Source organism: Prolixibacteraceae bacterium (assembly GCA_019856515.1).
Taxonomy (GTDB): domain Bacteria; phylum Bacteroidota; class Bacteroidia; order Bacteroidales; family Prolixibacteraceae; genus Halosquirtibacter; species Halosquirtibacter xylanolyticus.
Genome location: CP082230.1, coordinates 1557130 through 1672472, shown reverse-complemented (window position 1 = coordinate 1672472; position 115343 = coordinate 1557130). Strand labels below are relative to the sequence as shown.

Here is a 115343-nt window from a genome sequence, read left to right as displayed (position 1 = left end):
CATATCAAGACCGCTTCAATGAACCACCATCCCAGAGGGTGGAACACCTCACTATCTCATGAGCGTAAAGTGAAATCATACCAAGTAGAGATAGCATGGTATCAACAATTCGCTGACCAATGTGATGATCATTGCCGTGTTCCCCACTGTTTGGCTGTTGTGGAGGATAGTGGAGATCAGATTATTGTCATGGAGGATCTCGATGATGCTGGTTTTCCTATTCGTAAATACGACCTCTCTATGGATGAGATTTTTACCACCCTTCGGTGGCTTGCTTTCTTCCATGCGAAACATATGCATGTCGTTCCAGATAACCTTTGGAATATCGGAACCTATTGGCATTTAGATACCCGTCCTGAAGAGCTTGAAGTGATGAGCGATAAAGTGCTTAAACATGCGGCATCTGCTATCGATCATAAGCTAAATCATGCCAAATATCTTACGCTAGTTCATGGAGATGCCAAAGTCGCCAACTTCTGTTATGCTCCTGATGGTAATAGTGTGGCAGGTGTCGACTTTCAATATATAGGTGCTGGGTGTGGGATGAAGGATGTCGCCTATTTTGTAAGCAGCTGTCTTTACGAATCTGATTGTGAACGTTATGAATCACTACTCTTAGATCACTATTTTACTTACCTAAAGGAGGCATTAGATCATTACCAATCAACCACTCCTTTCGAGGAGATAGAGAAGGAGTGGAGGGCACTATATATGTATGCTTGGACCGACTTCTATCGATTCTTACAAGGGTGGAGTCCCGATCATTGGAAGATCAATGGATATAATCAAAAAATTGCTCGAGAGGTGATTAAACAACTTAAAAAGGATTCTTAGACCATGACATATCATTATCTTGACTTAGAACATCTATGTGCGATCGCTGTAAAGGCTGCAAAGAGGGCAGGAGAGTATATTGCCAGTCAGAGCTTTAAAGACAATGAAGTGCAGCATAAAAGTGCTGGCTCTTCATTTGCCTCTTCTGTCTTTACAGAGGTCGACATGCAGAGTCAGAAGATCATATTAGATATTCTTGTGCCGACCTGTGAACTATACCATATAGGAATGTTAGCCGAAGAGTCCGCTGAGGAAACAGATCGTTTGGATAAAGAGCTCTTCTGGGCCATTGATCCATTGGATGGCTCTCTTCCATTTATCCAAGGAACATCGGGGTTTGCCGTATCTATTGCTCTAGTCACAAGTCAAGGCAATGCCGTATTGGGTGTGGTGTATGATCCATTGCTCTCTACCACCTATCATGCCATCAAAGGCAAAGGTGCATATCGAAATAACAGACCCTTTACATCATCATCCATTGATCCATCGGTCTCTTTTCTGACATGGCATACCGATCGTTCTTTGCTAAAGAGTCCTGCATTTAAAGAGTGGAAAGCGATCTTAAGTAAGATCGCTATAGATTTGGGATATCTAGGTCTGCGTATCCACACATCTAGTGGTGCAGTAATGCATGCGATCGCAGTAGTCGAATCTCCCAATACAATCTATTTTAAACCACCCAAAAAGATGAATGGAGGAGGTTCTATATGGGACTTTGCAGCCACCTCTATCATTGGAAAAGAGGCTGGAGTAATAGTATGCAATTTCCAAAGAAAGAGTTTAGAATTAAATGATCCCCAAACCCAATATATGAATAAACAAGGGGTCATTTACTGTAGAGAAAATAAAGTAGTAGACCGATTGCTTTCACTATAGCGCTTCATATAGATGTAATTTGTATTACCTACTCTAGGAAGGAGGAAGCATACACAAATAGATAAGAAGCCTATGGTTTTCTCTCCTTCCTCGAATAGTGCACGATACAAATTGCTTCATCTGAATCTATAGTTGCATTGCCTTACTTAAAATTGTTTAAATCCGTCAGGCTGATATTTTGTGTCAATGCATGGATGTTGCTAGTGATCTTTTGAATGTCCCAGTTCCACCATTTTAATTCCAATAGTCGATTCACTATCTTTTCTGAAAACCTCATCTTTATAAGGCATGCAGGGTTTCCTCCAACAACAGCATATGGCGCAACATCTTTGGTAACCACGCTCTTGGATGCAATGATAGCACCATCGCCTATTTTTATTCCTGGCATAATGGTTACATTGGTTCCAATCCATACATCATTTCCAACCACCGTATCCCCCTTGTAGGGAGTGTCTGTTGCTGCAGGTGCTGAATCTGCCCAATCACCTCCAAAAATATAGAACGGATATGCAGAGACTCCATCCATCTTATGGTTTGCTCCATTCATAATAAAACTTACTCCTGAGGCGATCATACAGAACTTGCCTATGATAAGTTTGTCTCCTATAAAATCAAAGTGGTACTTCACATTCTTCTCGAAATTGGTGATATCTTCATCATCATCGTAGTAGGTGTACTCTCCCACGACTATATTCTTATTCTGAATGATATTTTTTAGAAAGCATAACTTATGGTAGTGTTCTAAAGGATACTTGTTGTTTTTATCTGGTATCATTATATACAGTATTAGATGTCTACTTACTCTATAACGGTGTTTATGTTATAGTGTTCAAATCTTAAATTTATATCTAGAAATAAGATATATAAAGATGAAATGGTGATAATAATGAAAATAGATGATTATTATCACACGCTAAGTATTAAAGAGGCGGATTATTTAGATTGTTTAACTAATATATCTCATTATCAGAGGGTGTCGTATTCTTTCTTTCAGTTTTTGTACGTCCCATAATATTGAAATAATCCAAAATAGTAATTATGGAACACGGTTCGAACCATTTGTTTATTGATGAAATCAAAATATCATTAGGTTTACAGTATTCTAGTCTGTTTTGGTCTTTTCTGTAGGTTTGTATCTTATTAGAGAGGATAGGTAACGACTAACAAGTACTGACTAAACTAAGAAACATGGATTACAGAAAACTTCTATTGGTAGCGATGTGTTGTATCGTATATACATCTTTTGCGAATAAAAAGAGTGATTGGGAGAACCAATATGTGATTGGATATAATAAACAGCCAGCACATGCTTCACTTATTCCATACGACAATGTAAGTATGGCTTTAGAAATGAATGAGAACATATCATCAAGAATGATGAGCTTGAATGGGATATGGAAGTTTCATTGGGTCAAATCTCCCAATGATCGTCCTTCCGATTTTTATAAAGAGAGCTATGATGTATCTTATTGGGACGATATTGTGGTTCCCTCAAATTGGCAAATGAAAGGATATGGAGTGCCAATTTATAGTAATAAACCTTATCCTTTTGCAAAGGACCGACCTCGAATCATGACACCTACACCTGATAACTTCACCAAGAGTCGTTATCCAAATCCAGTAGGATCATATAAGCGTACTTTTTCTATTTCGGACAGTTGGGATGGACAGAGAGTTTTCCTTCATTTTAGAGGAGTCAAAAGTGCCATGTATGTGTGGGTTAATGGAGTGAAAGTTGGTTATAGTGAGGGATCTATGACTCCTGCAGAATTCGATATCACCAATGTGCTTCGTAAAGGGGAGAACCAATTGGCTGTAGAGGTCTACCGATGGAGTGATTCTAGTTATATTGAAGACCAAGACTTTTGGAGATTATCAGGAATATTTAGAGATGTATTGTTGGTGGCTAGACCAAAACATCACTTAAGAGACCTCTTTTTTAAAACACAACTGACTTCAGATTACACTTCTGCAGAGGTTAAACTAGATCTAGCTTTCAAAGGGAAAGGTTCATCAATCCATTACAGAGCTTACCTTCTATCTAAAGGGGATACTAATAAGATAGAGATTGGAGAAGGAATTTCTCGTGGAGGCAGTAAAAATGAGCATCTTTTCTCGTTAAATAAAACTGTTGATCATCCACTACTATGGAGTGCCGAAATACCTAATCTGTATAGTTTGGTCGTTGAGCTGTATGATACTTCAGGAGCTTTAGTTGAGGTTGTCTCTTCTGAAGTCGGCTTTCGGAACATTGAAATACGTGATCAGCAACTATGGGTTAATGGCAAGAGTATTACAATTAAAGGGGTGAATCGTCATGAGCATGATCCTGTACATGGTCGAGCTGTGACGAAAGAGTCGATGCTTAGAGATATCCAATTAATGAAGCAGTATAATATCAATACCGTGCGTACAAGTCATTACCCAAATCACCCTTATTGGTACGAACTGTGTGATCAATATGGCCTATATGTAATTGATGAGGCAAATGTCGAGTCACATGGTTATGGGTTTGGTGATGACGGAATGGGGCATGATACTTCATGGGAAAAAGCGATGGTTGATCGAAATATATCGATGGTACAGCGTGATAAAAACCATCCATCCATCATCATCTGGTCTCTAGGAAATGAATCTGGTCCTGGGGATAATTTCATTGCTTGTAGAGATGCAATTTTAGCTGTTGATACCTCTAGAGTAATTCACTATGAAGGAATGAATGAGATCGCAGACATTGAATCAATAATGTATCCAAGGATCTCAAAAATAGAAGCAGAAGCGAAAGAGGACAACCCACAACCTTTTATTATGTGCGAATACTCTCATGCCATGGGAAACTCTGTGGGTAACCTGAAAGAGTATTGGGAGGTAATTGAACGCAACAAAAGACTTATAGGTGGTTGTATCTGGGATTGGGTCGATCAAGGCCTTTCTAAAGAGAGAGAAGACGCTCCAGGACAATTCTTCTTTGCATATGGAGGAGACTATGGCGATTTCCCGAATCGAACTAATTTTTGTGCCAATGGGTTGATCACCTCTGATCGAAAGGTAACTGCAAAATTAGAAGAGGTTAAATATGTCTATCAGAATGTCGAATTTGCCCAAGTCAATAATGAAAAAGTCAATGTGACAAATAAATTTAGTTTTATTGACCTATCGAAGTATAGATTAGAATGTAGTTTGGTAACCAATGGGCATGTTGTTAAGACGGAATACATTGATATGCCTTCAATTAAACCTAGTGAAACTATTTCGATCTTACTACCCAACCATTTCGTCGTATTAGAACCAGGAACGGATCAATATATTAATCTTGCACTAATCACGAGGAAGAGAGAGTTGTGGGCTAAGGTGGGGCATGAAGTCGCTAAAGCACAATTGGTGATCAAAGAAGAGATGAAGACAGAGGTTATTGAAAAGAATAATCAGTTTGAGAAAATAGATATTGTAGATGACGATAAGAGACTCACATTAATTGGTGAGAAGTTCACCTTATCATTTGATAAATTATCAGCAGTCATGGATCAACTATCTTATCAGGGTAAACAGTTGATTAAGATGGAATCAGAACCGTTTCATGATAATGGTGCAAAAGAGTATTATAACCAAGGTATCTTACCTCAAATCTTCAGGGCACCATTAGATAATGACTCTCATTTTAAAAGAGGGATATCACAGAGGTGGTATAAGCTTGGTTTTGATCAGTTAATGCATGAGTGTAAATCATTTCGATATGAAAAAGGTGATGATGGTTCTTATGTGATCCAAACCTCAATACTTTCGTATACATCCAAAAACTATGCTTTAACTTCAGAAATTGAATATACTGTATATCCTTCTGGAGCAATCAAGGTGAGTTCTGATTTTAAGCCACAGGAGGCGGGGGTGTATCTCCCTCGTTTGGGGCTACAGTTTGAGATAGAACCATCATTAAGTTCTGTTGAGTGGTACGGAAGAGGCCCAAAGGAGAACTATATAGATAGAAAAGATGCGATGTTTATGGGGCAATATCAAATGAATGTAAGTCAATTGGAAGAGCAATATATGAAGCCTCAAGACAGTGGGAATAGAACCGATGTAAGATGGGTGCAATTTACGGATCGTGATGGCAAAGGGTTTAAAGTATCTAGTGCAAATAAGTTTAACTTCGATGCATCCGAAAATACTCCTACAGAGATTGCTCGTGCGAATCATCCATATGAATTAACTCCACGTGATGGAATTATTATTAATATCGATGCTGCCCACCATGGTATCGGACAAGGTAGTTGTGGACCACAAGCATTAGAGAAATATAGTTTAGATACCAAAGAGAAGACACTCCTTTTTTATATCCAACCGATCTTGTAGTAGATCCTAATTTCCTAAGAGGAATATAAAGAAGGTTTGTCTATAGATGAACTCTCGTTGAAATTATTTATGAAATACTAAGCTTAGAATCTTATCAAAGAGAACTAAGCTTAGTTGATAACCCAAGAAAATGAAGAATTTATTATATAGTACTTTAGCATTGGCGTTGGGGAGTGGATGTGTCTCACCTCAAGCTAAGGAAGAGTCCACTCCGAATGTGATTATCATCTTTACTGATGATCAAGGTTATCAAGATCTTGGTTGTTATGGCTCCGAAAAGATTAAGACTCCGAATATTGACAAATTGGCGAATAATGGCATCCGCTTTACCGATTTTTATGTCTCAAACTCTGTATGTAGTCCTTCTAGAGCCTCTTTGCTTACGGGACGATTTCCTGCACGACATGGTGTTGGAGGTGCACTATTCCCTGGTGAATCAGGGCTTGCACCTAAAAATATTATACTCTCAGAGATATTGAAAAAAGAGGGGTATCATACTGCCTGTTATGGAAAGTGGCATTTAGGTGATGTCGCGGAGCAAATGCCATTAAATCAAGGGTTTGATGAGTATTTTGGAATTCCTTATAGCAATGATATGTATATTGGTGTAAACCAACAGTTTGCTGATAATGTGAAGTTTAGAGATGGTTTTGATTTAAGTAAGGCCAAAGCCGATCAAGATACTGTAGCACATACAAAGAAGTTTAAGGATTTTATTGATAAAGGGTTAAGTGGTAGGTGTCCGCTTTTTGAAGGAAATAAGATTGTGGAGTACCCTTGCGATCAAGCTACTTTAACCAATAGATATTTTAATCGTGCTATTGATTTTATTGACCAGTCGAAGGGTGAGCCATTTTTTGTCTACATCACCCCAGCAATGCCGCATGTCCCACTTCATGCTTCAGCCAGCTTTAAAGGAAAAAGTGAAGGTGGGGCTTATGGAGATGCTGTGGAAGAGATCGATTGGAATGTAGGCATGTTGATAAATAATTTGAAAGAGAAAGGAATTCTCGATAATACCATTATCATTTTTGCCTCTGATAATGGACCTTGGTTGAAGATGGGAGATCAAGCAGGTAGTGCTGCACCTCTAAGAGATGGAAAAGGTTCAATATTTGAGGGGGGAATTCGCATCCCGTGTATTATGAGTTGGCCTCATAGGTGGGAAAAGGGGAAAGTGAGTCACAACATGGTATCTACTTATGATCTTGTACCAACAATTGCTGCATATGCACATGCTGATGTGAGCAACCTAAAACTAGATGGCAACAACCAATCAAAACATTTAGAAGATATAACCCAAAAAGTAGGGAACGATACTTTTGCAATATTCAGAAGAGATGAGCTGTCTGGTATTAGAGTCGGAGACTGGAAATATCTACGCTTTGGAGGGGATTATCATAAATGGAACAAAGAGGGCGTAGCACACAAACCTCTACTCTTCAATCTAAAAGAGGATCTAGCAGAGAGTGTAAACCGAATAGAGGATGAACCTGAAGTGGTCGAGATGATGAAAAAGAGAATAGAGGAGCTAGAAGCCTCTTTTTAATAATACCAACTTTTCCAATTGGTACCAACCTTCATTAATCAATAACAAAATGAGTCGAATTAAACTTTTAGGATTAGGGTTGTGCGGTCTGCTTGGATGGAATGTCCAAGCAAAAGCACCCAAAGACAAAAAAGAGGAGAGGCCGAACTTTATCATTCTTTTAGGGGATGATATTAGTTCCAATAGCTTAGGGTGTTATGGCTCTCCCAATAAAGGAACAAGTCCAAATATTGACAACCTTGCTTCACATGGAGTAATGTTTACCAATATGTTTGTGACAGAAGCAATCTGTGCTCCTACACGAGCTGAACTCTATACCGGTAAACAACCATTTAAAAATGGAGTTTATGTGAATCATAATCAAACTTATAAAGGAACAAAGAGTGTCGTGCACTATTTGTCAGATCTAGGTTACCGTGTGGGATTAACTGGAAAGAGACATTTTGGACCCAAATCGGTTTATCCTTTTGAGATGATCCAAGCACTACCGCAAAACTGTAACGCGAGAGACGTTGGCGTAGCTGATTGGTCTAATATTAGGAAGTTTATAAAGAGAAATGATCAGGAACCATTCTGTCTTTTTTTATGCTCGGTGCAAGCACACTCTCCTTGGGACTCTGGTGACCCTTCTCCATGGAGAGTGAATGATTTGGTGTTACCAAAGAATTTGGTGGATACGCGCCAAACTCGGATGCAGTATCGAGAATATCTAGCTGAAGTGAAGCTTTTTGATGATCAAGTGGGACGTGTAAACACCATGATGAAAGAGCTGAAGATCGATAAAAACACGGTCTTTATTGTCCTTGATGAGAATGGGGCAGGTATGCCTACTGGAAAGTGGTCAAACTACGATTGGGGAGTTCGTTCTGCTTGCGTGATGAAATGGCCTAAGAAGTATAAGATAAATGATACAAAGAGTGATGCGATTGCTCAGTATTGTGATATTCTTCCCACTTTGATTGATGCTGCTGGAGGAGAGCGTATAATAGATCTTGATGGACAAAGTCTGTTGCCTCTGTTAAAACAGAAAAAATCGAAGCATAGAGATTATGCATACTTCACCTATAATAGTGGGCCTGTAGGACCTGCATACCCTATACGTGCCATCACAGATGGGAAGTATAAGTTGATAAACAATATGATGCCAGATACGCTATTTGGTGCATGGACCATCAATGGGTTTCAGTTTGGAAAGGAAGATCCAATGTTAGATCGGCCAGAAAGATTAATGTACCTGTCGTGGTTGCAAAAAGCGAAAAAAGATTCCACTGCAGCTTTCTTGGTAAAACGATTTAGAGATCGCCCCAGTTATGAACTATATGACCTAGATAATGATCCACATGAATTGAATAATTTAATTCAAGAAAGTTCTCTTGAGAGTAAAATCTCCTCATTGAAAATTGAACTTGAACGATGGAAGAGATCCCAAGGTGACTTGGGGATTCAAGCTGAACAGATGAATGATCACCATTGATCACCATTGATCACCATTGATCACCATTGATACCAATGTGATCATTGAAGAGGCCTTTGGAAGTTTATTTCAAAGGCCTCCTGTTCATCACTATTCATTGATATAAGCAATCTTAGGAATCATACGATTCATTATGTTCTTAGTGGCAAACGGTAGGTAGATACAGAGGGAAAAGACGCTTAATAACAGCTGCTTTAAAATAAACATTCCATCATCATTAGTGTCAAATTCAGCCATAAACCCAATAACTCCTTCTTCTTTTCTCGCTTCAAGATCTTCAATGTATTTGCGAGCAATCCAAACTATCATCATAGGAAATCCTATTCCAAGTGTAATAGCGGATATAAATATAACTTTAAACCAAGGTATAATATACTTGGAACTGCTACTTTTCAAATGAATATTATACTCTTTATAGTCAATATTTAGATGCCAATTAAATACAACAGCAGCATATGAGGCTCCCACGATAAGTAATAATAGTATAAATATTGCTGTAAATATATAACCTAAATTTGGCGATTATAGATTATCAGCATAAATCAAAGTCGCCATCTCATTTTTTTTTGAAGCAAGAGTGTTTTCTGGTAAGTTTTTGGTCTTATTCTAGTCATATTTTAGATTTCTATTACGATACTAACTCTACCTTTTTATTTTAGGGTATACCTTTCCCATTACCGTTCGGTTTAATTTTTCTTTCAATACAAGATTCAAATACTAAGCTGCTGTAAATAATACAATTGGAGGTTTTAAACATCTTTCCCATAATTCTTTAATTTCAAATTCTTCTTGTACCTCTTTTGCGATTCTTAAAGTTGTATTTCTTCCTCCTTCAACAATTTCACCAGCAAAATCGATTAATTTTCTTCTAAATGTATTTGGATATGCTTTGGCCGATATTTTATCGTAGGAAATGTCATTCTTATAAGCCTCAAAAAGTGAATGACTCATTGCCAGAATATAGTAATAGACCTTATTCTGATTAAATTTCTTAAATGGCAATGATTCAGTAGTAGCCAACTCTTTTAGGCTACGATGAATCAATTCGTCTGCACCTCTATGGTGAGATAACTGAACTATACCTTTCGCAGTTAAAATATCACTCATATCTGCTTTTTTTAATCGTTCGTCTGAGATTTTATTTTTTCCAATATTGGTGTAAATCAGATTGTCAGGACCTGACAGATCTAATACCCTCTGACCATCTTCTTCTCGAGACAATGAAGTTGCGATGCAGCGCCAAAACTTACTCCAGCTCTTTAATTTATTGCCAAAATCATAGAGATCCCATTGTAACGTTCCATTAGTATATTTCTCACAATCACCTCGTTTAATGTGTTCTAGTTCAGAGGTTATGTCTTTATACATTTTTCCTGTTGTAATGAAAGAGATATTCAACTGATCAAAAAAGTTGAATGCTTTTTCATCTAGAAAACCACTATCTGAACAAACGATTATAGGGACAGATTCGCTATAACGAGATCTAATCAAATCTACAATATGTTTTACTCTCTCGGTATAGTCATTGCCATGATTAGAGTGGTGATTACCAGGACGAAATAGGACATCTATAAGGGAGTTCTCCCATGATATATGAAGAGGTTGAAAACCTTTTACTTTTTTATACGTCGGTTTATTGTCTTCTTTCTTCTCTGAATAATTGTTGTCCATTACCATTGTGTCTACCCCAAGAACAATAACCTTAGGCTTTTCATGTAGTAATCGCCAAATAAAGAGTTCATTTAGAATCTCAGACAGTTCACTGTTTGATAGTTGTGACAGTTTTACTATGAATCGTTTTATTTGAAAACTAGGAGTCTGTCGGACTTAAACTAATGAACTAAAATAAATTATTATCTTAGGAGTATGAGATGTTTTAAGAGTGCAGATAGAACCCAAGGCTTACTTATGCCACCGTCTATTAATGATTGGCTCCCAGAGAACCATCAGGCTAGATTCATTGTAGATATTGTAGAAGAACTTGATTTAAGATCCGTTTATAGACAATACCGAGGGTCTGGTACTATGGCCTATGATCCAAGGCTCATTTTATCACTCATACTTTATGGTTACTCTACAGGTGTATTTAGTTCAAGAAAGATAGAGGCGGCGACTTATGACTCAGTAGCATTTCGATTTATTTCAGGCAATCATCATCCTGATCATGATACTATTGCAAATTTCAGGAAAAGATTCCTGCCAGAGATTAAAGGTTGGTTTAAACAGGTTTTATTGATAGGAAAAGAGTTAGGGTTATTAAATCTTGGCAACATCTATATAGATGGAACTAAAGTTCAAGCTAACGCATCAAAACACAAAGCGATGAGTTATGAATATATGAAACGATTAGAGGAAAAACTTGAAACAGAAATAGACTCACTTTTAGAGTTAGCCAATCAAACAGACAATAAAGAAACTGATACAGACCTTGATATTCCTAAAGAAATAAGACGCAGGGAAACTAGACTTGTAAAGATAAGAGAAGCAAAATCGGTTGTGGAAGATCGTGCCAAGGAACGTTATTCAAAAGAGAAGAAGACGTATGATGCTAAAATACAGAAGCGCAACGATCATATAGATAAGACGGGAAAGAATCCAAGAGGCAGAGAGCCCAAAGCACCTAACCCATCCCCTAATGAATCTGATCAATACAATTTCACTGATCCAGAATCACGAATAATGAAGACCAAAGATGGTTTCAATCAATGTTTTAATGGTCAAGCTGCTGTAAATGATGACATGATAATCTTAGGTGCTTATAGTAATGCCCATGCAAATGACAAACGAGAGTTCATACCAACCATAAATACAATACCTACTGAGTTAGGAGAGATATCCATTGCTGTTGCTGACACAGGCTACTTTAGTGAAGACAATATTACAGAATGTCAAGACAAAGAAATAATCCCACTGATTTCTACTGCTCGTCAAAAGCATAATAGTTATTTAGACAAAAAGCTCAATGAGAATAGTTCATCTAATGATAATCAGGAACAGGAACAGGAACAGGAACAAACACCTATCGACAAGATGAATCAACTCTTAAATTCTCCCAAATACAATGAAATATACCGTAAAAGGAAACAGACTGTAGAACCCGTTTTCGGCATAATAAAAAAGGTTCTTGGTTTTAGACAATTTTCATTAAGAGGAGAAACAGAAACAGACTGCGAATGGTCATTGGTGTGTCTTGGATATAACTTAAAGAGGTTATTTAAGATGAAAATAGCCTAATATGACTACATATGGCGTTTAAATATACTTCATTAGAACTAAATTTAGGAGCATTATAAGCTTCTTAGACCGAATAACTGCCAAATATCAGAACTTAAATCAGGTTATAGATCAGAATCGGAAATCACTCGATATCCCATTGCTTAAGTCCGACAGACTCCTAGAGGCTAATTCATTCTTTTCAACACCAATAACGGGTGCATATGATGCACTGAGTTTTTTTCTATCAAAGGAACAGATTGAACTGTGAGTTCCATCAATAAAATGTGCGACCATTTGACAAAAAAATGATTCCAATGTTAAACCATACCCACTGTAGGGGATCTTTGATAGAAACTTGTTTGATACTAGGGAATAGAATCCAATGTTTTTAATAAAATTCATAATCAGTGATAGTCCAGCTCGATCTGATAATTTGGAGCGTGAAATACCTATTTTTGTTATCGTTGACATGATCAAGAGTATTTCTTAAAAGTGAATCAAATAATTTTGTTTTCAATAGTTTAAGATAATGACAATTAACAACATAAATAAATATTTCTTCGTTTTTTTTTGTTAAGTCGCCAAATCTAGGTATAATTATGCTCTCTAGTGTCTCCATTTATAAGTCGACCTAATGCAATACCTAAAAAGATACTCAAAATAAGTGTTATCAGTCCTAATCCAACATGATATCCCAATAAAACTCTTGTTTTGCCTTTAAATGTTAGCTTTTTATTATTTAAATAGGTATTGTCTATAAAAAAGCTAAGTATTTTCTTTTGCAAGAGTGGGTATAAGATTCCATTGGATAAAATTACAGTAAAACCGTATCCCAAAGTAATTGCTAAATAAGAACTGAAGCTTCCTATAAACTTAAAAGGTTCGTTATTAATACGAACACCTTTGATTGTATCGACTTTCCAAATATAGCTACAGATAAATATAGAAATAAAACCTATCAATAATAAAAGTGAGGCAATCATTCCTAGAGCAGCTCCAACAGAATTTTTGGAAGTAGAATTATTAATAAACATGATACTGCTGATTGCAACCACAAATGCTATAATAAATATAACAAAATATTTGAAAGAGTTTTGAATGTCAACTTGAGAGGATAGAAACCTTTTCATAGATGTAAAAATTAAATAAATTAAGCGGCCTAAGATAGATAAATATTATTGTATTATGTTATCACAATACTTCGTTAAATAATTAAGCGGCAATAGTGCCATAATACAAGAGTTCCCTGGCCTTTTCTTGATTTTTAGGTAAGTGTGGGTCAATACCGAACTTGTCAAAAAACAAATTCAATTGTAATTCATTGTGGTTTATTGTTTTAATATCTGTCATCGAAAATGATCTTCTATCTTCTTTGGGTATACATAACCAATGTGCAACCTTAGCTAGGTTAATGGCCGTGAGGGAGGCATTAAAGTGAAAATCCAATTTGTTTTCACTTCTAGCTTGACAGTCATTTAAGCCTGTGTGCTGCTTGCCATCTCTGTAAAGAAATTCAATTTGGAAACGACTTTGATAAAATTTCAAGATATCCGATGCATCCATTTTGATGTCTGTAGAAAAGTACAGCTTGTTGCTCTGCTTCCCCTTATTACTAAAATAACGAGCATGTACGACCTTTATATTACGTTTTAAGGATATGGAATACACAATGGCATTATGGATTAATACTTGCTCATCTTTGGATACAAGTTTAAAATGGCTCATGTCAATATTTGTGTTATCAACTTTTCCATCATATTTCTTCGGTCTTCCAGGTTTACCTGTTGGCTCACCTTGATACAGGTAACGTAAGTTGGCATCATCTCTTAGCCTGCCTATTAAATGCATATCGGCTTTTAGTACCTGATCAACAAACGTGCGCTTTGCAAACCATGCGTCAGCCACTAAATATTGAGATATTTCATGCAGTTGTACTTTTCGCTCTGAAATCAGATTGGCATACCAATCTGAAAGAGATTGCTCTTTATCCACAATGGTCTGTACAGCTTCTAGGTGGAATGCTGTATGATTGTCGATATCAATGGCAGCTAAACCACCTATTTCAAGGCCCCACTTTGCACGGTTGGCACATCCTGACCAAAAATGACCGAGACCTGGCGTGTACTTGCCTGCCTTATTGATATGTGAAGGATCAAAAGCAATGGCGTATCGACCGCTACCCTGAGAAAGTGTCAATTCAATATTAAAAGTTAGAAAGTCGAATGGTTTTTCAAATTGTTGTCGGTATCTTTGTTCTCCGTGCTTACCGTAGCGACCCAACTGCAGAAAGTTAATGCGCCCTTTGATGCATAAAAATAGGATAAGAGTCTCTGTTAAAAACGCTTTTCTCCAGCTATTGATGTTTGACATTTTTGATAAAATCGTTTCAATCCGTGTTTTATAAATATTATTTCCCTTGATAATCATCCTTAATAATGTTGTCGAAATTCACTATTAAGATACTGATTATTAAGGGTTTAATTAATAAAACAAATACTTATTTTATTGATATTCAGTATTTTATGTCATACCTTAACGAACTATTGTTATCAAGCATCTGTTATTATATAATTAGATGAAGGTGCAATGAAATGGTGTCATAATGGTTTGAGACCAAAAAAGGCTGCACTTAATTAAATAAGGCAGCCTTCAAAGGATAAAATGAAGAGTACTGATTGTTATATTTTTTTCAACTTCCCTGTAGCAGGATCGTATACCAATCCCACAACCTCTAAAGTGTTATTTTCAGAAGTTGCTTTTACTACTATCGGATGTTTAGATAATTTATCTAATTGATTCTTTGTATGCGCTTCAATTAACTCATGATGCGTTGGATTGGCTTTCTGTAATGCCTGTAGCTCATTATGAATGGGAGTGATCCATTGACTGATATATGGGGAGAATTGGTCTCCTGAAAGTGCAGCCTTGACACCTCCACAATCGTAATGTCCACAAACTACTACTAGATTAACCTTTAGATAAAATAGAGCATATTCAAGAACTGAGTTCAAACTCTCGTCACTCTCTTCTATTACATTGGCAATATTACGGTGAACAAAAATATCTCCTGGTTTCGACTCCGTGATTAACCCGGGAGGAACACGACTGTCTGCACATCCAATCCATAAAACTTCTGGTGCTTGTCCTTTTCCATTCTCTTCCAAAAGAGAGGAGTAGTGCTTTTTCATATCTAAAGCCCAAGCTTCATTATTATTTAGTATCTCATTAAGTACATTCAACTTTTCCATATAGTAATATTTTCTTCTTTCATATAAACACCAATATTTCTAGTGAAATGTGACTGGCATTGACATTATATCTTGTTTATACAAGAGGGAAAGATCAATTTAAGATGATATACCTCTCATAAGCTTTGTATAAACAATATATATCTGTAACAACTCAGCCCCACCTTACCATGTAATTGGTATAAAATTTCACACACAATACTCCATCTCTTTAGTGATCAAGGTATGGAATACCGACACACTCTACATGAACATTATTGTTTGCCGCTTTCACTTTAAGTGTCGCAAGCATCTTTGGTATTTTCCTATCTAAGAAAAATGACTGACTTCCATCCACAATAACAGTTGATGCCAAAGGAAGGTTCTCTACTGCCTGCTTTAATTTCCAACTATGGAAGAATGAGACATTTTTAGATAGAACAATCCTATATGTATCGATGTCTTGATCTGAGTGGATTTGGAATGGGTTGTTCACATGATGAACTACATAAAGAATCATATGAGAAAGAATACCCAGGCTAATACCTTTAAGCATATCTGTAGCTACAATACCAAAAGCGGTAACCGCAAAAGGAATAAATACATATTTACCCTGCTTGATATGTGCCTTGAAAACTTCAGCACTCGCTAATTTGTAACCAACATGAAGAAGAATCGCGGCCAAAGAGGCTAGTGGAATCAAATTCAGTGTGGCACTTAAAAATCCAACACATACCAACAGTGTGATACCATGAACAAAAGAAGATAGACGAGTCTTACCTCCCGACGATACATTGGTTGCACTACGAACAATAACCTGTGTAATGGGTAATCCTCCAACAAGTCCTGAAACAATATTTCCTATACCTTGTGCCTTGAGCTCTTTGTTTCCGTTGGTCTTACGTTGCAATGGATCTAAATCATCAGCTGCTTCCACACACAATAGTGTTTCAATACTACCAACCAATGAGATCAGTATTGCGGTACCTAACACCGCACTATTTAAGATCGAAGTAAAATCAGGAAATTGAATGAACGATTGTACATCATTAAAGCTTGAAATAACTGGGATCGACACAGTGGTGATAAATCCATTTAGTGTGTTTGATAATGCATATGCTGGTGCAAACGTCTCTAGTCCTAAGTTGGCAAAAATACCGAAGATAACCACCCAAAGCGGTGCTGGTAAGAACTTGAGGAATCTATTCTGATTCAATTTAAAATGATCGAATAAGAGTAGAATGGCAAATGATATCGCAAAAATCATAAATGCTCCCATATGCATCGTACTAAAGAATAGTCCCGCATCGTTAGTTTGGAATGCTTGTGTAACCGTCGCTTTAATCTCTGCCATACCCAATATATTAGAGCCTTGGGTGAAGATGATGGAGATGCCAATACCTGCAAGCATCCCTTTAATGATCGACTTCGGAAAGAGTTTGGTGATAAAGCCTAACTTGGCATAGCCCATCGAAATCTGAAGAACTCCAGAGAGAACAACAGCCATAAGAAATGCTGGATATCCTAACTGCTGAATCGCAGTGAATACAATGACAGCAAGTCCTGCTGCAGGCCCACTTACGCCAATCGATGAATTACTAAACAACGTTACAATAATACCACCGATAATACCGGCAATAATACCTGAAATAAGTGGCGCTCCTGAGGCCAAAGCAATTCCAAGACACAATGGAAGTGCTACTAGGAATACAATGACTCCTGCGATAATATCGCTTTTTATATATCTGTTTTGCATGATAATGAACTTTATTAGGTGTACTCTAATAGGATCTTGATGATATAGTTATCCCAATAGGTAGCTATATCATAGTCCCTTCTATCTATTTGTGCGAAGAGGTTTTATTGGGGCATAGTTATCCCATAAAGAACCAACTTCTTGTTCGTGGAAAAATTATAGAGTGTAATCTGGGGGAGGGGATAGTACCTCTTGGTAATGGGAGTGGAAAAGGTCAGAAAATTCATTACTGCCATTATTGTGTCCTTGGTTAAGAAATAACCATTTATCCAATTGATTGCTGCAAAACTTAGCGTCTTCTATCTTCTTCTTCAAATCATCCTTTGCGCCTTGATCTCCTTTGTCCTCCTGCTCTTGAGGGAACTCGGATGTCTGCTCTTGCATTTCACAACAGTAATCATAGTCAATTAATGGCATAACAATATTTGCAGTGAATGCGTATGCAACCAAAGCAAATATGAAAGAAGTGTATATGTTTAGAAACTTACTTGCCATTAATGTTCAATTTTTACTTTTCTTAATGTTACAAATATAATTGAAGAAATCGAATATCGAAATAATATTCGATTTAAATAAGGACCCTTTAGTCTTTTTAACAAATGCTTTTTTATAGCACGGACTTTCATGTCATTATTATGGTTAATAACATTCATCAATACTTCCTAGTTACCTACTAGGAGTCTGATAGGTGTCTCCTCCTACCTTTGTCCATGGTTTAGCCGTGGTTCGTCCATGGTTCAGCCATCCCAACCCCCGAAATCGATGGACAAACCATGGACGAACCATGGACGAACCATGGCTGAACCATGGACGAACCATGGCTGAACCATGGACAAAGGTAGGAGAAGGTACGGTTGAGGGTATAAGTAGATACCTAGAAGGTATATTTTGTTGCTTTATTGGGCGCGAGCATTTCGTGTCAATGTGGATGTGTCGTTGATGTTTTTAAGGTGTTTTTTTTCGTTTTTATTTCATCTGTGTAGACTCGTTGCATAGATGGTGTGTTGTTTTGTGATGTCGTTGGAATAGCCCTGTGTTTTCTTTTTGTTTCATGAATAGATTCGCGTTTGTGTTGGGGTAGAAAAGGGCTGTTTTTTGATTTTTTATGGAATTCTACTTGGGTACGACGTTTTATGGCGTATGTGCGAGATACTTTCGTATTGTCGTTCGAGGTCAAATACAATATCTGATGATTGCATTGATGTTGGTTGTGCTAAGATAGAATAAATAATTGATTAATTGAGAGGGGGAGTGTTTTCTCTTGCTCTTGGTATATGAAACAAATTAACCAGATTCAAATTTATGAAAAAGAAAGTGTTACTTGTAATGGTGGTGATGGCTCTAGGAGTGTTAGGGCATGTTGTAAATGGACAAGATGTACAGTATAGACGAAGTTCGTTAGCTATGGTGCTAATTGAGTCGGATAATTTTCCTAATAAGGAATTCGTCTCGGCTTCATGGGATCACTACCCTTTTCCTGATAAGTATAATAAGCACGATATTCAAACGAAGTCAGTGAATATCGAGAAGATGAAGTTGACAGATCAAGATTTGGTGAAGGCTGGGTTTTTAAAAGATACATTGAGAAATGTATTTCAGATTACCAAGGCTAAGGCGTCACAAAAGGGGTTAAAGTATTTAGATGGTAATCGTTCGATTGCTGTGGTGCAGCCAACAGAGAAAGAGATTTTTCAAGTGAAGATTGATAAGATGATTGCTGAGACGCATTTGGCGAACCAGGTGGTGGCCTCATGGTTTGATATGGGCGTTGATCATCAGTTTGATATGGCTTTGGTACAGGAGCGAGGGTTTTATAATGCTTCTGAACTGGAGGCTGGTGTGGCTAAAGGTCAGGCTCGTGGAATGTCTGCTTTGGGTGATGCTGGAGAGGAGTTGATAAAGAATACTTTCGTGACATTTACTAAGTTGGATTTTGTGGAGAATGAGCCTGTGGCTAGGGCGGTTAGAGATGCTGCAAAGAAGGAGATAACCAAGCGAATGTCAGGAAAGCCTAAGATGTTGCTTACGGCTGCTTTGAAAGGGGCTGATGTAACGTATGAGAAGACGAAAGAGGGTTGCTCTTTGTGGTCAAAGACTTTCTTATATCAATTGAATTGGAATGATTCTACTGCAATGGTTTTTTATCGTGATTATTGGAATAATCCTGATGTATTGATGGATTCCGATCTGTTTAAACTCAATTTTGTTGGGGTGCAGTATAATCAGAGTTTGGTGACTTTTAGTCTTGGGAAGAAGAGAGCCGAGGATGTGATCATTGATTTGGCATTGGTGCGAAATCTCGATAATACTTTTGCTAAGCTACAGAAGAAGAATGACGTGTTTAAACCTAAAGTGCCTATCGTTTCGGTGAATCCTATTGTGGCTCAGATCGGAGAGAAAGAGAGTATTACTTCGAAGTCGGAGTTTGAGGTGCTCGAGATGGTGTGGAACCAGAAGCAAGGCAAGACGATATGGAAAAGTATAGGGAAGTGTAAGGTGGATAAGAAGCGTCCAGTGTGGGATAATAGATATAGTGTCGATGAACAGACAAAAGCGGATAGTGATCTGCATGGAACGGTTTTAAAAGGATCAAAGAAGATTGCTCCTGGGATGTTAATTAGACAAATTAAATAGAGATGCAAAAAGCGAGTGTATATCTTCTGTGTTTTTTCTGTAGTATGCTCTGTTCGATTGAACTGTTGGCAGCTTCTGGATCAAAAAAGAAGTTAGATAAAGAGACTGAATGTTGGAAATATGAAGTGGAGGCAGTTGCTACAGGTGTTCAGGGTAGTTATCAACTTAAAGTGTGGACCTATGCAAAACGACCAGAGGACGCTATTGCCCAGGCAAAGAAAAATGCGGTACATGCTGTGATATTTAAGGGTTTTCCTTCTAAAGATCGTGTGGCAGGTCAAAAGCCTTTGGTGAGTAATTCGAGTGTGGTATTAGACAAAGCGCAGTTTTTTGATCATTTCTTTGAGGATACAGGAGGATTTGAGAAGTATGTGTTTTTGGCGAATAACGGCTCTATTGCTGCAACTGATCGTATTAAATTAGGTCGTAAGAGTTATAAAATTGGAATGATCGTATCGGTGAATGTTGCTGGGTTAAGAGAAGAGCTGGAGGCTGCTGGTGTGATTCGTAAGTTAAGTAGTGGATTTTGATGAAGTATTTTCATATAGTAGGTTGTTATGTTATGTTACTTCTAATATTATCGGGGTGTAGTACACCCCGATTTATTGGAAGTCATTCATTTCATACTTCATGTTTAAGCGATCGCTTGGATGGGGTGGTGGTATTGAAGTCATGGGGAGAGGGAGTGTCCACTTCTGAAGCATTATTGAATGCACAGAAGGTGGCTATAGAGAATCTTTTGTTTCATGGGATCATCGATGGGGCTGTCTTGTTAAAACCGATGGTGAATGAAGTGAATGTACAACAGGAACATCGTGAGTATTTTAGATCTTTCTTTTCAAAGAGAGGTCCATTTAAGGATTTTGTGTCAATAACGGGTCAGAAAAAAGATCTGTTTCGTTCTCAAGAGGGGTTTGTGACTGGAGTGGTATTAGAGTTGAAAAGGGATGCGTTGCGATCTAAACTTGTTGAAGACGGTATAATAAAATAGTGAATTTATGAGAAGGATATATATAGTTTCAGCAATGATGTTGATCGTATGCTGTGTGTATGGGCAAGCTAAGAAACCTAGTATTATGGTTGTGCCTAGTGACGATTGGTGTACATCACATGATTACGTGATGACTTTTGATAATCAGGGTGATGCGATAACTGTACCTGATTATTCTAAAGCTTTATTAGAAAATGGAGAACTCAATAGTGTGATCTCAAAGATTGGGGAGATGATGGCAGAGCGTGACTTTCCATTGGTTGATCTGAAGTCACAAATGGATAAGATTATTAAGGATCAGGCACGTACCAATATGAAGGGGGTGAATAAATCTCCTATTGATGTGTTGAACGAAACAGCCAAGGCAGATATTGTATTGAAGGTTTATTGGAAGGTGAATCAAGTAGGACCTAAAAAATCTGTGACTTTTCGATTACAAGGGGTCGATAGTTATACGCTAAAACAACGTGCTGCAGCGAGTGGTACAGGTAAACAATCTTTTACTGCCGAAGTGTCTGTATTATTAGAAGAGGCTGTATTAGCTTACTTAGACTCTTTTAACTCCCAGTTGATGTCCTATTTCGAAGATGTTTTTGCGAAAGGAAGAGAGGGCGCTTTGGTGTTGTTGGTCGATGAGATGAGTGATATTGATTTTAATGAGACTTATACATTCAAGGGACGATCGGCATCGTTAAAGGATATTATTAATCGGTATTGGATGCCACGCAATACGGTCAAAGGACGATTTCAGTTGAATCAGAATAGCGAAAATGTTTTACAATTTTCACAAGTGAGGATTCCTCTTTATGGAGACGATGGCTGGGGAGGCCAGATGGCTTATGATTTTGAAACATGGGGAGGAAATCTGAGACAGTTTCTTTCAGACTCTCTACAGGTGCAGTGTGATATACAGACCAAAGGCCTTGGTGAGGTTGAACTAACAATAAAATAGGACGATGAAATATATTATTATCATATTTATTTTAGTTGTAGGTGGTGGAAGTATCTTTGGACAAGATAACCAAACCACATTGAATGATCTTGGACGCATTGCGATGCGTGCAGTAGTGTCAAATGAGATCGACGGATTGAATGAAAGTTCACGTCATTTTTTAGAGCATAAGTTGAATCAACTAACTACACGATATGGAATGGGAAGTAGCTGTTTGGAGGAGCGTTTTATCTTAACTGCTAATGTGACGGTTTTAACCAAGGATATTACACCTACTGCGCCTCCAATGCATGCCTATACATTAGAGGTGAGTTTTTTTATCGGGGATGGAATTGATGGGAAGATGTATGCTTCGATATCAAAAGTGTATAAAGGTGTTGGACGTAGTGAAACGAAAGCATATCGGGCAGCTTTAAAGAGTATTAAAACCAATGACCCTCTCTTTCTCTCTTTTATGGAGAAGGGGAAGCAGAAAATTATTGCTTACTATAATTCAAATTGTGATTTTATTCTGAAGGAGTCAGAAATGTTGGTTTCTCGTAATGAATATGACGATGCGATGGCTAATCTCGTGGCTGTACCTGAAGTGTGTAAATCGTGTTATGATAAGGCAATGGATCAAGTTCGTACTATTTATCAAGAAAAAGTAGATTATGAAGGGAATCTTCTGTTGGTTAAAGCGAGAAGTGCTTGGAGTGAGTCTTTAGATTTGGTTTCTGCGAAAAAGGCAGGTCTATTTTTGAGTCAGATTGCTCCCCAAGCAGCTTGTTATGCTGAGGCTGAACTTTTGTCTCAAGAAATTGTCTTACGAGTGAAGAATCTTGATGAGAGAGTGTGGAATCTTAAGTTAAAGAAACAGCAGGATGATGTAGATTTGAAGAGGGATGAGATGGATGCGAAAAAGCACCTTTTAGATGCAGAATGGAACCTTAAGTTGAAGAAACAACAGGATGATGCAGATTTGAAAAGGGCTGAAATTGATGCGATAAAGCATATTGCAGAGAGTCGCATAATAAAGGGAGTGGAGGAGAATAAGAAATATAATTATAAGGGATGGCTATAGGGTATAGTTATGTAGTTTTAAGTTTTCTATAGAGGTTGATACAAAGATGGGGTGGATTGTAAAGTCTATCCCATCTTTTGTATTGCTAGTATTCGGTGAATTAAAATAGAGAGATGTCCTCTTGACGATTTAAAAAAGCTTCTTCCCTTTTAATTCTATAAAATTGTACGTTAGTTTTGATAGACCAACAATGCCTAAAACAATCAAGCCCATCACAATATTATTAACTGTAGAACCACCAAAATCCATATAATTTACCCCTTTAATATTTGTAATGATATTCGTATGAAATAATTTGTCTGTAATAAGGAACATGGAGGTTAAGAACAGTAATAGGCTAAAGTGAATCATATAGATCGAGTATGAATAAAGGCTAAGAGTTTTTAGTGGTCTTGTTTGTAATATCTTCGATATGACTCCTTTCTCATACGAAAATATGAAAATAGTGATTATGTATAGTGCTGAGGCAATGATTGATTTATGTGGTGGTGTTGTACTCAAGGTTATTATAATTGCTGAAATTAATATGATTTCGAGGATAGATGCGAAGTATGATGGAATTGTTAAATGAGGATACTTATTGTATGTAAGTGCGACGAGTGCTCCTGCAAAAAAACAAGATAGTCCTCTAAGTACGTCTAGCATTAGTATGTCAGATCCGATGAAAATGAGAGTGAAGGATATAAAAGAAAAAAACGCCCAAGCATATTTCTTATAAGATCGAAAAACGACTAAGGAGATGTAAAACAATATATATACATAAAATTCAATGCTTAAACTCCATGAGGGTGCATTGAATGATAGGCTGTGTGTGTAAGGTGTCCATGATTGTAGTAATAGAATATTAGGTAATATTTCTGCAATACTTAACCTTCCAGAAAATGCTGGAGAAGGGAATGAAATATTGGTATAGTGTTCTGCAAGAAGTTTTATCAACTCTCTTGACGCAACAACAATGAACATTGTGATGTGTAAAGGATAGAGGCGAAGAAAGCGTTTTTTAATAAACTGTTTAAAAGTAACATATTTGTTATTGCCATAATGATAAGTGATAACAAAACCACTAAGCATAAAGAAAAACTCGACAAAAAGTGTTGCATCATGTATTATGGTCATTTCTGTAATGGAGTCGATCAAACTAAAATGGCTTAATACAACGCAAATTGCTAAGATCCCTCTAAATGAATCTATGGCCTCGAACCGTCCTTTTGTCATTATTTGTAGTTGTGTTTCTTTTGAGATTGAGTTATAATATTTCAAATATAACTTAATTTTGCATAATCAGATGAAGAGGGATTTGACGTTATTAATGGAGATGTTTTATTGAAAAAAATAGATGCAAATAAAAAACCACATCCCATTTGTTATGGAGATGTGGTATCTGTTGTATAATAAAGTGGGTAATAGATGTTTCTGTCTAGAATAAGAATCGAACAGATACTGCAATATCCATTTCAAGTCCTCTTGAGTTGATAAGTCCTAGTGATGGACGCGTATCTAGCGCAAGTTGTAATGGAATGTCTGGGAATACATATTCAATACCACATATTCCATTGATAGAGAGATATACACCTGTGTTGTGGTGAGTTCCTCCATCTTTATTGTACCAACTGCCAAGTCCTGCACCCACACCGTAGTACCAACGGATGTTTCCTTCTAATGGTTTTACCCATTGGTAAGTACCAACCAACGACCATCCACCCCAATCCTTGCCGCCGTTAATACCAAGGTCTGCTTGTAGACGATTGTATTTTGCAAAAGGATGTTGATAGCTAATTTCTGTTCCAAAACCATTTCCTCCACCTAAGCGAAGACCGATGGCTCTTTGTGCTTTCGCCCCGAAATGAATACAAGTACAAAGTGCTATAAGTGCAAATAGTCTTTTCATTGTTTGATTTTTTCTGATTATCTTTAATTGATTTATGGAATTTTGTTCCACTGGCAAACATAATGATAAATAACTGAATCTATGTCTTCGTTTTAATACAAATAGAGGCGTATATTTGTTATAAAATAAATTAAAATGTAAATTTAAGTAATTAAAGAAATGGAAAATCATAACGATACAACAACGGTCTTATTTATATGTCTTGGTAATATTTGTCGTTCTCCGACGGCAGAAGCAATTTTTAAGAAGTATGTTTCTGATGAGGGATTGGATGATCAGTTCGAAATTGATTCGGCTGGAATGATTGGTAATCATGAAGGAAGCCGAGCTGATGGACGAATGAGGAAACACGCAGAAAAAAGAGATTTTGTGTTAGAGAGTTTGTCAAGACCGTTCGATAAAGATGTTGATTTTGATAGGTTTGACTATATAATAGCGATGGATGGATCGAATATTTCAGATTTGAAATCAAGAGCTAGAAACGAAGCGGATCTTTCAAAATTGCATCGAATGACAGATTATTGTGTTGGGTTTGATTATGATACGGTTCCTGACCCTTATTACGGTGGTGCGGAAGGATTTGAGTTGGTGTTGGATATCTTAGAAGATTCGTGTAAAGGGTTGCTTGATAAAATTAAAAAATAAATCTCCTTATTTCATGAGTATACCTAATTCTGTTTTAGAACAAATCGAAGTTTGGGCTGAAGAGCCTATTCAATTAATATCACATCAACATATTGGACATTTTACAGAGACTGCTGTGATTCAGTTTCGTCCTGATATGCAATATTTTCTTAAATATTCTACTGATGATACGGTGGATATGGGTGTTGAAGTCCGAGGCTTGAGAACGTTGAATCGACTAGGTTGTGTAAACACTCCAAAGGTTTCATATAATGGTAATCGATTTATATTGATGGATTACATTGCTAAAAACAGGGTTGGGTATAACTTCTTCTATGATTTTGGTGTGCAAGTGGCTAAAATGCATGAGATGAAAGGGGATGAGTTTGGTTTAAGTTATGACAATTATATTGGACCTAACTTGCAATCTAATTTAGCAACAAAGGAAGAGGCTAGATCATGGACTCTGTTTTTTTGGAACAAACGCCTGTTGCCTCAGTATGAACTTGCCAAAAAGAATGGCCTTGTAGATATCTATTTCTCGAAGTCATTCCATAAGTTTGAGGAGATTTATCCAATGATTCTATTGCCTGTGGAGAATGAGACTCCCTCTTTGCTTCATGGTGACTTATGGAGTGGTAACTACTTAGTTGGTAATAATGGAGATCCGGTATTGATCGATTCCGCTATTTACTATGGTCATCGTGAGGCCGATCTTGCGATGACTTCACTGTTTGGGGGATTTGAAGCCGATTTTTATAGAGGATATCATGAAACAAACCCATTGCCTTCAGATTGGGAAGAACGCCAGAATGTCTATATGTTATACCATATGTTGAACCATATGAATATATATGGTGAAGAGTATAAAGCCCAGGCGATGGGGTTAATGAATTATTATCTCTCTTAAGGGGTATTTAGCAATATGGTTCCTGTGATAATTGGTGTAAATATTAGTAGGTGTAATTTTCTGAATTGATATCAATACAAAATCGGTTGTGCACTATCTCAATGTAGAATTGGTGTTAAATCGTATAAAAGTGGAGGGGTCAAGCATGACGAAAATGAAAAAAAGATATATATTTGCGCCAATTATCCAATTATTACCTATTTTTTAAATCCCATTTATGCAGGAGAAAATACTCATTTTAGATTTTGGGTCTCAGTATACCCAATTGATCGGAAGACGTGTACGCGAACTTAACGTTTATTGCGAAATTCACCCTTTCAATCATTACCCTGAGATCGACGAAACAGTTAAAGGGGTAATCTTGTCAGGAAGCCCATATTCTGTCAGAGATGAAAAAGGTCCTCGTATTGATTTGTCTGAGATTAAAGGGAAAATGCCACTTTTAGGAGTGTGTTATGGAGCGCAATATTTGGCTCATTTCTTCGGGGGTGAGGTTGGAGCGTCTGATAGTCGTGAATATGGAAGAGCAAACCTTCAGTATGTAAATAGTGAAAATGCCCTTCTTAAAGGAGTTTCTCAACCATCACAGGTATGGATGTCTCATGGTGATACTATTACTAGTTTGCCAGATAATTATGAAGTGATCGCTTCTACTGAAGATGTGGAGAATGCTGCGTATCATATCAAAGGAGAAGATACTTATGCGATTCAATTTCACCCAGAAGTGTATCACTCTTTAGAGGGAACAACGATTCTTAAGAATTTTATTGTTGATGTTTGTGGTTGTGATCAGAGTTGGACACCCGATTCATTTATTGATGAAACAGTGGCCAAACTGAAAGCGCAGATAGGTGACGATAAAGTTGTTTTAGGTCTTTCAGGAGGTGTTGATTCGACCGTTGCTGGTGTGCTTTTACATAAAGCGATAGGTGATAACCTTACTTCTATCTTTGTAGATAATGGATTGTTGCGTAAGGATGAATTCGAGAGCGTATTGGATTCCTACAAAGGAATGGGATTGAATGTGATCGGAGTTGATGCGAAGCAAAAATTCTATAATGATTTGGCTGGTGTTGTTGATCCAGAGGCCAAAAGAAAAGTTATAGGAAAAGATTTTGTGGAAGTCTTTGATGAGGAGTCTCACAAGATTCAGAATGTGAAATGGTTAGGTCAAGGAACTATCTATCCTGATGTGATTGAGTCTGTTTCTGTGAACGGAGGTCCTTCAGCAACAATTAAGTCTCATCATAATGTGGGTGGATTGCCTGATTATATGAAGCTAAAAGTTGTAGAGCCGTTGAATTTGTTATTCAAGGATGAGGTGAGAAGAGTCGGAAAAGCTTTAGGCATTGATGCGAAACTTTTAGGAAGACACCCTTTCCCAGGTCCAGGTTTAGGTATCCGTATTTTAAGTGATGTAACTCCTGAAAAGGTGTGTATTTTGCAAGAAGCTGATGCTATCTTTATTAATAGTCTTCGTGAGTGGGGATTATATGATGATGTTTGGCAAGCAGGAGTGATGTTGTTGCCTGTACAGTCTGTTGGTGTAATGGGGGATGAGCGTACGTATGAAAATGTCGTTGCTTTAAGAGCTGTTGCTTCTACAGATGGAATGACTGCCGATTGGGTTCATTTGCCATATGAATTTTTGGCAAAAGTATCTAACGATATTATTAATAAGGTGAGAGGAATTAACCGTGTGGTTTATGATATATCGTCAAAACCACCTGCAACTATTGAGTGGGAATAGTTCCTTAATAGATGATATATATTATAAAAAAGCGGAGTGTATTTTAATACACTTCGCTTTTTGTTTATTAGTATCTCTGCCTTCTTTCTATTGGAGACCGATGATTGATATTTTCATCTCAAATGAATTAATAAACAATATAGGTCATTTTGTAATTCCATTTGCATTAGCTTAAAGCTTGCTTTAATTGGTCGTGAAAATCTTGAAGACTCATATAGTTTTGTAGTGGAACACTTGCATTCTCTTCATTCAGCTTTTCAATGATGATCATGGCAAGTTCTAAAGGGTGCGCTTCATATCCAACAAAATCTTTACCCATGTTTAATTCAATATGGTACCCTTGATTGGCTATACCAACACACCATTGTTCTAGGAATTCTCCCAATGGAAATGATGTAGGCTGATATGTTTTCCACTCTACTGTCGAGACCTCAAGGGCTCTCTCTTTAGACTCCCAAAAACATAGTTTATTTACTGGCTTGCCTTCGTTGTCAGCGTAGATAGTGGATTGTGTCGTTGCAAATCCTACTTCATTTTCTAATGTCCACACTTCTCCTGTTCGGCTTACTTCATTTAAGAAGTTTTGAAGTTTTAGTAAGACTTCTTTGTTATTTTCCATTGTAAAATATTGTCGTGTATGAATTGAATGGTTCAAATATAATGAAGATTTCCTAGAATATTTCTTGGTCTTTTTCGTGAAAGAACTCTTTATTGAAGTTTAGTAGAAAGGCTTTGTCTTTAGCTCTTGTGATAGCAGAGTATAGCCATTTAAGAAAGTTTGAATCTAGGTGTTCTTCTGTAATATAACCTTGGTCGATAAATACGTTTTTCCATTGGCCACCTTGTGCTTTATGACACGTGATAGCATATGAGAATTTTATTTGAAGTGCATTGAAATAAGGACATTCACGAATATGTTTCCACTGTTCGCGTTGGGTCGCTAGCTCTCTATGTTCTTCCAATATGTTGAAGTATAGCTCTTTTGTTTTTGCATAGTTTATGTTTCCTTGATCTGAGTGAAGAAGGTCAAGGAAGGCCTTGCATGATATCTCTTGCTCACTCTCGAGTAGGCGAAGTTCGAGGTCCACAAAATTAACTCCATAGACATTCTCAGTGCGTCCAACACGAGTTACTTCTGCGATCTCTCCGTTGGCAATAAAGTCAATCTCTTTGTATTCTTTGCTCCAAAAATAGTTGTTCTTAACGACCATGATAAGATCTCCTGTCTCTATTTTTTCTTCATAGAAAAAAATTGAGTTTCTTATTCCCTGGTTGAAAATAGTAGCTCTTTTGTTTGATCGAGTTATCAGTATGGTTTCCGATCTTCCTTGTTTGTCATAACATGTTTCAATCTCCTCGATAACATCTCTGCCATTCGACTTGTTGAGGTCTTCAAACTCTTGAATGTCAAACTTTAACTGTTTGTCCCAACAAGTAGTGTCTGTAATGATGTCTCTTATTTTTGTTGCATTATGCAGGATGCCAGATTGTTTTTGGTGGCGTACTACTTCGGTCAGTCGATAGGTTGAAACCTCGAACCCAAATTGTTCAAGATGTTTTTTGTCCAGTGCTGGAGCATGTTCTTGTCCTATAGGAGGAAGCTGTGCATCATCACCTATAAATATTAATTTGTTATTTTCGCTAGTCAGCGTGGTGGTGATTAGATCTTCTAAGATGTTACCAGATCCAAAAATGGCATCCTTAAAACTTTGACCAGAGATCATGGAGGCTTCATCTATAAAATAGGTCTGAAATTCATCACTAAAAGCACGTTTGTTAAATTGATAGTCTATCGTTCCAACATTGCGCTGTTGGTATATGCTTTTGTGTATTGTGTTTACTTGCAATCCTGTGTGGTCATGTAGGACTTTGGCTGCCCTACCAGTGGGTGCCATCTGAGATGTGGAAATACCAAAAGCTCTTAATGTTTGAATAAATGCTCCAATAATTGTGGTTTTTCCAGTTCCTGCATATCCTTTAATGATAAAAATATTGACATTTTTATCATTGAAAATAAAATTGAATAAAGCCTCAATAAGTCCCATTTGATCGGATGTTAGATCAAATGTTAAGGTGCTTTGAAGTTTCAGTGTAAATTCTTTTTTTTGCATAATGCCAAATTAAGGAAATTACAGAGAATAAAATTTATTTTTTTTCTTAAATTTGCAGACAAACCAGTAATTTCATTAACGAAAGAGTATGAAAAAAATATTGATTCAAGTAGTATTGATTGCTATCTCGGCATTTATTGCGTTTCAGATTTACAAGACAGTTGAGCAACCAATGCTATATAAGAAGGCGAAAAAGGTGCGCTACGATGCCGTAGTTGCTAAATTGAAAGATGTACGTAAAGCAGAGTTGGCTTTTAAGAGTGTTAACGGACAGTTTACAGGTAGTTGGGATACTTTAATTACTTTCGTAGCTGATGATTCTCTTCCATTGGTGCGACGCATTGGTTCATTAACTGATTCGATGGTGGATGCAGGTTGGACAGAAGCAAAAGCACTTAAGAAAGGGCTTATTATTCGTGATACGATTTATATCGGTGTTCAAGATTCTTTGTTTAAAGCGAAGGGCTTTAATCCAAATGACTTAGCTGTCGTTCCTAATTGTAAAGATCAGCGTTTCCAATTGGGCGCAACAATCATTACTACTGGGTCAGGTGTTAAGGTTCCTGTTTTTGAAGCAAAATGTCATAACAACCAATATTTAGAAGAGCTTAAAGGTGATTATGAACAATTTATTATTAATGACAATGAGGCAGCTCGTGTTAATAATAAATTCCCTGGTCTAAAAGTTGGTTCTGTTACAGAAGCAAACAATAATGCTGGTAACTGGGAATAAAGCATAAAGAATAAATAACATAAAACCTTTCATTATGAAATCTAATATCTATGTGGATAGCTCGGTTTCGAATGAGGACTTTTATCGATACGAAAGATCCATCCAAGTTAGCTTGGATGGATTTTCTTTTTCTATAGTAGATGTTGGAGGAGAAAAGCCTCGTTTGGTTGCTTATGGTTTCGAGTCTATTGTTGCAACTCCAGTTGCTCTTTTGGCAGTATCACTTGCTCATTGGTTAGAGACGCTTCCTTTTCGAAATGGTGATTTTAAAAGAAATATTGTAGTTGTTGATCTTGAACGATCATTGGTGGTGCCTACTTCGATGTTTCAAAAAGAGGATGTGTCATTATATTGTGATCTGCATTTTCCTGATTTTAGTCACGAATGGGATAGTATTATTTGGAATGAGGTCTGTCAAAGCAATGTTGGGGTGTTATTCGCTGTGCCAGTATCACTTTTAGAGGTTGTAAAACGTTATTTTGAGCAGTTTCATTTAATTCATACACAGGTTCTGTTGTTGGATGAAAAGCAATTCAAGGGCCCATTGAGGAAACCTAGTCTTGTTGCTTCTGTCAGGCGGAGATCGATGAACGTGGTGTTGTATGATGAAAAAGGTTGTTTGCTGTTATGTAATCGATATGACTTGAGGGGAGGCATGGATGTTCCCTTTTATCTATTTGCGGCATTAAAACAGAATAATTTAAATGTCAAAGCGTCTTCATTGTGTTTGATGGGCGAGATTTCATTGGAAGATGAAGAGATTATGTTATTGCAATCAGAGTTTAGTAGTGTGGATTTTTACAATGGAGGGTTGTATATTGAGCAACAAGAGGAGGTGTTAGATGCCCCAATGTTTCAATATATGCCTTTTTTAAATGTATATAGATGCGAATTATAGGCGGACAATTTAAAGGGAAGCAGTTAAGACCTGGAAAGAAGTTTACGGCAAGACCGACAACGGACTTTGCAAGGGAGAGTTTGTTTAACATTTTAAGAAATAGGATAGACTTCGAGGAGGTCTCTTTCTTAGATTTATTTGGTGGAACTGGAGCTATCTCCTATGAAATGGCATCTCACGGGTGTCGAGATATAACTATCGTGGAAAAAGATAGTCGACATTTTACTTTTATACGAGAATGTTTGGATCAACTGAATATTTCAAGGATCGTAAGTCCTATCAGAGGAGATGTGTTTCGGTTTGTTTCATCATCACGAAGAAAGTTTGATGTTGTTTTTGCTGATCCACCATACGAATTAGGTAAAATAGAAGAAATTCCTGAAAAAATTTTCGGTGCAAATTTGCTTAATGAAGATGGTCTTTTAATTGTTGAACATGGTAAAAAGACGGACTATTCCACTCATCCTAATTTCAGGGAGTTAAGAAGGTATGGGAGTGTTCATTTCTCATTTTTTTGGAAGATTGAAGAGGCAGAGTAAGGCGTGAAAACTCCCTTTGTAAGGTCTCTCTCGAGAAAATTCTTTGAAAAAAAGTGCTTGCAAAATTTGTAAAAAAAGAAACATGATCTATATTTGCAACGCCTTTCGAGAGAGACACACTCTAAAAGAAAAGCACGACATCTTGGTTTGGTAGTTCAGTTGGTTAGAATACATGCCTGTCACGCATGGGGTCGCGGGTTCGAGTCCCGTCCAGACCGCAAGATTAGTTCTTTAAAATAATGATTTAAGAGAGACTGAAGTAAAAGCTTTTGGTTTGGTAGTTCAGTTGGTTAGAATACATGCCTGTCACGCATGGGGTCGCGGGTTCGAGTCCCGTCCAGACCGCTCAGAGGTCTCTCTTAAATGTTTTTGGTTTGGTAGTTCAGTTGGTTAGAATACATGCCTGTCACGCATGGGGTCGCGGGTTCGAGTCCCGTCCAGACCGCAGAAAAGCTTCACAAGAGATTGTGGAGCTTTTTTTTTGTCTTATATTTGAGTAAATATATTCAAGATATGTGCTTTGGACGACACTTTTTATTGATTTTGTGCTTCTTGTTTTTTCAACCTGCAATAGCACAAGATAGGGTTACTTTAACTTTTATAGGCGATATAATGGGCCATGGTGCCCAGATAGAGGATGCAGCATATCACGAACGTCATTTCCCTGATGTGAATGCTTACCAGCACTGTTTTCAGTATGTCAAAAGGTCTTTAAGTAAATCGGATTTTACCATTGGTAATTTAGAGGTGACATTGGCTGGAGCTCCTTACGCAGGATATCCTACATTTTCTTCTCCAGCATCTTTGTTGGACGCGAGTAGAGATGCTGGAATTGATGTCTTTGCATTGGCTAATAATCATGTCTTAGATAGAGGAAGTAGAGGGGTTGTAAGAACTACACGTAAATTGGAATCGCGTGGTATTCCATATATGGGTGCATATAGAGATAGTGCTTCTCATGACTCCTTAAATGGCTTGGTATTACAGAAAGGTGATTTTCGTATAGGGGTTTTAAATTATACTTATGGCACAAATGGTATTACTGCAAGGCCGCCTATAATGATTAATTATATCGATACAGTGCAAATTAAAAATGATATTGATTCCATCAGAAAGAAACAGGTGGATGAAGTTGTGGTGATGTTGCACTGGGGGAATGAATATCAGTTAAAGCCATCTCGATCTCAGCGACGATTGACAACATTTCTACATGAAAACGGAGTGCGGGTAGTTATTGGGTCCCATCCTCATGTTGTTCAGCCAATTGATTGGAATAGAGAAAAACAAGAGTTGTGTGTGTACTCATTAGGTAATTTTATCTCTAATCAACGCGAAAGTCCTAAAGATATTGGGCTAATTGTTCATGTGACATTGATGAAAAATGGAGAGAAGACTCATGTGGAAGATGTTTCCTATCAAACCACCTATGTGCATCGCTTTAAAGAGTCTAACGGTTACTGCTTTACTGTTTTACCATATTCATTTATTGGAAAAGACTCTATTGCATTCTATAATTCTAAACTAAGATCAAAAGCTTCTTCTGATGAGAAAGTGATAAGAGAGTTGTTGGGAAAGTCGAAAGCTCGATATCTTCAATACGATGATCAGTTTGATGATTCTATTCCGTGTGATATTAAGCCAAAGGTATGGGTTCCATAGGTTTATATTAGTGGTCAAGGTTTTATTGCTAGACAAGATGCGTAAAATCTTTCGTTATAGTTGCTGTTTAGAAGCATGTTTATTTGTAGTAATTTGGTAAGCAGTGTTTTATGGTGTGTTTTATGCTTTTTTTTGTACTGTTGATCTCTTTTTTTGTGTTATTAATAGTATGATTAATTCAATAAGAATTATAACTTTGAGAATAGCTGAAACATTCTATTAACCTCATAACTTATTAATTTATGTCTAACGATAATTCTCAAATAAATGATAATAGACTTTTAGTCAAAGATGTTATCGAGTTGATGCTTGCATTACCACAGCTTTCGCCTGTTAATTATTTTAAAGTGGATAGAGAAAACGTCTCTTCTCAGTTGATTTTTGAAAGATCAAATGAAGTCGATGCAGGGTTGATTCGTGTTCCAGGGAAAGAGGAGATTATGGTTTCTGCAACTATTGTTATGGAACGTTTATTACGTATTTCTCCTCAAGCGGCAACAGAATTGGCATTGGCTCAGTTAGTCCGTAAGATATACTGTTTTGGAGCAAGCTTCTCTGCTTATGACATTGTTATTACAAATGTTAATATGTCAAGTCCTTATCATATGGAGATGGTTGATGGCATTAAAGAGGGATGTAAACGTATTTCTCGAAAATATGATATTCCTATGAGCCATCAGAAGATCTTATTTACTTGTGATCCAAAGACACTTGATCAAATGCCTTCATTGGTGTTAAATGGCTTAGGTGTTTTGGCAAAAGAGAACGACTTTGTTACTTCTAGATTTAAAACTAAAGGAAATAATATATATTTGTTGGGTAAATCCATTGAGGATACGCAAGGCTCGTTGTTTCAGAAGTATGTTCTGGAAGAGAAATGGGACTCGTTAATGCGATTTGATTTGGATGTAGAGATAAAATTAAAGAAAGTCCTTGAGGGATTGGTTTCAAATAAATTGATTGAGACAGCAAATCCATTACATCGTGGTGGTTTGTTCTTTTCACTGTTGCGTGCTGGTTATGAGAGTGGTTTTGGTTTTGATATTACCACTGATATGGCTGTGTCTCCTGAGGCATTTTTGTTCGGAGAGTATTTAGGGCGTGTGATTGTAAGTGTGTCACCAGATAAAGATGATGCTTTTATCGATTATATGACTTCTGTTAATCAGCCATTCTATACATTAGGGCACGTTACAAAAGGTGAGATCAGAATAGATGATCAATCATATGGCTATATCGACAAGGATTATTCCGATGTGGAACCTATATAAAAAGTTTTTCAGTGGTAAATCCGTATAATGATTCAGAGTTAGGGAAGAAGCAGCAAGTAGCTGAGATGTTTAATTCAATTGCACCAAAATATGATTTCTTGAATCATTGGTTGTCGTTTGGTATTGATAAACTATGGCGAAAGAAGGCTGTTAAGCTATTAAAGCCATTCAAACCGAAGGATATTCTGGATGTTGCGACTGGAACAGGTGATTTTGCATTAGAAGCGATGAAACTCAATCCTAATCATATAATAGGGATGGATATTTCAGAGGGGATGATGAATATCGCTGCTGCGAAGATTGAAAAACTTCATCTGAATGATACCATCTCTTTTGAAGTTGGTGATTCTGAGGATATGAGGTTCGAAACTAGTTCAATAGATGCCATTACTGTAGGCTTTGGTGTGAGAAACTTTGAACACCTTGAAAAGGGGCTGTCTGAATTCCATCGTGTATTGAAGAGTGGTGGAGTGGCATGTGTGTTAGAGTTTAGTAAACCGAGAGTTTTTCCGATCAAGCAATTATATAATTTCTATTCGTACTATATTTTGCCTTTATGGGGGAGATTGATCTCAAAGGATACTAGAGCGTATACTTATTTGCCAGAGTCTGTTTCTGCATTCCCTGATGGAGAGGACTTTATAAAGGTGATGAAAAAAGTTGGGTTTAATTCGGTGAAAGAATATCGTTTGACTTTTGGTATTGCAACAATTTATTTTGCGACGAAATAGCCAAGAGATCGGAACATTTACAATAATATCATTGTTTTAAAGTTTTATATAATAGTGGAGTTTTTGTATGATATTATTGTAAATGTGAAGATGTATTATGAAAGGATTATTCCTGACCATATTGATAAGTTTGGGTTTTTCGATGAATCTGATTGCGCAATGGAATGAAGTTGCCAATCTTACAACATATGATAAGAAAAGAATTCATTTTGGTTTCTTCTTGGGGACCAACTTTATGGATTTTGGTTTTTCTTATTATAACAAGCCATCGATGAATCCAAGTTATGTAGCACCCAAACCAGGTGATCCTGCTATGAATTATGACCCTAATAGTTTTGTTGCAGCAGAGGTGTCATCATTGAAGCCTGGATTCACTGTGGGAATTATTACCTCTCTTAGACTATATTCATGGTTAGATCTTAGATTTCTGCCAGGTATGTCTTTTGGGGAAAGAACGATCTCTTACCCTTTCTATGATAAAGGAATGGATACCTCAGCTACAGGAGTTGTAACTGGAGGAACAGGTGCTACTGGTAGTACCACTTCTACGAATAAAATTTACACTCCCTATTCCTATATTTCAAAATCAACCTATATTGACTTACCCTTGCTATTTAAGTTTAAAGCACAAAGAGCTGTTAACTTTCGTCCGTATATTGTTGCAGGAGGGAGTTGTAGAATTGATTTAGAGACACGAGATGACGATGCAGACCTCGTTAAATTAAAGAATTTAAGTTATTATGCTGATATTGGAATTGGTTTTGATTCCTTTTTGCAATTCTTTAAGTTTTCGGGTGAGCTAAGATATAGTTTTGGATTAAATAATGTGCTTGGAGATATTCCAACGCCATCACCTGAAAATGATTTTGATCCTCAATATATGTATCCATTAAAATCACTTCGACCTCAAGTCGTCTCTTTGATATTCTACTTTGAGTAAGAATCAAATTTTGAATAGTTAAGATGAGAAAAGAGTTAAATATAACTGCTACTCCAAAGCAGGCCTCGAATGTTGAGTTTTTAAAGCCCATTGTGGCAACAAAACTGAAGATCCAAAAAGATCGAATTTGTGACATCATTGTCCGTCGTTCATCTATTGATGCAAGACGTCCCAATATCAAGATCAACCTTAGTTTGATTATAGATATTGATCAAAAGGAGCCGGCACCAAAAAAGCCATCTTTTGAATATCCTGATGTAAGAGGTGAAAGAGAGGTTTTGGTTATAGGTGCAGGACCTGCAGGGATGTTTGCTGCACTTAGGTTGATAGAGCATGGAATAAAGCCCGTTGTTTTAGAGAGAGGAAAAGATGTTTATGAGAGAAAACAAGATATCTCTGCAATTCATAATAAACATATCGTGGATCCTAACTCTAATTATGGTTTTGGTGAGGGGGGTGCAGGAACGTTTTCTGATGGAAAGCTGTATACCCGATCGAAGAAGCGTGGTGATGTTCGTAGAATCCTTGAAATATTTAATTTTCATGGAGCTCAAGATGAAATATTGATAGAAGCCCATCCTCATATTGGAACGAATGTATTGCCTAAGGTGGTAAAGAATATGAGGGAATCTATTCTTAATGCTGGTGGGGAAGTTCATTTTGGTGTTAAGGTGGAGGATTTTATTATCAACGAAAATAAGATGACTGGTGTTGTCTTACAGGATGGTACGATAAAAAGTTCGGACGCGATAATATTGGCTACGGGTCATTCAGCCAGAGAGATATATTATCGTTTGGATGATTTAGGAGTAGAATTAGAAGCAAAGGCCTTTGCTATGGGAGTTCGATTGGAGCATCCTCAAGAGGTGATCGATCGAATTCAGTATCATGGAAGCGATAGGGGAGAGTATCTTCCAGCGGCATCTTATGCATTTGTAGAGCAGGTGAATGATAGGGGTGTTTATTCTTTCTGTATGTGCCCTGGAGGTATTGTGGTGCCCGCTGCAACCGCTCCTGACGAACTTGTTGTTAATGGTATGTCACCCTCTAGTCGTGGTGGAAAGTTCGCAAATGCGGGACTAGTTGTGGAGATATATCCAGAAGATGTAGGAGAAACTAATGATCCGTTAAGTGGATTACGGTATCAGGAAGCTTTGGAAAAATTATGTTACGAGAAAGCAGATAAGACACAGAATGCACCATCTCAGCGCATGGTTGATTTTGTAGAAGGAAAGCTATCTGATTCAATTCCAAAGTCATCTTATAGGCCAGGTTTGACCTCTTCAAGATTAGATTTATGGTTGCCTAAGCATATCGTTTCCCGGTTACAGAAGGGATTCCTAATGATGGGCAAGAGGGCAAGAGGGTTCTTAACGAATGAAGCAAAGATAATTGGAGTTGAATCTCGTACCTCTTCACCTGTCCGTATTCCTCGTGATCAAGAAACACTACAACATGTTCGAATAAAGAATCTTTATCCATGTGGTGAAGGGGCTGGATATGCTGGTGGTATTGTTTCTTCGGCTATGGATGGTGCAAGGTGTGCAGATATGATTGCATCTGAATGGAACAAATAGTATCTAAACTACTTGCCTTATATGCTATATTAATAATATCTGTAAATGAGCTGTCTCTTTGTACTCTATTTTTAAATCTTGTTTAAACAAAATATATACATAAGACTTTATTGCTCATTTATTAATCCAGTTGGTCTAATAATGCTCTTAAAAGTAGCTTTTAAGAGCATTATTTGTCTATTACTAAAGACCTTTTTGTACTTCGTTCTCTACTTCTTCTACTGTTATCGGAACTCTTTGTCCAATAATTTCGCAACCACTCTTTGTGATTAGAAGGTCATCTTCGAGACGAATTCCTCCAAAATCGAGATACTCATTCTCCAAAAGATCAAAGTTGATATATTCGTTATTAATTTTTTCACTTTTCCATTTTTCGATTAGTGCTGGAATAAAATAAACCCCTGGTTCATTTGTAATAACAAATCCCTCCTCTAGTTTTTTTCCAAGTCTTAGATTTTCAGTACCAAATTGATCTACTGGACGTATTTTTTCGTCATAACCTACGTATATTTGACCATAACCTTCCATGTCATGAACATCAAGTCCCATCATGTGTCCTAGACCATGAGGAAAGAACATTGCATGTGCTCCTTTGGCAACAGCATCATCCATATTGCCTTTCATAATGCCAATATCTTTTAGTCCTTCTGCAATCACTCTAGCTGCAGCAAGGTGACAATCAAGGTTGGTTATACCTGGTGCAAACATGGATTTAGCTTTTTCGTTCGCAGCAAGAACAATATTATACACATCTTTCTGCTTTGCACTAAATCGACCACCAACAGGAATTGTTCGAGTAAAGTCAGATGCGTAATAACTGTTTGCTTCTGCCCCTGCATCAACTAACATTAATTTACCTGTTTCGAGTGTTCCTGAATGATCATGATTGTGCAATGTTTCCCCATGTTGTGACAGGATACATGGAAAGCTTACTCCTTTTCCTTTGCGAAGTGATATGCCTTCTATTAGACCAGCAATATCTTGTTCTTTGTTTCCTGCATGTGCCATTTTCATAGCGGTAGTATGCATTTCGTAGCCAATAGCACAAGCTTTTTCTATTTCTCTGATTTCATCTGCATCTTTCTTCTCACGAAGTTTAATCATACAAGTTCTAAGTGCCGGAGAAATAAATTGATGTAAATTCTTTGGATGTACATCTAAAATATCACCTAAAAGGAGTTCTATTCGGGCTCTATAAGTTGGTAGAATATGAATTTTTCGTCCAGATTCCATTGCCTCTTTTACCTTGTTGTATAGATTGTTAAAAGGTGCAGTGTGGTTTATTCCAAATTCTAGAGCTTTCTCTTTTAGTGGAATTTGAGGCCCCATCCAGATAATATCCTCGATATCTACATCATTACCAAAAATATAATCTTTGCCTTCGTCTAGGTCGATAACACCAAACATGTTTGGAAGGTCAAGACCGAATAGGTATACAAAAGTGCTGTCTTGGCGGAAGTGATAGGTGTTGTGTGGGTAGTTATATTCTGCTTCCATATTACCAGGAACAAGTACAAGTCCCTTTTCTGGCATCATTGCATGTAATCTCTCACGGCGAGAGATGTAGGTATCTTTACTAAACATAGCTTTAATTTTAAATTGACAGCTTAATATATAACTAATCTATTTAAATAACTATGAAATGGTCCCATAAAACCTAATTTAGATAAAATGGATGAGAATTATTGGATGTGTATTTTTCTCTTTAATATGATGGGTAGATGATAAAAAAAATTAGCCCTTCCAAATTATTATGAAAGGGCTAATCATTAAAGAGTAGTTCTTTAATTAGTATGCTAATGCAAATAGAACTCTTCTTTTTGAAGGTTTCCCTGAGTAGATACAAACTCCATCTTCATCTTGAGAATCGAAAGGAATACAACGAATAGTTGCTTTGGTTTCATCTTTGATTTTCAATTCGGTCTCTGTTGTTCCATCCCAGTGTGCAAGAATAAATCCACCTTTGTTTTTAAGTACGTTTTTGAATTCGTCGTACGTATCTACTTGGGTTGTCATCTCAGCACGGAAATCCATCGCTTTTTGGAAAATGCTTGCTTGAATTTCTTCTAAAAGATCAGCAATATAGGTAGAGATACCATCTAAAGACTTAGTCTCTTTAGATAAAGTGTCTCGACGAGCTACTTCAATCGTTCCATTTTCTAGGTCTCTTGCACCAATTGCAAGACGAACAGGTACACCTTTTAATTCGTATTCTGCGAATTTCCATCCAGGACGTTGATTGTCTCTATCATCGAATTTAACACGAACACCTAAAGCACGTAGCTCCTTTGTGATTATGTCGACTTTCTCGCGAATAGCGTCAAGTTGTTCTTGTCCTTTGTAAATTGGAACAATTACTACTTGGTGTGGAGCTAATCTTGGAGGTAAAACCAAACCATTATCATCAGAATGTGACATGATAAGTGCTCCCATAAGTCGTGTCGATACTCCCCATGAAGAAGCCCATACAAGTTCATCTTTTCCCTCTTTATTGGTGAACTTTACGTCAAATGCTTTGGCGAAGTTCTGGCCTAAGAAGTGTGAAGTTCCTGATTGAAGGGCTTTACCATCTTGCATTAGAGCTTCAATTGTATAGGTCTCTAGTGCCCCGGCAAAACGTTCTTGATCCGATTTTGCTCCCATGATAACAGGCATTGCCATGAAGTCTTGAGCAAAATTAGAATATACGTTGATCATTTTTTCTGTCTCCTCCAGTGCCTCAGCTTTTGTTGCATGTGCAGTGTGTCCCTCTTGCCATAAGAACTCAGCTGTTCTAAGGAACATACGAGTACGCATTTCCCAACGAACAACGTTTGCCCATTGATTACAAAGGATAGGAAGGTCACGATATGACTGTATCCAATTTTTATATGTGTTCCAGATAATAGTTTCTGAAGTAGGTCTTACGATTAACTCTTCTTCTAGTTTAGCATCAGGATCTACTACAACACCATTTCCGTTTTCATCATTTTTTAAACGATAATGAGTCACGACCGCACACTCTTTAGCAAAGCCGTCGACATGGTCAGCCTCTTTGCTGAAGAAAGACTTGGGTATAAACAACGGGAAATAAGCATTCACGTGACCTGTCTCTTTGAACATTCTATCCAATTCGGCTTGCATCATTTCCCAAATTGCATAGCCATAAGGTTTAATCACCATACATCCTCTAACAGCAGAACTTTCTGCAAGATCGGCTTTAACAACTAGATCGTTGTACCATTGAGAATAATTTTCTTTCTTTGATGTTAATACTTTTGCCATTACATTTAATTTGGTACGGTTATTGTACTCTTTTTGTTACAATTAAATAAGTGTACAAAGAAAAGAAAAATATAGCGAATATCTAAACTTTTTGAGGAGGACCAACTATGAAACTTGAATTGCGGCTATTATTGATTCTATTTGCTATTGGCTTTGGGGCATGTGCTCCTTCACAATATGCATCGAAGAATTATCAGGACGATCTTTATTATACACCTTCATCTGCGTCAAAAAGCATCACCGAGGCACAAAAGATGAGAGTGGGTAATTTTGCTGACGTTAGTGAAAAGACTGACGGAGAAATTAAGAGTGTACCTACACCTGCTGTTTCTGATGCGAATATCAATGATACCTCGGTAGCTATTGACTATCGTAATTATGAATGGATGGCAAGTGATACTATTTTAAATGAAAACGGTTCTCCTGTTATTCAAAATTTTTATGCTCCTGTAGTGGACTCTTGGGATTATATGAACTTAAACCCTTTTTGGGGGAGATATAGTTATTCAGCTTGGGGGCCTAGTTCATGGGGATTCTCTTTTGGTGTAGGATATTATGATCCGTGGTATTATGATTCTTGGGGGTACTATAATCATTATGATCCATGGTATAACGGAGGTTATTATGGAGGTTATTATGGAGGTTACTATGGATGGAATACTTCTATCTATTATCCAGGATATTCTTACTATCCTTCTGGACATGTTGGAGGAGGTGGTACTGTCACTCATGTCTCTACTCCGACGGTTAGAGGTGGACGAGTTAGAGCTACGCAAGGATCTTCATATTCTCAGTACCGTAGAGGTAATGGTAGTAATAGACCTACTTCGAACGTGGTGAGTGGACGTTCAGTAACAACTTATGGAAGAAGTTCAGCAACTCAATCATCAACTCGATCATCAAGTTCTTCGACAACGCGTTACCGACCATATCGTTCGAATTCTTCTAGTAGTTCAAGAGGAAGTTATAGTCCATCTTCGTCTAGTTATCCTAGATATGGTAATACAACGAGAGGGCGTTCAAGTTCTACTCAGAGTTATTCGAGACCTAGAAGTACGAGAGTCTCTGGTTATCGTCCAACCTACAACTCTAATTCGACAAGAGGTGGTGCAAGTACTAGAAGTAGTTATTCTCCATCACGATCAAGCTATACTCCTTCAAGGTCTAGTTCAAGTTACTCCCCTTCAAGATCTAGTTCAAGTTCAAGATCAAGTTACTCCCCTTCAAGGTCTAGTTCAAGTTCAAGATCGAGTTACTCCCCTTCAAGATCTAGTTCAAGCTCAAGGTCGAGTTACTCCCCTTCAAGATCTAGTTCTAGTTCTAGTTCTAGTTCTAGTTCTAGTAGTTATCCATCATATAATAGCAGTCGTTCGAGTTCTGGTAGTAGTTCCTCTAGCTCTTATTCACCATCAAGAAGTAGTGGTTCTTCGACAGGCAGTTCACGTTCTTCATCAGGAAGAGGAAGACAGCGTTAGTCTTTATGATGATCTAAGAGAAGGTAAAAATGTTTGAAACAAGAAAAAATATGATTATGAGCAAAAGAATATATATTATCGCCTTTTTATTCTTAGGATTTCTACAGATTTCATATGCGCAATTAGTAGATGATATTCCTAGATATAATCAAGAAAATTATGCAGTGACTGCAAGAAGTGCTGCGATGGGAGGAGCATTTGGTGCTTTAGGTGGAGATTTGTCCTCTGTATTGATTAATCCTGCAGGTATTGCAGTTTTTCAATCTAATGAGATATCCTTAACTACAGGGGTATTTAATAGTACAACTGCAAATACCAATTATGGTGGTCAAAATGCTGAAATTGATGGAAGCTATATAAATATGCCTAATTTTGGATTTGTTGGAGTGATTCCGAACCGAAGAGGATCGTCTGGTCTTGTGAACTTCAATTGGGGGATAACATTTAATAGAACACAAGATTTTGAACGAACTTCTTATGCTCGGTTAGATAATACGACAAGTTCTAGGTCTCAGGCATATGCAACAGAGGCTACTCGAAATAATTTGCAATTTGATGACTTGCGATTCTATACAGATGATAATGGATATAAAGTTAATCCTTATTATGGCAAGGCGCCTGTTAATAGTGTTTTAGCTTTTCAAGGTTACTTAATGTCACTTAAAAAAGAAAATGGTAATCCAATTCCAGGGACCTGGGAAAGTCCTATTTTGGATGATGAAACTGTAGATCAGGAAGTTACAAGGGTTACTAATGGTTATATCAATAATTATAGTTTGAGTCTTGGTGGAAATATAGATCACAAACTCTATTTTGGGGTATCTGTTGATTTGAAGTATTATCGATATGAGGAAGAAAGAAGGCATAGAGAATTTGGAAATAATAATGACATAGACTTTTTTGAGCATCGAGAGTATACCTCTTCTGATGCTTTTGGATATGCATTGAATCTTGGACTAATTTATCGTCCTTTCTCTTTTTTAAGGTTGGGGGCTGCGATTCATACCCCTACATATTATAATGTTAATGAAAAGTATTCTGCATCAATGAGTTCAGCTGTATTTTATGATGGTTTTAATGAGAGTGTAGATCGTGAGAAATCGCCTATATATGAAGCTGATTTTAAAGTGCAGACACCGATGCGTTATGATCTAAGTGCAGCATTTGTATTTGGTAAGGTATTTATCTTGAGTGCTGATTATGAGTATCAAGATTATGGTTCTTCACGTTATAAGGTAGATGGAAATAATAAAGATAATTTTGATTTCACGAATACCAATCAAGATGTTTCAAAAATCTATGATGGAGTTCATAATCTTCGCGTAGGAGTTGAGGGTAGGATACAGCAGAATTTTTATTTAAGAGCTGGCGGTCAATATTTTTCTTCTCCTTATAAGGCTTATGTTGACGGAATAGAGACGCTCGATGGAGGAGCTCAGATATCGAGTGATGACGTTCATTATATTTTGGCTGGTGGGCTTGGTTATCGTAATAATAACTTCTTCATTGACGTGGCTTATACTTACGACTATCAGGAGAATAACTATTATCAATATATTGAACAGTTTAATAACTACTATATGGAGTCGCCAAAAACGCAAACACAATGGACAAAGCATACATTGTTAGTGTCATTAGGTTTAAAATTTTAGCTGTTTTATTTGTTGGTCAGAGAAAGATTGTCAATGTTGGCAATCTTTTTTTTTGAAATGGTTTGTAGTGTGGTGGTTGTGAATTTATCTGTTGGAAGATAAATTGATAAAATATAATAATCGTGAAGGATTTTTGTCAGATATTATTATTAGTTTGAATTTCAAAAACATAGATAAAGAATGCGGAAGAATGGGAGTTGTTAAGATTCTGTTTTATTTAAAAAAGTTTTAGTTTTTGTTTTGTACTAAGAAAAAAGCTCCTATATTTGCATCGCAATTCTGAAGCGGATGTGGCGTAATTGGTAGCCGCGCTAGACTTAGGATCTAGTGCCGAGAGGCGTGGGGGTTCGAGTCCCTTCATCCGCACTCGTGATGTTATATTCAAATTGTATTTGTTATTGATGTATCAATAACCACGCGGACGTGGCGTAATTGGTAGCCGCGCTAGACTTAGGATCTAGTGCCGAGAGGCGTGGGGGTTCGAGTCCCTTCGTCCGCACATTTTTAGTATTTGTTTGAAACATCCATGCGGATGTGGCGTAATTGGTAGCCGCGCTAGACTTAGGATCTAGTGCCGAGAGGCGTGGGGGTTCGAGTCCCTTCATCCGCACATAAAGCGAGGCAAATTATTGCTTTGTATTGTCATTATCAAAAATACGCGGACGTGGCGTAATTGGTAGCCGCGCTAGACTTAGGATCTAGTGCCGAGAGGCGTGGGGGTTCGAGTCCCTTCGTCCGCACATAAAGCTTCTAGTTTTTCTAGAGGCTTTTTTTATGTTTAAAAAATCACATCTTTTTCTTCTCAAATAGTGCTCTATCGACTGTATATATCAATGTGATCGTTGATTTAGATAAAAAATATGGTAGATAAGGAAAATCAATTGATCTTTTTAGTGGTTGTAGTTGTTAATTGTATATATGAATAAAAACAACGATAAAATAAGAGAAGCTATGAGACAAAAAGCCATTATTTATTTTGTTATAGTACTCGTATCTTTCTTGCCTTTCTTTGCTGTGGCTCAATCAGTGGATTTGGTGGTTAAAGAGAGGGGCGATAAGAAAATCAATAGTACAATTACTATTACAACAAAAACAGGAGAAGGGGTTCCTAAGGAGACGGAATTTCAAAAGAGTCAAAATATCTACTTTAAGCTAGTACCACAAAAAGGTAACTTATTATTTAAGTTTACTAAACGTGATGTGGATTCTTTAAAACAGTACCTAACGGTTGTTCAAGGCAAGAAATATTTCTGGCCTTCTGATGCTGAGGTGTTAAAGACAAATTTCCCTACAAATGAGATGACTGGTGTTTTGTTAACTTACGATAGGAGTAATCTCGATATTACCCAACCATTTATTTTTTCATATTTTGATAAGAAGACAAAAGAGATACAGATAAAGGAAAATTTATGGAAGGGATATGACACTTTTTTAGCTTTGTATGAAGGAGCAAAGAAGACGGTTGATGAAGATAAATATGCAGCACTAAAAAGTTTAGCAGCATTTACTCCAAAATCTCCTCCTTCGATGAAGTTCTCATTTTCTGCAGATGCAGTTGCTTTGTATACGAGTATCATTAAAGGGATTGTAGATTCTTATGATAAAGGAACAAGTGAGATAGAGGCATTAAGCGCGGATGAGCGATTTAATGAAGTAAACTCTAAGAAAATATCTGAGATGTCTGCTAAGTGGAAGACAGAAGCACCAAAGTTAGTTCCTCTTTTAGATAAAGAGAATAAAGAGCAAGCTGATATTCTAGTGCAGATGACAGAAGTGAATAAAAGGTTTGTCAATTTAGCGAATGGATATGTTCTTCAGGTATTGTATGATTATGATTATAATGAGTATAAGTTCGAATTGTTTATAAATACAATATCGAAGTTATTGATTTTTAATATACCAGAGGATTATATCGTAGACCTGAAACCGATAGATTTAAAGGTGCTAGATCAATTGAAGGACGAGAAAGCTGATCTTACTAAGTATGGCTTTACTTCTGAATTTACAAAGCTGATAGATCTAATAAATAGCAATATAAAGCAGGGTAAATATGTTTTAGATCCAAATGTTGTTGAGAGATTAAAAGTATTAAAAAGCAAAGAGAATTATCCTAATTATGAAATCATCGATGCTTTTAACGCTTTGGCACAAAAAGATGTGTCAACTTTTAATGTGAAAATACACAAAGTTGCAGATGTGGCTACGACTCATCAATTGGTTTATGAACTTTCGGGTTGGATGGCTGCCTTGTATTATACTGAAAAAAAGGTAGATATTCAGGTGATAAAATTAATCAATGAAGGAAAAAAGTACCTGGAAACAAATAATATTGTGAAAGCTGGAGATACTTTTGAGATGGCTTATCGATTGAATCGTATTATGCCGATCACTCAATATTATGTCGGGTTAGCATATTATCTTCAGGGGCAAGAATATACTGGAATTAAGTTTTTTAATAATGCACTTCGTATTGAACCTTCTTTGACAATTCCATATGTGAAGGAGTTAGAGTTTTATATACAAGAAGAGCAGTGGAATGAGGGGCTCAAAATGACAGAACAGGCACTGAAGCAACACCCAAAGAGTTGGTTCTTCTTGCACTCGAAGGCAAAGATGCTATATGAATTAGGTAAATATACTGAGGCTAAAACTTTAATTAGAGACCAGATGATCGAGATAAGACCTCAAGAGATTGGTCAATATTTTCTTGCCGGAGATATCTATCTGAAACAAGATTCATTACAAGAGGCTCGTGATTGGTATAATAAAGCTGGTGATATTGATCCTACAAATCTGATGTATGAAGAAAAGATGAGAGACTGGGAGGCAGAGAAGAAGAAAAGTGGTGTTAAATCAAAACAGAAGAGCCAAATGAAAAAAAAGTGATGTCATTGCAACGTTTAGCGAAGTTTAAATATAATTGATTGTATGTAGAGATCTCTTATTTTAAAAGTAGTAATTGGCATAGATTGTATATAATTTTTAGATGATTAAGACACACCTTTAGTGTAAACTAACAGGTGTGTCTTTCTTTTTATATCTGAATCGGTTTAGTGGGGATGATGATGGCATTTGTACTGTATGTTCTGATATCTTTAAATAATGTGGGGGTAGTCATCATTAAACTATATGTTCTATATCTCTTTTTTTTATTCGATTAATTGATGGTGCTCCAGTGGTTTTTGGTTACTTTTACAGCTAGTATATTGTGTTAAGCCGTATAAGGTTGATTCACAATGATAGATAGATAATTATTACTTCAATAACATTTCCATTAAAATATAACTATGAAGAGTAGTGTTTTAGATCGTTTTCTTAGATATGTCTCCATGGATACCGAATCGGATCCTAATACAGGTTTAACCCCTAGTACTCCAGGTCAATATGAGTTTGCATTAAAGTTGAAGGATGAATTAATTCGTGTAGGATTAAAAGAGGTCTCTTTAGATGACAATGGCTATTTAATGGCATGTTTACCTGCCAATACCAATGACGATATTCCAACAATAGGTTTTATTGCTCATATGGATACTAGTCCTGATTTCAGTGGTAAGAATGTAAAGCCTCGTATTGTCGGTAATTATGATGGAAATGATATTGTTCTGAACAAAGAGTTGAATATTGTTTTGTCTACGTCACACTCTCCTGAATTAAAGAATTATGTAGGACAAGATCTAATTGTAACTGATGGCAGAACTTTATTGGGTGCGGATGATAAAGCTGGTCTTGCTGAAATTGTGACGGCAATGGAATATTTAATCCAGAATCCACAGGTCAAGCACGGTAAAGTGATGGTTGGTTTTACACCAGATGAAGAGGTTGGTGCTGGTGCCGATTATTTTGATGTCGATAAATTTGGTGCTGAGTTTGCTTATACCATTGATGGTGGTCAGATTGGTGAATTAGAATATGAGAATTTTAATGCCGCTTCTGCAAAAATACAATTTCATGGTATTTCTGTTCATCCAGGGTATGCATACCACAAGATGAAAAATTCTATGCGAATAGCGAATCAGTTTATTTCAATGATTCCACGTTGTGAAACTCCAGAGCATACTACGGGTTACGAAGGGTTCTACCACTTGATTGGAATGGAAGGATCCGTGGAATTGACAACACTAAACTACATCGTCCGTGACCATGATAGATATAAATTCGAAGTAAGAAAGAAAGAGTTAGGTCATCTAGTCCGAAAGATTAATGCTGAGTTTGGTGAAGGTTGTGCCACAATTGAAATCAAGGATTCATATTATAATATGAAAGAGAAGGTAGAGCCTGTGAAGTATATTGTAGATATGGCAGAGGAGGCTATGATTGAAGTAGGTGTTGTGCCTATTAAGAAGCCAATTCGTGGAGGTACAGATGGCGCGAGATTATCTTTTATGGGTTTACCTTGTCCTAATATCTTCGGTGGAGGTCATAATTTCCATGGAAAATTCGAATATATCCCTATTCAGTCAATGGAAAAAGGATGTCAGGTGATATTGAAGATTATAGAGAAAACAATGGATCTAAAAAAGTAGTAGAAGAATATTATGGCAAATCAAATGAGTAAGGCTACACCAAATATAAATCCAAATAAAGGCGTTGAATTAAAGCCAAATAAGGATCATAAACATCAGGTTAACTGTCCTTGTGGCGTGGAATTTCGTGCTTTGAGAATTTTTGAAGAAAAGGGAGCATTCCATACAGAAATTGTTAATAGGCGAGTTCATGAACTGCCAGCTGGAGATGTGCTTATTAGAGTTCATTATTCGTCCTTAAACTATAAGGATGTGCTCTCTATGAAAGGTAATCGTGGCGTAACACGTCACTTTCCACATACGCCAGGAATCGATGGTGTAGGTGTTGTTGAAGATTCTAGTGATGATCGTTTTAGAGTGGGAGACAAAGTGATCGTGACATCTTTTGATTTAGGAATGAATCACGATGGTGCTTTGGCCGAATTTATATGCGTACCAGCAGCGTGGGTTGTGCCGTTACCTAAATCGATGGGCGAGAAGGAGTCTATGTCTTTAGGAACTGCAGGTTTTACAGCTGCATTATCTGTTCTGCGATTATTAGAATCAGGTCAAACAGCAGATATGGGTCCCGTTCTTGTTACTGGTGCTGCCGGTGGTGTTGGTTCGATTGCATGCATGTTGTTGAATAAACTTGGGTTTGATGTTATTGCAGGAACTTCGAACATTTCTGACAGTAAGGAGTTTATATCAAAACTAGATGTGGTTCGTCATATTGATAGTACTGTTATCGATGATAAATCGAAACGTGTTCTTGTACGACCAATGTGGAGTGGTGCTATTGACACAGTGGGAGGAAATGTTCTTGCAACTGTCCTTAAATCTTGTTCTTATGGAGGAAATGTAACTTGCTGTGGAAATATAGGTTCCGGAGATCTTGATACAACTGTTTATCCATTCATTCTTAATGGGATAACTCTGTGTGGTGTTGATTCTCAGAATACTCCTATGGATAAAAGACTTCAGGTTTGGGGCTTACTGGCAAATGATTGGAAACTTGATAACCTAGATTTGATTTGTCGTGAAATAGGATTAGAAGAGGTTGTTGATGTCTCTCAAAATCTAGTTCGTAAAAAGGGAAGAGGACGTATTGTGGTGAAGGTTTAACCTCATATGTTTAAATAATATAGACACATCCTCTACGCTTGTAGAGGATGTTTTTTATTTCAAAAATATAATTCTATGATACAGGTTTCATTTGATGATTTTATTAATCGAGAGATAGGAGATGAAAAGACTAAGGTTCTTCTTGCCGTTAGTGGTGGAGTTGATTCTATGGTGATGGCAAATTTGTTTATGAATTCAGAATATGAAATAGCCATAGCAAACTGTAATTTCCACTTGAGAGGTGAAGAGTCAGATGATGATACCCGTATGGTAGAGCTGTTTGCAAAACAACATCATATAACCTTTCATTGTAAGGATTTTGATACGAAGAGTTATGCAAAAGAGAATAATGTCTCAATTGAAATGGCTGCTCGTGATTTGCGATACAAATGGTTCTATGAATTGCTTGATGAACATTCGTATGGGTATATTGCTATTGGGCATCATCGTGATGATTCATTAGAAACATTTATCTTAAATTGGTCAAGAGGTACAGGCATACGTGGATTAACCGGAATTAAAAAGAGTAATGTGAAGGTGTTGCGTCCTCTAATTGATATAAGTCGAGCTGAAGTCGCTTTGTATGCTCAGGAGAAACATATCCCATTTCGCAATGATAGCTCAAATGATTCGGATCTATATCTTCGAAATATTGTTCGTCATAATGTTCTTCCTGCAATGGATCGCCTGAATGCTCAATCGAGAAATAATATGCAAAAATCGATTGAATATCTACAGCAGGTAGAATCGATTTATGATTGGACTATGACCCAAGCAAAGTGTAACGTATTGGAGGAGCTTGAGGATATCTTATATATTGATAAGAATAAGTTATTAGATTTTGTGGTTCCAGAACAACTGTTATATGAGATTCTATACCCTAAGGGATTTAACCCAAAGCTAATTCATCAAATTTTGAAAACAATAGAGTTGTCAATCTCAGGAAAAGAGTTCTACTCTGGAGATTCTAGGTTGATCTGTGATCGAGATAAATTGATATTAATGAAGTGTGAGGAGCACAAACCAATTGACGAGTCAATTTTAGCCGATGATATGGATCGTTTTATTGATTACGGATATGAAATTTTAGTTGATGAATGGAGTCCCGACAAGAGAGTGGAGCGAAATAAATCTATTGCTTACATCGATGCAGATATCGTCTCTGGTCATTGGAACTTAAGACATTGGAGGAGTGGTGATAAGTTTCGTCCATTGGGAATGAAAGGAGAGAAAAAGTTATCTGACTATTTTATCGACAGAAAATGGTCTACAAATAAAAAAGAAAAAGCATTAGTTCTTTGTGATGGAGATCAGATTGTCTGGATTATGGGGGAGCGTTTAGATGATAGATATAAAATAACGAATAAAACTCGTCGAGTATATATATTAAAACCGTTGGATTAACTCTGAGAGTTCAACTTGTTTTATTTCAAACAAATATCGATACCTTTCTCAATATCTTGAAGTTTTAAATAGTTAAACTGATTAATAGTTAACTCATTAAAGAGGTTTTGTGCCTTTTCTCTAAGGCTTGGGTCATCGTATTTTTGTGGTGTATACTCTTTCACAAGCTTACTGTAGAGAGATACACATTTTGTAAGATCTTCAGAGAATATTTCCAATGCGTTTGTTGGTTCTGGGGTGATATTTACCACCTCTCTAAGTTTTTGATTCTGGTCTGCCAAGTATATGCAGATGAATAGAAGAAGAATTGCAAAACAAAGTACGCTGTAGAAAGCTGTTGTATACATAGTATGGAATGTTTTCGTTTTAACTTATTACTGACATTACAAATGTATATTACATGGCTGCATTCATTGTGCATAGAAGATTTTTTCTTCGATCTATCCATTACAACGCCTTTGACTATCGAAATGATAAAGGTGGTTGTAGTAAAAAAGATGCATTGATAATAGTTTTTACCTTACCTCCTTTTACTACAACTTTCCTTATGTATTTTTACTCTACGATTATTTCAGATACACTCACTTCTGCAAATTTATCTGGGTTTTTATGCCATGATGGGTTTCTACGTATATTCTTTGCTACGACCTTAATATATCTTGCTCTCTTTCCTTTTGGGAAGCATGTCGGGGTAACATCATCTCTGTTTTTTCCTATTTCAGGATAACCATATGTTTCAAAAAATACTTGTTTAAACCTTTTTCCATCTTTGGAAGTAAAGTAAGCTAGAGCAGAAGGAGTAAAGACCGATTTATCTTGATCTTCTGTCCATTTAGATGTTATTTTATGAATTTCCTCTTCTTTTCCTAAGTCGATGGTGAATATGGCATCATTTCGAACAAAAGACTGTTGAGCATCTAATAGTCCGTCAACAATTGTGTATTCGCTATTACCTGCTGTCGATAAATATGGATACTTATATTGAACATGTGCCATTAGGGCTTTGTGAGGGTAGAATGTTTTAGAAACGACAGGGGTTATAGAATTATCTTCTCTAATTACTAACGCTTTTATGGTTGTTTCACGCTTGATAGGAATAGGTTTACTGTACTTTGTTGACCTATTATTTGGTGTGTTTCCATTGGTTGTATAGTAGATTGAAGCATGAGTTTCATTCTCAATATTTATCAATGAAGTTCCATCCTTAAAATTTTTGCTAAGATAGAATGTTGGGAGGTATGATGGTTGTCCATATTGTGTTTGGTAGTGATCTAATATGGATTTGTATCTGTTAGCTCTTGATTTAAAGTCGTTCCAATCTTTATGTTCATAGCCATACCACCCTTTTTCTGCAACGACCAGAAGTCGTGGGAATATTCTATAACATGCTATTTCAAAGTTTGGTGAGTTGTTGGTCCACAAGCACCCTGAGATACCATTGAATAACTCTCTTTTCCTCTTGTCGTACTGATCAAACTTTGGAGTGAAGAAGTAGGCATCTTTGATTGTTATATCTGCACGATCGCTCTTGGTCGTGTTATTTATCGATTGTGCATTGTTAAAGCAATAAAAAGCCTTAGGCATCCAAATGAATTTGTGCCCTTTTTCAATATTCATCTCTGCAGTAGCTTCTCTACGCCAAACCATGGACATGGACTCTTTGTTTTTCGAAAAGTCCCATGTGTTGTTCCATGCAATTACCTTTTTCCCTTTGGAATTAATATACTCTTCTATTTTTCTCAAATAGATTCTCTCTAATTCATCGTAGCTTTTGAGGTTATTATCATGGATTATTTTATTGCAATCATCACATATTTGACACTCTCCGTATCTGATGTAACCTGATCCAATATGGATATATTCAGAAGGAAATAACTTTGATATTTCATCGATTACACCTCTCCAAAAAACGATGTTTTCATCTTTTCCTATACATGCAATCGTGTATTTACTATTATTGGTCATATCAAGGTCTAGCTGATCTTGATGGCAAACTAGATGAGGATATGCTTTTGCTGCAGCTCCGATATGGTTTGTTAATTCAAATTGGGGAATTATTTCGATATATCTTGTCTTTGCGTAATGAATTATAGAACGCATATCTTCCTGTGTATAAAATCCTCCATATCTCTTCTTCTCTGAGGTGTTAATTCCAAGACTTTGATTCTCTTTAAAACCAATGGATTCTCTCCATGCTCCGACCTTAGTTAATAAGGGATATTTCTTAATTTCAATCCTCCACCCCATATCATCTGAAAGTTCAAGAGATAATTTATTCATCTTCAGTGATGCCATAACATCTATTAGATGCTTTACCTCTTCTACACTATAAAAATGACGACATAAGTCTAAGTTGAAGCCTCGATACTCAAATTTAGGATTATCAGTTATCGAAGACATTTGAATCTTATAGGGTAAACCTTCTTTAGAAACTAGTTGCCTAAATGTTTGTATCCCATAGAAAATCCCTTTCCTTGAGTTTGAATAAATCTTAATTCCATCCGCAGAAATATCAAGTTTATATCCTCCATCTTTAAACTCCTTTGAATTACGTAATAGAATCAACTGTAGGGTAGGGTTATTCTTACTCTTTGTTACTGTTCCTTCAAACTCTGATGTCCACATGGAACTTAGATATTTTTCGAGTCCTCTCAGTAGTGCAGAGTTGCTATTCAAGGTTATGTCCTTGGGTAGGTTATATACCCCGCCTGTTTCGTTGTATGAAGAGGGATTCGGAACCACGTTACTAGAGTGATAATTAGATTCATTGCATGATATCATGCACATGAAAAGTAAGGAACCCAAACAAAGTAGGATTCTTTGACGTAATACGCTTGCCATTGTATATAGAATATATTGTTGTGTTTCTTGTATGCTACTACAAATATAATATAATTATGTAATATTGTCTTTTGTTAAATAGTTCTTTTTATCTGTAATTAACTACTAAAAAGACATATGTGTAAGTAAGTTATTATCTGCTCGATTAAGTATAACGGGTTGTCATCATAGTATTATGATTAATATATCAATCAAAAGTTCTCGTTTTTTGTTTTATCGATTAAAAAGTTTGAAGGAATATTGTTTTTAGTTAAAAAATGTTTATATTGTATTAGTGTTTCAATGATTTTAGTGTTTTAGATGTCTTTTTGATTATATCAATTAAAAAGACTCATTGTTTAATGTTGAGTTTGCTTATGTTCTAATGTTATTCTAAATGACTTTTGAGGATTGAGCATTATTAGCTTTCTAAAGAAATAGAAAGTCTATAAGAGAGTGAGGAAGGGGTTCTTCGCTCTCTTTTTTTATGTCATAATTTGATAGGCTTGTCAATTTTGAGACTGTGGCGTCTTTCAAATTGAGTCCTGTGCAGAAGTAAAGAAATCTAGTTGAGAGAAGAAGTGTAAATATTGTTTGATGAAAAATAATGGATGAAGTTATTGATACCCCATCCATTATCAATCGTTAGATGTGTGCAATGAATTCAATTTCAACCAGTGCTCCAAGTGCTAAGTCAGTATTCCCAACTGTACTTCGTGCAGGGTGGTTGTCTGTGAAAAATTTACCATAAACTTCATTCATTGCCGCAAAATCTTGTAAATCCTTCAAGAAGACAGATGTCTTTATAACTTTTGTCAGGTCGGAGCCTGCTGCTTTAAGAATTGCTTCTGCATTTTTGAAAACTTGTTCAGTTTGATCTTTAATGTCAGAAGAGATATTACCTGTTTGGGGATCTATGGGAAGCTGCCCAGAGGTGTAGATGATATCGTTAAACTTAGTTGCTTGTGAGTATGGACCAATAGCTCCTGGAGCCTCTTTGGTACTGATGATTTCTTTTTTCATTTTATAAATCTTGATATGTTAACAGGATTTGAAAATAGTCATTTTACAAAACTAAATCGTTGATATTTTTCTAAAATATTGAAATAAACAGTTGAATTTATTGAAATAAGTGTTGATGATATCTTCTAAAGTTGCTAAACCCAATAGTTCTTCAACCTGATAATTCTGAAGTGATAGACGTATTGGTGTGATCAATGTATCCAGATGAAAGATTTTTACTATAGGTTTTCATGAAATAAAAATACTCTCCTCGCTACAAGCATTATTAAAGTGAATTTACACGGGTTTCAAATACAGTCTTTATCTGAAACAGAATGCTTCTTATTAGATCCAACTCTTAGGACTTGAGTTTAGGTAAGTAGACCAAAGGCATACAGAAAAGTGTTACTCATTGTGGAGGTGCAGGAGAAGAGTGTAACCTGATGATTATATCGTACAAGGAGATGTTGTCTTTATGAAACTTTTAATCTTCGTTTATCTTCACATGTTATTGAATGATCAATATTAATGAGAAAAGTGTAGCGTGTTTCGAATGTAGACGTATTCTTAACAGCTTTCTTTATAGCTTTGATTTATTTGATCTGCTGTTTATGGACTATATTACTATTCTGAAAAAAGATCTCTTATAGTCAATGTGGATTTCATCAGATCAACTTGGAAGTTAATGATGTAAGTTTGACTACTTTATTGGTGTTTTATTGTTGTTGTTCTTTTTGTATATTGTTAAACAATTGATTAAGTCTAGATAAATAGTAAATCATATGAAAAAAAATTCTATAAAAATATTTTTATTGATGGGAGTGTTAATTTCATTTCTATCATGTAAGAGTAATTCAGAAGAAGAGTCATTGTATATTGGAACATATACGAATGGGACAAGTGATGGGGTATATACTGTTGATATTAATCATGATAAACTCTATTCACATTTGAAGTATAGGTTGAGTAATCCATCATATTTAGCGCTAGGTGATCGTTACTCTGTTTTTGTGGAAGAGGAGGTCCCTAAGGGTAAAATTGTAATAGATGGATTGCGTGAAATGGATCGTGAGGTGATATCTTCACAAGGTGGAGCTCCTTGTTATATTTCGATTTCCCCCTCTTCTAGGTATATTGCCTGGGCTAACTATTTAGGTGGTAAAGTGGTAGTGTATGATGTTAAACAGAAGAGAGAAATTGTTTACCAGCATACCGGTCAAGGACCTGTAGTGGATAGGCAAGATGCTTCTCATATGCACTGTGCAGTTTGGTCATCCAAAGAAGATATGGTTTTTACCGTCGATTTGGGAGGTGATAAGATAGATATGTGTTCACTTGATTTTGGTGAGATAAATACTGTTTTTAAATTTCCTGGGGGATCTGGTCCACGTCATATGGTTTTTACAAAAGATGGACAATATGCACTTGTATCGACAGAGCTTTCAAATGAGCTCTATTTATTGAAATGGAATGAAACGACCAGTGTATTTGATAAACTTCAGGTCTACTCTACATTACGTGGAGATGGGGTTACAAGTTATGCTGCTGCAGTAAAATTATCGAAAGATGAAAACTTCGTGTATGTGAGTAATAGAGGAGAGAATAACATTGTCCGATTTATTTTTGATAAAGAGTCTGTCGAAATCAAAAAACCTAAATGGTTTGATGTTAAAGGTGACTTTCCAAGAGATTTTGCATTAAACAAGACGAATACTGTTATGGCTGTGGCAAATCAAAAAAGTCAAAATGTTACGCTTTTTGATATTGACTCTGAAGGTTGTTTGTCTTATCAGAATAGAGATATTAATCTAGACCAACCTGTTTTTGTGAAGTTTTATACACATCAATGATAAACAAAATGTTGATCATATTCTTACTATGGTATATGGTAGCCGTTTAAATAAAAAAAGAGTAACCATATTTTGGTTACTCTTTTTAAGTGAACAAGGAGGGATTCGAACCCCCAACCTCCTGATCCGTAGTCAGGTGCACTATCCAGTTATGCTACTCGTCCGAAATGTATTTTCAATCACCAAGCTTTCACACTTAGTTTTAATGGTGAACAAGGAGGGATTCGAACCCCCAACCTCCTGATCCGTAGTCAGGTGCACTATCCAGTTATGCTACTCGTCCGAAATGTATTTTCAACTCACCAAACTTTTACATTTAGTGTTAATGGTGAACAAGGAGGGATTCGAACCCCCAACCTCCTGATCCGTAGTCAGGTGCACTATCCAGTTATGCTACTCGTCCTTTTCGCTAATTGCGGTGCAAACATAATATCTTTTCGTCAAACAAAACAATTTTTCGACAACTTTTTTTGTCTTTTTTGCCCCGTATAATGCCAACTATCGCTAAGTCAAAACATTAAAATTAGTCATATTTTTTCATTTTATCATCAATCCTTACTGGAGAGAGGCTACTTGTTTGTATTTTTACGTATGTCATGGCTGTTTCTGCTCCTGCTTTGTAGCATGCTAATTGAATTTTTTTGACAATTTCCATGATTTGATCATAGTCTCCTTCCATAACCGTTTCAAATGGAGTGACACGATACTTGATTCCTGATTGATCGATAATACTTATTGCTTCGTCCACTAAATCGTATGTATCTACATCTTTACTTCTTGGTAAAACTTGTACAGCAACATTTACTGTATGGTTCATTTCTCTTTCCATATCTTGCAATAGTGATTAACTTATTAATAGCCCTTTTTGTTCTTACAAAACTACTCTAATGTGTGATAATTTTCGATAAAGAAACCTTTTTTTTGATGGACGGGCCTCTATTTAGAAAACAACGTCAAGATTTATATGTTATATTTGCAAACCGATTGTGCAATTCTTATTTAATTTAATTAAGACTAATTGCTCTTATTAATTGTTATTACACGACGATTTACCATATGCTACTATCAGAAGCAAAGACCAACCAACAGGTTGTAATTAGAAAGATAAACGGGGAGGACTCTTTTAGGAAGAGAATCCATGAGATGGGATTCATTCGTGGGCAGAAGGTTTTGGTAGTAAAAAATGCACCATTAAAAGACCCTGTAGAATATCAAATTTTAGGCTACAATATCTCTTTACGTAAAAGTGAGGCTTCTTTGATTGAAGTTGATCTTGATGGTTCTGAAAATGCGAAGTTGTTATCAGAAACTACCCGTTCAGAGATGGTTGATCCCATTGTTATGCCTGCTGTTAAAGATCGCACCAAAAAGGAGATTCATATTGCAATGGTAGGTAATCCCAATTGTGGAAAAACCTCACTCTTTAATAATCTCTCAGGTTCTAAAGAACATGTCGGTAATTACAGTGGTGTAACTGTTGACTCGAAGAAAGCAACAATAAAATGGAATGGTTACCTGCTTCATTTTATAGATCTTCCAGGAATATATTCTTTTACAACTTTTACTCCTGAAGAGGTGTATGCTCGGGATTATATATTAGAGAAACAACCTGATATATTACTGAATATTATCGATTCAACGAACCTCGAACGTAACTTACTTCTAACGACTCAGTTAATGGATATGGGAAAGCAATTGATAATTGCTTTCAATATGTATGATGAACTAGAGAAGTCTGGAGATAAGCTTGATGTGGAGAAATTTGATCATATTACAAAGATTGAAAGCATTCCAACCACTGCGATTAAACGTAAAGGAAACAAAGATATTTTAGACAAAATTGTTTCTGTCTATGAAGCAGGAGAAAATAAATCTGTTTCACAAAGTGTAAAACATCGTTCAAAAATAGAATATTCGATAGATAAAATAGGAACTTTATTTGATCGATATCCATGCAAGCTTAATGAGGCCATCAATACAAGATTCTTTATCTTAAAACTCCTAGAAAGAGACCCTGAAGCGCTGAAGAAGCTTGAAATGTACCCAACTGAAGTGAAGAAGGAGTTGGAATTGCAGATAAAATACATTGAAGATACATATCAAGATGTGTGCGATTCTGTTATCACTCAAACGCGTTACCATTTTATTCGTGACTTGTTGAATGAATGTTATACTCCTAGTAGCGATCAGAGTGCAAAAAGTAGAAAGCGATCTATTGAAATAGATAGAGTATTGACACATAAGATATGGGGATTCCCGATATTTATCCTTTTCATGTTCATTACCTTCTATGCTACATTTACTTTAGGTGCTTATCCTGCTGATTGGATAGACCAAGGGATGTCATATCTTGGTCAAGTTCTCAGCAGTAATATGAATGATGGCATGCTAAAAGATTTGTTTGTAAACGGTATCATTAGTGGAGTAGGAAGTGTTATCGTATTTCTGCCTAACATCCTAATTCTGTTCTTCTTTACCTCTTTAATGGAAGATACCGGTTATATGGCAAGAGCTGCTTTTATCATGGATAAAATAATGAAGAAAGTAGGTTTACATGGTCAGTCCTTTATTCCAATGTTAATGGGATTTGGATGTAATGTTCCTGCGATTATGGCAACAAGAACAATTAAGAATAGAGCCGATCGCCTATTGACAATGATGATTATTCCTTTCATGTCATGTAGTGCACGACTGCCAGTATACATTGTCTTTATTACAGCTTTCTTCCCAAAACACCCGGCACTAATATTACTTGGTCTATACTTAACAGGTATTTTTGTGGCTGGTGTAATGGCCAAATTGCTCAATAGAGTGATGTTCGAACAGGAGAATTCTCCTTTTATTCTTGAACTTCCTCCATATCGTACTCCTCTATTAAAAAACACATTATTGCATATGTGGGATAAAGGAAGCAGTTATCTAAAGAAAATAGGGGGTCCAATACTTATTGGTGTGGTACTGATATGGATGTTGGAATATTTTCCAAGAGAGTCAGAACAAACAAGAGTTATTGATCAACAGATAACTCAATTAGAGGCACAAAAGGCTCATGTTGATGATGCAAAACATATTGATGCTGAAATTAACGAACTACAGCTTCATAAAGATAATGTGAGGCTGGAGGATTCTTATCTTGGTCATATAGGTAAAAATGTCCAACCAGCTTTAGCTCCACTTGGTTTCGATTGGAAAATGAGTGTGAGTTTGCTTGCAGGTATAACTGCAAAAGAGATTGTTGTTAGTACCATGGGAGTACTATATCAAACAAATACTGAAGGACAAGAGGGGGGTGTGATCTTACAAGAGAAGTTGAAGAATGAAGTTCATACTTATGGTAAACACAAAGGGGAGAAAGTGTTGTCTCTGTCAACAGCTTTGGCATTTCTTGTGTTTGTACTGATCTATTTTCCGTGTATTGCTGTTGTGGCTACAATCAAAAGAGAAGCTGGAGGTTGGCAATGGGCAGCCTTTGTTATGTTTTACACTACTGGTTTAGCATGGATTATGGCATATATAGTTAAACATTTATTTAACTGGTTATTATGACACAAACAGTTATTACAGTGCTCATTATTGCTGTCGCTTTATTCTATTTTATCAAGAAGTCTTATAGAAATATAAAACGATTTGCAATGAAAAAGAAAGATCAAAAGCAGAGTGCTTGTGACTCCTGCGATGGTTGTGCTCTTAAAAATAGCTCCAATTGTAGCGAATAGAACTTAATAGAGAATGTGACTAATGATTCTGAATTGTTAGTCACATTTTTTATTGTCGAATATCCATCTGAATGATATGCTCAAATAATGGTTCGTTCCAATCTTTGATGGTTGATATGCCAAACATAAACTAAGTATACTTGAACTTCATCCCACACTCCTCTAGTAGTATACGAATGATTGTAATACGATCTCTATTGATCTACTAGCTCTAATACCATGATCACATAGCTGCCATACCGTTATTCTGCATCTCTCATACCGTGATCTCATAGTTTTTATATAGTTATTTTGTATCTCTCATGTAGAGGTTTCATAGCTGCCATACCGTTATTTTGTAGCAATTATACAGCCACCAAAGAGGGGATCAAAACGTATTGGAAACGGTTCCAATACGGTGATTTTACATGGTTAACTTGAATCTCATCTCGAGTTGCTTCACAAAAAAGGCCAGATTAATGAGTGAACTTCGAAGGAACTATGAACTAAGTATGAACCAGCACCGTATTCTAACCGTATTAAGACCGATTTGAGTCCGTATTAAAGTAGGGGTAAAAAGATGGTTTATTTTTGGTTGCACAAGGGTAAATACCTATTGAATATTTTTTTTGTTGCTACTTAAATAGATCTAGAGTGATAGAGAAAATAGTGATCTTTCATTATGAAGTATAATGATCTCCTTTGTTTATTAAGTATCTTATAATAGGTAAAGCAATGTATTTGCAAGCTTCTCTAATATATTGACTGATCTTTTATGAAGATATCCCGTTTGTTTATAGAGATATGGCGGTTGGGGATCGGTGAATAGCCTCTTCAACCTTTGATAGAACAATCCATCAAAGGTTGAAAAGGTGCTAGTTTCTATCTGTTAAAAACAGAGGTGTGTAAGTCTTACTTTTGTTCTTGAGCTTGTTTAAACAAGATATATTCGCAAGTATTAATAGCTCATTTCAAGACTTAATTGAATTAGATTTGAGGTTGTGGCTTCTATTTTAAATAAAGCTTGCAGACTCCTCTTCCAGTACTACTTTAATCTCATTATGAACCAATAGTAGTTTCTTAAACTCTTCCATCTTCTCTTTGTTACAGCTACTCAGTTCCATATAGCATCTGTTCTTGTTGGGGAAAGTGTGAAGTGCTAGATGGCTTTCTCCAAGAAGCCAAACACAGCTGTATCCTTCTTTTTCGAAAAAGTGTTCAGAGAATGATAATATCATAAAATGACTTTGTACTAAGAGTTCATGAAAGTCCTTCTTTAAGTTGGATGGCGAAATATCTTCTATCCAACCAGAATACTTAAATATCTTAGCATCGACTGTTTTATGTGCAACTTTCGTCATATTGTTCTAATATAGGTCCCAATTTCCTTTTAAGTAAAGGCGATATAAAGTTGGGTTATCAATTTTGTTAACTTGAATATGAGTGGTGTCTTTTGAAAAGAATACCTTTCCAAAGGTCGATATGTGTAGCATTGCATCTTTGTTTATCCATTGTGTTTGAATATTGTCAAATTGAATCTGCTTCGCTTTACTTTTAATCGATACTTCATCTTTTCTCATCCCTAATATCCATCCCCATTCACCAAGCGTAATTAGATGGTTATGAAGTGGTAGTGTCTCTAATCCACATGCTTTAAATGTCTTGTCAATACACCAAAATGCATCTGTCGCATAATATGGGCTACCTGCTTGGGTAATAATGGTGCCATTTTTGCGGAGATGCCTTAAACACATCTGATAGAATTCATAAGAATACAGTCTGCCTAACTCCACTGTCTTTGGGTCTGGGAGATCGATAATTATGACATCATAGAATGTTTTGCTATCGGAAAGAAAGGTGTATCCATCTTTATTGTGTATGGATAACCGAGTATCTTGCATCGAGTTTTGGTTCATCTTCGTTAAAATAGGATGATCCTTACCAAGCTTTGTCATGGATGGGTCTAAATCAACCATGTCTACACGTTTTACTGTTGGGTATTTCCACACTTCTCTTAATGCACACCCATCTCCACCACCTAATATAAGAATATCTTGAGGATGTTGTGCCAATTTCATTGCTGGATGAACAAGTGTTTCGTGATACATTTCTTCATCTACGCTACTTAATTGTTCATTGCCATTGATGAATAACCAAAAATCATCTTTCCATTGTGTAATCACAATTTTTTGATATTTACTTTGCTCCTCGTAGATGACTTTGTCTTTATATCTTCTTTGCTCTCCATAGAGCATTATAGGTTGAGCGAATGAGATTCCTACGACAATAATTACAGCGATAAAAGATGCTATAACTGAGATTAGTCGTTGCTCTTTTATTTCACACTCTTTACGTATCATGAAGAATACAAGTATCGCTACTGCAAAATTGACAATCCCTAGGATAAATGGAGTATAAGTTAAACCTAAAATAGGTAATCCAATAAATGCAAAGAATACTCCTCCTGCGAGACTTCCATAGTAATCATTCTCCATTACTGAAGAGACATTGGTTTTTAATGATTCATAGGTATCGTTGATCCGAATGACCAACGGAATCTCCATCCCGATGAAAAGCCCAACTAAGATGCACATGGCGTAAATTAATACCCCTACAACTTCTGAAAATGATGCTATTGTGTATACTAGCATAGAAGAGAAGGAGACTGCTACCGAAAGTGCAAACTCAATAAACAGAAAGTTTCGTAATAGATTTTGTTTAATAAGTTTACTAATACGACTTCCTATTCCCATAGAGAACATCATAATAGAAACAATCATGGTCCATTGAAAAACTGAGTCTCCTAAAAAATAAGTTGCAAGAGTTGACAAGATGTACTCTGCAACAATACCTGAAAGCCCTGTAGCGAATACAGCGACTTTCAGTCCGGTGGATTTATTCCAGCGCATAATTTAATACGATAATACGTGTGATAGCTACTTATAGTAGCCAAACAATTAATAGTGCAGATGCGATGTATGAGAACGCTTCAATTGTTCCTGCACCGATATTAGCAGTTTCTTGTTCTACCATTTCATGTGTAAGATCTTCTCCTGGAAGAAGAAGTTTATCACAAACAAACCTGCTTAATGGTAGAAGAATTAGCCCTATAACCACTTCAAGCAAGAGGCTATACCCAGTATCACTCCAACTAATAAATTCACCAGAGATACCATTAGATATAAGAATTCCAATAGCTATGAATGCTCCTGATGTACCTATACCTACAGCGACATTATCTTTTTCGATCTCTTTATGTATATTGTATGGGGTGATCGCGTTGTAGAATTTAACTGCAAGGAGCAGAATGATTTGACCAATTGCCCAGAAAATAATGGTATTGCCAAGGGCCCACCATGGTGAACGTCCAGCTATATCCAAGTCCATATATTTATATAAGAATGGTAGCGAATCATCTCCTGATATGGCCCCCATTAATATTAATCCTGCAGCGACATAACTGGCTCCTTGAAGGACACCTGCACCAGTATTTCTGTCACGAAGTATTTCATCTTTGATAGAGAACTTCGAAAAGATCCATCTGTCTTGTACCCATCCTGCAAGATTAATTAAGAGAATAGAGACAGCTCCATATATAATAATGTCTAAAGTGTCAGATAGAATGCCATAACTACTTCCTTTTATTGTTGCACTGACAGCTAAAAGTAGTCCTAATAGGTACCCCGTATGGCTATAGGCAAAAGCGACATTATCTTCTTTGACGAGTGTATGGTCTACTGGTATCGAAGGATGAAGTAAACGGTATACAGCTTTGCCTAAGAAGAGAATTAGGAAAGTTAGTAGAATTGTTCCTAAGGTGTAAAGTAGTGTACTAATACTTATTTCTTGAAAAATACTATTCATGATGATTAAGTTTTGAGAGAAAAACAACTATTTACCAAATCCTCCACCGCGAGATCTGAATGAACTACTCGATCTGTAGCGACTTGAAGAGCGGTTTGTTCTTGAACTACTTGAACTTCTACTTACACGGCTATTTACTCTGTTCTTAAAACTAGAGCTTTTCGTCTGATTCCATTTCTTGTTTGAATTTGAAGATCTGTTACCATAGGTCCCATAAGTGTAGTTTCCTGCACCATAATAGCTTCTTCCATATCGTCTATAGTTGTGGTCATAATTGTACCAAGAGTTATATGGGATAGGGCTAAACATATGGAACGCGGAGCGAAGCATAGCATATTTACCATAGAATTCCCAAAAACTACTTCCATTGTCACGCTTGACCCAATTTCCGTATTTTTCATTTCCAACATAGTTATTATACCCCGCAGGTGAGACCTTTTTAGATATAACTCCATCTTTCTTCGAAACAATCTCCATCCCTAAATTCTTCTCATTGTCCATGAAGAATTCTTGACTTACGTTTTGCCAATCTGTTGAGTCAATTGAGATGTCATCATTAATCGTTTTTATGATTTGATACCTGTGCATATAAGTATCACTGGTGATGCCTTCTTGGGCATCCATATCATAAAGGATAATGGAGTAGTTTTGTACATTGTTTAATTTGACAATAAGCTTGTCTACAGGCGTTTTTTCATATTGATATGAACTATCGCTGTCTGATGAGCTTGAGCATTTAGAGGCCAACCCAATTAATAATATAAAGGCAATAAATGTCAAGACAAGGTCTCTGGTTGATTTTGTCATGATGTAAGTAAAGATTAGTTATCTAGGTAGAATGTTACTTATTTCATAGGGTTTAATAGAGTAGCTTATGCTTGCTTCAAACTCCATGTCATCCCATTGATCGATATCGATAAGTTTGTTTGAATCTCTCGATTCATATCTCCAGGTAATTAACTCCTCCCACTCACTATTACTATCCTTTTGAAAGTATCCTGGGGATTCTGATACCAAACGATATTCTTTTTGTTCAAACTGTATACTATAAGGAGCTTTTTCGTGGGTATTGATGTATTGAGGCAAAGTATCATCTACTTTTGTAATTGAAATGGGAGTTGAAATTTCAACTGTTATTTCATCCTCCTCTTCCACACTAAGAGACATGGTCTTGGTTCCATTGAAAATTTGATACTCATATGAGAAGAAATTATCTCCCCAATCATAAGTGCTTTTTCTCTTTACAGTCCAACTCTGTAAGTCATAGTCAAAGACAAACCCTTCGTCAAGATCTGTAATTTTGATATTTGTAGGATCATATGATGGGGCTTTTTTCCCTCTTAAGAAATCCAATATTCCCATAAGTCATGATATTATTAAATGACAAAACGCTACACCGTTTGGAGTCTTCCTCACCGTGTAGCGTAAAATATCGTCACTACTTCTTTAATTTCATTTTTAGTGCTTCAAGTTCACTCGATGTCTCGGTAGATGTTCCTTGAGATAGTACCGCATCAATTTCATGATCAACGCTCTTTGGTTGCTCATTCATCTCACCATAAGCTTGTGCTAATGCCTCTTGTTGTGCTACTTTATCTTTCATCTTCTCCAGCATAGAGATCGTATTGTCACTCCCTACACGTGATATTGATTTATTGATCTTTTCTGTAGCTTTTGAAACGCGAGCTCTTGCTTTTAACGTACGAAGTTCATTTTCATATTTAGAAATCGTTGTTTGTAGGTTTTTAACTTGAACACCTAGTTTGTCTAGTTGTTGATCAAAATTAGTCACCTCTGTTGCTAAACGACTTACCTCTTGTGTGGCTTCACCTTTACGTTTTAAAGCCTCTCCAGCTAATCGATCAGCCTCAGTTGCTTCAATCTCACCTCGTTCTGCTTTTTGTAGCAATTGAATCGCTTTTGATTCATAGTTCTGCGCTTTGTGAGAGAACTGCTCTTTTTCAGAATATGATCTTATACGTAAGGCTTTAATTTCGGCTAAAGACTCCATGCAAGAAGATAGGTCTTTTTTTAGGTCTCTAATACCCTGCTCAGTCATCTTCACAGGATTCTCTAATTTATCTATTGCGGAATTGGCATTGGCCTCTCCCACTTTGAAAAGTCTTTGGAATATTCCCATAATTATTTAAAGTTTTGATAGTTCAATTAATTCCTCGCCAAACTCACCAAGAAGTAATTCAAGTGAATTCAAAGAGCCGACAAATTCATTTTGATCTAAATGCTCTAACTGTAATGTGTCACAGAATAAAACCCTTTTGCCTGTCTCGTCTAGTGTAAAGGCTCCATGGACAATTTCCCTATTCTTCATTAGAAGCTTTTGATATGCTTCCATCGTGGGATTTTTAAATTCAAATAATGGCATCTCCATCACCAAGATAGGGTCTTCACAATCTATCACCAAATTAGTGATGCCAGCTAGAGGTTTCTCAACTATATACATAGAGGCTTCTTTATCCTCTTCCATTATAAAGTATCCCTCTTCTAGTAAATATAATCGGATCAGTTCAAATTTATTTGTTGTCATATGCGAAGGTTTATATTGAATCATGCTTCTCTTATTACTATTAGGAAGATGTGATTCTCAATTTAAAAATATTTTGACTTAAGTAGGTCAAAAATCATTCCAAATTAGCTTAGCATGATGTTAATATCATAATTGTCGTGTTGGCTTATCCTAAAAGATGACAATGTGTCTGTTAATTGGAATAGTTAATGACAAAACAACCTTTGTATTTGCGTCGAACTTTATTTTTTAGTTTTTCCGCTTCATAACGACTATTAAACTTACCTAGACATATTCGATAGAATGTTTTTCCATCACGAAGCGTGGTGTCAACATATATCTGCTGAGACTCTTTTTTTGCCTTCTCGATAAAAGGAAGCATGTTCGTGATGTTTTCGAAACCACATATTTGAACTCCATAATACACTTTGGTAATATGTTCAACACTACAATTGACTTTAAATATATTCTTATTTACCTTTTTAGGTGTAATTGCTTTTGGAATATTTGGACTGCTGGTTCTCGTTGTTTTATGACTTGTTGGTCCTAATGGAGTTGATGGAGGAACAATAGTTATGGTTACCTTATGGTGTCCACCAGCTAACATATCTATTTTGGAAGCTGCCATTTTAGATAAATCGATGATCCTACCATGAGCATATGGTCCTCTATCATTGATTCGTACCACCACGCTCTGTTTTGATATGTCACTATCTACTCGAACAACGGTATTAAATGGTAGTTTTTTGTGGGCTGCAGTATATTTCCACATCGAAAATCTTTCGCCATTTGCTGTGTGTTTTCCATGAAATTTTTTTCCATAGTATGATGCTTCTCCTGTCTGATGCCATCCAATTTTTTGGCCATACAGGGTAACATGAATAGTCGTAATGAAGAGTAAAAGTAGAAGCTTCCTAATCATAATTATTTAAGAAAAAGTGATCCCAAATATACGTTCTTTATTTAAACTTCGAATATTTTTTATTATTATTCGTTTTTATTTAAATCCATTGGGCGGATTTTATGCTCATCTTAAATGATAAATGACTAAAATATTAAATGATGGAATATATTTTAATAACCTTATCTGTAATTTTTCTTCTCGCGGGAATAATTGGTTGTGTCATACCTATGATTCCAGGCCCTCCTTTAACATTAATCGGGTACTGCTTAGTTCTGTTTATTCCCGATACCGTGACTCCGGAATGGTATGTTATTGCATTTTGGAGTGTGATAATGATTGCGATTACTGTAGTTGATAACCTTTTGCCTGCTTGGGGAACTAAAAAATATGGTGGTACCAAATATGGAATGTGGGGGAGTGTCATAGGACTATTTGTTGGTCTTAGTTTCTTCCCTATAGGCTTAGTCGTAGGACCGTTCTTGGGAGCTTTTATTGGGGAAAAGATAGCCGGACAAAATAGCAACAATGCATCAAAAGCAGGAGTAGGATCTTTTCTGGGATTGATGGCTGGAATGTTATTGAAGCTTATTGCATGTGGTTTTTTAACCTACCAAACAGTAAAGCTTATGCTTTAATCTTTGGGTTTGGTTTAGAGCGTAATACAGTTAGCCAACAGATGTTTTTGTAGTGGTCTAGACTTTCTGAAAACGAATATAAAGAAGAGCCCTATCCTGTTCATCCAGTGAATGAATTGGGATAGGGCATAAAATTAGATACTTAATTGAGTTATTTAATCCTACTGTACCTTTGTCAAATGAATATGCTTTGACATGCTATGTTTAATTTGGATTGTCACTTCCGTATTACCATTTGCAATTAACTGATGTATGATATGTTTTTCCTTTTTTGCTTTGTAAGCACCTTTTATTGATATTGTTATGTTTACAGGAGCACTTTCTGATTTTGCCCATAAACGAGAGTAGATACTAACCTCATGTCGTGTTCCATCTTCGTTGTATTGATCAAAATCGTCACCTTGATATAGGTTGAGATCTGGGTTTGTCACTTCAATCTCTAACTCTTTGGGAGAAGCTTTAACCATGGCTAATGCTGGAACATTGGTATGAAGCAGTGGTCCTGAGAAAGGGCACGTTGTGTTTTGCTTGAAGATAGCATATCCCCATGTGTTAGATTCTTTGTCTACAACAATATGAGCTTCATCATCATTCTGAACGACCATATAATGTTGGTAACTATTTTGCTCACTTGCAAATGTCTTTAAAGCTCTTTGAGTAGATCCAATAAGAAGAGCATATTCATATGATGCATTCTTAGGGGCTACACCGTGGTTGATCCAAGCACTATAGAAAGTCCCTTCATTTGGTTTTTTATTTCTTGGATCTTTAGAGTGTTGATGTTGGTATGCCACTTCTACTTCCTTTCCATTTTTAGGAATATACCAACCATTAGACATATTATCGATAATCAAAGCTTGTGTATCATTGTTTTGAATGATACCTCTATTTTTGATTGCTTTCCCATTAAGAGAGACTTTCGTATTGCCAGCTTTGATGCTATTTTGAAAAATTGTTGTCTCGGTAGGGTAGTTCGTAACATTGTTTTGGATATCAGAACCGAGCATTATAATATAATCCTTGAACATGAAATAACTCTTTGTAGCTCTATGTGAACCATGGTATTTGTCATGTTCATGTAACTTCATTGAATAAATACCTTGCCCATCCATCGAAATAGAAGCACCAAATTTTTCATCAGAAATAAGTAACTCTTCATAACCACTTAAGTGGTCCACCTGAACAACATTTCCTGCAAGAGTGTCAATTGGTAGATGAATGGAGGTTACTCCAGGATATCTATTCCAATCATATCCTTCCATACTAAATCCAGTCTTCTCTTTTCCGTCGATAAAACGTTGTAATTGGTAGTGTCCATAGCTTACGTATCGACCATATGCATTGGCTTTAACGTAGATTTCAGATCCCCAAAGGTAAGCATTGAAACCCTTAACAGAGAATAGCCAATCCTTCTGTCTATGCATATTGAAACTCGCGTAATTCATGCTCCAGTTTCCTTGAGGGTTGGTCTCTGGGAGAATTCCCAATGCCTCGATCTCTTTCTTATGCGCTCTATTTTCTTGGTTATCCTTAATGGCAAGAGAAAGATAGATGGAAGCCAACTCTTTATCTATTTGCGTGTCATCACCACCCATTCCAGCTTTTGCCATATAGTAGTATGGGCTTGGACTAATCTTTCTGTCGCCATACGGATGTCTCCCCGCCATGGAGATCGGAAGAATTGTATTGTGAGAGTATAATCTCATTTTCATCAATGCACCTTTTACAACAGATGTATTGTGTTTTGGAAGGCCAAATATTGTGCCCGAAATGGCATAGAACACAGGTGTTGATCCGTCCAATGCATCTTTAGCATATAGCGGATAGTGATTGTAGTGGTGAAAGAATGAACCATCGGGTTTGAATGGGGCTAATAGTCCTGGTACATAATCTACACCATAGACCAACCAGCTTTTTAGTGCATCTAGGTTTGCCGCTTTTTCTCCTTTGCTTTTAGGCATAAGACAAGCGGAAAGATTACCCATAAGAGTTGTATTCAACATATCTACGTTGATTCCAATATACCTGTCTTTTGGCTCCTTGATCTTACCAAAACCTGAAAACCACATCATGTCTTTGGTAACAGACTTTCTTAACCCTTCTTCTTCAAGTGGGCTTCTCATTAAGAACATTGCAGGGTAGTAGTCTCTAAAGCTATAACCTAAGTGGTGAAGTGTTCCAAGTCCACTACCATCAGCCCATCCATACTTGCGCATGTTTTTAACCATCGATATGAATAATTGCTTTAATGCTGCTTTATCCGAACTATTGTTAGAGAGATGGTATTGTTGTGCAATTTTCAAAAGGTCACCTGTATAACTCTTTAGATTAAGGCCAAATTCGAGGTGTTTGGTTGGTTTCTTTTCCGAGCTATAAAGGGCAGGGTAAGAGGCAAAATATACGAAGTTCCCTTTTTTGTTATCTATGTCATAAGCTTGTTTAAGCTCGTTAATCCATTTTGATATATCCTTTTTACTTTTGGCATACTCAAGAAACATGTCTGTCACCCTGCTCTCTATTTTAGTAATAGCAGCAGTTTGCTCTGATGAGACACTTTGCATGGCATTAATAGGGTGGTTGTTTAACATCTGATCGAAATACTCTAACCCCATCCAGTGTTTATTCGCCGATATTATTGCATTGGTATTTACGAAAGGTACTTGGTGATCTGCAATTTGGTGACGGGGATCAATTGGAGTTGCTGTAATGATTTCATCGATATAGAAAGTGCCTTTTGTAATAGATTTCGGAGCAATAAATCGGAGCTCATTCATCTTCGTCGTAGGTGTTCCTTGCATGTCTCTGTCAAAGGTTACCCAAGCAGTTCTCCACCCCGTGAAATTTAGATGGTAATAAAAGAATGATTTCACTTTACCATTTTCGCGAAATTCGATCTTTAAAGAGTCTTTGCAACTATTGGTATTATAGATCCAAAAAGAAAAAGTGTCAAGGTGTTTATTGGTTGCATCTTTTGAAAGGGGTTTATAACCAATATCTCTTTTAAATGAAAGATAGGCACTAGTGTTCCAATCCCATTTTAAGCTATTATTACCTTTAAGTGATTGTTCATTTGTGATACTTACATCTCCTCTACGCTTTTCGATTGTAAGATGGCTTAGTCCATCTTCAAATCCAACAGATGCTGTTTTTTGAGCCATTAATGGCAAAGACATTATCGATGCGATGAGTAGAATAAAACAATGCTTTAAATTCATAGTGTATTGTAATTAATATAGGGGAATCCCCGTATTCGTGATTATTCAAATAGGTAGACTTTATCCTAATTATATGGACCTGTCATAATCTGAATGCCTATTGGTTCATTTACGGCAATGATAGGATAATAAACGGTTAGATATACTATGAGTGTATGAATGTGTACTTTTTTCGGATAAACCTTTTCAGTATCGAAATAACATCGAAGTGTCTTTTTTTTGGTACTCATGAAGAAAAATGACAATAAGAGGAGATTCACAAAGAGTTATCTATCTTTGCATCAAAATACCAGAATAGATGAAAGTAGACCAATCCATTAAAAATCAATGTTTAAAATTGATTGAACAAAAAGTGAGAGAACAGATTGTGTCGTGTCGTAAGCAGATTAGTGACCTTAAAGACTCATTGATTGATGATACTAAGAGTAGTGCGGGAGATAAGTATGAATCTAGTAGAGAACGGGTTGCAAAGGACCTTAATCGACTAGAATTACAATGTGCACAATACCTTAAGAATATGACATTCATATCTTCTCTTGATAGCGGTATTAAAGATGTAACATCGTTAGGTTCGTTGGTAAAAACCAAACAAGGTGTCTACTTCTTTTCATTGCCCTTAGGTAAAATTACTTTGGGTAAAGATGACTTTTATGCCTTGTCAATTACTTCACCTATTGGAAAAGCGATGCTTGGTACCAAAGTTGGTGATTGTGTCATGTTTCAAGGTCGTGAGATTACCATATTAGATATAATTTAGTATTCAATAAAACAGAAAATATAGATGAAAGATATCTCTAAGTATATTCTAGAGAAAATGTCGTTTGAACGATATAACGAAGTACAGGACCGTATTTTTGAAGCATCAAAGAGTGATGATACTCTCTATCTGGTTGCTCCAACAGGTTCTGGAAAAACGATTGCGTTTTTACGTGTGATGTTTGAAAAAACAAAGCCTATTGATGGAGTGCTACAAATGTTAGTATTGGTTCCTACAAGAGAGCTTGCTCTTCAGATTGAAAAAGTGGTGGCTAAACTACAACTTCCTTTTCGTGCTTATTGTGCTTATGGTGGTCATAGTATTGCATCTGAAGAACGTTCATTAGAAAGAACACCTTCTTTGCTTATTGCAACTCCTGGAAGGTTGGCTGACCATATACGTAGAGGTAATATCGATCTTTCGAAATTGTCTCATGTTGTTTTAGACGAATACGATAAAATTCTACAGTTTGGTTACAAAAAGGATATTGATTTTATTTTTCGTCAAGTTGATCGTTTAAAAGGTGCTATCCTAACTTCTGCAACTCAATTGCCTGAGATGAACTATCCTGAAGGCATTGATAAGAATGGTACTGTTATTGATCTTTCAGAGAAGGTAAAAGCAAATACTTTCCGTGCTCATCGTATTGATGTAGAGGGAACAGATAAGTTAGCAGCCTTAGTACGTCTATTAGAACAAATAGGGTCGGAATCAACCATGGTGTTTTGTAATCATCGTGATGCCGTAGAACGTATCAGTGATGCACTATATGATTTGGGTATTGTTCATGAGTCTATTCATGGTCAAAAGACTCAGGATGAGCGAGAACGTGCCATGATTAAATTTGAAAATGGAACGTCATCAATTATTCTTGGGACAGACTTACTTGCGCGTGGTATTGATCATCTGGAGGTTCAGCATATCGTTCACTACCAGATGCCAAGAGATCTTGATGTTGCTGTTCATCGTAATGGACGTACCTCTAGAGGAGACAAAGAAGGAAATATATATGTGGTCTTAAAAGAGGATGAAACTTTATCTGATGCACTATCTGAAATTGATTGGCAGAAGTGGGACCTAGATCAGATCTTTCCAGAAATAGCGACTCCTTATTGGGATACATTATATATTGGTGCGGGGAAAAAGAATAAGATCAATAAGATCGATATCGTAGGATTTCTGTGTCAAAAAGGAGGGTTAGAGAAGCGCGAAATAGGAATGATTCAGGTCAAAGATTATAGAGCTTATGTTGCTGTTCCCCGAAATAAAATGAGAGCACTGATTCAAACGGTAAAACGTTTGAAAATTAAGGGTAAAGGGGTCATTATCGATAGAGCTTTTTAATCTCTCTATTTCTGAATACCTAAAGAATAGGATGGGTTGATCTTCTCTAAATTAAGAGATTTTAGAAGTTAGATTTCTTCTCTTTATCTCTTGTAGAAGAACTGTTTCCTAACTCTTTATTGAAGTGCAAAAAAGAAGCCACTTTCATCTACTACAAATGAGTAATGAAAGTGGCTTAAATCTATCTGTAAACTGAAGCAAGGACTATTTTAGTTTACTCATTGCTTCTTTGATTCTTCGTACTGCTTCACGAAGCTCTGCTTCTGATGCTGCATAGGATAGTCGAACACAGTTAGGATCTCCAAATGCTTCACCAGTTACAATTGCCACATTGGCTTCTTGAAGAAGGTATAGACAGAGGTCAGATGCAGTGTCTATTTTATAATCCCCTACTTGAGTACCAAAATAGGCTGTTACATTAGGGAATACATAAAAAGCACCATCTGGCTTAGAAATCTTAAGGTTTGGAATTTCGGACATTAATGAAACCATCAAGTCACGACGCTTTTCAAAAGCTTTAACCATTTCGAATACCTCTTTATTATCAGATTCGATAGCTCTTGCTGAAGCAATTTGTGCTACTGAATTTGGTCCAGAGGTAAATTGACCTTGTAGTTTATTACATGCTTTTACAAGCCATGTTGGTCCTGCAATATAACCGATGCGATATCCTGTCATCGCGTAAGCCTTTGAAACTCCATTGACAATAACCGTTTGGTTCTTAATCTCATCAAATTGTGCAATGGTTTCGTGTGCTCCTTCGTAGTTGATATATTCGTATATCTCATCAGAAATTACCACCAAGTCAGGATATTTCACAAAAATATCTGCAAATGCCTTTAACTCCTCTTTAGTATACAGTTTTCCTGTTGGATTGCTTGGACTACTAAAAAGGAAAGCGCGAGTCTTTGGTGTAATTGCAGCTTCTAATTGTTCGGGAGTAATTTTAAAATCATTCTCTACAGTGGTAGGAATAACTACATTTGTTCCTCCTGCAAGCTTAACTAACTCTACATACGTAACCCAATAAGGTGCAGGTATAACCACTTCGTCACCTTCTTGAACTGTAGCCATGATAACATTAGCTAAAGAGTGTTTTGCACCATTCGAAACAAGAATCTGATCAGCAGTATAATCCAGATTATTGTCTCTTTTGAGTTTGTTTACAACCGCTTCACGAAGTTCCAAGTAACCATTTACTGGAGAGTAATGTGAATAATTGTCATCAATGGCTTTCTTTGCCGCTTCTTTAATAAAATCTGGCGTATCAAAATCAGGTTCCCCAACACTCAGGCTGATAACATCAATACCTTGTGCTTTTAATTCTCTACTCTTTTGAGCCATTGCTAATGTCTGAGATATAGCAAGTCGATTAATTCTCTCGGCAATAATACTCATAATTCAAGACCTCTTAGTAATTTATTATTTCAATTGTTTTATTAGAAATGAGATGCTGTAATGGTATTATTTTTTATTATCATTGCAGCTGTCATTTTTCATATTCTATTGTTCACAGAAAATATTTGCGAATTTTACAACGATCATATCGTTGTTCATTCTATATGTGGCGAAAGATAGTAAAAAAAGAGTGGGGAGAGGTGAGAAAAATTCATAAGATCTCTATTTTTAAACGACATCTTAACAATAGATTTGAACTAATTGTGGATAAAAATCATTAAATTACTATTATATGGCTTCAGAGGTCTCTATTTTATGGCTTATTTTAATTGTGACTCTACCTTGTGCAATCGTTGCATTTGTATCTATTTACAGTATGAAAAATACTGTCATGAAAGAGAGAGAAACAAGGGAATTTGAACTTAAGCTTAAGAATCGTGAGAATTTGACTAAATACCGTTTGCAGGCATACGAAAGATTGGCTCTTTTTCTTGAGCGTATTTCTCCTAATTCATTGGTTTTGCGAATTCCTCCTACAGGAAAAACGGTGTATCAGTATCAAAGAGAGCTGCTGATCATGTTAAGGCAAGAGTTGGATCATAATGTATCACAACAAGTGTATGTCTCTTCTGAACTGTGGGGACATATTCGACTATCTAAAGAGAGAATGTCAATGTTAATAAGTCAATCTGCTTCAGAATTAAGTCCAGAAATGCCAGCAGAGGCTTTGAGAAATGAGATATTCGAGAACTATTCTGACTTAGAGGATGATCAACCTATTGAGATGACGTTAGAGGTGTTGAAGCGTGAGGTCTCAAGGTATTTTTAATCACTTTATTTAAATTATACTGTGATGATGAAACTGAATTATCAATGGAAAAATCTTCAGGAGTTAACCTCTGAGGAGATGTTTACCTTATTCCAGCTACGTCAGGAAATATTTGTTGTAGAACAAGATTGTGTCTATCTTGATATGGATGAAATAGATCGTGGATCTTTTCATTTATTAGGACAGGAGCCGAATGATGAGAGGGTATATGCTACTCTAAGAGTCTTCGCTAGTGAAAATGATATATGGCATATTGGACGTGTGGCAACCTCAGTAATGGCAAGAAAGCAAGGTGTTGCACGAAAGATGATGGAAGAGGCTTTAACTTTTCTTCAAAAGAAGAGCGTGAAGGTTGTTGAAATATCTGCACAGGAGTATTTGCTGAAATTTTATGAATCATTAGGTTTCAAAAAATCATCGGACGTGTATATGCTTGATGGGCTTCCTCATATCGATATGTTACTGCATTTTTAGATCGTACTCCACTATTTTTGAGATGGTTTTTTTGAAGATGTTGATCTTAAATGGCGGAATCATTTTCGTATTGATAGGTAAGTGGTTTTCTCTTTGAGCCTTAATGTTTTGTGAATAGATGGAGATATTGCCAGGTCCATTATGACTCTCTACCTGCTTTGATGTGTGATATCTAGCAGATGCAATATAGAACCCTAAATATTAATCTAAGCTTTGTGTAAAGACACTAATTTCATAAAGAGCTCTTAAATAATATTGTAGTTGTCTTTAATGATACCAAAGCTTGCTTTTATCGACAACTTAAATGTGTGTCAGCATAAAAGTAAGCTTTGGTATCCTTTACCATTTGCTAGATTATATCATTGTGATTTAATTCCGTTTCAATTTTGTCAAATAGGTATTCGCTTGCAGGAATTAGAGGAAGACGAAGGTGATTTTCAACAATCCCTAAAGAAGCTAAAGCTGCTTTTACACCTGTTGGATTTCCTTCTTCAAATATGTATTCCATAAAGTGAAGCAGTCGATGTTGTAGTTGAAGTGCTTTTGGATATTGATTTGCCATACTCAAATGGACAATCTTAGACATAAGTCTTGGTGTTGCATTCATGGATACTGATATCACTCCTTGTGCACCAACAGAAATAAGAGGTAGTGTGTTTTTATCATCTCCAGAAAGATAGATAAAATGTTTTGGCGCCTCTTTTGTGATATGCATACATTTGCAAATATTTCCAGACCCATCTTTTACGGCGATAAATTTCTTTGAATAGCGAGCAAGTTCTAAGATGGTTGCAGGAGTCATATCTACTCCAGTTCTTCCAGGAACATTGTATATCACAATTGGGAGAGGAGAAGCTTCTTCAATGGCTTTATAGTGGGAAATAAGACCTGCTTGATTTGGTTTGTTGTAGTATGGCGTAACAGAAAGTATGGCGTCTACTCCTTCGAATGAAAAGTTATTTATTTTATCACATACGACCTTTGTATTGTTACCTCCGATTCCAACAACAATGGGCAGCTTGCCATCATTTTCTTTAATGACAAATTGCAATACACTATCTTGTTCTTCTTGAGTTAGGGTGGCAGCTTCTGCTGTGGTTCCTAAAACAACAAGATAATCCGCACCATTTTCAATTTGGTAGGTTATTAGTTTTGCTAAGGAACTGTAGCATATTTGGTCATCCTCATCAAACGGAGTTACTAGTGCAACACCTGCACCTTTTAATAAATGGTTCATGGGTTCGATGAATTATATTTTGATCATATTATTATTAACTGTGTCACTCATATTTGATCTATCAAATATGGTATAAAAGTAATAATTTGATTTTTTTAGACCTATTAAAAAACGAATTTATTTTTAACAGGGCAATAAAAAAAGAAAATGTAATTTACACTGGGGGTGTTCTTGTATAGTAAAGTTAAAATTTATCAATATATTCTTTCATAGAGGTGAAGATTTCCAAAATACCTTTATTAGGAGATTGAATGAAAAAATCTGCGACTTCATAATGGTGACAGTTTGAGGTGATTTTGAATCTAGAGTTATTCATTGCTAAAGCATATGTTATTGGCAGGTTGTGTTGAATGGATAGATCTATAAGGACGTCAAAAGATGTATTGATAAACTCAATTGCTTCGCTAGATTTTGGAGCACCTGTCCATTTAATCTGTTTTGGGGTGACAACAACATTCTGCACTGAACTCCCATTAATATTTATGGGATTGTTGGTGTAAGAGTATGTATGAATAAAGCAATTTGGTCTTTTCAACTGTTGAATTATTTTTTGAATTTGGTTCGCAGCATTAACATCATTTTGATTCCAGATGATGCCGATGTGTTTTGCTTCTTCAAGCTTATATATGTTTACCGAACGACTCTTTAAGCTTAACTGCTTAAAGAGTCTACGATATGCTATTTTTTCAAGTTTGTTTTTTAACATAAGGTCTGAGAGAGTTAATTCTGTTCAATCATCTTGATAAAATCATTTTCATTGATGATAGGGATGTTCAGAGATTGGGCTTTTTCTAATTTTGATGGTCCAATGTTTTCTCCAGCTATAAGATAGTTTGTTTTTTTCGAGATAGAACTGGTCAATTTTCCTCCATATTCTTCTACCATATTCCCTAGCTCTTTTCTTCTAGTTGCCGTTCCAAAGTTTCCTGATATAACAAACGTGACTCCATCCAGTGTTGGTGAGTACGAATCATTGGAATGGTTCTCTGGTGTTGGAATATTTGAAGATACAGGTGCTCCTAAGTTGGTTAGTTCCTGCACTAACTTAAGATTGTCATCATCTTCAAAATAACGCCTGATTGAGTTTGCCATTTTTTCACCAATGTCATTGACATCAATAAGGTCTTGGAAAGATGCCTGTTTAAGAGAATCAATAGATCCAAAATGTTTGGCAAGTGTTTTAGCTGCAGTTGCACCAATAAATCGAATTCCTAATCCGAACAATAGCTGATGAAACTGATTGTCCTTCGATTTCTCTATCGCATTTAGTAGGTTGTCGACCGATTTCTGTTTTAACGAGATCTTGGATAATTGGTTACATCTAGAGATGATTTTATCTACTCTGAGATTATGTATGTAATTATAAACAATCAAAGCTTTATGGTCAGGTAGAATACTCTTCCATGTGTCCAATGAGATAGATGGTAACATAACAATAAATGGAGCATGTTCTACTATCTCAGCAATGTCTTGTTCTGTTATTTGAGGTATTTTTAATGCCTTGATGACTGCATGTAAAGAGATGCTTCCATTTTTTAGGTCTCCTACAGAAATAGTCTCAAAGATCTGTTTTTGGATAGGAATTCTAAAGTATGTTTGTATCTGTCTGAATAGATGCTTCGCTGTCTCACCCTTTTTGAATGTTAATGGAAGAGATGTTAATGCCTCTTCCGATAGACTTTGAATGCCACTAAGGTCGCTTATTGCTTTTGCGATTACTTTGGCATTTGCGAGAGAGATATTCTGTATTCCAAATTGGAATGCATAGATTACTCTTTCATATGGGATCTGTAGTGGCGGATATTTTTCATCATCTCTTTTGATGGTCTCTAAACCCTCAATCGCAGCTCTTCGTTCTTTTAGTTTATATATGTCTGCAATAGAGTCAAGAAGTTTTTGTTCGTATAATAGATGGATGGTCTCTTTTCCTAACCATTCAATATTCATTGCATTACGAGAAACAAAATGTTCAATCTTTCCTTTAATTTGCGGAGGACACCCTTTATGATTAGGGCAGTAGAAAGCTGCCTCTCCTTCGTTTCTCTCTAATGGAGTATGACATTCAGGGCACTGAGTCGGGAAAATCACGGGAAGCGCTTGCGCTGCTCTTAAAGATGTTTCGATACCGACAATCTTAGGAATGATTTCGCCTCCTTTTTCAATAAATACCTTGTCTTGATAGTGCAAATCTAAATTGGCAATGATGTCTGCATTATGAAGAGAAGCTCTTTGAACGATGGTTCCTGCAAGTGCTACTGGTTCTAAATTTGCAACAGGAGTTACAGCTCCTGTACGCCCCACTTGGAAAGAGACTGATTGTAGTGTGGTTATCTCTTTTTCTGCTTTAAACTTGTATGCCACGGCCCATCTTGGCGATTTAGCGGTAAAGCCCAGTTTATTTTGTAGTGTTTTAGAGTTGACCTTTATCACTACGCCATCAGTGGCTACGTCCAAATTAGCTCTTTCAGTATTCCACTTCTCTAGATAAGAAATTACCTCTTCAATATTGTTGCATTTACGGTTGTCTTTGGAGATTTTGAATCCCCACTTACGTGCAAGTTCTAATGTTTCATAGTGGCCATCAACCAAAGGGGCCTCAGTAAGAATGTCATAAAAATATGCATCAAGACCTCTTTTCGCAACGGTAGATGAGTTCTGTAGTTTTAATGTCCCAGATGCTGCATTACGTGGATTTGCAAACCTTGTTTCACCTTCTGCTACCCGAGTGGTGTTGAGTCTGTCAAAGGTTTTAAATGGGAGTAATATCTCTCCTCTGATGACAAAGCGATCTGGATAATTTCCTTGAAGTTCTAAAGGAATGGTGCGAATGGTACGAGCATTATTTGTCACATCGTCACCAACTTCTCCATTACCTCTTGTTAGTGCTTGAACAAGTTTTCCATTTTCGTAAAGAAGACTTATTGAAGATCCATCAAACTTGAGTTCACATTCATATATGAACTCTTCAGTAATGTTTTTCTTTACTCTTTGGTCAAACTCATAAAGTTCAGTAAAATTATATGTATTGGAAAGAGAAAGCATAGGGTACTCATGCTGCTTTTGAGTAAACTCTTTGTTGAGGTCACTTCCAACTCTTTGTGTTGGAGAGTTTGCATCTTTATACTCTGGGTGTTTTGCTTCTAAAGTTTCAAGTTCCTTTAAAAGCATGTCGAAATCATAATCATCAACTATAGGTTGATTCAACACATAGTAATTATAATTGTGCTGGTGTATTTCGCTTCTTAGCTTCTCTATTTTATTACGAACTTCAATCGCTGTCATCTTCTGCTTTAAATGATAATCAAATTACGTAAAAATAGTAAATCTTTTTTGCCTCTCCTAGTCGTATCGATGGTGAATTGGTCATATCGGATAGTTATTATTTCATAATGAGTTTTTTATATATAACTTAAATAATACAAAAAGCGATGTAAGCTTGCTTCGTCAGCTAAATCAAATCTATTTGGAAAGGCTACTATTTGAAATTACTATTTTAATTTCTTGTCATAGTATGTCGGGCAATGAGAGATCGGTTTAGCGGTAAATAAAAGACTAATTATTCTCTTAACTTCGCTTCTACCTCTGTTTTGATAATTAAAGTATCCCTTTTTGTGTGGTAAATGGTATAAATGAATGTCCTATGGGTCCGTGTTGGTAGTTTGTAATATGTTGGTATGTAGTGATTAATGGGTTGTTGTTTGAATTAATGACGTAATTGGTCGAAGGGATTTTTTTTTCATTAAAGGTTTGAATACTTTAGCAAATTATCAAACTTAGATTCTTTGATTTATGTTGAAGCAAAATGATAATGAGCTTTTAAGCTTTACTACATATACACAACCTGAACATAAAAACTGGATTGTTTTTGTTCACGGTGCAGGGGGAAGTTCTAAAACTTTCTCACGACAAATTGCTGCATTTAAGAAGCATTTTAATCTTCTATTGCCTGATATGAGACATCATGGAGGATCACAGGATATTGAACTCCTTTCTGAAAATGATATGTCTTTTGATATTGTAGGACGTGATATTCTTGATTTAATGGATCACCTTGAGATTGAAACAGCCCATTTTATTGGGATCTCTATGGGATCAATTGTTATTCGTATGATAGAACAATTGGCTCCTGAAAGGATTGAGTCGATTATTATTGGAGGTGGAGTCATGAAGCTAAATACTCGTACTCATATACTTTTTAGGGCAGGACTATTCTTTTCTAAATGGTTGCCATACCATCGATTATATCAAATGGTGGCGCATATTTTAATGCCCAAAGAGAATCATGCGATTGCGAGAAAACTCTTTATTCGAGAGGCTTCCAAAGTGAAAGAGGAAGCTTTCAAATCTTGGTTGTCATTAATCTCTGGATTAAAGACAAAATTGGATGAGCTTTTTGATGTGCCACTTAAGGTCCCTACTTTAATGATTACTGGTACTCAGGATTTTGCATTTGTTGATGATATAAGAGAATATGCGAATTTGTTTCCATTTGTTAAGATAACAGAGATCCCTAAGTGTGGCCATGTTTGTAATATTGAGAAAGCAGACCTGTTCAATAAGCACAGTTTAGAGTTCTTGTTAAGCTTTAAGTCATAAAAAGTTTTAACTTGATCCATATCAATTGTTCCACTTTATGTTTGTTAGGTAATTAAAAAAAATATTATATTGAACATTGAAATAATGAGGTGTTTTAACCATTTTATATTATTTTCGTGTTAAATATGGTATATAATAAAAGTGTACCAAGACACTTTACAATATTAAAACCAATCGTATGGATGCAATAAATGGAAATGCGAATGCAGATCTAGAGCAAAAGAGGAGAGAAGCAACGCTGAAAGAGATAAAAAGATTACAAGGAGTAAATCGTCGTTTACAAAATATGATGATTATCTTAATAATTGTTTTTGTAGTTGCTATTGGAGGTGGATCATACATGGCATCACAGGGTAAATTACCTTTTATTACAGGTGGTGTTGCTGATACTTTAAAAGTGGTTCAGCATGATACAGTATATATGGCAGCGGAATCCGCTGATCAGGATATTGTTGGTTCTTCTGTTATGGGAGGGACATATTATGCCATCCAGATTGGTTATTATAAGCAGTTAAAACAGATTATACCAATTAAGGCACAGTCAGACTTAGAGGTTTATGAGAAAGAAGGAGCTAAGATCTTTACATTAGCGAAATTCAATACTTATCAAGAAGCTGGTGCGTGTAAGCGCTTAATAAAAAAGGTTGGTTTTAAAGATGCGTTTGTTATACATTATGTGGATGGTGAACGTGTCACTATTTCAGATAACGAGTAGTCGTAATATATAATTTTACTTAAAACAAGGTCTTTTCTTTTTGGGAAAAGACCTTGTTTTTTATCATTCAATATTTATATCCTAATTTTGTGTCAAAAAGTTTAATTTAGTGTGCTATTTTTGTTTCTATATTAAATAAACACAAATCAATAACGAATGAGAACGACAATCTTAACTCTTTTATTAGTAGTGTCTACACATCTTGTACAGGCACAATTTTCTACATATTATTATCAGAAAAAATCTTTGTTTGAAAAATTACCTAATGATAAGAATGAAATCATATTTCTAGGTAATAGCATTACTGATGGATGTGAATGGTCTGAAATATTCCAAAATAAAAAGATAAAAAATAGAGGGATTAGTGGGGATGTAACGGATGGAGTACTTCTAAGGTTAGCGGAGGTTTATGAGTCTTCACCAAAGAAAGTCTTTATCTTAATTGGAATTAATGACCTTTCGAGAGGAAAGTCTCAAGAATATGTATTTAATAATATTCAGAAAATAGTACAAGAGATCCATCAGAACTCGCCTAAGACAAAATTGTTTGTTCAGAGTCTATTGCCTGTGAATGACTGTTATGGGCGATTTAAGAAACATACCAATAAGAATGAGAAGGTGCTTTGGATAAATAAAAGATTAAAGGAATCGGCCTCTAAAGCCTCTTATACTTTTATCAATATTCATGATGCTTTTGTAAATGAAAGTGGTAAAATGAGGAAGGACTACTCGAATGATGGACTTCATTTATTAGGAGATGGGTATATGGCTTGGGTCAATATAATTAAACCTTACGTTAAGTAATTTTGTTTCGTATTGATTATTATTGGAATTAATATATAATTCGAAGGAATTGCTATGCTACTTCTAATCAGATTCACTGTATTTTTAATATGGTGTTACGAATATAATTATAATATGGATCTTCAGGTTCCTATTTATAGGTAAGTATAGGATTTGAATTTTAAGTTTGAGAGAATGAAAAAATATGATGTGGATTATCCTGCATATATTCTTGAGCAGGAACGTTTTGAGAAGAATATTTCTCGTATTTGTGATGTGCAACAAAGAAGTGGTGCAAAATTTTTACTCGCATTAAAAGCTTTTTCGTTATGGAGATCTTTTTCGATGTTGACTCCATATATAAAGGAATGTACTGCAAGTGGCCCTTGGGAAGCAAGGTTAGGTCATGAGTGCTTAGGCGGTTTATCACATACTTTTTCCCCAGCATATAATGAGAGAGATTTTTCAGAAGTATTATTACACTCTTCTCATGTTATTTTCAACTCTATAGATCAGCTAAATCGTTTTTATCAAAATTGTATTGATCACACGCAAGATATCTCGATAGGTTTACGAGTTAACCCTGGGTTTTCTCCTGTGGAAACAGATCTATATAACCCGTGTGTGAATGGATCTAGACTTGGGATCTCAGAACTCGTAATGCCAAAGGAGTTGCCTAGTTGTGTTGAAGGTTTGCATTTTCATGCATTATGCGAGTCGAATTCATATGATTTAGAGAAGACGATTCATGCATTTGAAGGTCGTTACCATGATTATCTGCCTCAATTGAAATGGGTTAATATGGGTGGAGGACACCTTGTTACTCATAAAGATTATGATGTCGATCACCTTGTGGCATTGATACAGCGATTTAAGCAGAAGTGGAATGTTGAGGTTTATATGGAACCAGGTAGTGCTTTCGCATGGGAAACAGGTGTTCTTGTGTCTAATGTGGTTGATGTTATAGATCAAGGAGGTGTACAGACTGCAATTTTAGATGTTTCATTTACAGCTCATATGCCTGACTGTCTTGAGATGCCATATCAACCTATTGTTCGAGGAGCTTCAATAAAGATGGTTGAAGATGGTTTTGTTTACCGATTGGGTGGTAATAGCTGTTTGGCAGGAGATTATATTGGAGATTGGTGGTTTGATAAACCAATTGAAATTGGAGATCAGATTGTTTTCGAAGATATGATCCATTACACTACAGTAAAAACAACTTTCTTCAATGGCGTAAAACATCCTGATCTTTTTTTGGAAGAGAAGAGTGGTCATTTACAACTCCTTCGAAGATTCTCCTATGAAGATTATAAGAATAGGATGTCATAAATCATACTATTAACCCGATGTCGATTGATCGATAATATCAGAAGTATATATTGTTGATAATGAGTTGTTTGCTTAGTTGTAAATATCGAAATACTGCCGTCAGGTTAATTAAGTGTTCCCTAATAGATAAAGCAGTAATCGCTCAAAGCAATTACTGCTTTTTTATGTTGTGGAGAATGATTATTGTGTCTGCGTAATATTGTTTATATACTGGTGTAATTGTTAATTTATTAACATCGTAAATATTGTTAAGATGTAGAATATTTGTAAAATTATGTTTTGTTAATATGAAATGAATTAGCTAATTAAAAATTAGAACTTATGAGTTTATTTTTACAATGTATGACGAATAGATTAAGGGTTCACTTTCCCTTAATTTTATTATGTCTATTAGTGATGGTGACAGGGATGAAAAACAGTATCGCTGCCAATAATAATGAAGTAGTTCATTTGGCTCTATCTGGAAATGTTATTGAAATTAGGCATACCTATGTTCCTACAAAATATATCTCAATCTATATTCCTGAGATGATTAAGAGTAGTGTACGTAATTTAAGAGTCGTTGTGGATGATTTGTCTATAGCTGAAGCAGTAGTGGAAACTAGTGGTTCGACTCATACACTGAAAATTATTGCTAAGAAGGTTGTTGGTGAAACTGACTTGCATTTCTTTTATACTGTTGGTCACGATGAAAAAGAGGTGATAAAGAAAATAAGAGTAGTTGATAGAAGTGATATCTCTATAAGTAATGATGCGGATATTGTGTTAGGTTCAACTTCCATTGACGAATTAGATAAATTAATAGGAAGACAAAGTTATCGTTATGATTGGAACTATAGTGTTGATTCAGACCCCTATCTTGTCGTTGATTTAAAATCAAGAGCATATGATATAACTAGTCTTTATATCACATATCATACATATAGTTCTAATATCTACAAGATGAATGGAAAACTGTTAATGACGATTTATTCAAGCGATGATATGCAGGATTGGGTTGTACAAGAACAAGTGTTAGCATATGATTTAGATAAACATTCAAGTTTTAATATTGCTTTGTCGCCATTTAAGTGTAGATATCTTAAAATTGTTCCAGTTAAAGATAATTATATTAGATCAATCGACAGATTTGCTGTATATGGTAAGAATAATGAAGAGAATGTTGCAACAGGTAAATCAGTCATTGATAGAACAGGTGATCTTGATTTTGACCGATTGATTGATGGAAATTTTAATTCACCTGTACCACTGAAACAGCGTGGAGCATTACAGTATACAATTGATTTAGAAGGAAACTATGATATCTCACAGATATATATGAGCACTCCGATAAATTCTATTGAAGGTAGTAACTATGACTCATGGCATGTTGAAGTAAGTCAGGATAAATCAAGTTGGAAGACACTCTATGAATCGAAGGTTTTTGATAGTGGTTTTAAAACCAATTTTCAATTTACAAAAGGAAGTTGTATTACGAGATATATTCGTTTAACAACAGATGTTACTTCTCTTAGTACTGGATACATTGCAGGAAACTCAACACATGCATATGAGTATCGTGTTTTTGGTGAGAAGACAGATGCTCTTGGTGTTGCTGAGCAGATGACCAATGGTAATGAGATAAATGTTTTTCCTATACCTTCTTCAAGAGTATTAAATATTGAGTCAAAAGATTCACAAATTAAGGTCGTTGAAGTTTATGATTTAGTTGGTAGAAAAGTAAAGCAATTAAAGATTCTCTCTTCTAAAATTGATATCTCAACATTAGATGAAGGAAGTTACTTGTTGAATATAAAATTACAGAATGGTAAGGTTGCTAAGAAAAAAATAATCGTCAATAGATAAATTATAATGGGAGTTGAGAAAACTCCCATTATATTATTTACCTATAACTGATGTTTCCCATGTCTTTATTCAGGTTCATAAACCATTGATTCAATGAGTCTAAAGAATCTATTATTTTCGGGTTTATTTTTAAGCATATTGATTATCAGTTCATTAAAATTACTATCGATGATTTCTGCGAGAGTCCTCATCAATTCGAGGATAAAACCCCAGATTCGTTGTATTATTACAAGTTCCATTCCTTGATCTTTTACATGAGCAAAGATTCCACCTAGCGTCTCATATGCCTCGAACCTTTTTGCTAAACTAAAAACGTTAAACTCAATAATAGCTACAGATAGATCTGCTATTTGAGCATCAAAATCACTCGATTGAGATTTTCCTAAACCAAAATAGTTCTTTGATTCCTTAAAAAAGACCTCAATACTCCATCTAATACTATATATCTGATAAGCTTTCTCTATGCTCAGCTTTGTATTTGAGGATACCAATAAATGCCATTTCCCTCGCTTACTATTCTTGCAAAAGAATAGTTTTACTTCTGTACCTTTATATTTCACTGTGATTTCTGCACAATATAGACTAAGTGACTTTACCCATTTTACTCTCTTTCGCTGTTTAAGTAAGAGAGCAAGTTCTTTGGTGCTATATTCTTTTTCTTTGAAAGAATATTTAGCACTAGACATCTTAGCCATTGCAACAAGATGCATACCATTAGAGATCACAGTTTTTAATATTGAGTCACAGAAGAACCAACTGTCCATAAGTATATAATCTACTGTAATTCCTTGTTTAATAGCATTTACCATCATCTCTTTTGCCATCGTTATTTTATCAATAACGAGTTCTTTCTCTCGGTTAAACCCATTACTCTTTGTTGATCGTTTCTTTGAGAACTGTTTTTTACGTTGTTTGGCAGTGAGTCCAAATGGAGTCTTTTTATTCTTCCCTCTTTCTTTATGTAGAGAGAAGTCCAATGTAAAATAGCTTTTACCATCCCATAAACCTAGAAATAATCCTTTAAATCCAAACATATAACGATGGGTTACATGCGACCATATTTTACTAACGTGTTCGGTTTTGTAGGTAGACTTTTCAAAATCAGTATCGTCAATAATTAAGCATCTTTCTGCTTGATTGCAGTCATGAGAGTGAGAGTTCTTGGCTATTTGACCAAAGAGTTTATTATTACATGATGAAACAATAGTACGCCAATCTATCTGGCTGTTATTTTTAAATCGATAGAATGTATTCTTTTGTGCTTCTAACATCTCTGATAGATAATGCTTACTGTAGCTATAAATATTAGGGATAGAGAAAATTGGGAAAAGTAGTAAGCCTAATAGTATGTCACTTTTGAAGTAAGTAGACTGAGGTAATTCCTTAACTCCTAATTTCAATTGCCCTAAGTTGAGTAACTTGTAAAGGCTAATAATTCGATTAATTCCTTTTTCACTTGAGCTAAAAAAACTGTGTGTCTCTGAAAAAACTTTTGTACTTTTATTCTGAAGCATGATTTATTTGGTTATTGGAACAACATTAATTTACTGATAATTAATGAATTACCAAAATAAACATGCTTCTTTTTATGCTGTAAATCAGGATATTAGCCTACATGGGAAACATCAGCCTATAATAATGTTACATGAGTCCGTTTGCTGTTGTGTTCATGACAATGGCAGCATCAAATGACATGATAGCTTTATTGCATCTGGTTACATTTGTCTATTAGACTCTCTCTGTTTTGATTAAATTATGGAGATATAAAAAAGAAGTCTACAAGTTAGAACCTGTAGACTTCTTTTTTTATTACTATTTTATCACAGGATAACCTGTAATGCTTATTTGTGACTAGTTACTTTTTTGTGTCAGTTCTTTAAATAGGTCTTTCACAGAGATGAGTTGTTTGGCTTTATATGCATAGCTTCCGGCAAATGCGTAACCATTTTTTAGATTCCCTTTATATGCATTATATAAAGCGGAAATAATACAATATGGACTCTTCTCTACTTTACATGTTCGAATACAATGAAAAGGACAGCTCTTTGGAGATTTCAACCCTTCTTTTACCTTGTCAATAAACGAGTTTTTAATGGCCCTCCCTGGCATACCTACTGGACTCTGAATGATTTCAATATTTGATTCATCCGCTTTTAAATACTCTTGCTTAAATTTATCATCGGCATCACATTCATATGTCGTTACAAATCGACTTCCGAGTTGAACTCCATCTGCGCCAAGCTCCATGATACGTTGTATGTCATCTTGCGTATGAATACCTCCAGCAGCAATAACTGGAATAGCTTTATTGTATTTAGATCGTAGCGGCATGATTTCTTTTACCACATTGGGGATAATCTCTTCTAGAGAAAAATTATTATCTTCAATCTGGTTGGCTTTGAATCCAAGATGTCCTCCTGCTTTAGGTCCTTCAACAACGATAGCGTCAGGTACATAATTGTAGTTTGTAATCCATTTCTGTGCTATGATTCTTGCTGCTTTAGCAGAAGAGACAATTGGCACTAATTTAGTAATACTATCAGGCTTTAAATATTTTGGAAGATCAAGAGGTAAACCAGCACCAGCAAAAATAATATCTGCTTTTTCTGCAATGGTTGTTTTAACCATGTCTTCAAAGTTGGTTAGTGCAGCCATAATATTGACTCCAATTACACCGATGGTCTTCTCTTTGGCTGTACGGATCTCTTTTTTTAAGCCTTCAATACTTGCTTTTACGTAGTCTAACGACTTTTCTTTGTGGATTAAGCCTAAGCCTGCTGCTGAAATTACACCAACACCACCTTCATTTGCTACTGCTGATGCTAGTCCAGATAAAGATATCCCAACTCCCATTCCTCCTTGGATAATAGGTACAGGGATCTCAAGGTTCCCAATTTTTAACGATTTCATTATTGCTTATGAGTATTTAATTAAGTGAATATATTACTTGCGAAGCTAAGAAAAAAGATAGGTGAGGATGTGTTAATTCTTACATTAAATGTGAAAATGATAATATATAGTAAACAAATGATACTTTTTGTTCGAAAATAGACCAAATGAGTAAATCGGTCTTCGGTTTGGCTTCTGGTAAAATGAAGGTGTGAAAACATGTAAAAAACTAAGTGGTTCTTTTGATAAAAACTTGTGGAATAATTGTTGTGTATTTTAAACTGTAATATAATTTTGATGGTTATACTTAATGAATGTAAAGTTTAGTTGGATGAAGCGATATACGATTAACTCTCTTGAATCACACAAAGACATCTTGTGTAATCTTTTTCAAGCAAAGAGAATAACCGATTCAGTTCTTGAATTGGCAGATGGCATCATCTCGTTTTATTCTCTTGATTTTGGGATTGAAGCAATTGTGTTTGATATTGATCAACATAGCTCCCAACAAAAAGTGATGATTGAGTTTGGTAAGTCCTATGATGTTCAGTATGTATTGACACTTTATCATCAGAATATTGAAATAGGGAATGACGATAGTGCAGTTTTGAAACTTCACTCTCAAAAGAGCCTTACCATAATGCATAGTCAGTATGGTTATATAGTCGATGTTAGTAAAACACAAAAAGTGTCACATATTACATTCTTAATTAAGTATGAGGCTGTTAAAAATCTTTCGTTATATGGCGTATTGTCTGTATTGGACGATCTTAAGCTTTTGTATGTGGATAATCTACTGGATCTACCATCATTAAGATCGATTCTATCAAATCGGAAGTCTTATACAACAGAACTTCAACCATGGATCTCTGATTCATTATTGCGTTCAATTTTCTTTATATCATTAGAGTATATCGTTAGACGGTCGAAGACGAACTTACGTTCTCGTGTATATGATCCTTCAGGTAATTTATTGGATCGAATGTTAGAGATCCAAAATGATATTTGTGACCTCTCTCAGAGTCGATGGTCCCTAGACCATTTAGCATCAAAGTATAGGATGTCTCCAATGTCATTAAAGAAGCATTTTAAAGCATATTTTGGACGAAGCCCAATGAAGTATTATCAAGACTATAGACTACAATACGCAAGGTCTATGTTGCTGTCTAGTGACTATTCTTTGCAGGATATTGCTTATCGTTGCGGTTTTTCAGACCTACCACATTTTTCTAGAGAGTTTAAGAAGAAATATGGTGTGTCTCCTAGAGATTATATCGAGAAATTGTAACTTTTTATTCAAGTAATCTATTTTTTTGTTCAAGTTTTCGTCTGACAACTGCTTTAATTTTGTACCCAGAATTTTTAAATGAGAAATTATGAAGGGATATAAAATAAGGCTATCTGTTTTATTATTGATATTGTCGACATTAGGTGTTTTTGCAAAACGGAAAAATAATAGACCAAATTTTCTAGTAATCGTAGTTGATGATATGGGGTATTCAGATCTTGGTTGCTTTGGTAGTGAAATACGAACTCCCAATATAGATAAATTGGCAGCTGTGGGAGTTATAAATACCAATTTTCATACTTCCGCACTCTGTGCTCCATCAAGAAGTATGCTGCTATCTGGATGTGATAATCATGAAGCAGGTATGGGAACTATGGAAGAGGTCTATACGTATGATAAGCAAAATGGGGCACCTGAATATGCTGGTGTATTGAGTGAGGATATTACGACAATTCCTGAAATACTACAATTGAATGGATACGAAACAATGATGTCAGGGAAATGGCATCTAGGAGATGATAAAGGTCATTGGCCGGTTGATAGAGGTTTTGATCATTCATTTAGTCTTTTAAAAGGTGGTGGCTCTCATTTTAGTGATCGAAGAGGGTTAATGAGAAGGGATGATCCATTACCATATGTGGAAGATGATATGTTATTGGACTCGTTACCTAAAGGGTTCTATTCATCAAAAAATTATACGGATAAGATGCTGTCATATTTGAGGGAGAATAGTGGGTCAGGTAAACCATTCTTTGCATATCTCGCTTATACTGCTCCTCATGATCCTGTACAAGTGCCTGATGCGTGGTTGAATAGATATAAAGGTGTGTACGATGAAGGTTATGATGTCTTAGCTCAACAACGATTAAGAGGAGCAGTTAATTCGGGAGTTGCTTCCTCTAATTCAAAAGTGCCAGATGAGCATCGTAATTATGAGAGATGGAATGATTTACCTTTAGATAGACAAAAATACCTTTCTCGATCGATGGAACTATATGCAAGTATGATTGAATATATGGATGACCAAATAGGCCGAGTAATCTCCTTTCTAGAGAAGAGTAAAGAGCTGGAGAATACATATATTATATTTGTTTCAGACAATGGGTCTAATCCAAAATCGCATGATTTCTACTCAAAATTAGTTGATGATATGGCATATTTGGATGGGTTTAATCTGTCGTATAATAATATGGGTAAGATAGGTTCTTTTGCTTCAATTGAATATGGCTTTGCACAAGCTACTAATATGCCCAAGCATTATGTAAAAACGACTAGCGGAGAAGGAGGTGTGAATACACCATTTATAATTATGGGTCCCAAAGTAGAAGGACAAGGAAGGATAAAGAGAGAGCTGATAACAAGTATGGATGTGAAACCTACTATATTAGATCTCGCAGGAGTTAAGTCTCCCAAAGAGTATGAAGGGAACACAATAATTGCAGATAGAGGTGTTTCATTAAAACAGTATTTTGAAGGAGAAAGAGATTGTCCTCATGCAAAAGGTTATATTGTTGCTCATGAAATATTTGGGACTAGATATATTAGGTGTGGAGATTATAAGTTGACAAATATTGGGAGTGCAATGCATTACGGAGATGATATTTGGAGGTTATATAATTTGAAAGACGATCCGAGTGAAACAATTGATATTTCTAGATCTCATCCTGATATTGTTAAAGATTTATTGATTAAATGGAAAGAGTATAAAGAGGAGGTTGGAATTATCGATTATCTATAGAAACTAGTGAAATATTTGAAAAGAGCGATTGATCTTAAAGATTAATGGCTCTTTTATTTTTCTGAAAATTAATTCATTTACCCCAAAAATGATTCAATTATACCATGAAAATTATTTGTGTATTTGTATGGGAATAATAGGATTGTATTTTGTATTTTACTGTGTTTCAGTGTTTTTGGCTTGGGTGGGTTTAAAAGATGTTAATGTCCATTATTGTTTCATTTGTGCCATAGGTTGTGGTTGTCGAAGGGTATGTTTGTAAGTAGTTAAAGTAGATGACGATATGTCTTCTAAGCGACAATTAAACTAATTACAAAATATAGTTCAGATGAGTCAAATGATAAAAAAAGGGTTGCTGTTCTGTTCATTGTGTTTGAAAATGACCTCTGCATATTCTCAGGAAGGTCTAGTTTCGTTAATGAAATATACCGAGAATAACTATCCTGAAATTCTTGCTAAACAAGCCGAATTGAATATGGCTAGAAGTTCTCTTGATATGAAGAAGGATAATTTTCTGCCTGATGTTGATGTATCATACGATGTTAATTATGCCACAGCAAATAATGTGACAGGTATGAATAATTCATCTACTTCTATAGGTATCAGTGGTCCTCCTGTTCAAGATCCATCATATGATGGATCGATAGGTTCTTCTGCTGGAATCTACATGAAGTGGTCTCCTTACACTTTTGGAAAAAGAAATGCAATGGTAAAAGGAGCAAATAATCTTGTTGAGATGAAGGAGTATGAGCTGCTTGACAAACAGATACAAATTCAAGGTAGCGTCGCATTCTACTATTTGGAGTTAATAAGAGCCGAAAAACAGCTTGATGTGATGAGAAATAATGTAGAACGAAATGAATTTCTTTTAAAGAAATCGATTAGGCTTTATGATGAAGGTTTAGTTTCAGAGGTGGATCGGTTTAAGTTTCAAGGAGAGCTTGCTAAAGCGAAGAGAGAAGCAATGGAAATATCAAAAATTGTTGATTCTAATTATACAAGGTTAGTATCCTTTTTGGGAAGTAAAGTTGATTCAATAGAACCAGAGAAATTCTTTGTGAAGAGCTTGCCCAATAGCAGAAATATAAAAAGTGACATCATTAATTCTCCTAGTATAATCGCTTCGGATAAATCAATACTATATCATTCTCAGCAAGTAAAAATAGCAAAAAAATCATGGACTCCTGATATTGAACTATGGAGCATGTTTGGTAGTAGGGGCTCCGGATTTATGTATGATGGAACCGTTGATCCTTCTCATGGTTTCCAACTTTCTTACACCAATTATGGGGTTGGATTACAGCTATCTCTCTCCCTGTCCGATTTCTTAAAGAAGAAAAATCGAATTTCTTACGAAAGTTTTGCTCTTGAACAAGAGTTACAAGAAAAAGAGCTTTTATTGAATAATTTACAACTTAGAGATCGAGTTGCTAGATCGAAATATAGAAAGTCGATAGTTATAGCTAAAGGTTTTCCAATTGAATATGAGGCTTATCTTAAAGCATATAATACCACGCTTCTACAATACGAAAATGGGTTATCTGACTACACGGAGTTGATTGCATCTCAATATGATTTGTTGAATGTTGAGATGCAGAAAAATAGTGTCTATATCAATGCTTGGCAAGCACTTTTAGAATTATCGTTGGTCCAAGGAGATCTTTCCATCTTTACCATAGAATTTTAAGGATATGAAATTAATTGAAGGGGCTTTAAGAAAGCCCATAACCGTACTTGTGGCAATTTTAGCAGTTGTCTTCTTCTCGATCCTCTCCATTAAAAAGATGAAGGTTGATATTTTTCCTTCTTTTGGATCCCCAACAATATATGTTGCTCAGCCTTATGGTGGTTTGTCTCCAGAACAGATGGAGTCTTTTGTTACGAACTACTATGAGTATCACTTTTTGTATGTGACCGGAGTAAAATCGGTTGAATCAAAATCTGTTCAAGGAAATGCTTTAATTAAAGTTATTTTCCATGAAGGGACTGATATGAGCCAAGCTGCAGCAGAAATTGTGGGATATGTTAATAGGTCTCGAGCCTTTATGCCTCCAGGAACCGTCCCTCCATTTATCACTCGTTTTGATGCAGGTAGTGTACCTGTAGGACAACTCATTTTTTCATCAGATACTAGAACATTAGGAGAGATAGCCGATCTTGCATTATTTAAAGTTCGTCCGATGTTCTCTACGCTGCCAGGAGTTTCAGCACCGCCTCCATTTGGTGGTAGTGCGAAAACCGTTGTCGTAAAACTTAATCCTTCTCAAGTTCAAAAATATAACTTGACTCCAGATGAAATAGTGAATCGACTTGCACAGTCTAATAGAATCTCACCAGCGGGTAATATTGGTATCGGAGACAAGATGTTGATTGCATCACAAAACTCTGTAATTGAGAAAGTGAGTGATTTTGAGAAGATACCTCTAAGTGCAGATGAGGGACCGACTGTTTTTCTTGGAGATGTTGCAAATGTTCGTGTTGGTACAGATATAACTACTGGTTATGCTTTGGTAAATGGTGCAAGGTCTGTTTATATTCCCGTAACGAAAAGAGCAGATGCATCGACATGGGAAGTGGTGAAGAATGTGAAAAGAGCATTACCAGAAATGCAAGCCTCCGTTCCTGAAGATATTAAAGTCTCATATGAATTTGACCAATCGGGATATGTAATAAATTCCTTAAAAAGTGTCGCTTTTGAAGGGCTGCTTGGTGCTTTATTGACCGGTTTGATGATACTTCTATTCCTAGGAGATCGAAGAGGGGCACTGATTGTTGTTTTAACTATTCCAATTGCAATTTTGTCGAGTGTAATATGTCTAGGTATCGTGGGGCAAACAATTAATATTATGACACTTGGAGGGTTGGCGCTTTCAGTAGGATTACTCGTGGATGAAGCGACAGTGACGATTGAAAATATTCATAGACATATGGAGATGGGGAAAAGTAAGGCTCTTGCTATTTTGCATGGGTGTAGGGAAATTGTAATACCTAAACTCTTGATTTTATTTTCCATCTTATCTGTCTTTGCTCCAGCTCTATTTATGTCTGGAGTTCCAAAAGGAATGTTTATGCCGATGTCCCTAGCTGTAGGTTTCTCTATGATTGCATCGTTTTTGTTGTCGATGACTTTTGTCCCTGTAATGGCTGTGTGGATTATGAAGAAGATAGATCATACGAAAAGTGAGAGTAGTAGGTTTTCATCCTTGAAGGCTAATTACGCATTACGACTGACTCGCTCTATTGAAAATAAGAAGAGATCATTGGTGGTACTATTCTTTATTACCTTAATCATTCTTCTTTCTAGTGGTTTGCTTATAGGGGTGGATATTTTTCCAAAAGTGGATGCAGGGCAGCTCCAAGTCAGGCTACGTTTAGATTCAGGGACTCGGATTGAAACGACAGAAATAGCTACGAAATCATTATTGACTACTGTTGATGAGATTGTAGGTGAAAATAGAGTCGATATTAGTTCATCCTTTATTGGAACTCAGCCTTCAAGTTTTCCTGTTAACCTTATCCACTTGTGGACTAGTGGTCCTCACGAGTCGGTTACAAAGATAAATCTAGTTAAAGGTACAGACTATCCAATTGAAGTTCTTAAAGAGGAGTTGCGTAATCGTTTTAAAGTGAAATATCCAGATGCAGTACTATCGTTTGAACCTGGAGATCTTGTAGATCAAGTAATGAACCTTGGTTCAACAAACCCCATTGAAATCACCATTTTAGGAAAGGATTTACAGGGTTCAATGGATATTGCAAGAAAGGTAAAAGATCAAATGGATAAAATTCCGTCATTGAGAGATGTCCAGATTGCAACAAGACTTGATTATCCCGAAATAAAAATATCTATAGACCGTGTAAAAGCGAGTAAAATGGGTATCATGACGGATCAAATATCAAAATCTCTAGTGGCAGCAACCTCCTCTTCGCGTTTTACCAAACCGAACTATTGGAGAGATCCTATCTCTGGAGTTGCTTATCAAGTACAGGTAGAGTTTCCACAATATCAAATGAAGAGTATAAAAGCGTTGGCCTCAGTTCCAGTAAAGAATAATCACGATGAGAAAGTTTATGTTAGAGATGTAGCAACGGTTAAAACGGGAGTTTCTCCTGCAGAGTATGATCGCTTAAATCAACAACGATTTATTACAATTACGGCAAATATTCATAATTCAGATTTAGGTCATGTTATTGGTCAAATAGATCAAGCCATTAAAAGAGTCGGTGAACTACCTAAAGGGGTGAAAGTGTTAACAAGAGGGCAAGCTGATCTGCTTGGATTAACAATGTCCGAATTAAAACAAGGTCTACTGATCGCTATTGTCGTTATCTTGTTGTTACTAGCAGTAAGTTTTCAATCGTTTCGTATATCACTCGTTTCTCTGTCTATTGTTCCACTTGTTATTGGTGGATCACTTTTATTTCTATTGATGACTGGAAATAGTTTAAATATTCAGTCATATATGGGTACTATTATGGCAATTGGTGTTGCAATATCTAATGCAGTATTATTTGTTACAGATGCTGAAAATATCCGAAAATATCACGGTAAAGATGTTGCGATTAATGCTGCAAAAAACCGATTGCGTCCAATTCTAATGACTTCATTTGCAATGATTGCAGGAATGCTGCCTATGTCATTAGGATTAGGTGAAGGAGGGGATCAAGTTGCTCCATTAGGGGTTGCAGTATTGGGTGGGCTTTTCTTTTCTATGATTGGAACGTTGCTCTTTTTGCCTATTGTATATCAACAATTTGTTGCAAATATAAAATATCAGAGTGAATCGCTAGACCCTGAAGATATACAGAGTCGATATTACATTAATAATACATCGAAATGATTCGAAAAAAATATACGGCATGAAATCCAGATTAACTGTTTTAACACTAATGTTAAGCTTCATTGTCTTCGCTTGCAATGAGAAGCAATCAATAGAACCTACAAAAGAGGAGAAAATACACAAGGTGTTCGAATTAAAGCGTCAAAAGATAAAATACAATATATCAATTCCTGTAGAGTTAAGTTCATTGGAGCAGGCAAAAATAAGAGCAAAAATTCCTGGTTATATTAAATTGTTGAAAGTGGATATAGGTGATTTTATTAAAAAAGGGCAACTGCTTGTTGTCGTGGATGCGCCTGAAATGAATGCAAAACTACTTGAAGCGAAAGCACATGAAAAAGAAGCAAAATCGCATTATTTAATTAAAAAGGAGGAGTATGAACGTTTCAAGAACGTTTCTTCCTTAGAAGGGGCTGTTTCTCAAATTCAACTTATAACAGCTAAAAACATGATGCTGTCATCTAAAGAGTTGTATTTGGCCGCTTTGGCTTCAACTCGTTTGTATCGGGAGATGGAACAATACCTTGAGATACGTGCTCCGTTTGATGGCGTAGTTACAAGTCGAGAATTAAATGTTGGTGATTTTGTTGGAGGCAATAAACAAGATGTCATTTTAACCATTGACAACCCTTTTGTGTTACGTCTTCATTTTAATATGCCAGAATTATATGTCAAAGACACCCCTTCAACAGATTCGATCACTTTTAGTACAGAGAGTATAAGGAGAAAACAATTTAAAGCACCATTTTCTAGAAAATCAAATATCATATCCGCACAGTCAAGAACCGAAAAATGGGAATATCGATTCAAAAATGATTCACTTCAATTGCTTCCTGGAATGTATGCAAAAGGAGAATTGAATATGTTCAAAGGATATAAAGGATTCATGGTTCCCATGAGTGCTGTTGTAACCACTATGAAAGAACAATTTGTCGTGGCAGTAGTTGATAAAAGAACCAAATGGATAGATGTGAAAATGGGGGTTGTGAATAACGATTCTGTAGAAATATTTGGAGAGTTGTCTGATAAAGATATACTATTAGTCAGAGGATCAGAAGAGATCCCTGCAGGAAGTGAAATACAATATGCACGGTAGTCTTATAGTTTAGTTGTTGTCATGTTTGTTGATGACTATTTCTCTTGTGCCCCTACATTGGGAACTATTTAGTTCCCATTTGTAGGGGATTCTTGTTTTGCTGTATGTAATGAAAATATTTTAGTATTTGATAATTTTATTCTACATGCTTTTTATACTACTTTTATCTTATCAGAACAATCTCCAAGCTGAGATGGCCTTATGTCAGACACTATTTGTTTGACAAGACTGCTCGACATGAAGATGCTGCTTACATATTAAGAGAAATAGTATTTACATGGAATTAATAAGCGCAGAAGAGTTTTTAGTAAAGTCAGAGAAATATCCTATCATTGATGTGAGATCGCCTGGAGAATTTGAAGAAGGACATATTCCAAATGCAGTGAATATGTCACTATTCGATAATGATGAGCGGGCGAAGGTCGGAACGATTTATAAGAGGCAAGGTAAAGATACGGCTGTTTTAAAGGGGCTTGAATTTGTTGGTCCTAAGATGTCTGTTTGGGCTAAGAGAGCAAAGAAAATGGCTGTAGATAATACAATCCTGATCCATTGTTGGAGAGGTGGAATGCGGTCACAGTCTATGGCATGGTTATTCGAGAAAGTAGGGATTAAATGTTATGTTTTAACCGGTGGTTACAAAGCTTATCGAAGTCATCTTTTGGAACATGTAGATCAGTTACCAAAGCTAATCGTACTTGAAGGATTCTCAGGTAGTGGAAAAACAGATATTCTTCATCATCTAGAAAAAAGTGGAAGTCAAATTATTGATCTTGAGGCATTGGCATCTCATCGAGGATCTGCCTTTGGTGGAATTGGACAAAAGAGTCAACCTTCAACTCAGCAGTTTCAAAATGACCTTTACCAAAAAGTGAGATTACTTGATCCTTCCAAGCCTGTATGGGTTGAGGGAGAAAGTAAATTCATCGGAAGGGTTTTTCTTCCAGATCCTTTTTGGGAAAGAATGAATCACTGTGCTTTATTGGTTATCGAGATGACTCGTGAATATCGTGTAAAACAGTTGGTTAAAGACTACAGTCGTTTGGATACTGATAAGATGAAAGGTGCAATAAACAATTTAGTGAAAAGATTAGGACATCAACGTAAAGATCATATTTTATCTTGTTATGAAAGCGGTGATTTCGATGTGGTGGCAGACCTTTTGTTAGAGTATTATGACAAAACATATGAATATAGTCGTGATCAGATGAAGGATAAAAAGCATGTTTTCACAAAAGTTTTGCCAAACACCTCTTCTGACGATCATGCCAGAATATTAATTGAAGAGATAGAAACAAATTACGACCAAATATATGGAGTGTGTTAAGTTAACCCAATATTCACATGGTGCTGGGTGTGGATGCAAAATTGCACCAAAGGTGTTAAAAGAGATTTTAGATCAAGTTCCAACCTCTCATCTTGATCCTAAGCTATTAGTTGGAAATGGTACTTTAGATGATGCTGCGGTATATGAAATAGATGATGATAATGTTATTATCTCTACGACAGATTTCTTTATGCCAATAGTGGATGATCCGGAGGATTTTGGAGCCATTGCCTCTGTCAATGCCATTAGCGATATCTATGCGATGGGTGGCAAGCCTTTGATGGCGTTAGCAATCCTTTGTTGGCCAACCAAACAGTTGGATACATCTGTGGCCGCAAAAGTAATGAATGGTGCTAGAAAAGCTTGTAAAGAAGCAGGAATTACAATTGCTGGAGGACATAGTATTGATGGTCCTGAACCAATATTTGGTTTGGCTGTAACGGGAATAGCAAAGAAGAATATGATAAAAAAGAATGCTTCTGGCCAAGTTGGATGCAATCTATATTTATCAAAGCCTCTTGGTGTTGGGATTTTAAGTACTGCTCAAAAAAAGGGCCTACTTGATGAAGAGGATCGACTCAAAGCGAGAAATTCAATGATCACATTAAATAAGATTGGTGCTGAATTAGGGACATTAGAGGGCGTAACGGCAATGACTGATGTTACAGGTTTCGGTCTTTTAGGGCATTTGAAAGAGTTGTGTGAGGGCTCTGGTATGAGTTCTGAGATTAGTATGTCGAAGGTGCCATTAATTGATGGTTTGCAGAAGTATATTGATCTTAAAACTTTTCCTGGTGGGACACACCGTAATTTTGATAGTTATGGGGATAAGATATCTCCTCTAACTGAAGAGCAGAAAAGTGTTCTTTGTGATCCCCAAACAAGTGGAGGATTATTGGTTGCTGTAAGACCTGACCAGGAGGAGCAATTCTTCGAAGTCGCAAAGAGATATGGATGGGATCCAATATGTTTTGGACAAACAATCCCTACCTCTGAATATGTGGTTCACGTAAAGGAGTAATCATTAGATAAAATTCCTGCCTCTTAAATTTTAATAGGGGCATAAATTCAAATATTTGTAAAGGTGTAACCAATATTTCGCAAGAAATTGGTTACACCTTTTTTTGTTCGTTTGATTCTTTTGGGATAAAATAGGCTCATGTACGTTCTTCTAATATTAACTTATTGTTATTAAATGACTCTTTGAGAACTCTTAATTAATGCTCTGAAATGCATTTCTTAGAAACGATATTTGTGTTGTGGGTTTGTGTGCGTAATACATTGATAATAAGGTTTTTGTGTGTATATATTTAATGTGTCGTATAGAACATAAATTCATGGTGTATTATACCATTTGATCTGGATATATATGTAAAATCCTGTTTTTATGGTTGAAATCTTTGCTTTATATTTGTCTTAAATCAATTTGGGGGATACTTATAGTTGTTACATGTCGCGTCGAACATTTAATGTCTTTTGCCTTCGATTGAATTAATGAAATCAAAAAAATAATATGCCAGAATCTAATATTAAGATAGAAGTAAAAGACCTAAATCTAATATTTGGAAAGAATAAAAAAGAAGCATTAGCACTACTTAAAAAGGGTATTACAAAAAGTGAAATTCTGAAGAAAACAGGTGCAACTATCGGTGTTAATAATGCATCACTTGAGATTTATGAAGGAGAGATATTTGTTATTATGGGACTCTCTGGAAGTGGAAAATCTTCATTACTTAGATGTTTGAATTTGCTTAATATCCCAACATCTGGAGATGTTATATTTCATGGAGATTCTATTACTAAGATGAATCAACAAGATTTGAGAGAAGTTCGAAGAAAAGGAATGACAATGGTATTCCAGAAATTTGGATTGTTACCTCATCGATCGGTTGTTGATAATGTTGCGTTTGGACTAGAACTCCAAGGTATAAAAAAAGAAGAACGATTAAAAATAGCTCATGATGCAATTATAAATGTTGGATTGCAGGGCTTCGAAGATAAGCTACCATCTGAATTATCAGGAGGAATGCAACAACGAGTTGGACTAGCTCGAGCTTTGGCCAATGATCCTGAAATTCTTCTGATGGATGAGGCATTCTCTGCATTAGATCCTTTAATTAAATCAGAGATGCAGAATGAGTTATTGGACCTTCAAGATAAATTGAAGAAGACGATTGTGTTTATTACGCACGATTTGGATGAGGCCATAAAGCTTGGTGATCGCATTGCCATTATGAAAGATGGTGTCATTGAGCAAGTAGGAACTGCTGAAGATATTTTGACTTCACCAGCAACACCATATGTGGAAGCTTTTGTGGAAAAAGTAGATCGTAAATGTGTTATCTCCGCTGAAACGCTCATGTTTAAAAATAATGATGTAGCTCAGTTAAAGAAGGATGGCCCGCAAAGTCTAATTCATAAGATGCGTCAAAAAGGACTTTCAGCACTACCTGTAGTGGATGAAAAGCTACAGTTCGTTGGGTTTATTCGATTAAGAAATGTGATACGAGCTTTAAAAGATAGCAACTTATCATTAACCAGTTTTATCGAATCTAACGTGGCAAGTGTTTATCCTCATTTTACTGTAGAGGAGATGTTACCTCTTATTGCTGATACACATTTTCCTTTACCTGTAGTTGATGAAGCGAACGGTAAATTATTAGGAATTGTTACCCAGACATCATTAATCATCGAATCTACAAAATACAACTCTAAAGAGATCGAAATCCTTCAGGAAGAAGCTCAAGAAATATAATTATTTATGGAACAAAGAATTTTTAATATCGGATCAAGTGTTGAGAATGCTGTGATGTGGTTAACTGAACATTTTGGTTCTGTATTTGATGTAATTAAAGATAATGGAAATAGCCTTATTGAAGGTTTTGAGAATCTGCTTTTATTTTTTCCTTTTTATGTTGTTATTGCTCTTTTTGTTGCAGTTGCTTGGTATAAAGGAGGTAAGAGTGTAGCACTAATAACAGGTCTCGGATTTCTGTTTATATACAGTATGGGATTTTGGACTGAAACAATGCAGACTTTGGCTTTGGTGCTAATATCTACTGTTGTGGCATTGATAATAGCAATTCCACTAGGTATTATTAGTGCGAAAAAGAGTTCTGTAGAGAAGAGTGTAAGGCCTATATTAGATTTAATGCAAACCATGCCTGCTTTTGTCTATTTAATACCAGCAGTACTATTCTTTAGCATTGGGAAATTACCAGGTGCTTTCGCTACCATTATATTTGCTATGCCACCAGCTGTTCGTCTAACTTCTTTAGGTATAAAAGAGGTTTCACCAGAAGTCGTTGAGGCCGCTAAATCTTTTGGTGCTACACCAATGCAAGTATTAATGAAAGTAGAGCTGCCATTAGCCAAGAACTCACTACTTGCTGGAGTGAATCAAACTATTATGATGTCGCTATCTATGGTCGTAATTGCAGGTATGATTGCTGCTGGCGGCTTAGGAGAGAAAGTTCTTGAAGGAATTAATAATCTAGATATTGGCTTAGGATTTGAAAGTGGTTTAGCAGTTGTAATCCTTGCTATAATACTTGATCGTATCACACAATCTTTTGCTGCTTCTAAAAAGAAATAAAACCAAAAATCAATTATAATGAAAAGCATTAAAAAATTATCGATACTCGTAATAACGGGTTTAATACTTTTTGTCTCGTGTACAAGTAAAAAAAATAACGGAACATCAGATGCAAAAAAAGAGATCGTCATAGGTTATGTTGATGGTTGGGCTGAAGGTGTTGCAATGACATATATTACAAAAGAAATTCTTACAGAGCAAGGCTATGATGTCAAGATGAAAAATGCTGCTGTTGATCTAATATTTGCATCTATGTCGTTAGGTGATATTGATGTATTTATGGATGTTTGGATGCCAGTGACACACAAAGAAAAAATAGCAAAATTTAAAAATAAGCTGGAATATATTAGCACAACTTATGATGAAGCAAAACTTGGACTCGTAGTGCCGGCTTATGTTCCTGTGAATAGCATTGAAGAGTTAAATGCAAATAGAGATAAATTCGAAGGTAAGATTATCGGTATTGAAAAAGGTGCAGGTCTTACAGCAAAAACGGAGAAAGTAATTGCTGACTATGGGTTGAATTTTAAACAAATTAATTCATCATCTGTAGCAATGTTTACTGAAGTAAAAAAAGCGATTAGTAAAAAAGAGTGGATTGTCTTCTGTGGATGGGCACCTCATTGGATGTTTGGTCGTTTTGATCTTAAGTTCCTTGAAGATCCAAAGAAATATTATGGAGAAAAGGAGAAAGTAATGACATATGGTCGAAAAGGATTTCAAAAAGATAATCCTGAATTGGCAAGTTTCTTTAAGGCTTTTAAGTTGACTAATAAGCAAATATCTGATTTGATGAATGATATGGAAGATGGCGATAACAAAACTCAAGTAGCCAAAACTTGGGTGAAAAACCATCAAGAACTTGTGAAATCTTGGCTTAAAAAATAGAGGTCGTGATTGTCTCTTACGGCCTTTATATTATCCTATATTTTATTAAAAGGGTGAAAACTTCGGTTTTTACCCTTTTTTTAGTGCAATAGTTGGAATACTTAACTTGGGCTTTCTCAACATACTTGAATTACGAATCTACAATCTCTCTTCATAAATTCCGGTAAATTATGGAGTCTTACATACGAACATATTTCTCAACCATGGGAATAAAACGGCTTTACTATAATAGAGTGAAGTCTCTTACTGTTCTTTCTTAGCTCATTGGTAGTGTAATCATTTTTCCTTCTCCTATGATAACTTTAGGTACCTTGGCTATAATGAAGCATTCATTTTAAAAAAGTTAAGGAGATACCAATGTGTCACTCTCGTGTCATGAATATTTAAGTCTTTTTGTCGAAGGATACGTACACATCTAAAAGTTTTATTGTGGGATCAATTTGTAAGTAAATTCTTAGTACATGACAAGAAATAAGAGAAAGAGATAAGTTCTGGTTGTTTATTTCACTGATCATCAGTGAAATAATATAGTATCCGAAACTTGTTTATCATGGCAATAACTTGGTTTACCTTTCTGGTCTAAAACTGTATGACCCCAAAACGAACCAGATCGAATATCTCATCATTGCATCTTTCAATAGACAAGAACGTTTATTTTCAGATTACAAACAAAGATGGCAAATCGAAACAATATTCAAGGCATTAAAGCCTAGTGGTTTGAATATGGAAAACACACATCTTAAAGATTTGAAAAGAATCTCAAAATTACTCTCTATGATAATGATAGCTTATATATGGTCTTGTTTAGCTGGAAATGATATAAACGAGAAACATAAGAATATCCAAATTAAATCACATGGACGTAAAGCTTTTTCATTATTCAAATATGGTTTACTAAGACTTGCTTCAGCATTATTTAACAATAGTTCATTTGAATATGATAAAATAAAAAAAGCGAAATACTTCTCTTTGAGATTGTATTTCGCTTTAATATTTTAATCCTTGGTACTTATCCTAAAATAGGATCGATCCCAATTATAGTTGGCTAAGACTATTACTTAAGGAATGCCAATAGGATACCTGCAGCCACTGCAGAACCAATTACACCAGCTACGTTAGGTGCCATTGCATGCATTAACAGGTGGTTGTTCGGATCTGATTTTAAACCTTCGTTTTGTACTACCCTTGCACTATCTGGTACGGCAGAAACACCTGCAGCTCCAATAAGTGGATTGATCTTATTATCACCTTTCAAGAATAGGTTCATCAAACGTGCAAATAATAATCCTCCTGCTGTTGCTATCACAAATGAAATCGCTCCTAATACAAAGATCTTTAATGAATCTGTTGTAAGGAAATATTGTGCTTGTGTTGAGGCTCCAACTGTTACTCCTAAAAGAATAGTAACAATATTAATTAGAGAGTTACGTGCTGTGTCTGCCAAGCGTTCTGTTACGCCTGACTCTTTCAGAAGGTTTCCAAAGAATAACATTCCTAAAAGAGGTATTGCTGATGGAGCAATAAAAGTAGTGAAGATAAGCCCAATGATAGGGAATAAGATCTTCTCTGTTTTAGAGATGGCTCTTGGTGGCTTCATCTTGATCGTACGTTCTTTCTTAGGTATTAGAAGACGCATAATTGGCGGCTGAATCACTGGAACCAATGCCATATACGAGTATGCTGCAATAGCAATGGCACCCATCATATGTGGAGCCAGCATTGCTGACAAGAAGATAGCTGTAGGACCATCAGCACCACCAATAATAGCAATAGCACCACTCTCTTGAGCTGTGAAACCTAATGCTGCTGCACCTAAGAATGTTCCAAATACCCCAATTTGTGCTGCTGCACCTAATAACATTAGTTTCGGATTGGAAATTAAGGAAGAGAAATCTGTCATCGCTCCAATACCTAAAAAGATAAGAGGTGGATAGATACCGTTCTTAACTCCAAAATATAGATAGCTCAAAACAGAACCATCCTCATAAATACCAATATTATTACCTGGAAGGAAAGGGATATTACCAATAATAATACCTGTTCCAATAGGAACCAATAGTAATGGTTCGAAGTCGTACTTTATTCCTAAGAAAAGGAAGAAAAGTCCAACAATGATCATCACAAGATTCAATGGGTCAAAGTTGGCAAAGCCTGTAAAATTGTAGAAAGTCTTTAACCCTTCTAATGCACCGCTAGTACTCTCTTGGAAAGCACTTCCATCTGCACCAAAACATAATTGTACGGTAAGTATAATAGACACCGCACCAATGATTGTGAGAATTTTTTTCATCGTTAAAAGATTTTTTGTAAATCAATGGATCTTCACAGTCTAATAATAACCACGTCGGTATTATTATTGGATCTCTAAAATTACATCATTCTGAAGTACGGCATCTCCCTCATTGACGTGGATTTTGCTAACTACTCCATCTTTCTCCGATAGGATGTTATTCTCCATCTTCATTGCCTCAAGGATAATTAAGACATCCCCTTTTTTAACATTATCTCCTTCTTTAACCTTAAGTTTAAAGATATTTCCAGGTAGAGGAGCTTCTACTTTATATCCTGAGACAGTTGTGTTCTTCTTTAGGATCGCACTATCATTGATCGTGTTTACAACACTCTTACGAACAAGTCTAGGTGTTTTTTGCACCTTTACCTCTTGGTCTATTTCTACCTCGTAAGGAGTTCCATTGACTTCAATATTGGCAATGTTACCTTCAAGATCTTTTATTGATACGTTATATTTACTACCGTTGATGGTAAATTTAAATTTTCTCATGATTAACTGTTTTGTGTCCCGACAACTTATCTTCTATCTAGCGTGTTATTCATACTATGAATCTTGGAATTCCATGGTGAATATCTTCGTTTGATATTCTTGATGGTAATGACATTACTCTCTTCGTCATGTTGACTGTTTAAGAAGAGATGTAAAGCCATCGCAATGGCTGCAGATTCACCTGCAGTGATATCCTCATCACTACAATCAGTAGATTCAGTCGCTTCTCCAGATGCTGATTGAACCATTTTCTTTTTAGGTTTCTTCTTCATCTTTTTAAGTATAAGAGGCATAAGCCACCCAAAAATGAAGATAAGTGTTACAAGAACAAGGAAAACTACAAAATAACCAACCAATGTAATGATCCATGTTTGTGAGGTAATCGAAAGTATGTTCATGGCTATAACTATTTTACCTGAATAATGATTTCAAAATCGATTTCCATCATAAAATGTAATTACCCTTCTCTTGTTCATGCAAACACAATAACAAGAGAAGAGAGATCACTTTATGACTGATTACAATGGAATATTACTATGCTTTTTAAGAGGGTTTGTCACCTTCTTTGTTTGTAAGCTTTGCAAAGCTCGGATAATGCGGAAACGAGTATTACGTGGCTCGATCACATCATCTATATATCCATAAGATGCAGCTTGGTATGGATTTGCAAAAGCATCTTCATACTCATCTGTTTTCTTTTGGACATAATCCAACTTCTCCTGTTCATCTTCAATCTTACGAACATTCTTTCCTTCAAGTACCTCGATGGCACCTTTAGCTCCCATCACAGCAATCTCTGCCGATGGCCATGCATAGTTGAAATCACCTCTTAGTTGTTTGCTACTCATCACACAATGTGCTCCACCATATGACTTTCTAAGGGTTACTGTTACCTTAGGAACAGTAGCCTCACCGTACGCAAACATTAATTTAGCACCATGATTGATGATACCTGCATACTCTTGACCTGATCCAGGTAGGAATCCAGGAACATCTACTAATGTAAGTAGTGGGATATTAAATGCATCACAGAAACGAATAAAACGTGCTGCTTTACGCGATGCATCACAGTCTAGTACTCCAGCCAAGAAGTTAGGCTGGTTGGCAATAATACCAACTGATTGTCCTGCCAAACGAGAGAATCCAACGACGATATTACGTGCATAATTGCGATGAATCTCTAAAAATTCGCTCTCATCCACAATAGCATAAATGATATCTTTGACATCATATGGCATATTTGGATTGGCAGGAATGATATCGTTTAAGTTATCTTCTAATCTGTCTATAGGATCAGAACACTCTGTTATTGGAGCCTCCTCAAAGTTATTTTGTGGAAGATAAGAGATCAATTTACGTATCATCATTAATCCCTCTTCTTCTGATTCCACTTTAAAGTGTGAAACACCTGACTTTGAAGAGTGTACATTGGCCCCGCCTAAATCATTCACTGTAATGGTTTCACCCGTCACAGTCTTTACAACCTTGGGACCAGTAACAAACATGTAAGAGTTCTCCTCTGTCATCATGATAAAATCAGTCAGCGCTGGGGAATAAACTGCACCTCCTGCACATGGTCCAAAAATGGCAGAGATCTGAGGAACAACCCCTGAAGCTAAAATGTTACGCTCAAAAATCTCGGCATAACCAGCTAGTGCGGTAACCCCTTCTTGAATCCTTGCTCCCCCCGAGTCGTTTATACCGATGATAGGAGCTCCTGCTTTCATGGCCATATCCATCACTTTACAAATCTTATTTGCCATGGTCTCTGAAAGAGAACCACCAAAGACTGTAAAGTCTTGTGCGTAAACATAAATTACGCGACCATCTATTGTTCCATGTCCAATGACTACACCATCTCCCTTAAATTTGGTCTTTTCCATTCCAAAATTAGTACAACGGTGTGTGACAAACATATCTAGCTCTTCGAAGCTTCCTTCGTCGACAAGCATTTCGATACGTTCTCTTGCAGTCATCTTTCCTTGTTCGTGCTGTTTGTTAATTCTTGCTTCGCCTCCGCCCATACGTGCTTCATTGCGCAATTCAATTAACTTTCTGATTTTATCTTGATTGTTCATGATGTTAGGTTTTTTGAATCTATTGGGTATAGATATTCAAAAGTAACTGATTATTTATCACCCTCGCAACAAAGCTCTGTAAGTACTCCGTGAGTTGACTTTGGATGTAGGAATCCGATGTCAAGACCTTCTGCACCTTTTCTAGAAGTCTTGTCGATTAGACGAAGACCACTCTCTTCTGCTTCGTTAAGTGCTTCGTTTACATTGTCTACTGCATAAGCAATATGGTGTATGCCTTCACCTTTTTTCTCTACGAATTTACCGATAGGTCCTTCTGGATCTGTCGACTCAAGTAATTCAATTTTAACTTCACCTACTTTGAAGAATGCAGTACGTACTTTCTGCTCTGCTACCTCTTCGATGTTGTAACACTTAGTTCCTAAAAGTGTTTCATAGTAAGGAATTGTTTCATCTAGACTTTTTACAGCAATTCCAATGTGCTCGATTTGCTTTACTTTCATAATTCAAATAACCTTTTGGTTCGATACCGACGCTTACACGTCTTGTTTAAAAGTGGTGTAAATGTAAGTATCAAAAATTAATTAAACAGTGTTCTAATATATGAGATTCGTCTGTTTTAGTTATGTTCTAAAACAGCGCTTCTCAATGTGTTTTTACAAATAAATATACTCGTGAATCAGACTGAAAAAAAATGTCACTTTTCCTGTTCACTTCCGATCATTCCGATCGATTTTATAAGTGAAAAGGAGCCTTTTTGTCGAACAGTTGGGGCGGCTCACAATAAGAATGACTCATGTTTGATTGCCTTTTATTTGATGGGTAGCAATACCATTTTGTTTCACACTTCAATTTATTTGTCTCTTACTTTATTCTTGAACCGATCAGAATAATTACAGTTCATTAGCACTGTAGCCAATTCCAATTGATAGTATACAAAAGTATAATAATATTGAGGAAGCAGCGTGGATTTAATCGATTGTTTTTTCAATAATCCTTATTTAAATAGAATAAAACTTTCGCGTTAAGGAGTGTGAAATTGAGAATAGATAAAAACACTTTTTGGTTTCTGATGTTATGCTGAAAGAATATGTTTAAAAATGAATTCATGCAACAAGAGAATATAGAACATTTTGACTTAGTTGTGATCGGAAGTGGCCCTGCTGGCTTTGCTGCAGCAATGAGAGCCGTGGATTTCAATAAAAAAGTAGCAATTGTCGAGGCAAAGCATATGGGAGGAGCTGGTGTTTATAATGGTGCACTAACTTCTAAAACGATGTGGGAACTATCCGCCGATTTTGCTGTCGCATCTGCAGTCAATAGAGGTTATCGTGCATCACATCTAACTGTAGACTATAAAGAAGTAAAAAAAACGGTCGTAAAAGCTGCTAAGACAAAGCAATATCAGATGCTTTCACAAATAGAAACTTTTGCATACAATGAGGATCATCCTGAGAAAGGTAGTTTAACCCTATATCGTGGACATGCTCAATTTTCTGACCCCCACCATATTGATATCAAACTATTGGGTGAAGATGGAAATGTGATGATCCATGGTGATTACTTTATTGTTGCAACAGGATCACGACCTAGACAACATCCTGTTCTGGTCACCGATGGAAAACAAATAGTGAACTCTGATGAACTATTAAACCTAAAGAAATTTCCAGAGCGAATGCTTATTGTTGGATCAGGTATCATTGGTTGTGAGTTTGCAACGATATTCTCAAACTTTAATCGAACGGAAGTTCACCTTTTAGATAGAGCCCATCGCGTAATACCTTTTGAAGACACTGATGTAAGTGACTTTGTCTCTGAGGGACTTGAGAAAAATGGAGTTCATATTCATCATACTGCCAACTTTAGGTCTGTTAAAAAGAAAAAAGATTCATTAGATGTTGTATTAGATTATGAGGATGGACATAGCCGTGTTATCGAAGTGGATGTAATACTAGTGAGCATTGGACGTATTCCGAATACAGATCATCTTTGTCTAGAAAATACTGGAATTGTTCCTTCTGAAAGAGGATTTTTAGATGTAAACAACAAATGTGCATTAGACGAATTCTTGAAATGTCACATCTTTGCTGCTGGTGACATTACCGGTAATAAGGCATTATACTGTGTAGCCGAAGATCAGGGACGTCATATCGTAGAGGCTATATGGGCGAATGTGGATTATCCTCTAGACTATAGCCATCTCCCAACATTGATGTTCTTTAAGCCAGAATTAGCATCAGTAGGAATGAACGAGTCTCAACTGAGAGAACGAAAGATCCCTTATAAAGCCGCTTATTATTCAAACACACTTGTGAATAGAGCTATTGCGATGCAAAATACTCGCGGTTTTGTGAAAATAATGATCTCCGATGATGGAAAAAATAAGATATTAGGAATGCGTGCTAGTGGCCCACAAGCATCTGCTTTCATCACATCGTTTGCTTACCTACTTAATCAAGATCTAACTGTGGAGGAAGTTCTCAAGAATACACATCCTCATCCAAGTGTTACTGAAGGTATCCAGGAATGTTTGCGTTTATTGATGGGAATGTCAATATATAAACCAGAGGTTTTTCCTGATGAAATAAAGGTCAAAGAGTGGAGGCCTTAGTTTCTATTGTTTTAGTGTCAATCAGTTTGTAATATGTGGGATTAGATTGTTATTCCTTTGTCTGTAGGTTTTTTATGTAATTTTTTAGAACCTCTGTTTATCATGTGAATTTAGCAGATTGAGATGAACTTTTATGTTGAGATATATGTTTAAGTGATATTGAATGTATAAATCACAGTATTATGAGACGATCATTGTTTTTATTTTTAATTCTCACTTTAACAATTGAGGTTTTTGCTCAAGGTGAAACAGCTGATTCTAAGCAAGAAATGTCTGTGAAGGCATTAAATCCAACTGCTAAAATATATAAATTGGTATTAATGAATAATCTGACATTTGCAGATCATGATGCCAATACATTATGGATTGAACCCTCTATTCCTGTGAACTTAGGTGAAAAAATTCAAATGTTTAACTTTGCTATGATTCCGATTGATACAAGGTATACAGATGGTAAAAATAGAACTTCGTTAGGTAATATCATTTATAGTGCAAGTTTTGCTTATCGTAAGCCACTTAAATTATGGGGTGGGTATTTTGTCCCTGCTATTGGTCCATCTATTATCTTAAAATCGAACACTTATGGAGATTATGAAACTTATATGGATGATACATGGAATATCGGTGTGAGTCTTGCAGCTGTTTATAAGAACAAAGGATTTCTAGCGATGGCTGCCTATACTCCAACTTGGGGAGTAGGGGGAAATAAAGTTAATTCTTCTACGTTACAGTATATTTTAAACTATTCATTTAAATCAGGAACAGGGATTAATAGTTCTCCTTTATTGAGTTATAATGAAGAGTTGGGTAAGTGGATTGTCCCTTTTGGTATTGGTGCATCTCAAATTTTCAAAACAAAAAAAGCCATATATAATCTTGCCGTAAGTGGGTATTATAATGCCATCAGACCAGATGTTTTGGATGACTTTAAATGGCAATTGCAAGTGAAGTTTTATGTAATGCTTCCTATGTAATTTTTAATTACATAATATTGGTTTGTGTGACCCTTGTAAATTATGATCGGCAAACACAAATAGGGTTTAATTTTAATCAAAAATGAAAGCCGAATATCCACTGGTGGTATTCGGCTTTTTGACATTATTTTTGATTGCAAATATTACTTTGATATATCTCCTACCAATCTTCTTCCATGAAACTCTTTGGCTGGGACTGCTTTTTTTATCTCTTCAAGATTCTCTTTGGTAACCTTGCCTGCAACAATCACGATAGGAGCTTGTTGGGAAGCTTGCCTCATCTTATTTAGCATTTCAGCCCCCTCTAAGGCCGTCTCTTTCCCTCCTGAAGAGAGAACCCGATCTACCATGCCAATCATCTTAATATGTTTGATGGCTAGGTCTGGTCGTGGACATGTATCTATGGCCTTGTGAAATGTCACTGACATGTTACCAGAAAGTTCACATAGTTCTCTTACAGCAGTAGTGTGTATTTCATGGTCACCTCGTAACACTCCAAACACCACCCCATCTGCTCCTAGCTCTTTACACACTTTGATATCTTTCTTCATAATCTGAAGCTCGAGATCCGAGTATATAAAGTCACCACCTCTAGGGCGTATCATTACAAAAAATGGAATCTTAAGGTGTCTTTTACACATCGCAATTGTACCATACGAGGGGGTCGTTCCTCCCACATGTAGGTTCTCACATAATTCAATTCTTGATGCACCCAAAGCCTCTGCCTTGAGCGCTTCTTGGAAACTTTCAACACATACTTCTTTTATCATGAGGCTATATTTTTGTGATGAATAATGATATAAACATAAATGATCATTATAACAATCAGATACTTCTTATGCTGTAGTTGTGGCTTCTTTCAATTGGTCAATCACATCTGCAGCCAATTTGCTTTTACGATGGATATGTTGAATGATCTCATTAACTACACTATTGGTCTCGAAAGTACCTCTAACTTGTTCAAAATCTTTAATCTGTACACTGTCATCTCCGTCTGGTCCGAAACCAGTACGACTACTCAGTGTAAACTCTTTCTTTGCATCGTTATAAAGCATCTTATCAAGCTCAATAACACTATCTCTCCAACGACCAACCAAAGAAATAATATCACTCACCTCAATCTCATCTAACGACTTATTTAACTCTTTTTCCAAAAGATCTGCTGCCCATGTCCACTCATATTCATAATAGTTAGCATGTGCATCTTCGAAATAATTCTTTACTTGTTTTAGAGATTTTATCTCTTTCTGTTCTATCTTGTCCATGAAATTGGTTACAACCACTTTCGGCGTAATCAATCCTGCCAAATCTACCCATTGACCTTTACCATAAGCTGTACTTGGTTTCAAAACCTCTTGGATGGTTTTATCTTTGTTATACTCCATATTCTTGATACGTGAGATAACAGAGTTGCCAAGAAACTTGGTAATACCTATAGAGTATAGTTGAATACCTCTTTTTAACGACTTGGCTGTAATCTTAGT

General features: G+C 36.1%; 95 protein-coding genes and 10 tRNA genes (2 of these 105 only partly in view). 61 read left to right on the top strand and 44 right to left on the bottom strand.

From position 1 onward, the window contains the following. Positions 1-834 carry the 3' portion of an ecdysteroid 22-kinase family protein gene (locus K5X82_05815; protein ID QZT38409.1) on the top strand. 156 nt of this gene lie to the left of the window's left edge, so the window shows 834 of its 990 coding nt (coding positions 157-990); the start codon falls outside the window, past its left edge; the stop codon is at positions 832-834. Between the two features lie 3 nt (positions 835-837). Then, positions 838-1710 (top strand): inositol monophosphatase family protein, encoded by an 873-nt coding sequence (locus K5X82_05810; protein ID QZT38408.1) that lies wholly within the window; start codon positions 838-840, stop codon positions 1708-1710. Positions 1711-1852: 142 nt separating this feature from the next. On the opposite strand, the gene K5X82_05805 is transcribed toward K5X82_05810, so the two are convergent. Next, positions 1853-2485, bottom strand: coding sequence for a Vat family streptogramin A O-acetyltransferase (locus tag K5X82_05805; protein QZT38407.1), 633 nt, complete (start codon positions 2483-2485; stop codon positions 1853-1855). A 413-nt stretch (positions 2486-2898) separates the two neighbouring features. Here K5X82_05805 and K5X82_05800 point away from each other — a divergent pair, with 413 nt between their 5' ends. The 3 genes from K5X82_05800 (at position 2899) to K5X82_05790 (ending at position 9083) form a co-directional block, all read left to right on the top strand. Further along, positions 2899-6060: a DUF4981 domain-containing protein gene (locus K5X82_05800; GenBank protein ID QZT38406.1), complete on the top strand. Its 3162-nt coding sequence runs from the start codon at positions 2899-2901 to the stop codon at positions 6058-6060. A 130-nt stretch (positions 6061-6190) separates the two neighbouring features. Further along, positions 6191-7609, top strand: a complete 1419-nt coding sequence (locus tag K5X82_05795) for a sulfatase (GenBank protein QZT38405.1) — start codon at positions 6191-6193, stop codon at positions 7607-7609. A gap of 49 nt (positions 7610-7658) precedes the next feature. After that, positions 7659-9083 (top strand): sulfatase, encoded by a 1425-nt coding sequence (locus K5X82_05790; protein QZT38404.1) that lies wholly within the window; start codon positions 7659-7661, stop codon positions 9081-9083. Positions 9084-9173: 90 nt separating this feature from the next. Here K5X82_05790 and K5X82_05785 read toward each other — a convergent pair whose 3' ends face one another. Next, positions 9174-9551: a hypothetical protein gene (locus K5X82_05785; protein ID QZT38403.1), complete on the bottom strand. Its 378-nt coding sequence runs from the start codon at positions 9549-9551 to the stop codon at positions 9174-9176. 249 nt (positions 9552-9800) lie between these two features. Then, positions 9801-10886 carry a transposase gene (locus tag K5X82_05780; protein ID QZT39089.1) on the bottom strand — a complete coding sequence of 362 codons (1086 nt, stop codon included), beginning with the start codon at positions 10884-10886 and terminating at the stop codon, positions 9801-9803. Positions 10887-10949: 63 nt separating this feature from the next. Here K5X82_05780 and K5X82_05775 point away from each other — a divergent pair, with 63 nt between their 5' ends. Continuing rightward, on the top strand, positions 10950-12317 hold the full coding sequence (locus tag K5X82_05775) for an IS1182 family transposase (protein QZT38402.1): 1368 nt from the start codon (positions 10950-10952) through the stop codon (positions 12315-12317). Between the two features lie 111 nt (positions 12318-12428). Here K5X82_05775 and K5X82_05770 read toward each other — a convergent pair whose 3' ends face one another. The 6 genes from K5X82_05770 to K5X82_05745 all read right to left on the bottom strand — a co-directional run bounded on the left by K5X82_05770 (position 12429) and on the right by K5X82_05745 (position 17777). After that, entirely contained in the window at positions 12429-12770 is a 342-nt protein-coding gene (locus K5X82_05770; GenBank protein ID QZT38401.1) for a hypothetical protein, read from the bottom strand. A gap of 116 nt (positions 12771-12886) precedes the next feature. Beyond that, a complete protein-coding gene (locus K5X82_05765) occupies positions 12887-13429 on the bottom strand; it encodes a DUF898 domain-containing protein (GenBank protein ID QZT38400.1) in 543 nt (180 codons plus the stop codon). A gap of 82 nt (positions 13430-13511) precedes the next feature. Further along, a complete protein-coding gene (locus K5X82_05760) occupies positions 13512-14726 on the bottom strand; it encodes a transposase (GenBank protein ID QZT38399.1) in 1215 nt (404 codons plus the stop codon). 251 nt (positions 14727-14977) lie between these two features. Next, on the bottom strand, positions 14978-15547 hold the full coding sequence (locus K5X82_05755) for a hypothetical protein (protein ID QZT38398.1): 570 nt from the start codon (positions 15545-15547) through the stop codon (positions 14978-14980). A 211-nt stretch (positions 15548-15758) separates the two neighbouring features. Then, a complete protein-coding gene (locus K5X82_05750) occupies positions 15759-17282 on the bottom strand; it encodes a SulP family inorganic anion transporter (GenBank protein ID QZT38397.1) in 1524 nt (507 codons plus the stop codon). A 156-nt stretch (positions 17283-17438) separates the two neighbouring features. Continuing rightward, positions 17439-17777 carry a hypothetical protein gene (locus K5X82_05745; GenBank protein ID QZT38396.1) on the bottom strand — a complete coding sequence of 113 codons (339 nt, stop codon included), beginning with the start codon at positions 17775-17777 and terminating at the stop codon, positions 17439-17441. Between the two features lie 807 nt (positions 17778-18584). Between K5X82_05745 and K5X82_05740 the strand changes: the two genes are divergently transcribed. From K5X82_05740 to K5X82_05720, 5 genes are read left to right on the top strand one after another with little or no spacing between them, the layout of a single operon-like run. Beyond that, entirely contained in the window at positions 18585-19916 is a 1332-nt protein-coding gene (locus K5X82_05740) for a hypothetical protein (GenBank protein ID QZT38395.1), read from the top strand. A 2-nt stretch (positions 19917-19918) separates the two neighbouring features. Further along, a complete protein-coding gene (locus K5X82_05735; GenBank protein QZT38394.1) occupies positions 19919-20446 on the top strand; it encodes a hypothetical protein in 528 nt (175 codons plus the stop codon). Positions 20447-20478: 32 nt separating this feature from the next. Continuing rightward, a complete protein-coding gene (locus K5X82_05730) occupies positions 20479-20907 on the top strand; it encodes a hypothetical protein (GenBank protein ID QZT38393.1) in 429 nt (142 codons plus the stop codon). A 7-nt stretch (positions 20908-20914) separates the two neighbouring features. Then, entirely contained in the window at positions 20915-21859 is a 945-nt protein-coding gene (locus tag K5X82_05725) for a DUF6175 family protein (protein QZT38392.1), read from the top strand. Between the two features lie 4 nt (positions 21860-21863). After that, a complete protein-coding gene (locus K5X82_05720) occupies positions 21864-22922 on the top strand; it encodes a hypothetical protein (protein QZT38391.1) in 1059 nt (352 codons plus the stop codon). A 129-nt stretch (positions 22923-23051) separates the two neighbouring features. On the opposite strand, the gene K5X82_05715 is transcribed toward K5X82_05720, so the two are convergent. Further along, positions 23052-24182 (bottom strand): acyltransferase, encoded by a 1131-nt coding sequence (locus tag K5X82_05715; protein QZT38390.1) that lies wholly within the window; start codon positions 24180-24182, stop codon positions 23052-23054. Between the two features lie 157 nt (positions 24183-24339). Continuing rightward, entirely contained in the window at positions 24340-24810 is a 471-nt protein-coding gene (locus tag K5X82_05710; protein QZT38389.1) for a hypothetical protein, read from the bottom strand. 159 nt (positions 24811-24969) lie between these two features. Here K5X82_05710 and K5X82_05705 point away from each other — a divergent pair, with 159 nt between their 5' ends. The 3 genes from K5X82_05705 to guaA all read left to right on the top strand — a co-directional run bounded on the left by K5X82_05705 (position 24970) and on the right by guaA (position 28094). Beyond that, the gene (locus K5X82_05705) at positions 24970-25455 is read left to right on the top strand and encodes a low molecular weight phosphotyrosine protein phosphatase (protein QZT38388.1); all 486 of its coding nucleotides are present in this window, start codon (positions 24970-24972) and stop codon (positions 25453-25455) included. 13 nt (positions 25456-25468) lie between these two features. Further along, positions 25469-26344 (top strand): fructosamine kinase family protein, encoded by an 876-nt coding sequence (locus tag K5X82_05700; GenBank protein QZT38387.1) that lies wholly within the window; start codon positions 25469-25471, stop codon positions 26342-26344. A 217-nt stretch (positions 26345-26561) separates the two neighbouring features. Continuing rightward, on the top strand, positions 26562-28094 hold the full coding sequence (gene guaA, locus K5X82_05695; protein ID QZT38386.1) for a glutamine-hydrolyzing GMP synthase: 1533 nt from the start codon (positions 26562-26564) through the stop codon (positions 28092-28094). A gap of 166 nt (positions 28095-28260) precedes the next feature. Here guaA and K5X82_05690 read toward each other — a convergent pair whose 3' ends face one another. Together K5X82_05690 and K5X82_05685 are read right to left on the bottom strand one after the other, a co-directional pair. Next, complete coding sequence (locus K5X82_05690) at positions 28261-28713, bottom strand: DUF2750 domain-containing protein (protein QZT38385.1); 453 nt, start codon at positions 28711-28713, stop codon at positions 28261-28263. Positions 28714-28765: 52 nt separating this feature from the next. Further along, entirely contained in the window at positions 28766-30205 is a 1440-nt protein-coding gene (locus tag K5X82_05685; protein ID QZT38384.1) for an AAA family ATPase, read from the bottom strand. Positions 30206-30302: 97 nt separating this feature from the next. Here K5X82_05685 and K5X82_05680 point away from each other — a divergent pair, with 97 nt between their 5' ends. From K5X82_05680 to K5X82_05630, 11 genes are all read left to right on the top strand, one after another. After that, the gene (locus tag K5X82_05680; protein ID QZT39088.1) at positions 30303-30938 is read left to right on the top strand and encodes a hypothetical protein; all 636 of its coding nucleotides are present in this window, start codon (positions 30303-30305) and stop codon (positions 30936-30938) included. Between the two features lie 34 nt (positions 30939-30972). After that, positions 30973-31836, top strand: coding sequence for a DUF3822 family protein (locus tag K5X82_05675; GenBank protein ID QZT38383.1), 864 nt, complete (start codon positions 30973-30975; stop codon positions 31834-31836). After that, on the top strand, positions 31824-32375 hold the full coding sequence (locus K5X82_05670) for an RsmD family RNA methyltransferase (GenBank protein ID QZT38382.1): 552 nt from the start codon (positions 31824-31826) through the stop codon (positions 32373-32375). Before K5X82_05675 ends, K5X82_05670 begins: the two co-directional genes overlap by 13 nt. A gap of 144 nt (positions 32376-32519) precedes the next feature. Further along, positions 32520-32593: transfer RNA gene (locus tag K5X82_05665), tRNA-Asp, on the top strand. A gap of 53 nt (positions 32594-32646) precedes the next feature. Beyond that, positions 32647-32720: transfer RNA gene (locus K5X82_05660), tRNA-Asp, on the top strand. A gap of 26 nt (positions 32721-32746) precedes the next feature. Continuing rightward, positions 32747-32820 (top strand) — tRNA-Asp (locus K5X82_05655). 68 nt (positions 32821-32888) lie between these two features. Next, positions 32889-34034, top strand: a complete 1146-nt coding sequence (locus tag K5X82_05650) for a CapA family protein (GenBank protein QZT38381.1) — start codon at positions 32889-32891, stop codon at positions 34032-34034. A gap of 242 nt (positions 34035-34276) precedes the next feature. Next, complete coding sequence (locus tag K5X82_05645; GenBank protein QZT38380.1) at positions 34277-35305, top strand: hypothetical protein; 1029 nt, start codon at positions 34277-34279, stop codon at positions 35303-35305. Between the two features lie 65 nt (positions 35306-35370). Continuing rightward, positions 35371-36036 (top strand): bifunctional demethylmenaquinone methyltransferase/2-methoxy-6-polyprenyl-1,4-benzoquinol methylase UbiE, encoded by a 666-nt coding sequence (gene ubiE / locus K5X82_05640; GenBank protein QZT39087.1) that lies wholly within the window; start codon positions 35371-35373, stop codon positions 36034-36036. 97 nt (positions 36037-36133) lie between these two features. Then, entirely contained in the window at positions 36134-36976 is an 843-nt protein-coding gene (locus tag K5X82_05635) for a PorT family protein (protein QZT38379.1), read from the top strand. A gap of 23 nt (positions 36977-36999) precedes the next feature. Further along, on the top strand, positions 37000-38553 hold the full coding sequence (locus K5X82_05630; GenBank protein QZT38378.1) for an FAD-binding protein: 1554 nt from the start codon (positions 37000-37002) through the stop codon (positions 38551-38553). 183 nt (positions 38554-38736) lie between these two features. On the opposite strand, the gene K5X82_05625 is transcribed toward K5X82_05630, so the two are convergent. Together K5X82_05625 and proS are read right to left on the bottom strand one after the other, a co-directional pair. Beyond that, positions 38737-40137, bottom strand: coding sequence for an aminopeptidase P family protein (locus K5X82_05625; GenBank protein ID QZT38377.1), 1401 nt, complete (start codon positions 40135-40137; stop codon positions 38737-38739). 204 nt (positions 40138-40341) lie between these two features. Next, positions 40342-41817, bottom strand: coding sequence for a proline--tRNA ligase (gene proS / locus K5X82_05620; GenBank protein QZT38376.1), 1476 nt, complete (start codon positions 41815-41817; stop codon positions 40342-40344). 107 nt (positions 41818-41924) lie between these two features. On the opposite strand from proS, the gene K5X82_05615 reads away from it, so the two are divergent. The 10 genes from K5X82_05615 to tilS all read left to right on the top strand — a co-directional run bounded on the left by K5X82_05615 (position 41925) and on the right by tilS (position 51975). Then, positions 41925-43292 carry a hypothetical protein gene (locus K5X82_05615; GenBank protein ID QZT38375.1) on the top strand — a complete coding sequence of 456 codons (1368 nt, stop codon included), beginning with the start codon at positions 41925-41927 and terminating at the stop codon, positions 43290-43292. Positions 43293-43348: 56 nt separating this feature from the next. Next, on the top strand, positions 43349-44944 hold the full coding sequence (locus K5X82_05610) for a hypothetical protein (GenBank protein QZT38374.1): 1596 nt from the start codon (positions 43349-43351) through the stop codon (positions 44942-44944). 284 nt (positions 44945-45228) lie between these two features. After that, a tRNA-Leu gene (locus tag K5X82_05605) sits at positions 45229-45310 on the top strand. Positions 45311-45361: 51 nt separating this feature from the next. Beyond that, positions 45362-45443 (top strand) — tRNA-Leu (locus tag K5X82_05600). A 29-nt stretch (positions 45444-45472) separates the two neighbouring features. Continuing rightward, positions 45473-45554 (top strand) — tRNA-Leu (locus K5X82_05595). Positions 45555-45602: 48 nt separating this feature from the next. Continuing rightward, positions 45603-45684 (top strand) — tRNA-Leu (locus K5X82_05590). 211 nt (positions 45685-45895) lie between these two features. Then, a complete protein-coding gene (locus tag K5X82_05585; GenBank protein QZT38373.1) occupies positions 45896-47830 on the top strand; it encodes a tetratricopeptide repeat protein in 1935 nt (644 codons plus the stop codon). A gap of 401 nt (positions 47831-48231) precedes the next feature. Beyond that, entirely contained in the window at positions 48232-49467 is a 1236-nt protein-coding gene (gene pepT / locus K5X82_05580; GenBank protein ID QZT38372.1) for a peptidase T, read from the top strand. Between the two features lie 12 nt (positions 49468-49479). Next, on the top strand, positions 49480-50571 hold the full coding sequence (locus K5X82_05575; protein QZT38371.1) for a YhdH/YhfP family quinone oxidoreductase: 1092 nt from the start codon (positions 49480-49482) through the stop codon (positions 50569-50571). A gap of 75 nt (positions 50572-50646) precedes the next feature. Beyond that, positions 50647-51975: a tRNA lysidine(34) synthetase TilS gene (gene tilS / locus K5X82_05570; protein ID QZT38370.1), complete on the top strand. Its 1329-nt coding sequence runs from the start codon at positions 50647-50649 to the stop codon at positions 51973-51975. A 20-nt stretch (positions 51976-51995) separates the two neighbouring features. Here tilS and K5X82_05565 read toward each other — a convergent pair whose 3' ends face one another. From K5X82_05565 to K5X82_05555, 3 genes are all read right to left on the bottom strand, one after another. Continuing rightward, positions 51996-52322 (bottom strand): hypothetical protein, encoded by a 327-nt coding sequence (locus K5X82_05565; protein ID QZT38369.1) that lies wholly within the window; start codon positions 52320-52322, stop codon positions 51996-51998. Between the two features lie 208 nt (positions 52323-52530). Next, positions 52531-54816 (bottom strand): family 20 glycosylhydrolase, encoded by a 2286-nt coding sequence (locus tag K5X82_05560; GenBank protein QZT38368.1) that lies wholly within the window; start codon positions 54814-54816, stop codon positions 52531-52533. 624 nt (positions 54817-55440) lie between these two features. Continuing rightward, the gene (locus tag K5X82_05555; GenBank protein QZT38367.1) at positions 55441-55818 is read right to left on the bottom strand and encodes a RidA family protein; all 378 of its coding nucleotides are present in this window, start codon (positions 55816-55818) and stop codon (positions 55441-55443) included. Positions 55819-56579: 761 nt separating this feature from the next. Here K5X82_05555 and K5X82_05550 point away from each other — a divergent pair. Next, on the top strand, positions 56580-57647 hold the full coding sequence (locus K5X82_05550; protein QZT38366.1) for a lactonase family protein: 1068 nt from the start codon (positions 56580-56582) through the stop codon (positions 57645-57647). Between the two features lie 90 nt (positions 57648-57737). Here K5X82_05550 and K5X82_05545 read toward each other — a convergent pair. The 4 genes from K5X82_05545 to K5X82_05530 all read right to left on the bottom strand — a co-directional run bounded on the left by K5X82_05545 (position 57738) and on the right by K5X82_05530 (position 58464). After that, positions 57738-57811: transfer RNA gene (locus tag K5X82_05545), tRNA-Arg, on the bottom strand. Between the two features lie 42 nt (positions 57812-57853). Next, positions 57854-57930: transfer RNA gene (locus tag K5X82_05540), tRNA-Arg, on the bottom strand. 43 nt (positions 57931-57973) lie between these two features. Next, positions 57974-58050 (bottom strand) — tRNA-Arg (locus tag K5X82_05535). A 120-nt stretch (positions 58051-58170) separates the two neighbouring features. Continuing rightward, entirely contained in the window at positions 58171-58464 is a 294-nt protein-coding gene (locus K5X82_05530) for a thiamine-binding protein (protein ID QZT38365.1), read from the bottom strand. 239 nt (positions 58465-58703) lie between these two features. Here K5X82_05530 and feoB point away from each other — a divergent pair, with 239 nt between their 5' ends. Both feoB and K5X82_05520 read left to right on the top strand, forming a co-directional pair. Then, positions 58704-61193 (top strand): ferrous iron transport protein B, encoded by a 2490-nt coding sequence (feoB, locus tag K5X82_05525; GenBank protein QZT38364.1) that lies wholly within the window; start codon positions 58704-58706, stop codon positions 61191-61193. After that, the gene (locus K5X82_05520; GenBank protein QZT38363.1) at positions 61190-61363 is read left to right on the top strand and encodes a hypothetical protein; all 174 of its coding nucleotides are present in this window, start codon (positions 61190-61192) and stop codon (positions 61361-61363) included. The genes feoB and K5X82_05520 overlap by 4 nt, the downstream gene beginning before the upstream one ends. A gap of 992 nt (positions 61364-62355) precedes the next feature. Here the strand turns inward: K5X82_05520 and K5X82_05515 are convergent. From K5X82_05515 to K5X82_05480, 8 genes are all read right to left on the bottom strand, one after another. Beyond that, positions 62356-62703 (bottom strand): S-adenosylmethionine decarboxylase, encoded by a 348-nt coding sequence (locus tag K5X82_05515; GenBank protein QZT38362.1) that lies wholly within the window; start codon positions 62701-62703, stop codon positions 62356-62358. A gap of 6 nt (positions 62704-62709) precedes the next feature. Then, complete coding sequence (locus tag K5X82_05510) at positions 62710-64251, bottom strand: polyamine aminopropyltransferase (GenBank protein ID QZT38361.1); 1542 nt, start codon at positions 64249-64251, stop codon at positions 62710-62712. A 31-nt stretch (positions 64252-64282) separates the two neighbouring features. Next, the gene (locus K5X82_05505; protein QZT38360.1) at positions 64283-65206 is read right to left on the bottom strand and encodes a DUF350 domain-containing protein; all 924 of its coding nucleotides are present in this window, start codon (positions 65204-65206) and stop codon (positions 64283-64285) included. Positions 65207-65233: 27 nt separating this feature from the next. Then, positions 65234-66013 carry a hypothetical protein gene (locus tag K5X82_05500; GenBank protein ID QZT38359.1) on the bottom strand — a complete coding sequence of 260 codons (780 nt, stop codon included), beginning with the start codon at positions 66011-66013 and terminating at the stop codon, positions 65234-65236. 18 nt (positions 66014-66031) lie between these two features. Then, entirely contained in the window at positions 66032-66568 is a 537-nt protein-coding gene (locus K5X82_05495) for a DUF4178 domain-containing protein (GenBank protein QZT38358.1), read from the bottom strand. A 76-nt stretch (positions 66569-66644) separates the two neighbouring features. After that, positions 66645-67346, bottom strand: coding sequence for a PspA/IM30 family protein (locus tag K5X82_05490; protein QZT38357.1), 702 nt, complete (start codon positions 67344-67346; stop codon positions 66645-66647). 6 nt (positions 67347-67352) lie between these two features. Continuing rightward, positions 67353-67751 carry a YbjN domain-containing protein gene (locus K5X82_05485; protein ID QZT38356.1) on the bottom strand — a complete coding sequence of 133 codons (399 nt, stop codon included), beginning with the start codon at positions 67749-67751 and terminating at the stop codon, positions 67353-67355. 172 nt (positions 67752-67923) lie between these two features. Continuing rightward, positions 67924-68652 carry a septal ring lytic transglycosylase RlpA family protein gene (locus K5X82_05480; protein QZT38355.1) on the bottom strand — a complete coding sequence of 243 codons (729 nt, stop codon included), beginning with the start codon at positions 68650-68652 and terminating at the stop codon, positions 67924-67926. 209 nt (positions 68653-68861) lie between these two features. Here K5X82_05480 and K5X82_05475 point away from each other — a divergent pair, with 209 nt between their 5' ends. Next, a complete protein-coding gene (locus tag K5X82_05475) occupies positions 68862-69269 on the top strand; it encodes a DUF456 domain-containing protein (protein ID QZT38354.1) in 408 nt (135 codons plus the stop codon). A 161-nt stretch (positions 69270-69430) separates the two neighbouring features. On the opposite strand, the gene K5X82_05470 is transcribed toward K5X82_05475, so the two are convergent. Then, positions 69431-72484, bottom strand: coding sequence for a hypothetical protein (locus tag K5X82_05470; GenBank protein QZT38353.1), 3054 nt, complete (start codon positions 72482-72484; stop codon positions 69431-69433). Positions 72485-72782: 298 nt separating this feature from the next. On the opposite strand from K5X82_05470, the gene K5X82_05465 reads away from it, so the two are divergent. Next, on the top strand, positions 72783-73241 hold the full coding sequence (locus K5X82_05465; protein ID QZT38352.1) for a GreA/GreB family elongation factor: 459 nt from the start codon (positions 72783-72785) through the stop codon (positions 73239-73241). Positions 73242-73265: 24 nt separating this feature from the next. Beyond that, entirely contained in the window at positions 73266-74585 is a 1320-nt protein-coding gene (locus K5X82_05460; GenBank protein QZT38351.1) for a DEAD/DEAH box helicase, read from the top strand. 204 nt (positions 74586-74789) lie between these two features. Here the strand turns inward: K5X82_05460 and K5X82_05455 are convergent, their stop codons facing one another. Further along, positions 74790-75929 carry a pyridoxal phosphate-dependent aminotransferase gene (locus tag K5X82_05455; protein ID QZT39086.1) on the bottom strand — a complete coding sequence of 380 codons (1140 nt, stop codon included), beginning with the start codon at positions 75927-75929 and terminating at the stop codon, positions 74790-74792. Between the two features lie 430 nt (positions 75930-76359). Between K5X82_05455 and K5X82_05450 the strand changes: the two genes are divergently transcribed. Together K5X82_05450 and K5X82_05445 are read left to right on the top strand one after the other, a co-directional pair. Continuing rightward, positions 76360-76812 carry a hypothetical protein gene (locus K5X82_05450; protein ID QZT38350.1) on the top strand — a complete coding sequence of 151 codons (453 nt, stop codon included), beginning with the start codon at positions 76360-76362 and terminating at the stop codon, positions 76810-76812. A gap of 24 nt (positions 76813-76836) precedes the next feature. Continuing rightward, positions 76837-77286, top strand: coding sequence for a GNAT family N-acetyltransferase (locus K5X82_05445; protein QZT38349.1), 450 nt, complete (start codon positions 76837-76839; stop codon positions 77284-77286). 349 nt (positions 77287-77635) lie between these two features. On the opposite strand, the gene dapA is transcribed toward K5X82_05445, so the two are convergent. The 3 genes from dapA to ligA form a co-directional block, all read right to left on the bottom strand. Further along, the gene (gene dapA, locus K5X82_05440; GenBank protein QZT38348.1) at positions 77636-78523 is read right to left on the bottom strand and encodes a 4-hydroxy-tetrahydrodipicolinate synthase; all 888 of its coding nucleotides are present in this window, start codon (positions 78521-78523) and stop codon (positions 77636-77638) included. A 184-nt stretch (positions 78524-78707) separates the two neighbouring features. Beyond that, positions 78708-79229: a hypothetical protein gene (locus K5X82_05435; GenBank protein ID QZT38347.1), complete on the bottom strand. Its 522-nt coding sequence runs from the start codon at positions 79227-79229 to the stop codon at positions 78708-78710. A gap of 14 nt (positions 79230-79243) precedes the next feature. Then, the gene (gene ligA, locus K5X82_05430) at positions 79244-81805 is read right to left on the bottom strand and encodes an NAD-dependent DNA ligase LigA (protein QZT38346.1); all 2562 of its coding nucleotides are present in this window, start codon (positions 81803-81805) and stop codon (positions 79244-79246) included. A gap of 507 nt (positions 81806-82312) precedes the next feature. Between ligA and K5X82_05425 the strand changes: the two genes are divergently transcribed. From K5X82_05425 to K5X82_05405, 5 genes are all read left to right on the top strand, one after another. After that, complete coding sequence (locus tag K5X82_05425) at positions 82313-83119, top strand: alpha/beta hydrolase (GenBank protein ID QZT38345.1); 807 nt, start codon at positions 82313-82315, stop codon at positions 83117-83119. Positions 83120-83297: 178 nt separating this feature from the next. Continuing rightward, the gene (locus K5X82_05420; protein QZT38344.1) at positions 83298-83834 is read left to right on the top strand and encodes a hypothetical protein; all 537 of its coding nucleotides are present in this window, start codon (positions 83298-83300) and stop codon (positions 83832-83834) included. 156 nt (positions 83835-83990) lie between these two features. After that, positions 83991-84638, top strand: a complete 648-nt coding sequence (locus tag K5X82_05415; protein ID QZT38343.1) for a sialate O-acetylesterase — start codon at positions 83991-83993, stop codon at positions 84636-84638. A gap of 174 nt (positions 84639-84812) precedes the next feature. Further along, on the top strand, positions 84813-85949 hold the full coding sequence (nspC, locus tag K5X82_05410) for a carboxynorspermidine decarboxylase (protein ID QZT38342.1): 1137 nt from the start codon (positions 84813-84815) through the stop codon (positions 85947-85949). A gap of 321 nt (positions 85950-86270) precedes the next feature. Next, on the top strand, positions 86271-87794 hold the full coding sequence (locus tag K5X82_05405; protein ID QZT38341.1) for a T9SS type A sorting domain-containing protein: 1524 nt from the start codon (positions 86271-86273) through the stop codon (positions 87792-87794). Between the two features lie 65 nt (positions 87795-87859). On the opposite strand, the gene K5X82_05400 is transcribed toward K5X82_05405, so the two are convergent. Both K5X82_05400 and K5X82_05395 read right to left on the bottom strand, forming a co-directional pair. Beyond that, positions 87860-89308, bottom strand: a complete 1449-nt coding sequence (locus tag K5X82_05400; GenBank protein ID QZT38340.1) for a transposase — start codon at positions 89306-89308, stop codon at positions 87860-87862. A 337-nt stretch (positions 89309-89645) separates the two neighbouring features. Beyond that, positions 89646-90704, bottom strand: a complete 1059-nt coding sequence (locus K5X82_05395; protein ID QZT38339.1) for a nitronate monooxygenase — start codon at positions 90702-90704, stop codon at positions 89646-89648. Between the two features lie 310 nt (positions 90705-91014). Between K5X82_05395 and K5X82_05390 the strand changes: the two genes are divergently transcribed. From K5X82_05390 to K5X82_05340, 11 genes are all read left to right on the top strand, one after another. Further along, positions 91015-91971, top strand: a complete 957-nt coding sequence (locus K5X82_05390) for a helix-turn-helix transcriptional regulator (protein QZT38338.1) — start codon at positions 91015-91017, stop codon at positions 91969-91971. Between the two features lie 88 nt (positions 91972-92059). Then, positions 92060-93709 carry an arylsulfatase gene (locus tag K5X82_05385; protein QZT38337.1) on the top strand — a complete coding sequence of 550 codons (1650 nt, stop codon included), beginning with the start codon at positions 92060-92062 and terminating at the stop codon, positions 93707-93709. Between the two features lie 328 nt (positions 93710-94037). Continuing rightward, a complete protein-coding gene (locus K5X82_05380) occupies positions 94038-95396 on the top strand; it encodes a TolC family protein (GenBank protein QZT38336.1) in 1359 nt (452 codons plus the stop codon). A gap of 4 nt (positions 95397-95400) precedes the next feature. Then, positions 95401-98550, top strand: coding sequence for an efflux RND transporter permease subunit (locus tag K5X82_05375; GenBank protein QZT38335.1), 3150 nt, complete (start codon positions 95401-95403; stop codon positions 98548-98550). A gap of 19 nt (positions 98551-98569) precedes the next feature. Further along, on the top strand, positions 98570-99646 hold the full coding sequence (locus tag K5X82_05370; protein QZT38334.1) for an efflux RND transporter periplasmic adaptor subunit: 1077 nt from the start codon (positions 98570-98572) through the stop codon (positions 99644-99646). 277 nt (positions 99647-99923) lie between these two features. Further along, positions 99924-100973 carry a tRNA 2-selenouridine(34) synthase MnmH gene (mnmH, locus tag K5X82_05365; protein ID QZT38333.1) on the top strand — a complete coding sequence of 350 codons (1050 nt, stop codon included), beginning with the start codon at positions 99924-99926 and terminating at the stop codon, positions 100971-100973. Continuing rightward, complete coding sequence (gene selD / locus K5X82_05360; protein ID QZT38332.1) at positions 100960-101994, top strand: selenide, water dikinase SelD; 1035 nt, start codon at positions 100960-100962, stop codon at positions 101992-101994. Before mnmH ends, selD begins: the two co-directional genes overlap by 14 nt. A gap of 492 nt (positions 101995-102486) precedes the next feature. After that, positions 102487-103728 carry a glycine betaine/L-proline ABC transporter ATP-binding protein gene (locus K5X82_05355; GenBank protein QZT38331.1) on the top strand — a complete coding sequence of 414 codons (1242 nt, stop codon included), beginning with the start codon at positions 102487-102489 and terminating at the stop codon, positions 103726-103728. A gap of 6 nt (positions 103729-103734) precedes the next feature. Continuing rightward, positions 103735-104568, top strand: coding sequence for a proline/glycine betaine ABC transporter permease (locus tag K5X82_05350; protein QZT38330.1), 834 nt, complete (start codon positions 103735-103737; stop codon positions 104566-104568). Between the two features lie 18 nt (positions 104569-104586). Then, on the top strand, positions 104587-105456 hold the full coding sequence (locus K5X82_05345; GenBank protein QZT38329.1) for a glycine betaine ABC transporter substrate-binding protein: 870 nt from the start codon (positions 104587-104589) through the stop codon (positions 105454-105456). 561 nt (positions 105457-106017) lie between these two features. After that, positions 106018-106455, top strand: a complete 438-nt coding sequence (locus K5X82_05340) for a transposase (protein ID QZT38328.1) — start codon at positions 106018-106020, stop codon at positions 106453-106455. Between the two features lie 55 nt (positions 106456-106510). Here the strand turns inward: K5X82_05340 and K5X82_05335 are convergent, their stop codons facing one another. The 5 genes from K5X82_05335 to mce all read right to left on the bottom strand — a co-directional run bounded on the left by K5X82_05335 (position 106511) and on the right by mce (position 110777). After that, positions 106511-107746 (bottom strand): sodium ion-translocating decarboxylase subunit beta, encoded by a 1236-nt coding sequence (locus K5X82_05335; GenBank protein QZT38327.1) that lies wholly within the window; start codon positions 107744-107746, stop codon positions 106511-106513. Positions 107747-107809: 63 nt separating this feature from the next. Then, entirely contained in the window at positions 107810-108238 is a 429-nt protein-coding gene (locus K5X82_05330; GenBank protein ID QZT38326.1) for a biotin/lipoyl-binding protein, read from the bottom strand. A 26-nt stretch (positions 108239-108264) separates the two neighbouring features. Further along, entirely contained in the window at positions 108265-108636 is a 372-nt protein-coding gene (locus tag K5X82_05325) for an OadG family protein (protein ID QZT38325.1), read from the bottom strand. 120 nt (positions 108637-108756) lie between these two features. After that, entirely contained in the window at positions 108757-110316 is a 1560-nt protein-coding gene (locus K5X82_05320; GenBank protein QZT38324.1) for an acyl-CoA carboxylase subunit beta, read from the bottom strand. Between the two features lie 50 nt (positions 110317-110366). Beyond that, positions 110367-110777, bottom strand: coding sequence for a methylmalonyl-CoA epimerase (mce, locus tag K5X82_05315; protein ID QZT38323.1), 411 nt, complete (start codon positions 110775-110777; stop codon positions 110367-110369). A gap of 605 nt (positions 110778-111382) precedes the next feature. Here mce and K5X82_05310 point away from each other — a divergent pair. Together K5X82_05310 and K5X82_05305 are read left to right on the top strand one after the other, a co-directional pair. Next, positions 111383-112885 (top strand): NAD(P)/FAD-dependent oxidoreductase, encoded by a 1503-nt coding sequence (locus tag K5X82_05310; GenBank protein QZT38322.1) that lies wholly within the window; start codon positions 111383-111385, stop codon positions 112883-112885. A 182-nt stretch (positions 112886-113067) separates the two neighbouring features. Further along, the gene (locus K5X82_05305) at positions 113068-113859 is read left to right on the top strand and encodes a hypothetical protein (protein ID QZT38321.1); all 792 of its coding nucleotides are present in this window, start codon (positions 113068-113070) and stop codon (positions 113857-113859) included. 143 nt (positions 113860-114002) lie between these two features. Here K5X82_05305 and K5X82_05300 read toward each other — a convergent pair whose 3' ends face one another. Together K5X82_05300 and K5X82_05295 are read right to left on the bottom strand one after the other, a co-directional pair. After that, on the bottom strand, positions 114003-114629 hold the full coding sequence (locus tag K5X82_05300; GenBank protein ID QZT38320.1) for a copper homeostasis protein CutC: 627 nt from the start codon (positions 114627-114629) through the stop codon (positions 114003-114005). Between the two features lie 66 nt (positions 114630-114695). After that, positions 114696-115343, bottom strand: the 3' portion of a protein-coding gene (locus tag K5X82_05295; GenBank protein QZT38319.1) for a DUF4954 family protein. The gene runs 1344 nt beyond the window's last position; 648 of the gene's 1992 nt are visible here — the last part of the coding sequence; its start codon lies beyond the right edge, outside the window; it ends in the stop codon at positions 114696-114698.

Bases quoted from the DNA above. Each gene is read 5' to 3' on its own strand.
- K5X82_05810 (QZT38408.1), top strand. From the start codon at position 838: ATGACATATCATTATCTTGACTTAGAACATCTATGTGCGATCGCTGTA.
- K5X82_05805 (QZT38407.1), bottom strand. From the start codon at position 2,485: ATGATACCAGATAAAAACAACAAGTATCCTTTAGAACACTACCATAAG.
- K5X82_05800 (QZT38406.1), top strand. From the start codon at position 2,899: ATGGATTACAGAAAACTTCTATTGGTAGCGATGTGTTGTATCGTATAT.
- K5X82_05795 (QZT38405.1), top strand. From the start codon at position 6,191: ATGAAGAATTTATTATATAGTACTTTAGCATTGGCGTTGGGGAGTGGA.
- K5X82_05790 (QZT38404.1), top strand. From the start codon at position 7,659: ATGAGTCGAATTAAACTTTTAGGATTAGGGTTGTGCGGTCTGCTTGGA.
- K5X82_05775 (QZT38402.1), top strand. From the start codon at position 10,950: ATGAGATGTTTTAAGAGTGCAGATAGAACCCAAGGCTTACTTATGCCA.
- K5X82_05770 (QZT38401.1), bottom strand. From the start codon at position 12,770: ATGTCAACGATAACAAAAATAGGTATTTCACGCTCCAAATTATCAGAT.
- K5X82_05765 (QZT38400.1), bottom strand. From the start codon at position 13,429: ATGAAAAGGTTTCTATCCTCTCAAGTTGACATTCAAAACTCTTTCAAA.
- K5X82_05760 (QZT38399.1), bottom strand. From the start codon at position 14,726: ATGATTATCAAGGGAAATAATATTTATAAAACACGGATTGAAACGATT.
- K5X82_05755 (QZT38398.1), bottom strand. From the start codon at position 15,547: ATGGAAAAGTTGAATGTACTTAATGAGATACTAAATAATAATGAAGCT.
- K5X82_05750 (QZT38397.1), bottom strand. From the start codon at position 17,282: ATGCAAAACAGATATATAAAAAGCGATATTATCGCAGGAGTCATTGTA.
- K5X82_05745 (QZT38396.1), bottom strand. From the start codon at position 17,777: ATGGCAAGTAAGTTTCTAAACATATACACTTCTTTCATATTTGCTTTG.
- K5X82_05740 (QZT38395.1), top strand. From the start codon at position 18,585: ATGAAAAAGAAAGTGTTACTTGTAATGGTGGTGATGGCTCTAGGAGTG.
- K5X82_05735 (QZT38394.1), top strand. From the start codon at position 19,919: ATGCAAAAAGCGAGTGTATATCTTCTGTGTTTTTTCTGTAGTATGCTC.
- K5X82_05730 (QZT38393.1), top strand. From the start codon at position 20,479: ATGTTACTTCTAATATTATCGGGGTGTAGTACACCCCGATTTATTGGA.
- K5X82_05725 (QZT38392.1), top strand. From the start codon at position 20,915: ATGAGAAGGATATATATAGTTTCAGCAATGATGTTGATCGTATGCTGT.
- K5X82_05720 (QZT38391.1), top strand. From the start codon at position 21,864: ATGAAATATATTATTATCATATTTATTTTAGTTGTAGGTGGTGGAAGT.
- K5X82_05710 (QZT38389.1), bottom strand. From the start codon at position 24,810: ATGAAAAGACTATTTGCACTTATAGCACTTTGTACTTGTATTCATTTC.
- K5X82_05705 (QZT38388.1), top strand. From the start codon at position 24,970: ATGGAAAATCATAACGATACAACAACGGTCTTATTTATATGTCTTGGT.
- K5X82_05700 (QZT38387.1), top strand. From the start codon at position 25,469: ATGAGTATACCTAATTCTGTTTTAGAACAAATCGAAGTTTGGGCTGAA.
- guaA (QZT38386.1), top strand. From the start codon at position 26,562: ATGCAGGAGAAAATACTCATTTTAGATTTTGGGTCTCAGTATACCCAA.
- K5X82_05690 (QZT38385.1), bottom strand. From the start codon at position 28,713: ATGGAAAATAACAAAGAAGTCTTACTAAAACTTCAAAACTTCTTAAAT.
- K5X82_05685 (QZT38384.1), bottom strand. From the start codon at position 30,205: ATGCAAAAAAAAGAATTTACACTGAAACTTCAAAGCACCTTAACATTT.
- K5X82_05675 (QZT38383.1), top strand. From the start codon at position 30,973: ATGAAATCTAATATCTATGTGGATAGCTCGGTTTCGAATGAGGACTTT.
- K5X82_05670 (QZT38382.1), top strand. From the start codon at position 31,824: ATGCGAATTATAGGCGGACAATTTAAAGGGAAGCAGTTAAGACCTGGA.
- K5X82_05650 (QZT38381.1), top strand. From the start codon at position 32,889: ATGTGCTTTGGACGACACTTTTTATTGATTTTGTGCTTCTTGTTTTTT.
- K5X82_05645 (QZT38380.1), top strand. From the start codon at position 34,277: ATGTCTAACGATAATTCTCAAATAAATGATAATAGACTTTTAGTCAAA.
- ubiE (QZT39087.1), top strand. From the start codon at position 35,371: ATGTTTAATTCAATTGCACCAAAATATGATTTCTTGAATCATTGGTTG.
- K5X82_05635 (QZT38379.1), top strand. From the start codon at position 36,134: ATGAAAGGATTATTCCTGACCATATTGATAAGTTTGGGTTTTTCGATG.
- K5X82_05630 (QZT38378.1), top strand. From the start codon at position 37,000: ATGAGAAAAGAGTTAAATATAACTGCTACTCCAAAGCAGGCCTCGAAT.
- K5X82_05625 (QZT38377.1), bottom strand. From the start codon at position 40,137: ATGTTTAGTAAAGATACCTACATCTCTCGCCGTGAGAGATTACATGCA.
- proS (QZT38376.1), bottom strand. From the start codon at position 41,817: ATGGCAAAAGTATTAACATCAAAGAAAGAAAATTATTCTCAATGGTAC.
- K5X82_05615 (QZT38375.1), top strand. From the start codon at position 41,925: ATGAAACTTGAATTGCGGCTATTATTGATTCTATTTGCTATTGGCTTT.
- K5X82_05610 (QZT38374.1), top strand. From the start codon at position 43,349: ATGAGCAAAAGAATATATATTATCGCCTTTTTATTCTTAGGATTTCTA.
- K5X82_05585 (QZT38373.1), top strand. From the start codon at position 45,896: ATGAGACAAAAAGCCATTATTTATTTTGTTATAGTACTCGTATCTTTC.
- pepT (QZT38372.1), top strand. From the start codon at position 48,232: ATGAAGAGTAGTGTTTTAGATCGTTTTCTTAGATATGTCTCCATGGAT.
- K5X82_05575 (QZT38371.1), top strand. From the start codon at position 49,480: ATGGCAAATCAAATGAGTAAGGCTACACCAAATATAAATCCAAATAAA.
- tilS (QZT38370.1), top strand. From the start codon at position 50,647: ATGATACAGGTTTCATTTGATGATTTTATTAATCGAGAGATAGGAGAT.
- K5X82_05565 (QZT38369.1), bottom strand. From the start codon at position 52,322: ATGTATACAACAGCTTTCTACAGCGTACTTTGTTTTGCAATTCTTCTT.
- K5X82_05560 (QZT38368.1), bottom strand. From the start codon at position 54,816: ATGGCAAGCGTATTACGTCAAAGAATCCTACTTTGTTTGGGTTCCTTA.
- K5X82_05555 (QZT38367.1), bottom strand. From the start codon at position 55,818: ATGAAAAAAGAAATCATCAGTACCAAAGAGGCTCCAGGAGCTATTGGT.
- K5X82_05550 (QZT38366.1), top strand. From the start codon at position 56,580: ATGAAAAAAAATTCTATAAAAATATTTTTATTGATGGGAGTGTTAATT.
- K5X82_05530 (QZT38365.1), bottom strand. From the start codon at position 58,464: ATGAACCATACAGTAAATGTTGCTGTACAAGTTTTACCAAGAAGTAAA.
- feoB (QZT38364.1), top strand. From the start codon at position 58,704: ATGCTACTATCAGAAGCAAAGACCAACCAACAGGTTGTAATTAGAAAG.
- K5X82_05520 (QZT38363.1), top strand. From the start codon at position 61,190: ATGACACAAACAGTTATTACAGTGCTCATTATTGCTGTCGCTTTATTC.
- K5X82_05515 (QZT38362.1), bottom strand. From the start codon at position 62,703: ATGACGAAAGTTGCACATAAAACAGTCGATGCTAAGATATTTAAGTAT.
- K5X82_05510 (QZT38361.1), bottom strand. From the start codon at position 64,251: ATGCGCTGGAATAAATCCACCGGACTGAAAGTCGCTGTATTCGCTACA.
- K5X82_05505 (QZT38360.1), bottom strand. From the start codon at position 65,206: ATGAATAGTATTTTTCAAGAAATAAGTATTAGTACACTACTTTACACC.
- K5X82_05500 (QZT38359.1), bottom strand. From the start codon at position 66,013: ATGACAAAATCAACCAGAGACCTTGTCTTGACATTTATTGCCTTTATA.
- K5X82_05495 (QZT38358.1), bottom strand. From the start codon at position 66,568: ATGGGAATATTGGATTTCTTAAGAGGGAAAAAAGCCCCATCATATGAT.
- K5X82_05490 (QZT38357.1), bottom strand. From the start codon at position 67,346: ATGGGAATATTCCAAAGACTTTTCAAAGTGGGAGAGGCCAATGCCAAT.
- K5X82_05485 (QZT38356.1), bottom strand. From the start codon at position 67,751: ATGACAACAAATAAATTTGAACTGATCCGATTATATTTACTAGAAGAG.
- K5X82_05480 (QZT38355.1), bottom strand. From the start codon at position 68,652: ATGATTAGGAAGCTTCTACTTTTACTCTTCATTACGACTATTCATGTT.
- K5X82_05475 (QZT38354.1), top strand. From the start codon at position 68,862: ATGATTCCAGGCCCTCCTTTAACATTAATCGGGTACTGCTTAGTTCTG.
- K5X82_05470 (QZT38353.1), bottom strand. From the start codon at position 72,484: ATGAATTTAAAGCATTGTTTTATTCTACTCATCGCATCGATAATGTCT.
- K5X82_05465 (QZT38352.1), top strand. From the start codon at position 72,783: ATGAAAGTAGACCAATCCATTAAAAATCAATGTTTAAAATTGATTGAA.
- K5X82_05460 (QZT38351.1), top strand. From the start codon at position 73,266: ATGAAAGATATCTCTAAGTATATTCTAGAGAAAATGTCGTTTGAACGA.
- K5X82_05455 (QZT39086.1), bottom strand. From the start codon at position 75,929: ATGGCTCAAAAGAGTAGAGAATTAAAAGCACAAGGTATTGATGTTATC.
- K5X82_05450 (QZT38350.1), top strand. From the start codon at position 76,360: ATGAAAAATACTGTCATGAAAGAGAGAGAAACAAGGGAATTTGAACTT.
- K5X82_05445 (QZT38349.1), top strand. From the start codon at position 76,837: ATGATGAAACTGAATTATCAATGGAAAAATCTTCAGGAGTTAACCTCT.
- dapA (QZT38348.1), bottom strand. From the start codon at position 78,523: ATGAACCATTTATTAAAAGGTGCAGGTGTTGCACTAGTAACTCCGTTT.
- K5X82_05435 (QZT38347.1), bottom strand. From the start codon at position 79,229: ATGTTAAAAAACAAACTTGAAAAAATAGCATATCGTAGACTCTTTAAG.
- ligA (QZT38346.1), bottom strand. From the start codon at position 81,805: ATGACAGCGATTGAAGTTCGTAATAAAATAGAGAAGCTAAGAAGCGAA.
- K5X82_05425 (QZT38345.1), top strand. From the start codon at position 82,313: ATGTTGAAGCAAAATGATAATGAGCTTTTAAGCTTTACTACATATACA.
- K5X82_05420 (QZT38344.1), top strand. From the start codon at position 83,298: ATGGATGCAATAAATGGAAATGCGAATGCAGATCTAGAGCAAAAGAGG.
- K5X82_05415 (QZT38343.1), top strand. From the start codon at position 83,991: ATGAGAACGACAATCTTAACTCTTTTATTAGTAGTGTCTACACATCTT.
- nspC (QZT38342.1), top strand. From the start codon at position 84,813: ATGAAAAAATATGATGTGGATTATCCTGCATATATTCTTGAGCAGGAA.
- K5X82_05405 (QZT38341.1), top strand. From the start codon at position 86,271: ATGAGTTTATTTTTACAATGTATGACGAATAGATTAAGGGTTCACTTT.
- K5X82_05400 (QZT38340.1), bottom strand. From the start codon at position 89,308: ATGCTTCAGAATAAAAGTACAAAAGTTTTTTCAGAGACACACAGTTTT.
- K5X82_05395 (QZT38339.1), bottom strand. From the start codon at position 90,704: ATGAAATCGTTAAAAATTGGGAACCTTGAGATCCCTGTACCTATTATC.
- K5X82_05390 (QZT38338.1), top strand. From the start codon at position 91,015: ATGAAGCGATATACGATTAACTCTCTTGAATCACACAAAGACATCTTG.
- K5X82_05385 (QZT38337.1), top strand. From the start codon at position 92,060: ATGAAGGGATATAAAATAAGGCTATCTGTTTTATTATTGATATTGTCG.
- K5X82_05380 (QZT38336.1), top strand. From the start codon at position 94,038: ATGAGTCAAATGATAAAAAAAGGGTTGCTGTTCTGTTCATTGTGTTTG.
- K5X82_05375 (QZT38335.1), top strand. From the start codon at position 95,401: ATGAAATTAATTGAAGGGGCTTTAAGAAAGCCCATAACCGTACTTGTG.
- K5X82_05370 (QZT38334.1), top strand. From the start codon at position 98,570: ATGAAATCCAGATTAACTGTTTTAACACTAATGTTAAGCTTCATTGTC.
- mnmH (QZT38333.1), top strand. From the start codon at position 99,924: ATGGAATTAATAAGCGCAGAAGAGTTTTTAGTAAAGTCAGAGAAATAT.
- selD (QZT38332.1), top strand. From the start codon at position 100,960: ATGGAGTGTGTTAAGTTAACCCAATATTCACATGGTGCTGGGTGTGGA.
- K5X82_05355 (QZT38331.1), top strand. From the start codon at position 102,487: ATGCCAGAATCTAATATTAAGATAGAAGTAAAAGACCTAAATCTAATA.
- K5X82_05350 (QZT38330.1), top strand. From the start codon at position 103,735: ATGGAACAAAGAATTTTTAATATCGGATCAAGTGTTGAGAATGCTGTG.
- K5X82_05345 (QZT38329.1), top strand. From the start codon at position 104,587: ATGAAAAGCATTAAAAAATTATCGATACTCGTAATAACGGGTTTAATA.
- K5X82_05335 (QZT38327.1), bottom strand. From the start codon at position 107,746: ATGAAAAAAATTCTCACAATCATTGGTGCGGTGTCTATTATACTTACC.
- K5X82_05330 (QZT38326.1), bottom strand. From the start codon at position 108,238: ATGAGAAAATTTAAATTTACCATCAACGGTAGTAAATATAACGTATCA.
- K5X82_05325 (QZT38325.1), bottom strand. From the start codon at position 108,636: ATGAACATACTTTCGATTACCTCACAAACATGGATCATTACATTGGTT.
- K5X82_05320 (QZT38324.1), bottom strand. From the start codon at position 110,316: ATGAACAATCAAGATAAAATCAGAAAGTTAATTGAATTGCGCAATGAA.
- mce (QZT38323.1), bottom strand. From the start codon at position 110,777: ATGAAAGTAAAGCAAATCGAGCACATTGGAATTGCTGTAAAAAGTCTA.
- K5X82_05310 (QZT38322.1), top strand. From the start codon at position 111,383: ATGCAACAAGAGAATATAGAACATTTTGACTTAGTTGTGATCGGAAGT.
- K5X82_05305 (QZT38321.1), top strand. From the start codon at position 113,068: ATGAGACGATCATTGTTTTTATTTTTAATTCTCACTTTAACAATTGAG.
- K5X82_05300 (QZT38320.1), bottom strand. From the start codon at position 114,629: ATGATAAAAGAAGTATGTGTTGAAAGTTTCCAAGAAGCGCTCAAGGCA.